The 113,483-nt window shown below is 70.8% G+C and carries 101 protein-coding genes, 1 other RNA gene and 2 pseudogenes (1 of these 104 running past the window's edge); 47 read left to right on the top strand and 57 right to left on the bottom strand.

Annotation, left to right across the window (positions count from 1 at the left end):
• Positions 1-155, top strand: a pseudogene (locus FV227_RS29590) (amidase); the annotation flags it as partial.
• Between the two features lie 42 nt (positions 156-197).
• Here FV227_RS29590 and FV227_RS01150 read toward each other — a convergent pair.
• From FV227_RS01150 to FV227_RS01165, 4 genes are all read right to left on the bottom strand, one after another.
• On the bottom strand, positions 198-2,498 hold the full coding sequence (locus tag FV227_RS01150; RefSeq protein ID WP_147858143.1) for a fused MFS/spermidine synthase: 2,301 nt from the start codon (positions 2,496-2,498) through the stop codon (positions 198-200).
• 161 nt (positions 2,499-2,659) lie between these two features.
• Complete coding sequence (gene guaA, locus FV227_RS01155; protein ID WP_147728849.1) at positions 2,660-4,216, bottom strand: glutamine-hydrolyzing GMP synthase; 1,557 nt, start codon at positions 4,214-4,216, stop codon at positions 2,660-2,662.
• Positions 4,217-4,352: 136 nt separating this feature from the next.
• Complete coding sequence (locus FV227_RS01160; protein WP_147728848.1) at positions 4,353-5,351, bottom strand: alpha/beta hydrolase; 999 nt, start codon at positions 5,349-5,351, stop codon at positions 4,353-4,355.
• A 64-nt stretch (positions 5,352-5,415) separates the two neighbouring features.
• Positions 5,416-6,717, bottom strand: a complete 1,302-nt coding sequence (locus tag FV227_RS01165; protein ID WP_147858144.1) for an RsmB/NOP family class I SAM-dependent RNA methyltransferase — start codon at positions 6,715-6,717, stop codon at positions 5,416-5,418.
• Between the two features lie 202 nt (positions 6,718-6,919).
• Between FV227_RS01165 and FV227_RS28765 the strand changes: the two genes are divergently transcribed.
• Positions 6,920-7,090 carry a hypothetical protein gene (locus FV227_RS28765; RefSeq protein WP_187274644.1) on the top strand — a complete coding sequence of 57 codons (171 nt, stop codon included), beginning with the start codon at positions 6,920-6,922 and terminating at the stop codon, positions 7,088-7,090.
• A 36-nt stretch (positions 7,091-7,126) separates the two neighbouring features.
• Here FV227_RS28765 and panE read toward each other — a convergent pair whose 3' ends face one another.
• From panE to FV227_RS01180, 3 genes are all read right to left on the bottom strand, one after another.
• Complete coding sequence (panE, locus tag FV227_RS01170) at positions 7,127-8,074, bottom strand: 2-dehydropantoate 2-reductase (protein ID WP_147728109.1); 948 nt, start codon at positions 8,072-8,074, stop codon at positions 7,127-7,129.
• Positions 8,075-8,129: 55 nt separating this feature from the next.
• Positions 8,130-9,623, bottom strand: coding sequence for an IMP dehydrogenase (gene guaB / locus FV227_RS01175; protein ID WP_147728108.1), 1,494 nt, complete (start codon positions 9,621-9,623; stop codon positions 8,130-8,132).
• Positions 9,624-9,806: 183 nt separating this feature from the next.
• Positions 9,807-10,688, bottom strand: a complete 882-nt coding sequence (locus tag FV227_RS01180; RefSeq protein WP_147728107.1) for a DUF3313 domain-containing protein — start codon at positions 10,686-10,688, stop codon at positions 9,807-9,809.
• A gap of 265 nt (positions 10,689-10,953) precedes the next feature.
• On the opposite strand from FV227_RS01180, the gene FV227_RS01185 reads away from it, so the two are divergent.
• Together FV227_RS01185 and FV227_RS01190 are read left to right on the top strand one after the other, a co-directional pair.
• On the top strand, positions 10,954-12,375 hold the full coding sequence (locus FV227_RS01185; protein WP_147728106.1) for an MFS transporter: 1,422 nt from the start codon (positions 10,954-10,956) through the stop codon (positions 12,373-12,375).
• 41 nt (positions 12,376-12,416) lie between these two features.
• The gene (locus FV227_RS01190; protein ID WP_243933389.1) at positions 12,417-12,833 is read left to right on the top strand and encodes an MAPEG family protein; all 417 of its coding nucleotides are present in this window, start codon (positions 12,417-12,419) and stop codon (positions 12,831-12,833) included.
• Positions 12,834-12,866: 33 nt separating this feature from the next.
• On the opposite strand, the gene FV227_RS01195 is transcribed toward FV227_RS01190, so the two are convergent.
• A complete protein-coding gene (locus FV227_RS01195; RefSeq protein ID WP_147858145.1) occupies positions 12,867-13,379 on the bottom strand; it encodes a DoxX family protein in 513 nt (170 codons plus the stop codon).
• A gap of 78 nt (positions 13,380-13,457) precedes the next feature.
• Positions 13,458-14,732, bottom strand: coding sequence for a multidrug effflux MFS transporter (locus FV227_RS01200; RefSeq protein ID WP_246686596.1), 1,275 nt, complete (start codon positions 14,730-14,732; stop codon positions 13,458-13,460).
• Between the two features lie 191 nt (positions 14,733-14,923).
• Between FV227_RS01200 and FV227_RS01205 the strand changes: the two genes are divergently transcribed.
• The gene (locus tag FV227_RS01205; RefSeq protein ID WP_147728777.1) at positions 14,924-15,097 is read left to right on the top strand and encodes a YqaE/Pmp3 family membrane protein; all 174 of its coding nucleotides are present in this window, start codon (positions 14,924-14,926) and stop codon (positions 15,095-15,097) included.
• 79 nt (positions 15,098-15,176) lie between these two features.
• Here FV227_RS01205 and FV227_RS01210 read toward each other — a convergent pair whose 3' ends face one another.
• The 5 genes from FV227_RS01210 to FV227_RS01230 all read right to left on the bottom strand — a co-directional run bounded on the left by FV227_RS01210 (position 15,177) and on the right by FV227_RS01230 (position 20,516).
• On the bottom strand, positions 15,177-16,565 hold the full coding sequence (locus FV227_RS01210; protein ID WP_246686597.1) for a murein L,D-transpeptidase family protein: 1,389 nt from the start codon (positions 16,563-16,565) through the stop codon (positions 15,177-15,179).
• Positions 16,566-16,822: 257 nt separating this feature from the next.
• Positions 16,823-17,572, bottom strand: coding sequence for a DUF1796 family putative cysteine peptidase (locus tag FV227_RS01215; RefSeq protein WP_147842764.1), 750 nt, complete (start codon positions 17,570-17,572; stop codon positions 16,823-16,825).
• Positions 17,569-18,522, bottom strand: a complete 954-nt coding sequence (locus tag FV227_RS01220) for an acetyl-CoA carboxylase carboxyltransferase subunit alpha (protein WP_187274649.1) — start codon at positions 18,520-18,522, stop codon at positions 17,569-17,571. The genes FV227_RS01215 and FV227_RS01220 overlap by 4 nt, the downstream gene beginning before the upstream one ends.
• A gap of 187 nt (positions 18,523-18,709) precedes the next feature.
• Complete coding sequence (locus tag FV227_RS01225) at positions 18,710-20,083, bottom strand: PleD family two-component system response regulator (protein WP_147728255.1); 1,374 nt, start codon at positions 20,081-20,083, stop codon at positions 18,710-18,712.
• Between the two features lie 61 nt (positions 20,084-20,144).
• Complete coding sequence (locus tag FV227_RS01230; RefSeq protein ID WP_147728258.1) at positions 20,145-20,516, bottom strand: response regulator; 372 nt, start codon at positions 20,514-20,516, stop codon at positions 20,145-20,147.
• A 79-nt stretch (positions 20,517-20,595) separates the two neighbouring features.
• Here FV227_RS01230 and FV227_RS01235 point away from each other — a divergent pair, with 79 nt between their 5' ends.
• Positions 20,596-20,907 (top strand): DUF3572 domain-containing protein, encoded by a 312-nt coding sequence (locus FV227_RS01235; RefSeq protein WP_147728254.1) that lies wholly within the window; start codon positions 20,596-20,598, stop codon positions 20,905-20,907.
• A gap of 15 nt (positions 20,908-20,922) precedes the next feature.
• Here FV227_RS01235 and FV227_RS01240 read toward each other — a convergent pair whose 3' ends face one another.
• Positions 20,923-21,849, bottom strand: a complete 927-nt coding sequence (locus tag FV227_RS01240; protein ID WP_246686346.1) for a cell envelope integrity EipB family protein — start codon at positions 21,847-21,849, stop codon at positions 20,923-20,925.
• A gap of 89 nt (positions 21,850-21,938) precedes the next feature.
• Positions 21,939-23,825, bottom strand: coding sequence for an ABC transporter ATP-binding protein (locus FV227_RS01245; RefSeq protein ID WP_147858146.1), 1,887 nt, complete (start codon positions 23,823-23,825; stop codon positions 21,939-21,941).
• 202 nt (positions 23,826-24,027) lie between these two features.
• On the opposite strand from FV227_RS01245, the gene FV227_RS01250 reads away from it, so the two are divergent.
• The 3 genes from FV227_RS01250 to FV227_RS01260 all read left to right on the top strand — a co-directional run bounded on the left by FV227_RS01250 (position 24,028) and on the right by FV227_RS01260 (position 25,433).
• Positions 24,028-24,576 carry a helix-hairpin-helix domain-containing protein gene (locus tag FV227_RS01250; protein WP_147844399.1) on the top strand — a complete coding sequence of 183 codons (549 nt, stop codon included), beginning with the start codon at positions 24,028-24,030 and terminating at the stop codon, positions 24,574-24,576.
• Positions 24,577-24,723: 147 nt separating this feature from the next.
• Positions 24,724-24,939, top strand: coding sequence for a hypothetical protein (locus FV227_RS01255; RefSeq protein WP_147728766.1), 216 nt, complete (start codon positions 24,724-24,726; stop codon positions 24,937-24,939).
• Complete coding sequence (locus tag FV227_RS01260; protein WP_147728765.1) at positions 24,936-25,433, top strand: DUF3016 domain-containing protein; 498 nt, start codon at positions 24,936-24,938, stop codon at positions 25,431-25,433. Before FV227_RS01255 ends, FV227_RS01260 begins: the two co-directional genes overlap by 4 nt.
• 40 nt (positions 25,434-25,473) lie before the next feature.
• Here FV227_RS01260 and FV227_RS01265 read toward each other — a convergent pair whose 3' ends face one another.
• Entirely contained in the window at positions 25,474-26,268 is a 795-nt protein-coding gene (locus FV227_RS01265) for an enoyl-CoA hydratase (protein WP_147728764.1), read from the bottom strand.
• Positions 26,269-26,332: 64 nt separating this feature from the next.
• The gene (locus FV227_RS01270) at positions 26,333-26,803 is read right to left on the bottom strand and encodes an AMP-binding protein (RefSeq protein WP_243933380.1); all 471 of its coding nucleotides are present in this window, start codon (positions 26,801-26,803) and stop codon (positions 26,333-26,335) included.
• A gap of 350 nt (positions 26,804-27,153) precedes the next feature.
• Here FV227_RS01270 and FV227_RS01275 point away from each other — a divergent pair, with 350 nt between their 5' ends.
• Positions 27,154-27,585 (top strand): hypothetical protein, encoded by a 432-nt coding sequence (locus FV227_RS01275; RefSeq protein ID WP_147858201.1) that lies wholly within the window; start codon positions 27,154-27,156, stop codon positions 27,583-27,585.
• Between the two features lie 18 nt (positions 27,586-27,603).
• On the opposite strand, the gene FV227_RS01280 is transcribed toward FV227_RS01275, so the two are convergent.
• From FV227_RS01280 to FV227_RS01290, 3 genes are all read right to left on the bottom strand, one after another.
• Positions 27,604-28,293 (bottom strand): uracil-DNA glycosylase, encoded by a 690-nt coding sequence (locus FV227_RS01280; protein WP_147726939.1) that lies wholly within the window; start codon positions 28,291-28,293, stop codon positions 27,604-27,606.
• Positions 28,290-29,822, bottom strand: coding sequence for a bifunctional UDP-sugar hydrolase/5'-nucleotidase (locus FV227_RS01285; protein ID WP_147726940.1), 1,533 nt, complete (start codon positions 29,820-29,822; stop codon positions 28,290-28,292). Before FV227_RS01285 ends, FV227_RS01280 begins: the two co-directional genes overlap by 4 nt.
• A gap of 114 nt (positions 29,823-29,936) precedes the next feature.
• Complete coding sequence (locus FV227_RS01290) at positions 29,937-30,890, bottom strand: class I SAM-dependent methyltransferase (protein ID WP_147726941.1); 954 nt, start codon at positions 30,888-30,890, stop codon at positions 29,937-29,939.
• A gap of 163 nt (positions 30,891-31,053) precedes the next feature.
• Between FV227_RS01290 and hemH the strand changes: the two genes are divergently transcribed.
• A complete protein-coding gene (gene hemH / locus FV227_RS01295; protein WP_147842596.1) occupies positions 31,054-32,139 on the top strand; it encodes a ferrochelatase in 1,086 nt (361 codons plus the stop codon).
• A gap of 50 nt (positions 32,140-32,189) precedes the next feature.
• Here the strand turns inward: hemH and FV227_RS01300 are convergent, their stop codons facing one another.
• Together FV227_RS01300 and FV227_RS01305 are read right to left on the bottom strand one after the other, a co-directional pair.
• Positions 32,190-33,689, bottom strand: a complete 1,500-nt coding sequence (locus FV227_RS01300; RefSeq protein ID WP_147858147.1) for a GGDEF domain-containing protein — start codon at positions 33,687-33,689, stop codon at positions 32,190-32,192.
• A gap of 185 nt (positions 33,690-33,874) precedes the next feature.
• Positions 33,875-34,789, bottom strand: coding sequence for a peptidylprolyl isomerase (locus FV227_RS01305; protein ID WP_147858148.1), 915 nt, complete (start codon positions 34,787-34,789; stop codon positions 33,875-33,877).
• A gap of 325 nt (positions 34,790-35,114) precedes the next feature.
• Here FV227_RS01305 and FV227_RS01310 point away from each other — a divergent pair, with 325 nt between their 5' ends.
• The 7 genes from FV227_RS01310 (at position 35,115) to FV227_RS01340 (ending at position 43,825) form a co-directional block, all read left to right on the top strand.
• Complete coding sequence (locus FV227_RS01310) at positions 35,115-35,528, top strand: hypothetical protein (protein WP_147858149.1); 414 nt, start codon at positions 35,115-35,117, stop codon at positions 35,526-35,528.
• 205 nt (positions 35,529-35,733) lie between these two features.
• Positions 35,734-38,631: a preprotein translocase subunit SecA gene (gene secA / locus FV227_RS01315; RefSeq protein ID WP_147842590.1), complete on the top strand. Its 2,898-nt coding sequence runs from the start codon at positions 35,734-35,736 to the stop codon at positions 38,629-38,631.
• A gap of 201 nt (positions 38,632-38,832) precedes the next feature.
• Positions 38,833-39,498: a dethiobiotin synthase gene (gene bioD / locus FV227_RS01320; RefSeq protein WP_147858150.1), complete on the top strand. Its 666-nt coding sequence runs from the start codon at positions 38,833-38,835 to the stop codon at positions 39,496-39,498.
• A gap of 181 nt (positions 39,499-39,679) precedes the next feature.
• Positions 39,680-41,533, top strand: a complete 1,854-nt coding sequence (locus FV227_RS01325; RefSeq protein WP_187274650.1) for a KUP/HAK/KT family potassium transporter — start codon at positions 39,680-39,682, stop codon at positions 41,531-41,533.
• A gap of 245 nt (positions 41,534-41,778) precedes the next feature.
• On the top strand, positions 41,779-41,991 hold the full coding sequence (locus FV227_RS01330) for a CsbD family protein (protein WP_147727207.1): 213 nt from the start codon (positions 41,779-41,781) through the stop codon (positions 41,989-41,991).
• 103 nt (positions 41,992-42,094) lie between these two features.
• Positions 42,095-42,478, top strand: coding sequence for a CsbD family protein (locus tag FV227_RS01335; protein ID WP_147727208.1), 384 nt, complete (start codon positions 42,095-42,097; stop codon positions 42,476-42,478).
• 162 nt (positions 42,479-42,640) lie between these two features.
• Positions 42,641-43,825 (top strand): complex I NDUFA9 subunit family protein, encoded by a 1,185-nt coding sequence (locus tag FV227_RS01340; RefSeq protein WP_147858151.1) that lies wholly within the window; start codon positions 42,641-42,643, stop codon positions 43,823-43,825.
• Positions 43,826-43,829: 4 nt separating this feature from the next.
• On the opposite strand, the gene FV227_RS01345 is transcribed toward FV227_RS01340, so the two are convergent.
• Positions 43,830-44,540 carry a sulfate transporter family protein gene (locus tag FV227_RS01345; RefSeq protein ID WP_147727210.1) on the bottom strand — a complete coding sequence of 237 codons (711 nt, stop codon included), beginning with the start codon at positions 44,538-44,540 and terminating at the stop codon, positions 43,830-43,832.
• A gap of 166 nt (positions 44,541-44,706) precedes the next feature.
• Between FV227_RS01345 and FV227_RS01350 the strand changes: the two genes are divergently transcribed.
• Together FV227_RS01350 and FV227_RS01355 are read left to right on the top strand one after the other, a co-directional pair.
• The gene (locus tag FV227_RS01350) at positions 44,707-46,035 is read left to right on the top strand and encodes an NAD(P)/FAD-dependent oxidoreductase (RefSeq protein WP_246686347.1); all 1,329 of its coding nucleotides are present in this window, start codon (positions 44,707-44,709) and stop codon (positions 46,033-46,035) included.
• 95 nt (positions 46,036-46,130) lie between these two features.
• Entirely contained in the window at positions 46,131-46,748 is a 618-nt protein-coding gene (locus FV227_RS01355; protein WP_147727710.1) for a cyclic nucleotide-binding domain-containing protein, read from the top strand.
• 46 nt (positions 46,749-46,794) lie between these two features.
• Here the strand turns inward: FV227_RS01355 and FV227_RS01360 are convergent, their stop codons facing one another.
• Positions 46,795-47,934 carry a hypothetical protein gene (locus tag FV227_RS01360; RefSeq protein ID WP_147858152.1) on the bottom strand — a complete coding sequence of 380 codons (1,140 nt, stop codon included), beginning with the start codon at positions 47,932-47,934 and terminating at the stop codon, positions 46,795-46,797.
• A gap of 19 nt (positions 47,935-47,953) precedes the next feature.
• Positions 47,954-48,955, bottom strand: coding sequence for a D-glycerate dehydrogenase (locus tag FV227_RS01365; RefSeq protein ID WP_147858203.1), 1,002 nt, complete (start codon positions 48,953-48,955; stop codon positions 47,954-47,956).
• Positions 48,956-49,195: 240 nt separating this feature from the next.
• Here FV227_RS01365 and FV227_RS01370 point away from each other — a divergent pair, with 240 nt between their 5' ends.
• Complete coding sequence (locus FV227_RS01370; RefSeq protein ID WP_147727712.1) at positions 49,196-49,771, top strand: SH3 domain-containing protein; 576 nt, start codon at positions 49,196-49,198, stop codon at positions 49,769-49,771.
• 59 nt (positions 49,772-49,830) lie between these two features.
• On the opposite strand, the gene irr is transcribed toward FV227_RS01370, so the two are convergent.
• The gene (gene irr / locus FV227_RS01375; protein WP_147727713.1) at positions 49,831-50,343 is read right to left on the bottom strand and encodes a Fur family transcriptional regulator Irr; all 513 of its coding nucleotides are present in this window, start codon (positions 50,341-50,343) and stop codon (positions 49,831-49,833) included.
• A gap of 264 nt (positions 50,344-50,607) precedes the next feature.
• Here irr and fabA point away from each other — a divergent pair, with 264 nt between their 5' ends.
• The 3 genes from fabA to fabI all read left to right on the top strand — a co-directional run bounded on the left by fabA (position 50,608) and on the right by fabI (position 53,753).
• Entirely contained in the window at positions 50,608-51,135 is a 528-nt protein-coding gene (gene fabA, locus FV227_RS01380; protein WP_147727714.1) for a 3-hydroxyacyl-[acyl-carrier-protein] dehydratase FabA, read from the top strand.
• Positions 51,136-51,275: 140 nt separating this feature from the next.
• Positions 51,276-52,502, top strand: coding sequence for a beta-ketoacyl-ACP synthase I (gene fabB / locus FV227_RS01385; RefSeq protein ID WP_147727715.1), 1,227 nt, complete (start codon positions 51,276-51,278; stop codon positions 52,500-52,502).
• Positions 52,503-52,922: 420 nt separating this feature from the next.
• Positions 52,923-53,753: an enoyl-ACP reductase FabI gene (gene fabI, locus FV227_RS01390; RefSeq protein ID WP_147727716.1), complete on the top strand. Its 831-nt coding sequence runs from the start codon at positions 52,923-52,925 to the stop codon at positions 53,751-53,753.
• 96 nt (positions 53,754-53,849) lie between these two features.
• Here fabI and FV227_RS01395 read toward each other — a convergent pair whose 3' ends face one another.
• On the bottom strand, positions 53,850-54,098 hold the full coding sequence (locus FV227_RS01395) for a hypothetical protein (RefSeq protein WP_147858153.1): 249 nt from the start codon (positions 54,096-54,098) through the stop codon (positions 53,850-53,852).
• Positions 54,099-54,166: 68 nt separating this feature from the next.
• Between FV227_RS01395 and FV227_RS01400 the strand changes: the two genes are divergently transcribed.
• The 3 genes from FV227_RS01400 (at position 54,167) to FV227_RS01410 (ending at position 56,271) form a co-directional block, all read left to right on the top strand.
• Positions 54,167-54,394 (top strand): hypothetical protein, encoded by a 228-nt coding sequence (locus tag FV227_RS01400; protein ID WP_147726266.1) that lies wholly within the window; start codon positions 54,167-54,169, stop codon positions 54,392-54,394.
• Positions 54,395-54,471: 77 nt separating this feature from the next.
• Positions 54,472-54,711, top strand: coding sequence for a DUF2188 domain-containing protein (locus tag FV227_RS01405; RefSeq protein ID WP_147726267.1), 240 nt, complete (start codon positions 54,472-54,474; stop codon positions 54,709-54,711).
• Positions 54,712-54,735: 24 nt separating this feature from the next.
• Positions 54,736-56,271, top strand: a complete 1,536-nt coding sequence (locus FV227_RS01410) for a DUF6880 family protein (RefSeq protein WP_246686348.1) — start codon at positions 54,736-54,738, stop codon at positions 56,269-56,271.
• A gap of 7 nt (positions 56,272-56,278) precedes the next feature.
• Here FV227_RS01410 and FV227_RS01415 read toward each other — a convergent pair whose 3' ends face one another.
• Together FV227_RS01415 and FV227_RS01420 are read right to left on the bottom strand one after the other, a co-directional pair.
• A complete protein-coding gene (locus FV227_RS01415; protein ID WP_147858154.1) occupies positions 56,279-56,638 on the bottom strand; it encodes a DUF427 domain-containing protein in 360 nt (119 codons plus the stop codon).
• Positions 56,635-57,534: a methyltransferase domain-containing protein gene (locus tag FV227_RS01420; protein ID WP_147726269.1), complete on the bottom strand. Its 900-nt coding sequence runs from the start codon at positions 57,532-57,534 to the stop codon at positions 56,635-56,637. Before FV227_RS01420 ends, FV227_RS01415 begins: the two co-directional genes overlap by 4 nt.
• Positions 57,535-57,700: 166 nt before the next feature.
• On the opposite strand from FV227_RS01420, the gene FV227_RS01425 reads away from it, so the two are divergent.
• Positions 57,701-57,925, top strand: a complete 225-nt coding sequence (locus tag FV227_RS01425; protein WP_147726270.1) for a hypothetical protein — start codon at positions 57,701-57,703, stop codon at positions 57,923-57,925.
• A gap of 111 nt (positions 57,926-58,036) precedes the next feature.
• Complete coding sequence (locus FV227_RS01430; RefSeq protein WP_147726277.1) at positions 58,037-58,768, top strand: ComF family protein; 732 nt, start codon at positions 58,037-58,039, stop codon at positions 58,766-58,768.
• Positions 58,769-58,786: 18 nt separating this feature from the next.
• Here FV227_RS01430 and FV227_RS01435 read toward each other — a convergent pair whose 3' ends face one another.
• The gene (locus FV227_RS01435; RefSeq protein ID WP_147726271.1) at positions 58,787-59,377 is read right to left on the bottom strand and encodes a GNAT family N-acetyltransferase; all 591 of its coding nucleotides are present in this window, start codon (positions 59,375-59,377) and stop codon (positions 58,787-58,789) included.
• 286 nt (positions 59,378-59,663) lie between these two features.
• Between FV227_RS01435 and zapE the strand changes: the two genes are divergently transcribed.
• Both zapE and FV227_RS01445 read left to right on the top strand, forming a co-directional pair.
• Positions 59,664-60,893: a cell division protein ZapE gene (gene zapE, locus FV227_RS01440; protein WP_147726272.1), complete on the top strand. Its 1,230-nt coding sequence runs from the start codon at positions 59,664-59,666 to the stop codon at positions 60,891-60,893.
• Positions 60,894-61,082: 189 nt separating this feature from the next.
• Positions 61,083-64,019 (top strand): response regulator, encoded by a 2,937-nt coding sequence (locus FV227_RS01445; RefSeq protein ID WP_246686349.1) that lies wholly within the window; start codon positions 61,083-61,085, stop codon positions 64,017-64,019.
• Positions 64,020-64,220: 201 nt separating this feature from the next.
• On the opposite strand, the gene FV227_RS01450 is transcribed toward FV227_RS01445, so the two are convergent.
• From FV227_RS01450 to ileS, 7 genes are all read right to left on the bottom strand, one after another.
• Complete coding sequence (locus FV227_RS01450; protein WP_147726273.1) at positions 64,221-64,994, bottom strand: ferredoxin--NADP reductase; 774 nt, start codon at positions 64,992-64,994, stop codon at positions 64,221-64,223.
• 137 nt (positions 64,995-65,131) lie between these two features.
• On the bottom strand, positions 65,132-66,064 hold the full coding sequence (locus tag FV227_RS01455; RefSeq protein ID WP_147726279.1) for a ring-cleaving dioxygenase: 933 nt from the start codon (positions 66,062-66,064) through the stop codon (positions 65,132-65,134).
• 104 nt (positions 66,065-66,168) lie between these two features.
• Positions 66,169-67,467, bottom strand: a complete 1,299-nt coding sequence (locus tag FV227_RS01460) for a pitrilysin family protein (RefSeq protein ID WP_147726274.1) — start codon at positions 67,465-67,467, stop codon at positions 66,169-66,171.
• Positions 67,468-67,527: 60 nt separating this feature from the next.
• Positions 67,528-68,928 (bottom strand): pitrilysin family protein, encoded by a 1,401-nt coding sequence (locus tag FV227_RS01465; protein WP_147841090.1) that lies wholly within the window; start codon positions 68,926-68,928, stop codon positions 67,528-67,530.
• A 178-nt stretch (positions 68,929-69,106) separates the two neighbouring features.
• Complete coding sequence (locus FV227_RS01470) at positions 69,107-69,778, bottom strand: hypothetical protein (protein ID WP_313899077.1); 672 nt, start codon at positions 69,776-69,778, stop codon at positions 69,107-69,109.
• A 158-nt stretch (positions 69,779-69,936) separates the two neighbouring features.
• Entirely contained in the window at positions 69,937-70,437 is a 501-nt protein-coding gene (lspA, locus tag FV227_RS01475; RefSeq protein ID WP_147728180.1) for a signal peptidase II, read from the bottom strand.
• 223 nt (positions 70,438-70,660) lie between these two features.
• Positions 70,661-73,636 (bottom strand): isoleucine--tRNA ligase, encoded by a 2,976-nt coding sequence (gene ileS / locus FV227_RS01480; protein ID WP_147858155.1) that lies wholly within the window; start codon positions 73,634-73,636, stop codon positions 70,661-70,663.
• A gap of 399 nt (positions 73,637-74,035) precedes the next feature.
• On the opposite strand from ileS, the gene FV227_RS01485 reads away from it, so the two are divergent.
• Together FV227_RS01485 and FV227_RS01490 are read left to right on the top strand one after the other, a co-directional pair.
• Positions 74,036-74,308 (top strand): hypothetical protein, encoded by a 273-nt coding sequence (locus tag FV227_RS01485; RefSeq protein WP_147728178.1) that lies wholly within the window; start codon positions 74,036-74,038, stop codon positions 74,306-74,308.
• 186 nt (positions 74,309-74,494) lie between these two features.
• A complete protein-coding gene (locus FV227_RS01490; RefSeq protein WP_147841094.1) occupies positions 74,495-74,767 on the top strand; it encodes a hypothetical protein in 273 nt (90 codons plus the stop codon).
• A 32-nt stretch (positions 74,768-74,799) separates the two neighbouring features.
• Here FV227_RS01490 and FV227_RS01495 read toward each other — a convergent pair.
• The 3 genes and pseudogenes from FV227_RS01495 to FV227_RS01505 form a co-directional block, all read right to left on the bottom strand.
• Positions 74,800-75,684 (bottom strand): annotated as a pseudogene (locus tag FV227_RS01495) (DMT family transporter); the annotation flags it as partial.
• Positions 75,685-75,884: 200 nt separating this feature from the next.
• On the bottom strand, positions 75,885-76,106 hold the full coding sequence (locus FV227_RS01500; RefSeq protein WP_147729136.1) for a hypothetical protein: 222 nt from the start codon (positions 76,104-76,106) through the stop codon (positions 75,885-75,887).
• A 234-nt stretch (positions 76,107-76,340) separates the two neighbouring features.
• Positions 76,341-77,648, bottom strand: coding sequence for a L,D-transpeptidase family protein (locus FV227_RS01505; protein WP_147729137.1), 1,308 nt, complete (start codon positions 77,646-77,648; stop codon positions 76,341-76,343).
• A 232-nt stretch (positions 77,649-77,880) separates the two neighbouring features.
• On the opposite strand from FV227_RS01505, the gene FV227_RS01510 reads away from it, so the two are divergent.
• The 4 genes from FV227_RS01510 to FV227_RS01525 all read left to right on the top strand — a co-directional run bounded on the left by FV227_RS01510 (position 77,881) and on the right by FV227_RS01525 (position 82,284).
• Complete coding sequence (locus tag FV227_RS01510) at positions 77,881-78,249, top strand: hypothetical protein (RefSeq protein ID WP_147858157.1); 369 nt, start codon at positions 77,881-77,883, stop codon at positions 78,247-78,249.
• 43 nt (positions 78,250-78,292) lie between these two features.
• On the top strand, positions 78,293-79,261 hold the full coding sequence (locus FV227_RS01515; RefSeq protein ID WP_147858158.1) for a DUF1775 domain-containing protein: 969 nt from the start codon (positions 78,293-78,295) through the stop codon (positions 79,259-79,261).
• Positions 79,262-79,379: 118 nt separating this feature from the next.
• The gene (locus FV227_RS01520) at positions 79,380-81,482 is read left to right on the top strand and encodes a TonB-dependent receptor (RefSeq protein ID WP_147858159.1); all 2,103 of its coding nucleotides are present in this window, start codon (positions 79,380-79,382) and stop codon (positions 81,480-81,482) included.
• A gap of 271 nt (positions 81,483-81,753) precedes the next feature.
• Positions 81,754-82,284, top strand: a complete 531-nt coding sequence (locus tag FV227_RS01525) for a DUF1465 family protein (protein ID WP_147728573.1) — start codon at positions 81,754-81,756, stop codon at positions 82,282-82,284.
• Positions 82,285-82,380: 96 nt separating this feature from the next.
• Here the strand turns inward: FV227_RS01525 and rpmE are convergent, their stop codons facing one another.
• A complete protein-coding gene (gene rpmE / locus FV227_RS01530) occupies positions 82,381-82,632 on the bottom strand; it encodes a 50S ribosomal protein L31 (RefSeq protein WP_147728574.1) in 252 nt (83 codons plus the stop codon).
• A 261-nt stretch (positions 82,633-82,893) separates the two neighbouring features.
• Between rpmE and FV227_RS01535 the strand changes: the two genes are divergently transcribed.
• On the top strand, positions 82,894-84,738 hold the full coding sequence (locus FV227_RS01535; protein WP_147858160.1) for an ABC transporter transmembrane domain-containing protein: 1,845 nt from the start codon (positions 82,894-82,896) through the stop codon (positions 84,736-84,738).
• A gap of 65 nt (positions 84,739-84,803) precedes the next feature.
• Positions 84,804-85,829: a D-cysteine desulfhydrase family protein gene (locus tag FV227_RS01540; RefSeq protein ID WP_147858161.1), complete on the top strand. Its 1,026-nt coding sequence runs from the start codon at positions 84,804-84,806 to the stop codon at positions 85,827-85,829.
• Between the two features lie 107 nt (positions 85,830-85,936).
• Here the strand turns inward: FV227_RS01540 and FV227_RS01545 are convergent, their stop codons facing one another.
• The 6 genes from FV227_RS01545 to FV227_RS01570 form a co-directional block, all read right to left on the bottom strand.
• Positions 85,937-86,950 carry a peptidoglycan -binding protein gene (locus tag FV227_RS01545; protein ID WP_147729081.1) on the bottom strand — a complete coding sequence of 338 codons (1,014 nt, stop codon included), beginning with the start codon at positions 86,948-86,950 and terminating at the stop codon, positions 85,937-85,939.
• Entirely contained in the window at positions 86,950-87,858 is a 909-nt protein-coding gene (locus tag FV227_RS01550) for a MotA/TolQ/ExbB proton channel family protein (protein WP_243946301.1), read from the bottom strand. The genes FV227_RS01545 and FV227_RS01550 overlap by 1 nt, the downstream gene beginning before the upstream one ends.
• Positions 87,859-88,126: 268 nt before the next feature.
• A complete protein-coding gene (locus FV227_RS01555; protein ID WP_147727811.1) occupies positions 88,127-88,945 on the bottom strand; it encodes a TIGR00282 family metallophosphoesterase in 819 nt (272 codons plus the stop codon).
• Positions 88,946-88,947: 2 nt separating this feature from the next.
• The gene (locus tag FV227_RS01560; RefSeq protein WP_147727810.1) at positions 88,948-89,535 is read right to left on the bottom strand and encodes a 5-formyltetrahydrofolate cyclo-ligase; all 588 of its coding nucleotides are present in this window, start codon (positions 89,533-89,535) and stop codon (positions 88,948-88,950) included.
• Positions 89,525-89,681, bottom strand: a non-coding RNA gene (gene ssrS, locus FV227_RS01565) — 6S RNA. The genes FV227_RS01560 and ssrS overlap by 11 nt, the downstream gene beginning before the upstream one ends.
• 63 nt (positions 89,682-89,744) lie before the next feature.
• Positions 89,745-91,220 (bottom strand): formyl transferase, encoded by a 1,476-nt coding sequence (locus tag FV227_RS01570; protein ID WP_313899076.1) that lies wholly within the window; start codon positions 91,218-91,220, stop codon positions 89,745-89,747.
• A gap of 353 nt (positions 91,221-91,573) precedes the next feature.
• On the opposite strand from FV227_RS01570, the gene FV227_RS01575 reads away from it, so the two are divergent.
• Both FV227_RS01575 and FV227_RS01580 read left to right on the top strand, forming a co-directional pair.
• Complete coding sequence (locus FV227_RS01575; RefSeq protein ID WP_147727808.1) at positions 91,574-93,676, top strand: exopolysaccharide transport family protein; 2,103 nt, start codon at positions 91,574-91,576, stop codon at positions 93,674-93,676.
• Between the two features lie 10 nt (positions 93,677-93,686).
• Positions 93,687-95,021: a VpsF family polysaccharide biosynthesis protein gene (locus FV227_RS01580; protein WP_246686350.1), complete on the top strand. Its 1,335-nt coding sequence runs from the start codon at positions 93,687-93,689 to the stop codon at positions 95,019-95,021.
• Here the strand turns inward: FV227_RS01580 and FV227_RS01585 are convergent.
• The gene (locus tag FV227_RS01585) at positions 94,975-96,228 is read right to left on the bottom strand and encodes a cellulase family glycosylhydrolase (RefSeq protein WP_147858163.1); all 1,254 of its coding nucleotides are present in this window, start codon (positions 96,226-96,228) and stop codon (positions 94,975-94,977) included. The genes FV227_RS01580 and FV227_RS01585 overlap by 47 nt on opposite strands.
• 2 nt (positions 96,229-96,230) lie before the next feature.
• Positions 96,231-97,454 (bottom strand): DUF1972 domain-containing protein, encoded by a 1,224-nt coding sequence (locus FV227_RS01590; RefSeq protein ID WP_147858164.1) that lies wholly within the window; start codon positions 97,452-97,454, stop codon positions 96,231-96,233.
• A gap of 214 nt (positions 97,455-97,668) precedes the next feature.
• Between FV227_RS01590 and FV227_RS01595 the strand changes: the two genes are divergently transcribed.
• The 3 genes from FV227_RS01595 (at position 97,669) to FV227_RS01605 (ending at position 101,346) form a co-directional block, all read left to right on the top strand.
• Positions 97,669-98,838 carry a glycosyltransferase gene (locus tag FV227_RS01595; RefSeq protein ID WP_246686353.1) on the top strand — a complete coding sequence of 390 codons (1,170 nt, stop codon included), beginning with the start codon at positions 97,669-97,671 and terminating at the stop codon, positions 98,836-98,838.
• Positions 98,839-99,226: 388 nt separating this feature from the next.
• Entirely contained in the window at positions 99,227-100,222 is a 996-nt protein-coding gene (locus FV227_RS01600; RefSeq protein WP_147841108.1) for a sterol desaturase family protein, read from the top strand.
• On the top strand, positions 100,219-101,346 hold the full coding sequence (locus FV227_RS01605) for a GNAT family N-acetyltransferase (RefSeq protein WP_147727755.1): 1,128 nt from the start codon (positions 100,219-100,221) through the stop codon (positions 101,344-101,346). The genes FV227_RS01600 and FV227_RS01605 overlap by 4 nt, the downstream gene beginning before the upstream one ends.
• A gap of 21 nt (positions 101,347-101,367) precedes the next feature.
• Here the strand turns inward: FV227_RS01605 and FV227_RS01610 are convergent, their stop codons facing one another.
• Both FV227_RS01610 and FV227_RS28770 read right to left on the bottom strand, forming a co-directional pair.
• Positions 101,368-102,678, bottom strand: coding sequence for a hypothetical protein (locus tag FV227_RS01610; protein WP_147858165.1), 1,311 nt, complete (start codon positions 102,676-102,678; stop codon positions 101,368-101,370).
• 253 nt (positions 102,679-102,931) lie between these two features.
• Entirely contained in the window at positions 102,932-103,105 is a 174-nt protein-coding gene (locus FV227_RS28770; protein ID WP_187274645.1) for a hypothetical protein, read from the bottom strand.
• 52 nt (positions 103,106-103,157) lie between these two features.
• On the opposite strand from FV227_RS28770, the gene glp reads away from it, so the two are divergent.
• The gene (gene glp / locus FV227_RS01615; protein ID WP_147858166.1) at positions 103,158-104,408 is read left to right on the top strand and encodes a gephyrin-like molybdotransferase Glp; all 1,251 of its coding nucleotides are present in this window, start codon (positions 103,158-103,160) and stop codon (positions 104,406-104,408) included.
• A gap of 110 nt (positions 104,409-104,518) precedes the next feature.
• The gene (locus tag FV227_RS01620) at positions 104,519-105,793 is read left to right on the top strand and encodes an efflux RND transporter periplasmic adaptor subunit (protein WP_147727862.1); all 1,275 of its coding nucleotides are present in this window, start codon (positions 104,519-104,521) and stop codon (positions 105,791-105,793) included.
• A 6-nt stretch (positions 105,794-105,799) separates the two neighbouring features.
• Here FV227_RS01620 and FV227_RS01625 read toward each other — a convergent pair whose 3' ends face one another.
• Positions 105,800-106,189, bottom strand: coding sequence for a plastocyanin (locus FV227_RS01625; protein ID WP_348642513.1), 390 nt, complete (start codon positions 106,187-106,189; stop codon positions 105,800-105,802).
• 280 nt (positions 106,190-106,469) lie between these two features.
• Here FV227_RS01625 and FV227_RS01630 point away from each other — a divergent pair, with 280 nt between their 5' ends.
• Positions 106,470-109,292 (top strand): EAL domain-containing protein, encoded by a 2,823-nt coding sequence (locus tag FV227_RS01630; RefSeq protein ID WP_246686351.1) that lies wholly within the window; start codon positions 106,470-106,472, stop codon positions 109,290-109,292.
• Positions 109,293-109,351: 59 nt separating this feature from the next.
• Here the strand turns inward: FV227_RS01630 and FV227_RS01635 are convergent, their stop codons facing one another.
• The 4 genes from FV227_RS01635 to FV227_RS01650 all read right to left on the bottom strand — a co-directional run.
• Positions 109,352-110,734, bottom strand: a complete 1,383-nt coding sequence (locus FV227_RS01635; RefSeq protein WP_147727864.1) for a 3-deoxy-7-phosphoheptulonate synthase class II — start codon at positions 110,732-110,734, stop codon at positions 109,352-109,354.
• Positions 110,735-110,889: 155 nt separating this feature from the next.
• Entirely contained in the window at positions 110,890-111,258 is a 369-nt protein-coding gene (locus tag FV227_RS01640; RefSeq protein WP_147842866.1) for an RNA polymerase sigma factor region1.1 domain-containing protein, read from the bottom strand.
• Between the two features lie 55 nt (positions 111,259-111,313).
• Positions 111,314-112,699 carry a glutathione-disulfide reductase gene (gor, locus tag FV227_RS01645; RefSeq protein WP_147729471.1) on the bottom strand — a complete coding sequence of 462 codons (1,386 nt, stop codon included), beginning with the start codon at positions 112,697-112,699 and terminating at the stop codon, positions 111,314-111,316.
• Positions 112,696-113,483, bottom strand: the 3' portion of a protein-coding gene (locus FV227_RS01650) for an O-antigen ligase family protein (RefSeq protein ID WP_147858168.1). 400 nt of this gene lie beyond the right edge of the window; 788 of the gene's 1,188 nt are visible here — the last part of the coding sequence; its start codon lies off the right edge, out of view; the stop codon is at positions 112,696-112,698. Before FV227_RS01650 ends, gor begins: the two co-directional genes overlap by 4 nt.

A 113,483-nucleotide genomic window follows, 5' to 3' on the forward strand; every position in this document is an offset into this window, starting at 1 on the left:
CGGTGCGCGAGATGGTGCGCCACGTCTGCGCCCGCACCGGGCTGACCCGCAACCAGGCCTACATGCTGTGCTCGCTCGCCGGAAACCTGCGCATCACCCAGACGGTCGACGGCAACAAGGGCGTCCACATGCTCATGCCCAAGACCGCCCTGTGAGCGTTGCCCGGTGCGCGCGCCGGCGCCGATCGATAAACCCGGTCAGCGCCCGGGCGTGGGCGTGGCGTCGCCGCGCGGGCGCATCATGTCGATGAAGGCCTCCAGCACGTTGGCGTAGTCGTCCGTCCAGGGCCGCCGCGTCATGTCGGGGACGACGGGCGTCCAGCCGAGCCGCGCGGCCTCCCGCCGGATCGCCGCATCGCGCGTTGCGATCACCACCATCGCCGGAGCGCGGAAACGCCGTTCGATCGGCTCGACGATCGGGTCGATGCGCTGGAGAAGCGCGAGGCCCTGTTCCGCCGCGGCACGGGCGAGCGCCGGCCGCAGGTCGAAATGCTGGTTGGAGATGTGGAGCGCCAGAACCCCCTGCGCGTCGAGGCGGTCGCGGTAGAGCGCCAGGGCCTCGCCGGTGAGCAGGTGCATCGGGATCGCGTCCGAGGAGAACGCGTCGACGATCAGCACGCGGGTCGGCTCGGTCGCGCGGACCAGGGTCAGGCGGGCGTCGCCCTGGACGATGCGGGCCGACGGCGCGCAGGCGGAGAGGAAGCGGAACAGGCTCGGATCGTGCGCGATCGTGACGACCACCGGATCGATCTCGTAGAATGTCCAGGCTTCCCCGGCCCGCGCCTGGCAGGCGAGGCTGCCGGCCCCGAGCCCGACCACCGAGACCCGCGGCACCGGCCCGTAGGCGCGGCGGGCGACCTCGAGGACGTCGGCGATGGCGTTGCCGGTGGCGTAGTAGGTCGTCGGCTCCGGCGGCCCGAGAACCGGGCTGCCGTCGTCCTCGCGGATGCGCATGGCGCCGTGCAGGGTCGTGCCGTGCGAGAGCAGGCGGAAGCGTCCCTGCGGATCGGTCTCGATGCGGTGGACCCCGAAGAAGCTGCGGCGGCTCTCGATGTCCTGGATCGTCAGATGCGGCATCGCCAGCACCAGCCCGCAGAACAGGGCGGCAAAGCCGAAGGCCGCCTGCGGTGCGCGCCAGTTCAGCAGCAGGACTGTCATCATCGCGCCCGCTGCAGCGCGCGGCGCCGCGTCGGGAGCGTAGCGAACGAGGATGGCGAGCCCGACCAGCCCGGCAAGCGTCCCGACAAGGCGACGCATCGCCACGATGCCGACGGGGCGGACGCGGACGAAGACGCCGGGACGGCAGGCGAGCGCCGCCACCAGCAGGATCGGATATTCGGCGATCGTCGCAAACAGCCGCGGCGCGACCAGCGCTGCGAACAGGCCACCGAGCATCCCGCCGAGCGAGGTGCAGAGATAGAACTCGGTCAGCCGGCCCGGCTCGGGGCGCAGGCAGAAGACGGCGCGGTGGGCGACGAGGCCGGCGACGAAGCAGAGGCCGAGGCTGAGCGGCAGGTCGACGGCGAAGGGCAGCCGGCCGACCACGGCCGCGCCGAGGGCGATCGCGGTCCCCCAAGCCTGCGCGGCGGCCAGGGGACGGTCCGGCCAGGACGCGAGCGGGCGGAAGGCGATCACGAAGGTCAGGAGGTATAGCGCCAGCGGCAGCACCCACATCAGCGGGATGGCGGCCACATCCGTGGTGATGTGCGCCGTCACGGCGACGAGCAGGCCGGAGGGGACGGCCGACAGGCCGATCCAGGCGCCGCGCCGCGCCAGGCTCGGAGCCGCGTGCGCCGTGCCGGTCGTCCGCGCCGGCGCGACGATCCCGTGCGCGCCGCCTCGGCCGACGACCGTGAGCGCGCAGGCCGCGACCGCGGCCGCGGCCAGGGCATAGCCGGCGGACCACAGCCTGGTCTGCTCGGCGAGCCCGAGGATCGGCTCGATCGCCAGCGGATAGGCGAGCAGGGCGGAGAACGAGCCGAGATTGGAGGCGCGGTAGAGGAAGTACGGATCCTGTGCCCGATCGTTGCCGGACCGGGCGAACCACGCCTGCAGCAGCGGAGCGCTCGCCGACAGGGCGAAGAACGGCGCGCCGATCGAGGCCAGGAACAGGCCGACGAGCCAGACGGCCTCGTCGCCGCCTTGCGCCGCGGCGTCCAGCGAGACGGTGATCGGCAGGAACGCCGCCCCGCCGAGCAGCACGAGACCGTGCACCGCGACCGAGGCACGCAGCGAAAGCCAGCGCGTCGTCGCATGCGCGTAGGCGTAGCCCGCGAGCAGCAGCCCCTGGAACACCACCGTCGCGACCGACCACACCGCGGGCGTGCCGCCGAGGACGGGAAGGACGCGCTTGGTGAAGATCGGCTGCAGGACGAAGAGCAGGAACGCCGCCAGGAGCAGCGTACCTGCGAACACGAGGGTCTGGACGAGGTCGCGGCCGATCGCTGCCGTCCGGCCGGCCGGGTCGACGCCGATCGGTTCGGCTTTGCTGGCGGTCATGGTTCGCAATCCCCCACCCGAGGCGGCGAGGCGCGAAGGTTAGCCGAGCGGCATTAACCGTCCCTCATCGACCGGTCACCATCTTCATGACTCAAGAGAGATAATGTGCGGGTCCGTAGCCCTGATCGGCCGTGCCGCGATGCGAGCAGAAAAAACCCGGGTCATTCCCACTCGATCGTGCCGGGCGGCTTCGAGGTGATGTCGTAGGTGACGCGGTTGATGCCCTTGACCTCGTTGATGATCCGGGTCGCGACCCGGCCGAGGAAGGCCATGTCGAACGGGTAGAAGTCGGCCGTCATGCCGTCGACCGAGGTGACGGCGCGCAGCGCGCAGACGTGGTCGTAGGTGCGCCCGTCGCCCATCACGCCGACGGTCTTGACCGGCAGGATCACCGCGAAGGCCTGCCAGATCGTGTCGTAGAGGCCGGCCCGGCGGATCTCGTCGAGGTAGATCGCATCGGCCTTGCGCAGGGCCTCCAGCTTCTCCGGCGTGATCGTGCCGGGACAGCGGATCGCGAGCCCGGGCCCCGGGAACGGATGGCGGCCGACGAAGGCGTCGGGCAGGCCGAGCTCGCGCCCGAGCACGCGGACCTCGTCCTTGAACAGCTCGCGCAGCGGCTCGACGAGCTTCATGTTCATGCGCGCCGGCAGGCCGCCGACGTTGTGGTGGCTCTTGATCGTCACCGAGGGGCCGCCGGAGAACGACACGCTCTCGATCACGTCCGGGTAGAGCGTGCCCTGGGCCAAGAAGGCCGCGCCGCCGATCTTCTTCGATTCCGCGTCGAACACGTCGATGAACAGGCGGCCGATGGTCTTGCGCTTCTCCTCGGGGTCGCTGACGCCGGTGAGGGCGTCGAGGAACAGGTCCTGCGCCTGCACGTGGACGAGCGGGATGTTGTAGTGGTCGCGGAACAGCCGCACGACCTCCTCGGCCTCGCCCATGCGCAGCAGCCCGTGGTCGACGAAGACGCAGGTGAGCTGATCGCCGATCGCCTCGTGCAGCAGCACGGCCGCCACCGACGAATCGACACCGCCCGAGAGGCCGCAGATCACCTTCTCGGATCCGACCTGCTCGCGGATCTTGGCGATCGCCTCGGCGCGGTAGGCGCCCATGGTCCAGTCGCCCGAGCAGCCGGCGATGTCGCGCACGAAGTTGCGGATCAGCAGGGCGCCGTGCGGCGTGTGCGCCACCTCCGGGTGGAACTGCACCGCGTAGTAGTTGCGGGCCTCGTCGGCCACCGCCGCGAAGGGGGCGTTCTTCGAGATCGCCACGGTGGTGAAGCCGTCGGGCAGCTTGGTGACCCGGTCGCCGTGGCTCATCCAGACGGGGTAATGCTCGCCGACGTGCCAGACCCCCTTGAACAGGGGGCATTCCGAGATGATCTCGATCTCGGCGCGGCCGAACTCGGCATGGTGGCCGCCCTCGACCTCGCCGCCGAGCTGGGCCGCCATCGTCTGCTGGCCGTAGCAGATGCCGAAGACCGGGACGCCCGAATCGAACACCACCTGCGGGGTTCGCGGCGAGGCGTCGCTCGTCACCGATTCGGGGCCGCCCGACAGGATCACGCCCTTCGGCCGCGTCTCGGCGAAGGCCTCCGCCGCCTTGGTGAACGGCACGATCTCGCAATAGACCCCCTCCTCCCGGACGCGCCGGGCGATGAGCTGGGTCACCTGCGAGCCGAAATCGACGATCAGGATCTTGTCGTGGTCGGTGTTCATGCTTCTCGCGTTAGACGAGGCGATTGCGCCGTGCAACGCAGCCGTCGCATGCGGGCCGCGCGCGCCTGTTCACGACGCGCATGGGCACGGGATTCCCCCTCGGCGCACGGGCGGAGGCGCGAGCGCGCGGTGACCATCACGTCGCCAGGAACCCGCGCACGCGAAGCCAGGCGAGGAACAGGTTCGGCCACGCCGCCACCGGCGTGCCGGGCGGCCCGAGCCCGAAACCGTGGCCGCCGCGCTCGAACAGGTGCATCTCGGCCGGTATCTTCGCCTTGCGCAGGGCGGTGAACATCAGGAGCACGTGGTCGCAGACCGCGATCGGATCGTCCATCGCCTGCGCCATGAACATCGGCGGCGTGTCGGCGCGGACCTGCACGTCGACCGAGTAGGTCCGCATCTCGACCTCGGTGACCTCGTCGCCGACGAGCACGCGGCGGGTGGAGGTGCCGTCGAACGGCGCCTTCATGGTGATGACGGGATAGAGCAGCCCGGCGAGCGCCGGGCGGTACGGCAGGGCGTCGTGCGCGTCGACCGGCGGGTAGAGGTTCTGGTTGCCGACCGCGGTCTCGCCCATCAGGTGCCCGCCGGCCGAGAAGCCCAGCACCCCGACGCGGGCGGGATCGATGCCGAGCTCGGTCGATTGCGCCCGCACCAGCCGCACCGAGCGCTGCGCGTCCTGCCGCGGCGCATCGGGGCCGTTGTCCCAGCCCTCGCCGGGCAACCGGTAGATCAGCAGGAACACGGTGATGCCGGCCGCCGTCAGCATCTGGCCGACGGGCACGCCCTCGTTGCCGATGTCGATGAAGCGGTAGCCGCCGCCGGCCGCGACGATCATCGCCGATCCGTTCGGCTTGTCCGGCCGGATCACCAGCAGGCAGGGGCGCTCGACCTTGGTGATGACGCCGCGCGCCGTCTCGTCGAAGCGGTAGCCGTTCGGATCCGGACCCTCGCCGCCGCCCGGCGGATCGCCCGGCCAGAGATCGATGACCTGGAGCTGCGCGCCGGGTGCCGTCCGCGGCAGGGCCGGGACCAGCTCGCCCGGCGGGTTGGGCGGGGCTTGGGCATGCGCGGCGCCCTGCCCCGCCATCGCGGCCGCGGTCGCAGCCAGGAGCGTTCTCCGGTCCAGGCCCATCGGTCTCCTGCGGTGTCTTCGGAATCGCTCGGACAACGCCGGCTGGACGGAGCGGTTGCGATCCTCAGCCGGCTCGCGCCAGGGTCGCGACGTAGAACCCGTCCGTGCCGGTTCGCGCCGGGCTCATCTGCAGCCCATGCGCGGTGAAGCGCAGCGTCTCCGCCAAGCCCGGGGCATGGGCCTCGGCGACGTCGCGTGCCGGCACGACCGCGAAGGCCCCGGCGCCGCGCGCGAGGAAGCCGGCCACCGCGTCGTCGTTCTCCGCCGGCAGGAGCGAGCAGGTGACGTAGGTGATGCGGCCGCCGGGCCGCACCAGACGGCCGGCGCGGTCGAGCACCGTCGCCTGCTCGGCGACCCGCGCGGCAAGGCTGTTCGGGCGCAGGCGCCACTTCGCGTCGGGGTTGCGGCGCCAGGTGCCGGTGCCGGTGCAGGGCGCGTCCACCAGCACGCGGTCGGCCTGTCCGTCGAGGTCGGCGAGCACGTCCGTGCGCACCCGGCCGCCGCGGGGCGTGCGCACCTCCGCGTTCGCGCCGGAGCGCCTCAGGCGCTCGTGGATCGGCGCGAGGCGGCGCGGGTCGTCGTCGGTGGCGATCAGGCGACCGCCGTTCCCGGTCACTGCCGCCAGCGCCAGGGTCTTGCCGCCGCCGCCGGCGCAAAGGTCGACGATCGTCTCAGCCTCGCCGGCGCCCGTCAGCATGGCGGCGAGCTGCGAGCCCTCGTCCTGGATCTCGTACCAGCCGTCGAGGAATTCCGGCTCGACATGCAGCGCCGGCCCGCGCCCGTCCGCGCCGATCGGGACGCGCAGGCCCATCGGCGCGTGCGGCGTCGGCGCGGCCGCATGGTGGGCGAGTCCCGGCATCGCCGCCGCGCGGTCGCCCTTGAGGGCGTTGACGCGGATGTCGAGGGGCGCACGGCGGGAGAGCGCCTTCAGTTCCGGCAGGAGATCGGCGCCGAGGATCGCCTCCAGCTGCGGCAGCACCCATTCGGGGACGTCGCCCGCGACGTGTGGCGGCGCGTCGGCGAGGTTTCCCTCGGCCAAGCGCCGTGCCTCGTCGTCGTTGAGCTTCTTCGGCGCGAAACCCTCGCCGCTGAACAGCGCCGCGATCGAGGGGGCGGCGAGACCCTGCTGCAGCCGCAGCGACCCGAGCAGCACCGCGCGCGGGCTGTCGTCGCCCATGATCCAGGCGGCCGAGGACCGTCGCCGCAGGGCGTCGTAGACGAGGCTGGCGATGCCGCCGCGGTCGCCCGATCCGGCGAAGCGGTGGCTCAGGCCCCAATCCTTGAGGGCGTCGGCGGCCGGTCGGCGACGACCGGCGATGTCGGCGAGCACCTCGATGGCGGCGGCGCAGCGGGCGGCTGGAGTCAGGACGGTCTCCTTTGGCGGATGAAGGCGTGTCGCGAGCGCGATAGACCCGCAGCGCCCCGCCTGTCGAAGGAAATCCGCGTGGCCACGATACGGCCACGCTTAACCCGCGCCGCGGACACGATACGGCCGAGCTTCCGGCACGATCGGCGCTCAGACCTGCAGGCTCCGACGGAACCCGCCGTCGCGAAGGCCGGAAGAACCCATGTCGCCCGTGATCCACCTCAGCCTCGCCGGCATCGTGATGCTGGCGGTCGCCGCCTGCTCCACCGCACCGGCCGCTCCCGACCTGACGCCGCCGCCGCGGCGCCCGCTCGATGCCAAGACGCAGCTCGAATACGGCAACCCGCCCCCGCCTCCCGGCCCGCGCTACTGAAGGATATCCGGATCTCGGCCCGCGCGGGCCGAGATCTCAGGCCGCCTGTTCGCGGGCGCGGCGGCGCTCATAGGTCTTGAGGCCGGTGAAGACCCGCTCGAGATGCGGCAGCACGGTGTCCGGCGTGACCGAGCGCCCGCGGGCGATCAGGTCGCCGACGACGTGGTCGGCCTCGATCCGGCCCCTGCCCTCGATGTCGCGCAGCATCGAGGCGGTGAGCGGCGCGCCTTCCGTGGTCAGCATGGTCCGGGCCTGGGCCGCCACCTTCTCGCGCGGCGCGAATCCGTTCGCCGCGGCGATGGCGAGGCATTCGTCGTGCAGGCCGGCGATGAAGTCGCGGCCGCCCTCGGCCCCGACGATGTCGCCGACGGTGCCGCGCATCAGGGTGGTCGCGCCGGCCAGCGTGGCGAGGAACACCCACTTCTCCCACATCTCCAGCACGATCCTGTCGGACAGGCGCGGCTGGAACTTCACGTCCCGCATCAGCGTCTCGATCGCGTCGCAGCGCTCGGATCGGGAGCCGTCGCGCTCGCCGAAGGTCAGCGTGCAGAAGTCGCTCATGTGGCGGATTGCGCCCTCAGGCCCCAGCGTCGCCGCGATGGCGCAGGAGCCGCCGAGCACGCTGGCCGCGCCGAAGCGCGCGTCCAGCGCGTCGAGATGCGCCATCCCGTTGAGGATCGGCAGGATGGCGGTGCCTTCCCCCACCGCCGGCGCGAGGTCGTCGAGGGCGCCGGCGAGGTCGTAGGCCTTGCACGAGAGCAGGACGAGGTCGAAGCCGCCGGCCGCGGGCAGCGCGGCCGCCGTGACGGTCTTGGGCGCGGCGAGATGCAGGTCGCCGAGCTTGCTTTCCACGACGAGCCCGTTCGCCGCGAGCTTGTCCGCGCGCGCCGGGCGGACGAGGAAGGTCACGTCGCGCCCGGCCTCCGCGAGCCGCGCCCCGTAATAGCCGCCGGTCGCCCCGGCCCCGACCACCAGCACCCGCATCGTCGCTCTCCGAAACACCGTTTCCCGCCGGACCCGCCCGTGACGCCGCCCCGCCTCAGGTGCGCGAGGGGTAGTTCGGGCTCTCGCGGGTGATCGTCACGTCGTGGACGTGGCTCTCGCGCAGGCCGGCATTGGTGATGCGGATGAACTGCGCGCGCTCCTGGAACTCCGGCACGCTCGGGGCGCCGACATAGCCCATGGCGGCGCGCAGGCCGCCGGCGAGCTGGTGCAGGACGGCCGCCACCGGGCCCTTGTACGGCACCTGCCCCTCGATGCCCTCGGGCACGAGCTTGTGGGTGTCGTTGACCTCGGCCTGGAAGTAGCGGTCGGCCGAGCCGCGGGCCATCGCGCCGACCGAGCCCATGCCGCGGTAGCTCTTGTAGGAGCGGCCCTGGTACAGGAACACCTCACCGGGGGCCTCGTCCGTGCCGGCGAGCAGCGAGCCGAGCATCGCCACCGAGGCGCCGGCGGCGATCGCCTTGGCGAGGTCGCCGGAATACTTGATGCCGCCGTCGGCGATCACCGGGATGCCGGCGTCGTGAGCGGCCTCGACCGCCTCCATGATCGCGGTGAGCTGCGGCACGCCGACGCCGGCGACGATGCGGGTGGTGCAGATCGAGCCCGGCCCGATGCCGACCTTCACCGCGTCCGCGCCCGCGTCGATCAGCGCCTGCGTGCCCTCGCGGGTCGCGACGTTGCCGGCGATGACCTGCACGGCGTTGGAGAGCTGCTTCACCCGGCGCACGCTGTCGAGCACCTTGATCGAGTGGCCGTGCGCGGTGTCGACCACGATCACGTCGCAGCCGGCATCGATCAGGCGCTCGGCCCGCTCGAAGCCCTGGTCGCCGGTGGTGGTGGCCGCCGCGACCCGCAGCCGGCCCTGCTCGTCCTTGACCGCCTTCGGGTAGGTGACCTGCTTCTCGATGTCCTTGACCGTGATCAGGCCGATGCAGCGGAAGTGATCGTCGACCACGAGCAGCTTTTCGATCCGGAACTGGTGCAGGAGGTGCTTGGCCTCGTCCTGCGTCACGCCCTCGCGCACCGTGATCAGCCGGTCGCGGGTCATCAGCTCGGAGACGGGCTGGGCCGGATGCGTCGCGAAGCGCACGTCGCGGTTGGTGAGGATGCCGACGAGCTTGCCGCGCGAGCCGTTCGGGCCGCGCTCGACCACCGGGATGCCGGAGATGCGGTTGGCCTTCATCACCTCGAAGGCGTCGGCCAGGGTCTCGTCGGGATGGATGGTGATCGGGTTGAGCACCATGCCCGACTCGTACTTCTTGACGAGGCGGACCTGCTCGGCCTGCTCCGCCGGCTCGAGGTTGCGGTGGATGACGCCGAGGCCGCCGTTCTGGGCCATGGCGATCGCCATCGGCGCCTCGGTGACGGTGTCCATCGCCGAGGCGACGATCGGCAGGTTCAGGCTGATGGTGCGCGTCAGCTGCGTCGCGACGTTGACCTCGGTCGGCATCACCGACGAGGCGGCCGGACGCAGGAGGACGTCGTCGAAGGTCAGGCCCTCGATGATCGAAGCGGAGCTGATACGGGCCATGAGCCAACGGTCCTGAAGGGCTGCCGGGCCGACGCGAGATCGGGTTCGGCATGGAGCGGGTTGGCACGGGCCAGTATCATGCGGTGGGGTGCCCGCAAAGGCGGCAACCCGGCGCGGCACGGGATAAACCCCGCGTGGGCCGGTTGCGTCCGCCGCATGGCGTCCGCGACCGCCCTTCCCGCCTCAGCGGACGCGCGGCCCCTTGTCGGAATAGTCCGGCGGCAGGCCGATGTAGTCGGTGAGGATCCCATCGAGGCCGGGCGCCCGGCCGAACGCCTCGCAATCGGGGTCGAGGGGCGCCTCGCCGAGCGTGGTCACCCGGATGCGGTTCCAGTTCGGCAGGGTCAGCGGCGCCTTGAACGGGTCCTCGCCGGTGGCGAGGTAGAACCCGAAATCCTGGCCGAAATCGCCGGCGAGATCGTAGGCGTCGCTGATGTGCGAGTAGCGCGGCTGGCTCGTGAACGAGTTGGCCGCCCCGCCCCAGACCATCGCCGCCCGCTGCTCGTGGCGGCGGTCGAGCGCCTCGGCTTCGACGGTGAGGCTTCCGAGCCCGATCGGCACCCGCGGGATCGGGATGCGCCCGAGGCCCTCGGCGAAGCCGATGCCGACCTGGCCGGCGACGGTGACGGCGGCGGAGGTGCCGATGGTGGCGCCGGCGCCGATCAGGTTGGTCGGGTCGACGCGGGTCACCTGGGCGCGCACGGTCAGGTCGGCGCTGCGGCTCGACACCACGTCGTAGCGCAGCGACAGCTCGTAGCAGAGCGCGCGGTCGGCGTTGTTGGCGACCAGCCTGCGCTCCGCATCGCTGATGCCGACCGCACCGGAGACGTTGGCCGGGAACTGCGTCGGGATGATCCGGACGGTCCTGGTCCGGGCGAGCGCGTCGGCGTCGGCGTAGAGGCGCGCCGTGGTCGAGGCCTCGGTGCTGGCCCGGAGTCGGTCGTAGCGGCTGAGCGAGCCGACATCGTTGAGGAGCACGGTGCCACAGGCGCCGAGGACGAACATCACCGCGGAGGCGGCGACGAGCCGCGGCAGCGATCGGGGCAGTGTCGACGGACGAAGCATCCTGTCACTTTCGCGGGTGTCGCCGCGTCGTCCCGGGCGCCGCCGCCGAGGAGCGGGGCGCCGCGCGGGGACACGGCATCGTTACCGTAAAGCTTAAGGCCGATCCGGCCTGCTCGGAAGGGTTGCGGCGCGGTTCAGCCATGTTCGGAAACAAAGCGTGGCCGATCCGCCACGGATCGACCGGGCGCACATCCCGTGTCAAGCGCTGCGCCGCACGCCCGGCCGTCGCCACGATGCCGGGTGCCCCGAACGCTTGCCCGGCCCGATGCGCGCATCCCAGATCGTCCCCCTCGTCGTCGCCACCGCCCTGTTCATGGAGAACACCGACTCGACGGTGATCGCCACGGCGCTGCCGACCATCGCTCAGAGCCTCGGCGAGGACCCGATCGCCCTGAAGCTCGCGCTGACCGCCTACCTCGTCAGCCTGGCGATCTTCATCCCCATCAGCGGCTGGATGGCCGACCGCTACGGATCGCGCACGGTGTTCCGCGCGGCGATCGCGGTGTTCATGGCGGGCTCCGTCGCCTGCGCCGTCTCGAGCGGGCTCGCCGGCTTCGTCGGCGCCCGGTTCCTGCAGGGCTTGGGGGGCGCGATGATGGTGCCCGTCGGCCGCCTGGTGATCCTGCGCAGCGTGCCGAAGGCCGAGCTCGTCTCGGCGCTGGCCTACCTGACGATCCCGGCGCTGATCGGCCCGATCATGGGGCCGCCGCTCGGCGGCCTGATCACCACCTATCTCGACTGGCGCTGGATCTTCTTCATCAACATTCCGATCGGCGTCGTCGGGATCGTGCTCGCGACCCTGTTCTTCGAGGACGTGCGCGAGCCCGAGCGCCCGCCGCTCGATCTCGTCGGCTTCGCCATGCTCGGGCCGGGGCTCGCCGCGCTGATGCTGGGGCTGGCCTCGACCGGCCGCCACCTGCTGCCGGCCTGGATGTCCTGGGCGAGCCTCGGCGGCGGCGCGGTGCTGCTCGCGCTCTACTTCCGGCACTCGCGGCGCATGGCGCATCCGATCCTGCGCCTCGACCTCATGCGTCATCCGACCTTCCGCATCGCGGTGGTCGGCGGCAGCCTGTTCCGCATCGGCACCGGCGCGATCCCGTTCCTGCTGCCGCTGATGCTCCAGGTCGGCTTCGGGCTCGATCCGCTGCAATCGGGTCTGATCACCTTCGCCGCGGCGGCCGGCGCGATGTTCGTGAAGACGATCGGCCCGCGGATCCTGCGCCGCTACGGCTTCCGACCGGTGATGGTGGCGAACGCCGTCCTCGCCGCGCTCTTCCTCGCGGTGAACGGCCTCTACACCGCCGACACCCCGCATTGGCTGATGCTCGGGATCCTATTCATCGGCGGCTGCCTGCGCTCGATCCAGTTCACCTGCGTGAACGCCATCGCCTACGCCGACCTCGAGAAGTCCGAGATGAGCGCGGGCACGAGCCTCGCCAGCGTCGCGCAGCAGATCTCCTTGAGCCTCGGCGTGACGCTCGGCGCCCTGGCGCTCGAAGGCGCCGCCGAATGGCATGGCCGCAGCGCGATCATGGCGGCGGATTTCGGCCCGGCCTTCTTCGCCGTCGCGCTGATCTCGGCGGTCTCGGTCTTCGCCTTCCGCCAGCTCGCGCCGGATGCGGGCGCCGAGGTCTCGGGCCGGATGATCGCGCGTGCCGCGCCCGCCGCCGCACCAGGCCGGCCATAGGTGCAGGCTCCCCTCCCACGGTCCGCTCGCGGAGGCTGCGCGTGAACGTCTCGATCCTGCAACCGCTGATCGCTCAGATCGGGCTGATCGTGGCGCTCTACGTCTGGCTGTCCGTGGCGCGCCTGCGCGCCGTGAGCCGCGGCGAGGTCGCGTACGACGCCTTCGTCCTCGGTCGCGACGAGCCGCGGCCGATCGCGCGGATCACCCGCAACCTCGCCAACCAGTTCGAGCTGCCGGTGCTGATGGTCGGCTGCGTCGCGCTTCTGGCAGCTTTCGGCGAGGTCGGGCGGTTCGACGTCGCCTGCGCCTGGCTGTTCGTCGCCGGCCGGGTCGTGCACACGGCGGTGCAGACCCTGACCGACGACGTGAAGCTGCGCGGACGCGTCTTCGGGATCAATTTCGTGGCGTTCCTCGGGATCGCCGGGCACCTCGGCCTGATCGCCCTGGGGTCGCGGTAGGCCGCTCGGAGCGCATGCTCCGGCGCGGCCGCCTCAGGCGGCCTTGGCCCGGCGCGGCCGGTTTGCGTTGGCGCTCGCCTTCGGGGCGCCCTTGGCGGCGGGCTTCGCTGCGGGCTTCGCCGCCGGGCGGCCGGTCGCGTCGGCGCGCCAGCCCTGCCAGCTCCAGGCGCCGGGTCCGGCGAGCGCGTAGATCAGGAAGCCGCCAGCGAGCCCGAGGTCGGCGAGCAGCAGCGTGCGCTCGGCCGCGGCCGCCGGGCCGGAGAACTGCCAGAAGGCGTGGAGCAGCATCGCCGTGAGGCCGGCGAACCCGGCGAGCGCGACGCCGGTGATCCGCGGCAGCACGCCGACGATCAGCGCGAGCGGCCCGAACACCTGCACGACGACGGCGAGCGTCGCCACCGCGTTCGGGGCCGGCACGCCGGCGCCGGCCAGCGTCAGCGCGAAACCGGAGACGTTGAGGGCGCGGGCGATGCCGGTCGGCAGCAGCGCGGCCGCCAGCAGAAGGCGCGCGGCGAGAAGCAGTCCGTCCTGGGCTCGGGCGATCACGCGTGGTCTCCGGTGGTCTGAGGCGAGGACGGCATCGTCGTCCGCACCGCTGAAGACCGGGTTAAGTCGCCCCCGCGCTCAACCGGAAACGCCGCCGCGGAACAGGCGTCCGCGCTCGGTCCACGCCACCACGAGGAGCGCGGCCGCGCCGAGCCCGGCATAGCCGAAGGCGATCGGCAGGGTCGTGCCGTCGAAGCACTGGCCGATCGCGAAGCCGCAGAGCGCGCCGAGGATCGTCGTGTAGAACCCGAGGAACGAGGAGGCCGTGCCGGCGATCGCGCCGAGCGGCTGCAGGGCGAGCGCGTTGAAGTTCGGCATCGCGAAGCTGATCAGGAACTGGTTGCCGGCGAGCACCGCGAGGAACAGCGCCAGCGGCGGGTGCCCGCCATAGGCGAGCCCGATCGCGACCTGCCCGAGCGCCACCGCGACGAAGGCCGTCAGCCCCGCATGCGACAGCGCCCGCATCCCGAGGCGGCCCACCACCCGGGCGTTGACCAGGGTCGCCGCGCCCATGGCGCCCGCGACCAGCCCGAAGGCCAGGGGGAACAGCGCGCCGAGGTGGTAGAGCCCGGTGTCGAACACCTGCTGGGCCGAGCCGACATAGCCCATGATGCAGCCGGTGAGCAGGCCGAGGGCGGTGGCGTAGCCGATCGCGACGCGACAGCCGAGCGTGGTCCGCAGGGCCTGCCCCGTCGCGGCGAAGGAGAGCGGCCGGCGGTATTCCGGATGCAGCGTCTCGGGCATGCGCGCTAGGAACCAGAGCGCGAGCAGCCCCGCGAGCGCGAGCATCGAGACGAAGACGTAGGTCCAAGAGCCGAGCGCGAGCATCGCCCCGCCGATCGCCGGCGCGATCATCGGCACGATCAGGAACACCATCATGGTGAAGGACATCACGCTCGCCATCTCGCGCCCGGCGAAGCGGTCGCGCACGATCGTGGTCGAGAGCACCCGGCCGCCGGCCGCGCCGAGCCCCTGGATCACGCGGGCGGCGAGCAGCCATCCGAACGACGGCGCGACCATCGCGAGCAGGGTTCCGGTGACGTAGACCAGCAGGCTGCCGATCAGCACGGGACGTCGCCCGAGGGCGTCGGAGACCGGGCCGTAGACGATCTGGGCCGAGCCGAAGCCGATCATGTAGACGTAGATCAGCCACTGCAGGTGGTTCGGGTCGACGACGCCGAAACGGGCCTGGATCGCCGGGAAGGCCGGCAGCAGGTTGTCGATCGAGATCGCGGTGACCGCCATCATCAGCGCGACGATCGCCACGAACTCGACGAAGCCCGGCCCGGTCCAGGGACGCGCGCGCGGGATCGCCTGGCCTTCGGGCGGATGGGGCCGGATCGGTGCTGTCACGGGAACGCCCTTGGCGGCGCGGGAACACCTCCGACGGGAAGGGCCGCACGGGCCGCCTCATCGGGGTGGTTCGCGGCGGGGATGTGGCCGGCGCATGCACGGGACGCCGAGGAGATCCCCCGCCGGCTGCTGGAACGGAAACGGCCTAGCTTCGTTGCATCGCCAACACTCGCTGCATACCCGGAGTTCCCGTGTCGACGCTCGTCCGCATCCTTCTCGCGATCTTCCTGCCGCCGATCGCCGTGCTCGTGACCAACGGCATCGGCCTGCAGTTCCTCCTCAATATCGTCCTAACGCTGATGTTCGGCCTGCCCGGCATGATCCACGCGCTCTGGCTGATGAACCGCGACCGCCCTCTGCTCTGAGCGGCATCGCCGAAACGAAGACAGCCGCCGGTCGCGCGACCGGCGGCTGTCTTCGTTCGACCGAGCGCGTCGCGATCGGTCAGGGCTTCTCGGGCTTGTCCGTCCGAAGCGCGGTCGTCGTCACCTTGCGCACTGGGCGCGGCGCGGCGTGAGCCACCTTGACGGTCTGCGCGGCGACCTTCACCGGCTCGGCGACGACCGCGTCCGCCGTCGGCGTCGCGGGTGTCGGCGTCGCGTCCTTGTCGAAGACCTTGCCGAGCAGCGTCCGGTAGGTGCTCGGATCGTCGTCAGCGCCGGCGACCGTGATCCGCGCCGGCTTGGCCTTCGCGGCTTCCTTGACCCCATCGTCGCTGGGGTCGGGCTGCTTGGCCATCAGCGTCCGCGTGCCGGGCTTCATCGCGTCGGGCTTGGCCGTGCCGGGCTTGCCCGCATCCGCCTTGCCGCCCTTGGCGAGGGCTGACGCCGCGGCCTTGGTCGGGATCGGCGCCTCGGGCGCGGCGGCGAGCATCACCGGACGGCCCTTGGCGTCGACCTCGATCTCGCGCGGGCCGGCAGCCAGGCTCTCCGGCCGGCTGACGTCGCCGAGGTTGTGTCGGCCGTAATCCTTGGCGCTGTAGGGCAGCTCGGTCTCGGTGCCGCCGAGGTTGGCGAAGGCGGTGGTCTGCTCGGCGCGGAACACCGGGTTGCCGCCGCCGTCGTCGTAGACCACCCGCGTCGCCGGCGTGCCCTTGGCGACGAGCTCGGCGATCTCCTGGTTGTCGTGGGTGCGCTTCTCGGCGACGAGCGGATCGACCTTCGGCGTGCACGAGCCGGCGGCGGCATCCGCGCCGCCGAATACGTACTTGGTGCCGCACACCCCGACCTTCGGCTCGTCGCGCAGGGCTTCGAAATAGTCGGCGCCTTCCTTGAGGTTGCGCCAAAACGGGGCGTTCGGGTCGTTCCGGTACTTGGCCATGTTTTGTGCCGTCATCCGGAACGGATACGACTGGAACTGGAACGCGCGCTGGCCGCCGGCGAAGGCCTCGCGCGCGACCGCGTAGATCTCCGACATCGATGCGTCTGTCATCGCGAAGCACCCGGCCGACGAGCAGGTGCCGTGGACCATCAGGTAGTTGCCGGTGCTGCCGTTCGCCCGGTCGTAGGCGTTCGGGAAACCGGTGTCGAAGGAAAGGTAGTAGGACGAGTTCGGGTTCATCTGGCCCGGGGTGATCGTGTAGAATCCCTCCGGCGCCTGGCGATCGCCCTGCTTGCGCTTGGGCCCGAGCTGGCCCGACCAACGGCAGATCGGATAGATCTTCAGGAGCCCGTAGCGACCGTCGGTCCCGCGCTTCCACACCTCCATCTCCGCTTCCTTCTTGTAGGCGCGGATCAGGATCGGGTCGCTCTGCTGCATCCCCTTGGTCTGCATCAGGGACAGGGTCTGGGGCGGGATCGGCGTGAGCGAGCGCGTCGAGGCGCCGTTGATCATCCCGTCCTGGCAGCCGCCGAGGGACAGGGCGGCCGCGACGGCCACGGGCGCGATCAGGCGGGACGCTCTGTGGAGACTTGCAACGGCGAACCGGCGCACAGCCATGGGGGAACCTCGTCCTCGAACACACCGCGCGCGGGCCTTGTCGGCAGCCGTCGTGCGTCACTCCCCCACTCTCTAGCTTTGGTAAGCTTACGCCTCCGTTACCGCAAGGATCCGCCCCCCGCCCCACTCGGCGCCACCGGCCCCGATGTGGATCACGGGGACGGGCGCAGGGTGCGCCGCGACTCCGCCGCGATCAGGTCGACGAGGAACGCGTCGTCGACCGGATCGGCCAGGCGCAAACCGACTGATGCGGAAGGGGTTTCCACCGTCAGCCAGCGCAGGTCGGGGCGCGTCGGCTCGGCCGCCACGACGCGCCTCGCGGGGCTTCCCGGCACGTGCTGCAAAAAGGTTAAATGGTTCCCCGATCCTCGCTGTGCCAAAATGTCACAAATGCCGTAGGCGACCTCGGGCGGCGTGTGGAGGTGGGTCAACAGCCAGAATTGGTTCTCGGCGACGGGGTTCGACAGCGCGATCCGCAGGCGGCGGACCCCTTCGGCGAGGAAGCGGTAGTCGGCCTCGTCCGAGGCCGGGTCGTGGTGGTTGAAGACGCATGCGAGCCCGTAGCGCTCGCGATACAGCCGGTGGCGCCCGCGCCAGATGCCCTCGCCCTGCCGCTCGTCCAGGGGGATGGTCTCGAGCTGCGATCGATCCAGGAGCGCGGCGAAGTCGTCGGCGAGGCAGTCGCGAACCATCCCCGGCATGGTGAAGATCCAGTCGAACGGCCCCGACCAGGTACGCAACCCGAGCGTCTTCAGCACGTGCGCCATCTGGCAATGGGCGCCCAGGGAGACGTGGTTGACCGGGCCGGGCTCGCGCTCGCTGCCGAGCAGGCCGCCGAGCCTGCGTCCGAGCCCGCGCAGGAAGCCGGTGCCGTAGGGGCCGCCGGGTTCCGGCCGGCTCACAGGCGCCGGCCGATCTCGAGGAACTTGCGGGCGCGGCGGTCGCGGATCTCGTCGGGGGCCACGCCGTCGAACTCGGCCAGCGCGCCGGCCAGGGCGTCGCCCGCCGCGGCGATGGCGCCGGCGCGGTCGCGGTGGGCGCCGCCGGTCGCCTCGGGGACGATGGTGTCGATGATGCCGAGCCGCATCAGGTCCTGCGCGGTGATCTTCATGGCGGTGGCGGCGTCGGGCGCACGGCCCTGGTCGCGCCACAGGATCGAGGCCGCGCCCTCGGGCGAGATCACGCCGTAGATCGCGTGCTCCATCATCAGGACGCGGTTGGCGGTGGCGAGCGCGATGGCGCCGCCCGACCCGCCCTCCCCGATCACCAGCGCGACGTTCGCCACGCCGAGGCCGAGGCAGGCCTCCGTCGAGCGGGCGATGGCCTCGGCTTGGCCGCGCTCCTCGGCCTCGATGCCGGGGAAGGCGCCGGCGGTGTCGACGAAGGCCAGAACCGGCAGCCCGAAGCGGTCGGCGAGCTCCATCAGGCGCACCGCCTTGCGGTAGCCTTCCGGGCGGGCCATCCCGAAATTGTGCCGCAGGCGCGTCTCGGTGGTCGCGCACTTCTCCTGGCCGAGCACGCAGACCGGCCGGCCGCGGAAGCGACCCATGCCGCCGACGATCGCCGCGTCCTCGCCGAAGCCGCGGTCGCCGGCCATCGGCGTGAAATCCTCGATCAGCCCGGTGCAGTAGTCGACGAAGTGCGGCCGCTGCGGATGCCGGGCGACCTGGGTCTTCTGCCAGGGGGTGAGGTTGGCGTAGATCTCGGCCAGCGCCTGCGCCGCCTTCGCCTCCAGCCGCCCGACCTCCTCGCTGATCGCGACGGCGCCGTCGCGGGCGCCGACGGCGCGGAGTTCCTCCAGCTTCGCCTCAAGCTCGGCCACGGGCTTCTCGAAATCGAGGTAGGAGCGCATCGCCGCCATCGTCGTCACAGTACTCCCATCCGAAGGCCGGTGCGGCTGCGGCGCTGGTGCCGAAGGCCCCGGCCGCGAACGGCGCAGGGTGTTGGCGAAGCGCGGACGGGTGTCAACCGGCGGACCTTCGCCGCAGGGATGCGTCCGTTCCAAGCGTGCGCGCCGAATCCGGCGACGATCGGACGGGTCAGGCCGCCTGGGCCTCGACGCGGTTCCGCCCCAGCGCCTTGGCGCGGTAGAGCGCGAGGTCGGCGCGCTTCAGCATCTCGCCGGGGCCGACATCCTCGGGCTGACGGGTCGCGACGCCGATCGACACGGTGACGGGGACGCTGCGTGTGTCGCGATGGATCGAGAACGGCATGCCCTCGATCCGCTCGCGGATGCGCTCGGCGATGGCGTGGGCCTCGGCGAGGCCGGCATCGGGCAGGATGATGACCACCTCCTCGCCGCCGTAGCGGGCGACGATGTCGATGGTGCGGGTGTGCAGGCGGACGCGGTCGGCGAAGGTGCGCAGCACCTCGTCGCCGGCTTCGTGGCCGTGGGTGTCGTTGATCGCCTTGAAGTGATCGATGTCGAGGATCAGCCCGGCGACCGGGCGCTCGCGCAGCCGCGGATCGGAGAACAGGCCGGCGAGGTGGTTGTCGAGGTAGCGCCGGTTGTGCAGTCCGGTGAGCCCGTCGGTGACGGCCATCTCCATCGACGCCTGCACCGCGCTGCGCAGAACCTCGGAGAATCGCTTGCGGCGGATCTGGGTGCGGACCCGCGCGACCAGCTCGTTGCGGTCGATCGGGCGGAGCAGGTAGTCGTGGACACCGAAATCGAGGCCGCGCACGATGCGGGCGCGGTCATGCGCCTCGGCCAGCATGATCAGCGGCACCTGCCGGGTCCGCTCCAGGTTGCGCAGCTGGCTGCACAGGCGCAGCCCGTCGAAGCCCTCGAGGTCGAGGCTGACCAGGACGAGGTCGAAGCCGCCCTCGGCCGCCACGTGGATCGCCGCCTGCGGATCGGTCTCGAGCGTGACCGCGTGGAACTGGCCGAGCGCCGCCGCCATCCGCTCGGCCGAGCCGCGCCGATCCTCGACCAGCAGCAGGCTGGCGTTGAGGCCGGTCTCGGCGGTGGCGAGCGCCAGCGGGTCGCCCATGCCGAACTCGCGCGAGGCGAGCGCGCGGCTGCGCAGCTCGTCGGTCACGGCCTTCAGGCGCACGAGGCTGCGGACGCGGCTGAACAGCGCGGTGTCGTCGATCGGCTTGGTCAGGAAATCGTCGGCGCCGGCGTCGAGGCCCTTCAGGCGGTCCGAGGGTTGGTCGAGGGCCGTGACCATCACCACCGGCAGGTGCGCGGTGAGCGGGTTGTTCTTGAGGATGCGGCAGACCTCGAACCCGTCCATGCCGGGCATCATCACGTCGAGGAGGACGAGGTCGCACAGGCCCTTCTCGCAGATCGCGATCGCGTCCGGGCCGTTCATGGCCGCGACGGTGTCGAAGTATTCCAGCGCGAGCTTCGTTTCGAGAAGCTTCACGTTCGGGAAGAGGTCGTCGACGATCAGGACGCGGGCCGACATCGTTCCTCGCACAAGGTTTCAGCGGGCGATCGCAGGCGCCGTCGAGGGCTCGATCCGGACCTTACTTGTCGGCAAGATACGTGCGAACCGTTGCCAAAAACTTCGCGACGGAGATCGGTTTGGACAAATATGCCTCGCAACCGCCCTCGAGAATGCGTTCCTCGTCCCCCTTCATGGCGAAGGCGGTGATGGCGACGACGGGAATGTGCTTGAGGTCGTCGTCCTCCTTGAGCCACTTGGTCACCTCGAGCCCCGAAACCTCGGGAAGCTGGATGTCCATCAGGATCAGGTCGGGATGGTGGGCACGCGCGAGCTCGATCGCCTCGATGCCGTTGGCCGTCTTGAGGGTCGCGTAACCGTGGGCCTCCAACAAGTCGTTGAAGAGCTTCATGTTCAGTTCGTTGTCCTCGACGATCAACACCGTTTTCGTCATCACGCTTCGATCCCGGTGCCGCCGCGCGTCCTTTACGGGACGTTACCCGACCTCACGCCTTTGTAAGCGACAGATGTTGATGAATCGCAAATCACTTCAAGACGATGGGTCGACGCGAGCCACCGCCGCCGACCACAACCTGGCCGTCGACGTGCTCGGCTGGATGGTCGCCGACGAGGACCGCCTGTTCCCGTTCCTCAACGCGACCGGGCTGTCGCCCGAGGACGTCCGCGCGTCGCTGTCCGACCCGGCCTTCCTCGTCGGCGTGCTCGACCACGTCATGGGCGACGAGCCGGTGCTGCTCGCCTGCGCGCAGGGGCTCGACATCAAGCCCGAGCGCATCGCGGCGGCGTGGCGACGGCTCTCGCCGCAACAATCCGACGAGTTCTAAAGGGCCGCGTGCCGGCTACGGGGCGCACGGCTTGTCCGGCGCCTTGTCGAGCTCGAGGCGGGTCATGTCGCCGAGGATCGCGAAGTCGCCGTAGTCGAGCTTGAGCGCGCCGCTGACCCCGTTCTCGTAGAGGTCGAAGGTAAGGGTGTAGATCGGCGTGCGCTCGCCCTCCCCTTGCGTGAAGTAGCTCAGCGTCACCGGCCAGTGCGGCACGGCGGCCATCGCACCCTCGTGCAGCGGCTTGTCGCGGTCCGACGCGGCGGCGTTCGCCGGCGCCGTCGCACGGCGGCCGATCACGGCCAGGGTGTCGTAGACCTTGCGGCCGTCGTCCGACCCGTCGAACACTTTGGCCGACATCGTGGTGTCGCCGGCCCGCGCGGCCTGGACGAGGCGGCGCATGTGCAGGCTCGGGAACAGCACCGGGCCGGCGGCGGTGAACTGGTCCTTCTTGGGCTCATTGAGCCGGACCTTGAACGCGTCGCCGCTCGCATCCGCGGTGCCGTCGACGGCCGGGCTCGGCTGTCCGTTCAGCACCGTCACCGTGCGGAAGCGGAAATCGCGGGCCTCGCCGCCCTCGAAGGTGGTGTTGCGCAGGTCCGAGGTCCGGCTGCCGCTCTCGCCGGATTCGAGCACCGTCACCTGGCGGGTCTGCATGGTGTAGCCGCGGCAGGAGTCGCCCTTGAACTCGATCACGATGCGCCCGCGCGCGCTCTCGACCGCCCGGGTCCCGCCGGTGGAGGCGAGCGACAGGTCGTAGACCGCCTTGTGGTTGGCGAGGATCACCGGCTCGGGCTTTCCGGGCTTCGGATCCTCGGGCTTTGCCGCCTCGGGCGCCGGCTTGGCCGAGGCGTCGGGCGTGGCCGGCGCCGCATGGGCCATGCCGCCGAAGCAGGCCGCGCCGGCGAGGAACGCGGCGACGAGGGCGGTGGCGTGGCGTGGCATCGTGAAAACTCCCGAGGCGGTGACGGCCGAAGTTGAGGCGCAGGCTGCAGGTAGTGGGTGCCGGGCCCGGAGCAATGCCGGGCGCCGGATCAGCGGTAGCCGGCCGCCTGAAGCTCGAACAGCTCGGCGTAGCGTCCGCCGAGGGCGACGAGCGCGTCGTGCGTGCCGGCTTCGAGCACCTTTCCGTCCTCCAGCACCAGGATGCGATCGGCCATCCGAACGGTGGAGAATCGGTGCGAGATCAGCACCGCGGCCCGCCCGGCGCTGAGGTCGCGGAAGCGGCGGAACACGTCGTACTCGGCGCGCGCGTCGAGCGCGGCCGTCGGCTCGTCGAGGATCAGGATCTCGGCGTCGCGCATGTAGGCCCGGGACAGGGCGATCTTCTGCCACTGGCCCCCGGACAGGTCGACGCCGCCGTCGAAGCGCTTGCCGAGGGGCTGGTCGTATCCGGCCGGCAGGCGCGCGATGACCGCGTCGGCGAGGCCGCGCACAGCCGCACGGCCGATGCGCTCGGCATCGTCCCGGGCCTCGATCCGCCCGACGGCGACGTTCTCGCCGGCGGTGAGGTCGAAGCGGACGAAATCCTGGAAGATCGCACCGATGCGGCCGCGGAGCGCGTCGAGGTCGTAGGCCTGCAGCGGCAGGCCGTCGAGCAGGATGCGCCCCTCGGTCGGGTCGTAGAGCCGGGTCATCAGCTTGACGATCGTGGTCTTGCCGGCCCCGTTCTCGCCGACGAGCGCCAGGGTCTCGCCCGCCGCGAGGGTGAAGCTCAGGTGCCGCACCGCCCACGCGTCGACGCCGGGATAGCGGAAGCCGACATCCTCGAAGGCGAGGCCCTGGCGGATCGTCGCCGGCAGGGGTGCCGGGGTCTCGGGCGAGCGGATCGACGGCGCGATCGCGAAGAACGAGAACAGGTCCTCGAGGTACTGCGTCTGCCCGGCGATCTGGGTGAACCCGAGCAGCAGGCCCTCGATCAGCCCGCGCAGGCGCTGGAAGGCGCCGGCAAGGAAGGCGAGATCGCCGATCGAGAAGCCGCCCGCCACAGTGCGCCAGACGATGACGGCGTAGGCGGCGTAGTAGGCCAGCGTGCCGAGCGCCGCGAAGGCGCCGCCCCAGCCGGCGCGGCGGATCGCCAGCGCGCGGTTGTCGGCCACCACCTTGTCGGCGAGGCCGGCATAGAGGTCGGTGATGTAGCCGTTCAGGCCGAACAGCTTGACCTCCTTGGCCGATTCGACGCTGGCGCCGAGGTAGCGCAGGTAGTCGATCCGCCGCCGTTCCGGGGTGCGGATCCAGGCGAGGCGGTAACCGGCTCGGGTGAAGTGCGCCTCGTTGAGGAAGGCCGGCACCAGCGCCGCCGCGATCAGCACGATCAGCCACGGGGTGTAGACCGCGACGCCCGCGGCGAACGAGAGCAAAGTCACCAGGGCCTGCCCCTGCCCGAACACCTGGGCGATCAGGCTGGTGCGCCCGGTGACCTGCCGGCGCGCCCGCTCAAGCCGGTCCTGCTGTGCGCTGTCCTCGAACTGCGCGAGGTCGAGGGCCGCCGCATGGCGCATCAGCCGGAGCGAGGCGGCGTTGGAATAGAGGTCGGCGACCAACCCGTCGACCAACGTGCTGAGGCGTCCGATCAGGTCGGAGAGGATCGCCAGGGCGAGTTCGGCCGCGACCAAGGCCGCGAGCCGCGACAGGTGCGGGTCCGAGAGCCACGCATCGACGCTCATCGGCGTCGCCCGCGGCCGGGCATGTTCCGCGACGATCGCGTCGAGGATCAGCTTCGCGAGCCACAGGGTCGCCACCGGCAGCCCGGCGCCGACGAGGCGCAGGGCGAGGCTGGCGGCGAACAGGCGCGGGCTCGCGGCGCGGACCTGCGCGAACAGGGCCGGCAGGTAGCGCAGCGATCCGAAGCGTTCGGAGATGTGTCGCCTGGCGGCGGCGAGCGGGGCGGCCAGGGCGGGGTCGAGGCGGGCGGTCGGCATCCCGGCGGGTATGGGCCGGCGCGGAGCCGGCGTCGATGCCGAAGGCCCCGCGAGCTGTCCGAAGGTCTTCCGCGCCGACGCTTGTTGACGGCCGGCCCGATCGTCTACGCCGTGCTTTGCTCCGGCAGCGCAACGTCTCTATCTTGCCAAGCGTTTGCAAAACTTGCCAAGCGTTTGCCAAACAACACGGATGGGAGGGGCGATGCTGAGCGGTTCGACGATTCTGCGGATCTCGCTTCTGCTGGTCGTCGCGGGCTGCCTCGCCGCCCTGATCCAGTATTTTCTGCCGCACGCACCGTCGCCGGCGCAGGCGCCGCCGGTCTCCGTGCCGCCGGCATCCGTCGCCCCGGCGCCGCGAAAGGTCGGGACGCCGACGCTGGTCCCGTCCCCCGCAGCGCCTCGAGCGGACCTCGCCGCGCCGCCGGTATCGCCGGATCCCGCGCCCACACCCGCTCCGGCACCCCAGCCGACCGCGGAAGCCCCGGTTCTCTCGCAATCCGTGCCGGAGTCACAACCGACCGGTCAGGCGGAGGTGAACGAGGCCGGCGACAGCGCCGGACCGCGCGCGCTGGCGCTGGTCGACCTCAACACCGCATCGCTGGCGGAGCTGAACGGGTTGCGCGGCGGCGGCAGCATCGGGCGGGCGATCATCCAGCGCCGGCCCTACACGACGATCGACCAGTTGCTGTCGAAGCGCGTGCTCAGCCGCGCGACCTACGACAAGATCAAGGATCAGATCACGATCCGCTGAGATGCCCGCGACCGCGAAGCCGAGCTGTCCTTGTCGGGGGCCGGAGCGGTGCCGCAACTGGCGCAGCCTGCGCCGGTTGCCTATTGTGGACCCTACGGGCGGATCGTCTGCGCGGGCGATCCCCGATCAAGGTGCGAGGAGCTGCGCATGTTCACCCAGACCGGCAGCGCGATCCTTCGGGACGACCTCGGCGTCGAGGAGACGACCGAGACCGACAACATCGTGCGGTGGGACGGCGAGCGGCTCTACGTCGAGCACGACGTCTACCACAACGGGCAGCTGGTCCACCGCAAGTACCGCCGCAACGTGACCGAGCCGGTCGCCCGCGCGCTGCTCGCCGTGATCAACCGCGCCAAGCAATGAGGCGCGTCGTCCTGGCAGCCCTGACGGGTCTCGCGCTCGGCGGTCCCGCCGTCGCGCAGGTCGGCGTGCGCTACGTCGCGCCGGAGCGCTTCACCGACGCGGAGGACCGTTGGGCCTCCTCCGGCCGGAGCCTGCGGCTGACGCTGGCGGAGATGACGCGGATCTTCCAGGACCTCGGCAGCCGGCGCCTCGGCCCCGACGAGAGCCTCGACATCACCGTCCTCGACATCGATCTCGCCGGGTACGAGCGGCCGGGCTTCGGCACGCCGAGTGGCCTGCGGATCGTCCAGGACTTCACGCCGCCGCGGATCCGGCTCGCCTACGCACTGCGGCGTGGCAAGCGGGTGGTCGCCAGCGGCGAGGATACGGTCACCGACCCCAACTTCATGCTGACGGCCAACCCACGCTTCTCGACCGGCGGCCTGTATTACGAGCGCGCGGTGCTGCGCGACTGGTTCGCGCGCCGCTTCCCGGTTCCGGCCGGCCGCGGCTGACGGACGTTTCGCGCGCCGAACCGCGCGGCTCGACCGCGGCTCACGCCGGCCAGCGCGGCGTGCGCTTCTGAAGGAAGGCATCGATGCCCTCGTCGGCGTCGGCGAGCATCATGTTCCGGGTCATGACCTCGGCGGCGTAGGCGTAGGCCTCCTCGAGGCCGAGCTCCGCCTGGCGGCCGAAGGCTTCCTTGCCGATCGCCACCACCCGCGCCGACTTGCCCGCGATGCGCATCGCCATCGCCTGCACCGTCGCATCGAGATCGGCGGTCGGCACCGCACGGTTGACGAGGCCGATGCGCAACGCCTCCGCGGCGTCGATCGGCTCGCCGAGCAGCAGCATCTCCATCGCCGCCTTGCGCGGCACCGCGCGGGAGAGCGCGACCATCGGGGTCGAGCAGAACAGGCCGATGTTGACCCCGGGCGTCGCGAAGCGGGCGTCGTCGGCGCAGACCGCGAGATCGCAGGTCGCGACCAGCTGGCAGCCGGCGGCGGTGGCGATGCCGTGAACCTGCGCGATCACCGGCTGCGGCAGCCGGGTGATCGCCAGCATCAGCCGGGAGCAGGCGCGGAACACCTCGGCCGCGGCCTCGCGCCCGGGATGCGCGCGCATCTCCTTGAGATCGTGACCGGCGCAGAAGGCCGGCCCGGCGCCGCGCAGCACGACGACGCGCACGGCTCGATCCTCGGCGATCGCGTCGAGCGCATCCTGCAAGGCCGCCATCAGCCCGAGGGACAGCGCGTTGCGGGCCGGACCGCGGTTCAGCGTCAGCGTGGCGATGCCTTCGGCATCCGCGCGAAGCAGCAGCGGCGCGTCGGTCTGCGCGGTCGAGGACATGCCCTGGCTCCCGTCTCGATGGCCGGTCAAGCCTATCACGGACGCGTCGGGTTTCGAGGATGGCTCAGGCCCGGCGCGCCGGCAGCGCCTGCGGGGCGAGCGGGGCGTCGTCGTACTCGGCGATCTCGAGGTCGATGCGGGCGAAGTCGGCGCCGCCGTGCCACCACACCAGCGGCTGAACCGAGACGAGGCCCTGGACGCTGCACAGCGTCTCCGCGAGGCCGGCGTCGACGAACAGGTGGCGCGGGCCGATCGCGTCGAGGCTCCGGGCAAGCGCGGTCCCGCGCAGGGTGAGGTCGAGCGGCATCACGGTGACGCCGACGGAGCCAAGGCCCTGCCAGATCGCGAGCACGTCGGGCTGGTTGCGCATCAGCAGGGCGACGACGTCGCCTTCCCCCAGCCGCTCGTGCAGGGCCCAGCGGGCGTAGCGGTTGCGGCGCTCGCCCGAGGGTGCGTCGCTCGGTTCGGCGAGGCGCAGCGACGGCGGCACGAAGGCGGGATCTGGCTCTGCGCGGTGGTCGAGGGCGAAGTGCATGCGGCGTCCAGTCCGGCTCATTGCGGAAGATGTCGGACTCCGATCTGCTCGCCACCGGTTAATAGCAGGCTTCGAACCCCCGCGTAGGGCAGGATCAAGTCGAAACAAGTTCCGCGGTTCCGCAAGGCAGACGAGGGACCGGGACGGCCAGTGACGCGGTAGAAACGCCGCTATCGATTGCAACGCAGGTAACGCTTAACCACGAACGACCTTCACCTTTGTCCTGCGTGGCCTGAGGCAATCCGTCGGGCCGCTCCCCCTGGGCGGCGTTCACCGTTCGGCGTATCTCGCCCGTCTCAACGACTCGCAAGAAGTCGTCGACGACGATGAGGAAACTTTCGCCCATGCGCATGTTCGCCACGCCGGCCGCCGCGGCCGCCCTCCTGAGCCTCGGTCTCGCCGCGCAGCCCGCCGCGGCGCAGATCCGCAACGCCCCGGCCCCGCGGGCGCTGGAATTCGCAGCCTACATCTTCGCGGCGTCGAACGTCTGCGGCTATCGGATCGGGACCGACACCTTCGAGGCGCTGCTGGTCAAGCAGGGCACCCGATCGGCCGACGTCAGCCCGCGCGGCCCGTTCGGCGGCCGGGTGCAGTCGATGTTCGCGCTGATGTCGAACGACATGGCCCAGCATCGCGAGAAGGCGTGCCTCGCCGTCGCCGGCGAATACGGCCCCGAAGGCACGGTCGCGAAGGACGTGCTGCTGCCGGCCGCAGCCGACGCGCCGCCCGCCGGCGCCGACACGCCCGCGCCACCGGCACCGGCGCCGAAGCCCGCCCAGTAACGCTGCGGGACGGAGCCGTCAGGGAAGGCGCCACGCGATCGGCGCCGACCCATGCTCGGCGAGCCACGCGTTGGCCCGGCCGAAGGGGTCCGAGCCGGGGAAGTCGCGCGCCCGGTTCAACGGCGACGGATGGCCGCATTCGAGCACGCCGTGTCGCGATCGGTCGATCAGCGCGGCCCGCGCCCGCGCCTGTGCCCCCCACAGGAGGAACACGGCGGGCTCGGCGCGCGCCGAGACGGCCGCGACCGCCTCGTCGGCGAGCCTCGCCCAGCCGAACCGAAGATGCGCCCCGGCCTGGCCCGCCTCGACGGTGAGTGCGCTGTTGAGGAGCAGCACCCCCTGGTGCGCCCAGGCCGTGAGGTCGCCGCGCGTCGCCTTGCCCGGCTCGACCTCGGCCAGGATCACCTTAAGCGAGGCCGGCAGGCGCCGGGAGCCGACATAGGAGAAGGCGAGCCCGTTGGCGTCGCCCGGCGTCGGATACGGATCCTGCCCGAGGATCACGACCTTCACCGCGGGCAGCGGCGTCAGCGCCAGGGCGGCAAAGATGTTGCCGGGCGCGGGCAAGACCTGCGCGCCGGCTGCGATCCGTTCGTCGACCCGTGCCGCCACGATATCCGCCGCGCCCTCCGTGAAGAACGGCAAGGCGAGCCACGGGGATGCGCTTTGCCGGAACGCGGCGAGCGCTGCGGAGACGGTCGGTTCGGTCATCGGCCGATCAGGATGCGTTCGCCCTCGGTCACGGTGATCGGGGCGTGGCGGGCGACATAATCGATCACGGCGGTGGCGACGAGCCCGCCATCCGTCGCGCCGATCAAGGTCCGCCCCCGAGCCAGCACGCCGTAGCCGTTTCCCCCCTCGTAGAGGAAGTTGTTGGCGGCGACCCGGTAGGTCCGGGCCGGGTCCAGTGGCGCATCGCCGACGCGGACGGAGACGATCCTGTCGCCCGCCGGCGCATCGGGATCGACGCGGACGGTCAGGCCCGAGACCTGCGCGAAGCGGCCGGCCGGGCGGCCGAGCTCGCGAAACCCCGCCTCCAGCAGCGCGCGGACCTGGGCGCCGGTGATCGCCACCGACACGATGGTGTTGCCGAACGGAAGCTCGGTGAGGATGTCGTGCCGCGTCAGCATCGTGCCGGCCGGGTACAGGCGGTCGCCGCGCACGCCGCCGCCGTTCATCACCGCGATGTCGGCGCCCGTCGCCTCCCGCAGCGCGTCGGCGACGAGGCTCCCGAAGCTCGCCTCGCGGGCGCGCACGGAGACGATGCGGCTGTCGAGCGGATAGGCGGTCTCGCCGACCGGCACGTCGAGCCGGCGCGACAGGTCGCCCTCGAGCTTGCGCACGAGGGTCAGCGTATCCGGATCGGGTGCGACGGTCGCCGAATCGTGGATTCGGAAGCTCGGCCGCCACGTCACGCGCCGCGTGCCGTCCGCCGTCGAGACGCTGGCGTGGATGTCGATGGCGGTGACGTAATGCGCGTCGCTGCTCGACTCCGCGAGCACGCGGCGCCCGTCGTACTGCACCACGAGGTCGTGGTCGTGCCCCGACAAAAGGATGTCGGCATGGCCCGCCGCCAGCATCGCGAGATCGGTCGCGCGCGCGGTGTGGACGATCGCCACGACGAGATCCGCGCCGTCGGCGCGCAGCGCCTCAGCCTGCGCGGCCAGCGTCTCCAGCTCGGGCCCGAAGCGCAGATCGCCGCTCTGGGATTTCTCCGGCGTCGCGGCCAACGCGATGCCGGTGACGCCGACGTGCAGGCCGCCGAGGGTGAGCATCTGCCGATCGCGCAGGCTCGGCAACGGCCGGCCAGACCCGTCCCGCAGGTTGGCGGCGAAGCACGGGAAGGCGGCGGCGGCCATGCGCTCGCGGAAGACGGCGGGCCCGAAATCGAATTCGTGGTTGCCGGGGACGAACACGTCCGGCGGGGCGAGGTTCAGCAGGTCGACGATGTGGGCGCCCTTGTCGAACCCCGACATCAGCGAGGGCGACAGGGTGTCGCCGGCATGGGCGTAGAGCACCGGGACACCGCGGTCGCGCTCGGCCTTCACGATCGCATTGAGCCGCGCGAACCCGCCGCGCCCGTCGACCTCGCCCATCAGGTAGACGTCGTTGACGAGGAGCAGCGTCAGCGTCGGCTCGGGCGCCGTTGGCTCGGTCGCGTTCGCGATGGCGGGCAGGCCGGCCGAAAAGCCGGCGCCGATGCCGAGACCGAAGGTCTGGCGGCGATTGGGGCGAGGCATGGCGTTGCGTCTTGGCGGAAAAGCCCAGCCTACCCCCGCCGACGTGACGCGCGCACGACGGTCCTTAAAGCATCTTCGCGCGCGGTGAAGCCCGGCCCGCCCGCAGACGATGTCCTAGCGGGCCGAGAAGGTCTCGCGCACCGCCTTGGCGTTGCGGCGGACCATCGGCCAGATCCAGGCGCCGGAAGCGAGGTAGGCCGCGGCCGGCATCGGCTTTAGCTCCTCGGCGAGGCGCTGGGCGAGGCCGGGCGCGCGGATCGGCACCGGCGGCGCATCGGTCTTGCGGTAGACCACCGTCGTGTCCTCGCGCCAGTAATTGGTGTCGGGCACGAGGCCGGCGCGGCGTGCGGTGAGGTCGAAGGTGTCGCGCACGAAGCCGTGGACGTGGGCGAAGTGGAATCGCTCGTGCGGCGGCTTGCCGGTGGCGGCCATGTTTGGCACCGCGGCGTAGAGCACGCCGTCGGGCTTCAGCCAGCGTGCCAGCCGCTCCATCACGTCGGCCGGGTCGCGCAGGTGCTCCATGACGTGGTGCGTGGTGATCACGTCGAACGTGCCCGGTGCGAACTGGTCGTCGGCGGCGTCGTCCAGCACCTCGACGCCGTGCGTCGCGCGGGCATAGGCGGAATAGTCGCGGCCCGGCTCGACGCCGATCGCCTTGCAGCCCCGAGCCCGGGCGGCGGCCAGGAACTCGCCCGATCCGGAGCCGAAATCGAGCAGGCGGGCGCCCGGCACCAGCTTCGGCGCGAGCAGTTCCGCCCGGAACGCCGCCTCGCGCGCCGAGCGCTTGAGATGGACCCGCGGCGGGCCGCCCGCGAAGGCGAGCTGGTAGTCGGCGCGGTAGGCGTGGGCGTAGTAATCCGCCAGCTCGGCCGGCGTCGGCATCGGGTCGGTGCGGATCAGGCCGCATTCGGCGCAGGCGATCGACTTCAGCGTCTTCAGGCGTCGATCGGTCTCCGCCACGGTGACGCTCTCCGTGGAGCCGCACAGATTGCAGGCCGTGGGCGCCCCCGTGTAGGGGTAGCCGGTGAACGGCATAAAGTGGTTCAGGAAGTAGCGGGGAGACTGCATGTCGCGCTCTCGTCGGCCGGACCTTCGCTGGCAGGCTTCGTGCTCTAGTTAGATATCCGATCCCGCACAACAGCACCGCCGTCATGCGGGCGCGCGGCCTCACCGTCGCCGCGCGCCCGGCGGCCCAGGACAGGAAGCGGCCGCCATGGCCGAGAACCTCACCATGAACGAACGCGTCGAACCGGCGTCCCTGTCGGCCGTCTCCACCGTCGAGCCGAGCCGTGCGGCCGGCGCGGGCACCCTTCCGGCCGATCACCCCACGGTCCGCTGGGGCCGTGTCGGCGTGTTGCTGATGAACCTCGGCACGCCGGAGGGCACGAGCTACTGGCCGATGCGCCGCTACCTCAAGGAGTTCCTGTCCGACCGCCGGGTGATCGAGGTGCCGCGCCTGATCTGGTGGCCGCTGCTCAACCTGATCATCCTGACCAAGCGTCCCGGCCCGAAGGGCAAGGACTACGCGAGCGTGTGGAACAACGAGCGCGACGAGGGCCCGCTCAAGACCATCACCCGCGGCCAGGCCGAGCGCCTGCAGGCGATGATGGGCGACAAGGTCGTGGTCGACTGGGCGATGCGCTACGGCAAGCCCGAGGTCGCCCTGCGGATCCAGGCCCTGCTCGATCAGGGCTGCGACCGCATCCTGCTGGTGCCGCTCTACCCGCAATACGCCGCCGCGACCTCGGCCACCGCCTGCGACCAGGCGTTCAAGGCGCTGATGCAGATGCGCTGGCAGCCGACCGTGCGGGTCTCGGCGCCGTACCACGACGACCCCGTCTACATCCGTGCGATGGCCGATTCGATCCGCGAGGGGTTGGCCAAGCTCGATTTCGAGCCGGAGGTGATCCTCACCTCGTTCCACGGCGTGCCGAAGAGCTACCTGCTCAAGGGCGACCCCTATCACTGCCAGTGCGTGAAGACCGGCCGCCTGATCCGCGAAGAGCTCGGCTTCTCGACCGAGCGGATGCGGACGACCTTCCAGTCGCGCTTCGGCAACGAGGAATGGCTCAAGCCCTACACCGACGAGACCGTGCAGACGCTCGCGAAATCCGGGGTGAAGCGCATGGCGATCGTCGCGCCGGGCTTCACCGCCGACTGCCTGGAGACGCTGGAAGAGCTCGACGGCGAGAACCGGCACTACTTCGAGGACAACGGCGGCGAGCGCTTCGCCTACATCCCCTGCCTCAACGACAGCGACCTCGGCATGAAGGTGATCGAGACCGTGGTGCGGCGGGAGTTGCAGGGCTGGGTCTGATCACCCGTATCGACCCGCACGACATCTTGCGAAGCCCCGGCGCCGGGCTATCATCCAGCCCTCGACACCGGGCGGGCCGGATCAGCAAGGGTGATGAGATGGCGTTCTTCATCGGGATCGCGTGTCCCTGGCTGGTCGTCGCGGTGCTCGACATCCTGGCGTCGCGCCGGCGCACCGACGAGCTGGCTGCACTCGGGATCGTCGGCGCCGCCCGCCCGGCGACCTCCTCCTACCTGACGCCCGACGTGAAGTGAGGCCGCGCTCGGTTCGGCGACGGCCGGGAGGTCGGCTCGCCTCGATCTAGGCGCGCGTGACCGAGAGACTGGCCTCGAAGCCGTGCTCGCGGTCGGTCTGCGCCTTCGGGAGCATGTCGCGAAGCTCTCGGACTTGGCTGGAGAGGTCGGCGTCGTTCGCCGGCTGGAACCAGCGATAGTGCCCTTGCCGGCCCGCTTCGCCTCGTAGAGGGCCTGATCGGCTTCCGGCAGGAGGAGCATCGGGTCGGTGTCCGCGTCGCGCCGGGTCGCGATGCCGATGCTGAGGCCGACCCGGACGACCAACCCCGTCGGCAAGGCGTAGGGTCGTGCCACCTCGGCGATCAGGCGGGTCGCGATCGCCGCGATCGTGCGCTCGTCGTCGGCATGGACTAGGATCGCGAACTCGTCGCCGCCGAGCCGCGCGACGTCGGCGGGATCCGGCACGCAGCCGCGGATCCGTTCGCCGACGGCCGTCAGGAGCGCATCGCCCGCCGGATGCCCGTGCTGGTCGTTCACCGCCTTGAAGCCGTCAAGGTCGAGGAAGAGCACCGAAGCGTTCCGCTCGGCCGCCTTGAGGCGCGCTTTGAAGGAGTTGCGGTTCGGCAGGCCGGTCAGGCTGCAGTGAAGGGCGAGGTGGCTGCTTTCCTGCTGGGCCATCAGCATCTTGAGGTAATCGATGTGGAGTTCCCGGTTGATGCTGATCGTTCCCCATAGATAGAGCGGGGCGATGAGCGCGATCGGCCACAGCCACGGCTCCGGCCCCATCGCAGCGCCGGCCGCGTAGGGCACGATGATCAGGACCATCTGCAGCTTGACCATGCGCGGCGAGCCGGGATTGCGCGCGCACATCGCCCCGACGATCCCGGTCGACAGCATGGTGCCGAACACGGCCAGAACGGGATCGCCCAAGCTCATGCAGAGGAAGGCGCCGACGCCGATCTGCGCGCACCACAGCACGCTGCCGGCGACGAAGGCATCGACGACGAGGGTGTCCCTCGGACGGCGGAGCGAGGGATCTCGGAGGATCCGCATCAACCGGCCGATGACGGCGAAACGGAACAGGACCAGGATCGTATCGACGGCCGCCCAGGCGAAGAATGCCGGGATCGGGTTCCGGTACAGCAGGATCGCGATGATGATCAGCCCGACGAGGGAGCCGGAGATCAGCGAGGACATTCGCCGGAACAACGTCCGCCGCAGCCCGTCGCTGATCTCGACGCAGACCGGCGCCGCGGTCTCGGTGAGCCAGATCATCGGTGCCAGGCGAGGCTTCAGCAGAACCTGCTCCGACGGCATCGCGATGATTTTCCTGCCGCCCCGATCATTGGGCACTCTTTCACACGATCCTTGCGAAAATGTTGATCCTTAGGCGCAAATTCCGTGCATGAGCGGTCCGTCATCACATCTCAGACGCGGCGAGCCGCGCCGAAGCCCGCGGCTGCCACGCTTCGGCGCGAGCGAACGTCGGGCGGCCGCCGCGGTCAGGGCTTCTTCAGCTCCTCGGAGGCCGGGGCCGGCGCGGCGATCGGCTTGCCGTTCTCGTCGAAGCGCTCGACCTTGGCGTCGGCGCGGAGCTTCAGGATCAGATCCTGTTGCGCCTTGCGGATCAGCGCCTGATCGATCTGCTCCTTCAGCTCGTCGAAGGTCGGCACGGGCTTGTTGCGCTTCTCCTCGACCTTGATGACGTGCCAGCCGAACTGGGACTTGACCGGATCGGAAACCTGCCCGGGCTGCAGCTTGAAGGCGGCGTCGGCGAATTCCTTCACCATCCGGTCCTTCGAGAACCAGCCGAGGTCGCCGCCCTCGGCCTTCGAGCCGGCATCCTTGGTGGTCTCGGCGGCGACCTTGGCGAAGTCCTCGCCGCCCTTGATCCGTGCGGCGATCTTCTTCGCCTCGGCCTCGTTCTCCACGAGGATGTGGCGGGCGTGGATCTCCTCCTCCGGCTTCATCAGCTTGGCGGACTGGTCGTAGAGCGCGTGGGCCGCCTCGGGCGTCGCCGCCTTCTTGGCCTCGCGCTCCAGGTACTCGTCGAGGAGGAGCTTGTCGCGGAAGTAGGCGAGCTTGCGCTTGAAGTCCGGCGTGTCGCCGATCTTGGCGGCGTCCGCCGCCTGCGCGCCGACCTTGAGGTCGAGCATGTAGTCGACCAGCAGGCCCTTCTTCTGCGCATCGTCGACGCCCGGCAGCGACAGGGCCGGATCCTCGGCCGCCACCGCGATGTCGCCGGCGGTGACCGGGATCCCGTTCACCTTGGCGACGACGCTGTCGGGCGAGGGCAGCACCGCGGCGGCGACGGAGGGCTGCGCCGCCGGGGTCGGCGTCTGCGCGGAGGCGGTGCCGCCGAGCGCGAGCGCCAGGGCGAGCGCGCTCGCGCCGCGGAGGGTCTGGGTCTTCGACATGGCGTTGGCGTTCCTAGACGGTTTCGCCCCGACCCGTCGCGGCACGGCGCCGGACGGTCTCGCACGGGGCTTCGAGGAAGCGGCATCGCAGCCGCGGGAATCGGCGAGACAGGTGGCTCGCGTCGCACGCAAAGGCAAGGCGCAAGGGATGACGGAAATGAGGTCGCAGGAGCACGGCGCAGATGAGGAAAGGATGCGCGCGCGGTCCATCGCCGTCGCGTCCGCCCGTCCTCGCCCGTCACGGGGAAAGCATTCCGTTGACTCCGTTTCTTGAGCCTTCGTGAACGCGCGCCGGCACAGGCTTGCCGGATCGACGGAGGGGCGGATGCGCAGGATCTCGCAGATCGGATGGATCGTGCTCGCGGCTTCGACCGCTTTCGCGTTCGCGGCGACGCCGTCCTCCGCCGAGGCACGCGGGTTCCGCCTGCGCCTCGGAATCGGCAGCGCGTCCGCTGCGGCTCCGGTCCCGCCGCGCGCGGCCGAGCGCATCGCAAGCGCTGGCGTTCCCTTGCCGATCGCACCGCCTCGCGCGACGGAGCCGGCGTCGCCGCGGACGGAGCCGTGGACGCAGGCACGGGAGACGGTGCGTGGGCTGACGCCCGTCGCCGTCGCGCCCGTCGCCGTCGCGCCGATCGCGGAGCGTGCGAAGCCGTCGCCGCATCCGGTGCGGGTCGCCGGCCCGTGGTGCCCGTCGGACCGCATCGTCGGCGCCGGCGTGGGGTTCTGCGAAGTCAACTGACGCCGCGGGCGACGGCCGCCCGCGAACGGGCCGCGCGAGGCGGCACTGATTCGGATCCGGGCCGAAGCGCCTCTGCGCAGCCCATCGCGCGCCGGCCTCTTTTAGATGCGGCCCGCGATATTTACCTCTATAAGCCCGGCCAACTCAGCCAAGGCCAGCCGTCTGCGGGAGACCGCCGACGGGCTTTCCCGTTTGCAGGTTCACGATGCTCGGTGCCCTCGCCAAGAAGATTTTCGGCTCGTCGAACGACCGGCGCGTGAAGGGCTATCGTCCCCGCGTCGCGGCGATCAACGAGCTCGAAGCCGAGATCCAGGTGCTGTCGGACGAGGCCCTGCGCGGCCGCACCGACATGCTGAAGGCCGAGCTCGCGGCCGGCAAGAGCCTCGACGACATCCTCGTTCCCGCCTTCGCCACCGTGCGCGAGGCGGCCAAGCGCGTGTTCGGCCAGCGCCACTTCGACGTGCAGTTGATCGGCGGCATGGTGCTGCACGAGGGCGGCATCGCCGAGATGAAGACCGGCGAGGGCAAGACGCTGGTGGCGACGCTGCCGGTCTACCTCAACGCGCTGTCGGGCAAGGGCGTCCACGTCGTGACCGTCAACGACTACCTCGCCGCCCGCGACGCGGAGTGGATGGGGCAGGTCTACCGCTTCCTCGGGCTGACCGTCGGCACCATCGTGCACGGCCTCGACGACGAGCAGCGCAAGGAAGCCTACGCCTGCGACATCACCTACGGGACGAACAACGAGTACGGCTTCGACTACCTGCGCGACAACATGAAGTACGAGATGTCCCAGCTGGCGCAGCGGGGGCACAACTTCGCGATCGTCGACGAGGTCGACTCGATCCTGATCGACGAGGCGCGCACGCCGCTGATCATCTCCGGCCCCGTCGACGACCGCTCAGAGCTCTACGTCACCGTCGACGCGCTGATGCCGATGCTTGTGCCCTCGCACTACGACCTCGACGAGAAGCAGCGCACCGTCTCGCTGACCGAGGAGGGCAACGAGTTCATCGAGGACGCGCTGCGCGACGCCGGCATCCTCAAGGACGGCGACCTCTACGACGGCCACAACGTCACCATCGTCCACCACGTGAACCAGGCGCTGCGCGCCCACACGCTGTTCACCCGGGACAAGGACTACATCGTCAAAAACGACGAGGTGGTGATCATCGACGAGTTCACCGGCCGCATGATGCAGGGCCGGCGCTACTCGGAGGGCCTGCACCAGGCTCTCGAGGCGAAGGAGCGGGTGACGATCCAGCCCGAGAACCAGACGCTGGCCTCGATCACCTTCCAGAACTTCTTCCGCCTCTACGACAAGCTCGCGGGCATGACCGGCACGGCCTCGACCGAGGCCGACGAGTTCGCCGAGATCTACAAGCTCGAGGTCGTCGACATTCCGACCAACAAGGAGGTCGAGCGCGTCGACGAGGACGACCAGGTCTACCGCACCGTCGAGGAGAAGTACGCCGGCATCATCGAGGAGATCGAGACGGCGCATGCGCGCCACCAGCCGATCCTGGTCGGCACCGGCTCGATCGAGAAGTCCGAGTTGATCGCCGAGCTGCTCAAGAAGGCTGGCTTCACCCTGCTCGACTATTCCGATCCGAATGCGCTCACAGACGTCTACGCCGCCGCGCGCGAGGGCCGCGTCACCAAGCGCTTCGCGGTGCTGAACGCCCGCTTCCACGAGCAGGAGGCCTACATCGTCGCCGAGGCCGGCGTGCCCGGCGCGATCACCATCGCCACCAACATGGCCGGTCGCGGAACCGACATCAAGCTCGGCGGCAACGTCGAGATGCGCGTCGAGAAGGAGCTCGCCGGCCTCGAGGACGGCCCCGAGCGCGACGCCAAGGTCGCCGCGATCAAGGCCGAGATCGCCGAGAACCGCACCAAGGTGCTGGCGTCGGGCGAGCCGGCCGATCCGGAAGCCGGCCGCAAGAAGGCGTTGCCGGGCGGCCTCTACATCATCGGCACCGAGCGCCACGAATCGCGCCGCATCGACAACCAGCTCCGCGGCCGCTCGGGCCGCCAGGGCGATCCCGGTCGCTCGAAGTTCTTCCTGTCGCTGCAGGACGACCTGATGCGCATTTTCGGCTCCGACCGCATGGACGGGATGCTGCAGAAGCTCGGCCTCGAGCAGGGCGAGGCGATCATCCACCCGTGGATCAACAAGGCGATCGAGAAGGCGCAGCAGAAGGTCGAGGCGCGCAACTTCGACATGCGCAAGAACGTGCTCAAGTACGACAACGTCATGAACGACCAGCGCAAGGTCGTGTTCGAGCAGCGCCGCGACTTCATGGGCCAGGACAGCGTGTCCGAGACCGTCGAGGAGATGCGCCAGGCCACGATCGACGACCTCGTCGCGACCCACATCCCCGAGAACGCCTACGCCGAGCAGTGGGACGTCGCCGGCCTCCGCGAGCGCGTGACGGAGATCCTCAACCTCGACGAGCCGATCGAGGATTGGGCCAAGGAAGAGGGCATCGCCGACGAGGAGATGCGCGAGCGCCTGAAGAAGGCCGCCGACACCGCCTACGCCGCCCGCGCCGAGAAGAACGGTGCCGAGGTGACGACCTACATCGAGAAGCAGGTGCTCCTGCAGACCCTCGATCACCTCTGGCGCGAGCACCTCGTGACGCTCGACCACCTGCGCCAGGTGATCGGCTGGCGCGGCTTCGCCCAGCGCGACCCGCTGAACGAGTACAAGTCCGAGGCCTTCGACCTGTTCAACGGCCTCGTCACGCAGCTGCGCGAGCAGGTCACCAGCCAGCTCTCGCGCGTCGAGATCATGTTCCAGGAGCCGGAAGCCCAGGCGAACCCGTTCGGGCCATCCCCCGGCCTGCCGCAGATGTTCGCCCAGCACCTCGATCCGGTCACCGGCGAGAACGAGATGGACTATGCCGGCCGCGGCACCGGGAGCGACGGCGGCGGCGGGCCGGCCTACGGCTACGCCGCCCAGGGGCTGTCGGCCGACGGGGCCGTGCTGGAGCGCGACCCCGACGACGCGACCACCTGGGGCCGGGTCGGCCGCAACGAGCCCTGCCCCTGCGGCTCTGGCAAGAAGTTCAAGCACTGCCACGGCAGCTTCACGGCCTGAGCGCCTGCTCTCGTCACGGCGCTCCCGTCCGTAGGGTTCTCGTTCAGGGGCGCTCCACCCGCCCCGTCATCCCGGGGCGCTGAAAGGCGGGTCCGGGATGACCTGGGATGGGATGTGCGGGCGACGTTTCGTTCGGCCTCGATCGATAGGCGGCGGACGGTCGCCATCGCGAGAACCGGTGCGCCGCGGGATCCATCATCCATGACGACCGTCTTCATCGCGGGCGCCTGCACCGAGATCGGCAAGACCTACGTCACCGCGGCGATCGTGCGGCGCCTGCGCGCCGACGGACGCGACGTGCGGGCGCTGAAGCCCGTCGCGAGCGGCGTGCCGCCGATGGGCGACCCGGATTTTTCCGGCAGCGATACGGCGCAGCTCCTGGCGGCCCAGGGGATCGCGGTCACGGCCGCCGCCGTCGCGGCCTGCTCGCCGTGGCGCTTCGCGGCGCCGCTCGCCCCCGACCAGGCGGCCGCTCTCGAGGGCCAAGCGCCCGTCCTCGAGGACATCGTCACGTGGTGCCTGGAGCGGATGGAGGCCGCGACGGGCACGCTGATCGTCGAGGGCGTCGGCGGCCTGATGAGCCCGGTGACCCAGGAGGCGACCGGCCTCGGCTGGCTGTGGTCGCTCGCCTGCCCGGCGATCCTCATCTCGGGCAGCTATCTCGGGGCGATCAGCCACGCCCTGACGGCCTACGAGACCTGCCGGGCGGCCGACATCCCGGTCCTCGCCATCGTCGTCAACGAGAGCACCGGCGCGCCGACGCCGCCCGAGACGGTCGCCGAGGCGATCGCGCGCCACGCCGAGGTGCCGGTGATCGTCATCGCCCGGGATGCGCCCTGCCCGGATGCGCTCGCCGCCCTGATCTGACGTCGGGCCGACACACATTGACGCGATCGTCGGCGGCGATGCACGGTTCCGATGGACGGGCGCCGGGCGCCTGCTAGCGTCGCGCCGCGAAACGACGAGGGCGGGGCGTTCTGTGAGTGAAAGTCATGTCCGTGCGGAGGGCGGCGCCGAGCCCGCCGCCGCACGAAGGTTCCGCCCGGCCCTGCTGCTCGGGGCGCTCGGGGTCGTCTACGGCGACATCGGCACCAGCCCGCTCTACGCCTTCAAGGAGGCGGTGCGGGCCGCCAGCGGCGGCGGCAACGCCGACCCCATCGCGGTGGTCGGCGCGGTCTCGCTGATCCTGTGGGCGCTGATCCTGATCGTCTCGCTGAAATACGCGGTGCTGATCCTGCGCGCCGACAATGCCGGCGAGGGCGGCATCGTCGCGATGCTGGCGCTGCTGGGCGCGCGCCATGCGAAGCCGCGCTCGTGGAAGGCGCTGCTGCTCGTCGTCGGGCTGATCGGCGCGGCGCTTCTCTACGGCGACGGCGCGATCACCCCGGCGATCTCGGTGCTCTCGGCGATCGAGGGCCTGAAGGTCGATGCGCCGGCGCTCGGCCGCTACGTCGTGCCGATCACGATCGCGATCCTCGTCGCCCTGTTCCTGGTGCAGAGCAAGGGCGTCGCCTTCATCGGGCGGATCTTCGGGCCGGTGATGCTGCTGTGGTTCGTCGTCCTCACGCTGATGGGGATCGGCGGCATTCTGCACAAGCCGGAGATCCTGCAGGCGGCGAACCCCCTGAAGGCGGTGGAATTCTTGATCCATGCCGGTTGGCACGTGAGCTTCGCGATGCTGGGCGCGGCCTTCCTCGCGGTCACCGGCGGCGAGGCGATGTATGCAGACCTCGGGCATTTCGGCGCCCGGCCGATCCGCGTGGCGTGGTTTGCCCTGGTGCTGCCGGCCCTGGTGATCAACTATTTCGGCCAGGGCGCGCTGCTGCTGGCCTCGCCGGACGCGATCGAGAACCCGTTCTACCGGCTCGCGCCGGGCTGGGCGCATTACCCGCTGATCGGGCTGGCGACGATGGCGACGGTGATCGCCTCGCAGGCGATCATCTCGGGTGTGTTCTCGCTGACCCAGCAATCGGTCCAGCTCGGCTTCCTGCCGCCGATGCACATCGTCCAGACCGCCTCGGAGGAGCGTGGGCAGATCTACGTGCCGGCGGTGAACTGGCTCCTCGCCGCCGCCACCATCGCCGCCGTCGTGATCTTCGAATCGTCCGACGCGCTCGCCGGCGCCTACGGCATTGCCGTGTCGCTGCTGATGGCGATCACCACGCTGCTCGCCGCGCTGATCGCTCGCCGATGGGGCTACAACCTCGTGGCGATCCTGGCGGTGAACGGCTTCTTCCTGCTGATCGACCTCGTCTTCCTTGGGGCCAACAGCGTGAAGCTGTTCGAGGGCGGCTGGTTTCCGCTGGTGCTCGCCGGCTTCGTCGCGCTGATGATGCTGACGTGGCGCAGGGGCAACCAGCTGGTCGAGGAGGCCCGCGTCGGCCTGCGCCAGCCCGAGGACGTGTTCCTGGCCTCGCTCCAGCACCAGGACCTGGTGCGGGTCCGCGGAACCGGCGTGTTCCTGTCGGCGGCGATGCACGGCATCCCGATGCACCTGTCGCGGTTCGTCGAGCGCAGCCACGCCCTGCCGGAGCGGGTGATGATCGTCTCCGCCCAGTACGAGGAGACCCCGACCGTGCCGCGCGAGGAGCGCAGCCACGTGACGATCCTCGCGCCCGACTTCTACCGGGTGACCCTGCGCTACGGCTTCATGGAGGAGGCCTCGATCCCCGATGGGCTGGCCTGCGCCGTCGAGCACCGCCGCCTGCCGCCGCAGATGCTCGACGACCTCACGGTCTTCATCGGCCACGAGACCATCATCCCGAAGAACGACGACCGCGGGATGCAGCCCTGGCGCGAGAGCCTCTACGCCTTCATGCAGCGCAACGCCGAGCGCACCGGCGCCTTCTTCGGCGTGCCGACGCGGCAGGTGGTGGAGGTGGGGACCGAGATCGAGATCTAGCGGAGGATCCGCGCGTCGGTGCCGAAGCGTCCCGCCGGGCCGCCTCATCCCCCCGCCGGATCGAGACGTCGGGCCGCGTATCGGGCCCGACCCGAGCGTCGGGCGATCACGCTTTCGCGCGTGGCGGGGGCATTTGGAACCATCATGGGCGCTTGCCGTTCGGACATCCCGACAGCGTTCGGTCACGCTTCGCGGCGTCGTCGCGAGGCCGGGCCGGGATCGCTGAGCACACAGGGAGCGTCCCGATGAGCAGCACCACGGACAAGATCAAGGGCCTCGCCAACGAGGCGGTCGGCAACGTCAAGCAGGGTGTCGGCAACGTCACCGGCAACGAGAAGCTGCAGGCCGAGGGCAAGGCGCAGGAGCTGAAGGGCGAAGCCCAGAAGACCGTCGGCGACGCCAAGGACGGCGTGAAGGGCGCGGCCCAGAAGGCCGCCGACGCCGTCAAGAAGATCTGATCCGTCCAGCGCTCGGCACCGGGGCGGCTGCGAGCCGGCCCCGGTGCCCATCCGCGAAGACCGGCGCTGCCGGCCTTCGGATCACGATGCGAGGGACGAGATCATGAACCGGGATCGATTCGAAGGCGGCGTGCGCAACCTGCGCGGCCGCGCCAAGACCGCGATGGGTGCAGTCGGCGGGGATGCCGGACGCCAGCTCGACGGTGCCGTCGACCAGGCCGCGGGCGTTGCGCAGAACGCCTACGGCCGTGCGCGCGAGACCGCGCGGGACTGGCGTCGCGACGGCGAGCATTTCATCGACGAAGCGAGCGAGCGCGGCCGCGCCATCGCCGACGAGGCCGTGAGCCGCGGACGTCATTACCGCGGCCGGGCGGAGCACCATGGCCGCCACGTCGCGAAACGCGCCGAGGAGAACAAGGGCGCTACCCTGGCGATCGTCGCAGCCGCCGCATTCGGCCTTGGTTGGCTCCTGCGGAGCGATCGCTGATCCATTCGGGGACGGGCGGTACGCGCCTGCAGGATGCGACGTTCAAGATCGTCGTTTCGTCGCCCGCCCGGCGCGTGCGACCGGTAAAAATGGTCTAAGGAACGGCGGACCGGGGGTGGCGATGCCCCCGAGCCCGCAGGCCCCACAGACCGAGACGAGGCGATGACCGGCTCCAGCACTCCGAACACCGTCCTACTGACCCCGTCCCTGACGCGGCCCGCTTCGCAGTTGGTCACCATCTTCGGCGGCTCGGGCTTCCTCGGCCGGCACGTGGTTCGGGCGCTGGCCAAGCGCGGCTACCGCATCCGGGTCGCCGTCCGCCGTCCCGATCTCGCCCTGTTCCTGCAGCCGCTCGGGAAGGTCGGCCAGATCGTCGCCGTGCAGGCGAACCTGCGATACCCCGATTCGGTCGTGCGGGCGGTCGAGGGTGCGGACGTGGTGATCAACCTCGTCGGCATCCTTCAGGAAACCGGCGCCCAGAGCTTCTCGCGCCTCCAGGCCGAAGGCCCCGGCTTGATCGCGCGGGCGGCGGCCAAGGTCGGCGCCGCGATGATCCACGTGTCCGCGATCGGCGCCGATCCGAACTCCGAATCGCGCTATGCCCGCACCAAGGCCGAGGGCGAGGCTGCGGTGTTCGCCGCACGACCCGACGCCGTCGTGTTCCGGCCCTCCCTGGTCTTCGGGCCGGGCGACAGCTTCTTCAACCGCTTCGCCAGCCTCGCCCGGTTCCTGCCGGTGCTGCCGCTGGCCGGGGCCGAGTCGCGCTTCCAGCCCGTCTTCGTCGGCGACGTCGCCGAGGCGATCGCGCTGGTTGCCGACGGACGCGTGCCCGGCGGCAAGGTCTACGAGCTTGGCGGACCCGAGGTCGCGACGCTGGATCACCTCGTGCGCTACATGCTCGAAACGACGATGCGCAAGCGCATGGTGGTGTCGCTGCCGCTGCCGATCGCCAAGATCCAGGCCCGTGCCATGGAGATCGCCGACACCCTGACCTTCGGGCTGCTGCCGGCCGACCTCAAACTCACCCGCGATCAGGTCGTTCTGCTGCAGAACGACAACGTCGTCTCGGAGGCCGCCAAGGCGGAGGGCCGCAGCTTCGAGGGGCTCGGCATCCAGCCGACCGCCGCCGAGGCGGTGGTGCCGGGCTATCTCTGGCGCTTCCGAGCCGCCGGGCAGTTCGCCAAGGGCCGCGGTACCGAGGAGCAGGCCGAGATACCCGACTCGATCGCGCCGACCCCGATGGGCGAGGGCTCGCAGCACCGTCCGATGCGGGCGTCCGGTCCGGCGATCGGGGCCGACGCCGGCGGCTCGCCCGGCATGGGCCGGCGCTGGGGCAGCCGGAGCTAGGCCGCTACCGGAGCCGTCCCTGCAGGGCGGGGGCCGGCAGGCGGTGCGCCAGCCGCTTGTGGACGTGGACCATCAGCGCGATGCCGAACAGCGGCGTCAGCAGGTTGAGCACCGGGACAACCATCATCCCGGCCAGCAGGCAGCCCGCCGCGATCGTCGTGCCCGAGAACGTCCGGCGCATCGCGCCGGCCTCCGCCAGCGGCCGGTAGCGGGCCGCAGCCATCTCGAAATACTCGCGCGACAGCAGGTAGGCGTTGGCGGCGAAGAAGGCCGCCAGCCCGATCACCGGCACGAAGAAGATGATCAGCGCAGCAAGGTTCACCAGCAGGGTCAGGCCGGCGAAGCGCAGGGCGTAGAGCATCGCCGCGCCCCACGGCATCGGGCGGCCGGGCGGGTCGTCGGGGAAGTCGGTGCGCTCGACGATCTCGGCGGCGTCGTCGAGGAAGAACCCCGCCACCAGGATCGAGATCGCGGGCATCAGGTAGGCCAGCGCGACGAACAGCCCGAACCCGGCCAGGAAGTAGGCGAGGCTGTCGAGGATGGGGTAGGATTGCGAGATGTGGTGGCTCGCCTGGAACCACTGGATCAATCGCGTCAGCCCGAACCAGGCCAGCGCCAGGATGCCGAGCGTCAACCCAAGCGACTTCCACAGGATCGCACGGAGCGGCGGGGAGAAGGTCTGGCGCAGGGCCGCGAGCGCCGCCTGGATGAGCATGCCGTGATCCCGTCTCCCGCCGCCGATCGGCGCATCGCGGTTGTGGTGTCCCGATCCGTCCGCCGCAAGAGCACCGCTTGCGTCTCGTCGGCCTCGGGCCGGCGGGTTGGCTGAAACGCGCGACGGACCCGGAATGAGAACGACGAGAAGGATCGCGATCCGCGCAATGACCTCGATGCACGAGACGGCACCTTCGCATGCCCGGTTCCGGCCGAGCGTCGCGCCCAGGCTCGCCCCGCTGCCCGCGGACCCGGACGTGATCGTGGTCGGCGCGGGCGCTGCCGGGATCGCCGCCGCGCGGACGCTGGTCGCCGCCGGCCTGTCCGTCGCGGTGCTCGAGGCGCGCGACCGCGTCGGCGGGCGCACGGTCGCGACGATGCTGCGCGGCCATGCGGTCGACCTCGGGGCGCACTGGCTTCACGCGGGCCCGATCAACCCCCTCGTCCAATTGGGCTTCGAGCGCGGCGAGCCCCTGCGCCGGGCAGCCCAGGAGGGCCACGTCTGGGTCGGGCGTCGCCCCGGGCGCCCGTCCGAGGTCGCGGCCTCCGCCCGGGCCTTCGACCGCGCCGACCGGGCGATGCATGCAGGCGCCGCCGCGGGCGGGCCGGACCGTGCGGCGGCGAGCGCCCTGCCCCGCGGCCTCGGCCCCTGGGGCGCCCGCGTCGCGCTGGTCCACGGTCTGGTGTCCGGACGGCCGCTGGAGGAGGTCTCGCTCCAGGATTTCCCGAGCATGGAATACGGCGACAACTACTTCGTCGCCGGCGGCTACGGCGGCTACCTCGCGCGGCTGGCGCAGGGGCTGCCGATCGCGCTCGACTGCCCCGTCGCCGGCATCGACTGGACGGGAGCCGGCGTTCGCGTCGCCACCGCGGACGAGCGGACCCTGAAGGCCCGCGCCGTGATCGTGACGGTGCCGATGATGGTGCTGCGCGACAGCGTCGCCTTCTCGCCGGCCCTGCCCGCGCCGATCCGTGCCGCGATCGACGGGTTCCGGGTCGGCATCTACGAGCACGCGGTGCTGCACTGGCCGTCGAGCCCGTTCCGCGGGCGGGACCGTCTCGCAAGCCTCGTCGGCGGACGCTTCAGCCCGCCGGGCCTGCTCACCCGCATCGACGGGACGCCGTTCCACTATTTCGAGCTCGACTCGGTCGGGGCCGCCGAGATCGATGCCGCCGGCACCGGCGAGGACGGTCTACGCCGCCGCGTGCGCGCGACGCTGGCCGATCATTTCGGCGCCCGCCGCCTCCACGACCTGTCGATCCCCGCCGTGAGCGAATGGCGCCACGATCCCTGGTCGCGCGGCTCCTGGGCGTCGGTGCCGCCGGGCCACGCCGGCGCGCGCCGAACGCTGCACGCGGCGGTCGGCGAGCGGATCTGGTTCGCCGGCGAGGCGCTGTCGCGCGAGCAGTGGGGCACGACCGGGGGCGCCTATGCCGAGGGTGTGCGGGCGGCCGACGCCGTGGCGGAGCGTATCCGGATGGGCACAGCCGCGTGACGGGATGAGGCGGCGGCGCCGGATCGTCTTGCGGTCGAGCCTGAAACGCGATGCATCAGGGGACGGATGATCGCGATGCGGGAAGAGGCCGTCTGATGAACTGGGTCGAGGGCATCGGCTATCTCGGGACGGCGCTGACCATCTCGGCCTCGGCGATGAGCACGATGATCCCGCTGCGGATCATCTCGCTCGTGGCGAGCGCCGCGGTCATCACCTACGGCCTGCTGATCGGCAGCATGCCGGTGGTGCTGACGGAGGCGATCCAGATCCCGTTCAACGCCTGGCGGCTCTGGCAGATGGTCCGACTGGTGCGCGACGTGGAGAAGGCCGCCGACGGCGACCTCTCCCTCGACTGGCTGAAGCCCTACGGCACCGAGCGGGCGTTCGCGGCCGGGGCATCGCTGTTCGCCAAGGGCGAGGCGGCGACGACGATGTACTACGTCGAGGCCGGCTGCTTCCGCATCCCGGAATATGGGATCGAGGTGCGGGCCGGCGGCATCGTCGGCGAGCTCGGCCTGCTCTCGCCGGGCAACAGGCGCACGGCCTCACTGGTCTGCACCGAGGCCGGCCGGGCGCTGGAAGTGCCTTATTCCGCGGTCAAGCAGCTCTACTACCAGAACCCGGAATTCGGCTTCAGCTTTCTGAAGCTCACCAGCGAGCGGCTGTTCCAGAGCGCCGATGCGCGGGTCGCGGTGAGCGGCGACGTAGCCTGATCCGCGTCCGACCGGAGCGATCTTCGAGGATTCCGCGAAGCCGCCTCTAGGTGCGTCGTCCGAGAAGGCCTTGCAAGACCGCCCGCACGGCCGATTCCGGGGGCGGCGGGGCGGCCCAATCGGGGACCGGCCCCTCGTGAAGGTGCCAGTCGCGGGACTGGAACCGGTCGCCGGCTCCTCCGATCAGGCCGAGCCCGACGCACGGACGATGCTGCCCGGTGCCGATGCGGCCGGCGGCCCAGACGCGCTGCCACCGATCGCGGACCGTCAGGTCGGCATCGCACCAGCCGAGGCGCTCGCGGCCCATCACGGCGAAGATGCGCTCGGGCGACGCTCCCGCCGGGATCCGGACCCAGGCGGAGAAAACGTAGGGTGTTGCCGGATCGAAGCGAGCGGGGTCGAGCAGCTTGGTGAAGGCGCTCAGGCCCGGTTCCCGATGGAGGCCCTTGTGCCGCGTCGTCCCACGCGGAAGCCGCATCGCATCGGCGGAGGGCGCGGGCGCGAGCCAGGCCAGCGGTACGCCGGCATGCTCGGCATAGGCGGCATCGCACAGGGCGACCCAGGATTCGAGGTCGACGTCCCAGGCCTGCTCCCCGGGCGCGAACCGCCGGACGCCGCCTTCCAGCACTCTCGGCCCGGTGCGCCTGAAAGGCGGCACCACCCCGTCGTCATCCGCCTCGTGCACACGAAGCAGCGTCGACGGCCCATGGCGCCACACAGCTTCAGCCAGCCGTGCGAAGGCGGAATCGGGCTCGCCCGGCTCGACCTTCCTCACGAGGATCTTCGCGCCGGTCGCCAGGTCGGCGAGCATCTTGGCCTTCAGGTGCGCCACCCGGCCGTATTCGTGCTCGAGCAGCGCGTCGTGATCAGTACCTTCGACCTGTCGTTGAGTGTTCGACCAGATGTTGTAGGTCTGGCTCCGGCAATAATACACGCCGGTCTCGGTCGCCTCCAGGATCAGGTCTCCGGGGGCGCCGTACCTCGAAAAATCGGTCGTCAGTGCCTCGATGAGGTCGTCGAGGGGCGTGTACGCGAAGCGCAACAGGCCCGACGGCTCGGCGCCGCCGTAGCGCTGCACGAAGCCGAACTCGCAATTGCCGCCGAGGCTGCGGAACGCGTGCATCCGACCGGCCAAAGGCGGAACCGGGGTCCCGGTCGCTTCCGTCGAGGCGCTCACCATCCCCATGCCGTGTCCCGATCCCGGCTCAGAGCATGCTGGGCAGGATCCGATCCGGCGGGCGGTGGCCGTCCATGAAGGTCTTGATGTTGATGATGACCTTCTCGCCCATGTCGATCCGGCTCTCGAACGTGGCCGAGCCCATATGCGGCAGCAGCACGACCTTGCCGGACTTGGCAAGCTTGATCAGGCGCGGGCTCACCGCGGGCTCCTGCTCGAACACGTCGAGGCCGGCCGCCGAGATCTCGCCGGCCTCGATCAGGCGGGCGAGCGCGTTCTCGTCGATCACCTCGCCGCGGGCGGTGTTCACGACGATCGCCTCGGGCTTGAGCAGCTTGAGGCGGCGGGCCGAAAGCAGATGGTAGGTGGCGGGCGTGTGCGGGCAGTTCACCGACACGATGTCGACGCGCGCCAGCATCTGGTCGAGCGATTCCCAGTAGGTCGCCTCCAGCCCGGCCTCGATCGCGGCCGGGACCCGGCGGCGGTTGTGGTAGTGGATCTGCAGGCCGAACGCCTTGGCGCGGCGGGCGAGCGCCTGCCCGATCCGGCCCATGCCGACGATGCCGAGGCGCTTGCCGGTGATGCGGCGCCCGAGCATCCAGGTCGGCGACCAGCCCGTGGTCCAGTCGTCGTCCGGAATGATGCGCGCGCCCTCGGGTACCCGCCGCGCGACGGCGAGGATCAGCGCCATGGTCATGTCGGCGGTGTCCTCGGTCAGGACGCCGGGCGTGTTGGTGACGGTGATGCCGCGCTCCAGCGCCCCGCCCACGTCGATGTGGTCGACGCCGTTGCCGAAATTGGCGATCAATCGCAGGTTCGGCCCGGCCTGGGCGAGGAGGCCGGCGTCGATCTTGTCGGTAACGGTCGGGACCAGCACGTCCGCCTCACGCATCGCGGCGGCGATCCGATCGGGCGATAGCGGGGCGTCGTCGTGGTTCAGCCGCGCATCGAACAGCTCGCGCATCCGCGTCTCGACCGCGTCCGGCAGGCGTCGCGTCACGACGACGAGCGGCTTGCGCTTCAACGACATCTTCTCTCCCATCACCGGTTCGGGCAGGCCCGACACGAACGCCTCGCGCGGCGTCGACGCATCGTGGACCGGTCCCGTTCCCGGTTTCAAGCTCCGTTAACCGAGCTCCGCCAGACAGGAGCGGACGGCTTCCGGCCTCTCTACCAGAGGCAGGCCGGAACACAATCCGAAGTGCCGCGGCGGCACCAGCCCGCGGCGCGGGCGTTCTGTCGCCGACGCGCGAAGATCAGGAGATGGACGATGCGGCTGGCTCGGCTCTTCTTCGTGGGCGCCGCCCTCCTGGCGTCGCCCACCCTCACCCTGCCGGCTTCGATCGGGACGGCATCGGCCGCAGCGAGCGGCGGTCCCGAATCCGGAATCGGGCCCGTCACCAAGTTGCCGCTGCCGCGCTATGCCAGCCTGAAGACCGATCGCGTCAACCTGCGCGAGGGGCCCTCGAAGGATCACCGCACCCTGTGGGTGTTCCAGCGCGCCGGCATGCCGGTCGAGATCGTCGCCGAGTTCGAGACCTGGCGCCGCATCCGCGATTCGGAGGGGACCGAGGGTTGGGTCCTGCACTCGCTGCTCTCCGGCCGCCGGACCGCGATCGTCACCGCGTCCAAGGGCGCCGACAAGGCCGCGATCCCGCTGCGCGCGCGTGCCGACGACGGCGCCGAGGACGAGGCCCGCCTGGAGGCGGGCGTGATCGGCAGCGTGAAGACCTGCACCGGATCGTGGTGCCGCCTCGTCGTCGCCCTGCCCTCGAAGCACGACGTGGACGGCTACATCCACCAGGACCGCCTCTGGGGCGTCTACCCGAACGAGAAGGTCGACTAGAAAAAAGGGCCCGGTTCGCACCGGGCCCTTTTCTTGAGTCTGGAAGGTTCGGCGGCTGCTCAGCTCTGGCGGCGCGTGCCGGGCCGGCGGCGCAGGCGGACGATCACCTCGACGCCGGCGATCTCCATGCCTTCGGGCGCATCGGGCAGCGATTCGACGGTGATGCCGCAATCGGGCATGTCTAGCACCTGCCCCTCGTCCTCGAGGAAGAAGTGGTGGTGCTCCGACGGGTTGGTGTCGAAGTAGGCCTTCGACCCGTCGAGGGCGAGCTGGCGCAGCAGGCCGGCCTCGGTGAACTGGTGAAGGGTGTTGTAGACCGTCGCCAGCGACACCGGCACCTTGGCGCGCATCGCCTCGTCGTAGAGCATTTCCGCCGTCAGATGGCGGTCGCCGCGCCCGAATAGCAGCCAACCGAGCGACAGGCGCTGGCGCGTCGGGCGCAGGCCGGCGCGCCGCAGGCGGTCGCGCAGGTCCGAGAGCGGACAGCCACGGCGGGCGGCACCCGATGCATCCCCCGAGAGGGCCGGGATCCGGGCGTTGAGCGCGGCCTGTAGGGACAGCAGTTCGGACATCGGAGGGACTGAACGCTCGCGAGGGATGAAGAATTTCGCTTTCGTGTATATGGGAACGGTCGCCGGCTCGCAACACGCCGCGGTCGGCCCTCCCCCGCTCCGCGTGACGGCCGCATCGTTCGCGCCAGCTTGGAACCGGCTCCGCGCCTATGCTAACGAGGCCGCCGAGTGCGCGGTTCGCCCCGTGTACGGCACGCGTGCCGGCGCCGAAGCCGGCCCGGGCCCGCCGACCGAAGCTCGCGACACGAGGACCGACCCGCCTTCATGACGTCCGACACCGAACAGACCGCCCCCCGCGCCTCGCAGTATTCCTACGAGGACCTGCTCGCCTGCGGGCGCGGCGAACTCTTTGGCGCGGGCAACGCCCAGCTGCCGCTGCCGCCGATGCTGATGTTCGACCGCATCACCGAGATCGGTGCCGAGGGCGGCGCCCACGGCAAGGGCCTGGTGCGCGCCGAGTTCGACATCCGGCCCGACCTCTGGTTCTTCTCCTGCCACTTTAAGGGCGACCCGGTGATGCCGGGCTGCCTCGGGCTCGACGCCCTCTGGCAGCTCGTCGGCTTCCATCTCGGCTGGCTCGGTTCGCCCGGCCGCGGCCGGGCGCTCGGCGTCGGCGAGGTCAAGTTCACGGACCAGGTCCTGCCGACGGTCAAGCAGGTGGTCTACGGCGTCGACCTGCGTCGGGTCCGGACCGGCAAGCTCGTCCTCGGCATCGCCGACGGATGGCTGGAAGCCGACGGCAAGCGGATCTACGAGGCCAAGGACCTGCGCGTCGCGTTGTTCCAGAGCTGAGCGGCGGACCTGATTCCGACGCGTCTCGCGCAACGAGGCGCGTCCTCGCCGGTTGGAAACAGGCCGGCGGCATCCTAGCTGACGAGGAAGCGTGACGCTCGCCCCATCCGGGGGGCGTCGCCGTGGAGACGAGTTCTTTCATGCGCCGTGTCGTCGTCACCGGGATGGGCATCGTCTCATCCATCGGAAACAACACCCAGGAAGTGCTCGCCTCGCTCCGCGAAGGGCGGTCCGGGATCACGCGCGATGGGTCCCACGCCGAGCACGGCTTCCGCAGCCAGGTCTCCGGCCGGCCCGACCTCGACCCTGAGGGCATCGTCGACCGCCGCGCCATGCGCTTCCACGGCGGCGGCAGCGCGTGGAACCACGTCGCGATGGATCAGGCGATCCGCGATTCGGGTCTCGAAGCCGGCGACGTCTCGAACGAGCGTACCGGCATCATCATGGGCTCGGGCGGCCCCTCGACCCGCGTGATCGTCGAATCGGCGGCGATCGCCCGCGAGAAGGGCCCCAAGCGGGTCGGCCCGTTCGCGGTGCCGAAGGCGATGTCCTCGACCGCGTCGGCGACGCTGGCGACCTGGTTCAAGATCAAGGGCGTCAACTACTCGATCGCCTCCGCCTGCGCGACGTCGAACCATTGCATCGGCAACGCCGCCGAGATCATCCAGGGCGGCCGCCAGGACATCATCTTCGCCGGCGGCTGCGAGGATCTCGACTGGACGCTCTCCGTCCTGTTCGACGCGATGGGCGCGATGTCCTCGAAGTTCAACGCGACGCCCGAGCGGGCCTCGCGCGCCTACGACGCGAACCGCGACGGCTTCGTCATCGCGGGCGGCGCCGGCGTGCTCGTGCTCGAGGAATACGAGCACGCCAAGGCGCGCGGCGCGCGGATCTACGGCGAGATCGCCGGCTACGGCGCGACCTCGGACGGGTACGACATGGTGGCGCCGTCCGGCGAGGGCGCGGTGCGCTGCATGCGCCAGGCGATGGAAGGCTTGAAGGGCGCACGGATCGACTACATCAACCCGCACGCCACCTCGACGCCGGTGGGCGACGAGAAGGAGATCGAGGCGATCCGCGAGGTCTTCGGCCGCGGCGAGGCCTGCCCGCCGATCGCGGCGACGAAGTCCCTCACCGGCCACTCGCTCGGCGCCACCGGCGTCCAGGAAGCGATCTACGCCCTGCTGATGATGAACAACGGATTCATCAGCGCGAGCGCGCACATCGACGAGCTCGATCCCGCCTTCGCCGACATGCCGATCCTGCGCGAGCGCCGGGACGGGGCCAAGCTCGGGCACGTGCTGTCGAACTCGTTCGGCTTCGGCGGCACCAACGCGACCCTGGTGCTGAAGAACGTCGACGCCTGACGCGTCGAGCAAGACCTGCGATCCTCCCCCGGCGGCGGCCGACACGGCATTCGGGAACGATCCGCGGCGAAAGGGATCGTTAACCACCGGAACCCATGCTTCCGGTTCCGGTTTCGTCGGAAAGCCATGCCTTGGAGCGGCGCGCGCATGACCTTCGTCCTGATCGGATTCGTGCTGGCTGCGGTGATCGTCGGCTCGGCCGGCATCTACGCCAAGCAGGCGCTGATCGACGACGCCAAGGCCCAGACGCGCGGCTACTTCTAGCGCGAACGCCCCCTTCGGCCGTCATCGAGCCCCACCGGATGGCAGGGCTTTCGTTTTTTCCTCGCTGCCGATTGGACAGCGCCGTCCCCCGCGCCTAAGCGTCGGTCCCTGTCTACTGCGCTCGAAGAGGCGCATCGCTCGGGAGTGACGGATCGGATGACGGGTTTGATGGCGGGCAAGCGCGGCCTGATCATGGGCGTGGCCAACGACCACTCGATCGGCTGGGGCATCGCCAGAACCCTGCATCAGCACGGTGCGAAGCTTGCCTTCACCTATCAGGGCGATGCCCTCGGCAAGCGCGTCACGCCGCTCGCCGCCCGGCTCGATTCCGATATCGTCCTGCCCTGCGACGTGGAAGACCTTGCCTCCGTGGACGCGACCTTCGCGGCCCTGGACGAGCGCTTCGACGGCACCCTCGATTTCGTCGTCCACGCCATCGGCTTTTCCGACAAGGCGCAGCTCAAGGGTCGCTACGTCGACGTGACCACCCGCGAGAACTTCTCGCGGACCATGACGATCTCGTGCTTCTCGTTCACCGAGATCGCGCAGCGGGCGGCCAAGCGCATGCGCGAGGGCGGCTCGCTCCTGACGCTGACCTACGGCGGCTCCACCCGCGTGATGCCGAATTACAACGTGATGGGCGTGGCCAAGGCCGCGCTCGAGGCGTCCGTGCGCTACCTCGCCACCGATCTCGGCCCGGACGGCATTCGGGTGAACGCCCTGTCGGCCGGGCCGATGCGGACGCTGGCCGGCGCCGGAATCGCCGACGCGCGCCTGATGTTCAACCACCAGAGGGCACATGCGCCGCTGCGGCGCACCGTGACGCTCGACGATGTCGGCGGCTCGGCGCTCTACCTGCTGTCCGACCTCTCCGGCGGCGTCACCGGCGAGATCCACTTCGTCGATTCCGGCTACAACATCATCTCGATGCCGCGGCCCGACGTGCTGCAGGCGCAGGACGAGGCCGGCGTCGTCGGCGACGCCTGAGACGCCTTCGTCAGCGCGTCACGGCGATCAGGCCGATCACCAGGCTCGCCAGCAGCAGGATCAGGTGGATTCCGACGCCGTCGGCGAGCCACGCGCTCATTCCGGGATACGGCCCGGGGGCAGCAACCCGGGCTCGCGCACGGGGCGGCGGACCGCGCGGCGCTCGCGCCGCGCGATGACCGCCCGCGGCGGCGGGGCGGACGGGTAGTTCGACGCGAACGGATTCGACGGGACGCCCGATCCGGTGAGCCCCAGCGTGCTTCCGGCGTAGCCCGTGCCCTGCGCCAGGGCCGGAAGCGAACCGGCCGCGAGGATCGCGGCGGCGAGCGTTGTGCGGTAGGGCATCGATATCCTTCGTCCTGTGGCTCTCGTCAGATAGGGCTGCGGCGGCGCGGGCGGGAACGGAAAACGTCATGGAACCGCATCGGATCGAGCGCGACGGCACGACCTACGACGTCACCTTCGAGCGTGCGCCCGAAGGCTGGGTCGCCCGCATCCGCCGGACAGGCGACGGCGCGGTGCACGTCGTCGCCTTCGCCGACGGCGTGGGCTACGCGGCGGACGACCCACGCGGCTCGCTGATCGCCGGTTGCGCGGCGGCGATCGAGCGGCTGCCGTGGGGCGTCCCGACCAGGCACTGATCGCCCGGCCGGCGGAACCTGCGCGTCGCCCCCGTGTTCGCGCTGGACAGATCCTGTTCTCAAGACCGGAGTTTTCGATGTCCGAAGTCACCTATCACGTCGTCGAGCATGATGGCGGATACGCCTACAAGGTCGGCGACGTCTTCTCGGAGACCTTTCCGAGCCGCGACGAGGCCCTCCAGGCGGCACAGGCCGCCGCGGCCGAGCAGCAGGTGCCGGGCTCGACCGAGGGCATCCGCTATCAGGACGGTGCCGGCGCGTGGCACGACGAGACCGCGCGCGGCGACGACCGCCCGACCGCGAAGGTCGCGGACTGATCGAGACCCGTCCCGCGTCGAACGATGGCACGCAAGGCGGCCTCGGTGCCGCGGAAGCCGAAGACCGAACCGGAACCGGACGTCGTGCCGGTTCTGGCGAAGCTGCCGAAGGGTGCACGCCGCACGACGCCGTCCCGTGAGACGCTCGCCGCCCTCGCCCCCGATCGGCTCATCGGCCTGATCCTCGCCGAGACTGCCCGCAACGCCGCGTTCAAGAAGCTCGTGAGCGCGGCGCTCGCCTCCCTGCAGGGGCCGGAAGCGGTCGCGGCGATCGTCGACCGGCGGCTGACCGCCCTGGAGGGCGCCCGCGGCTTCATCGACTGGCAGAAGCGCCGGGCGTTCACCACGGATCTCGGCGCGATGGTCACGGTGATCCTCACCGAGCTCGCGCCGCTCGATCGCATGGCGGCTCTCGAACGCCTGGTGCGCTTCCTCGGCGGCGCCGACGCGGTGCTTAACCGCGTGGACGACGGTTCGGGCGCGATCCAGGCGATCTACGAGCGCGCTTCGGATGCCGTGGTCGAGATTGCCGCAGAGCTCGAGCCGGACGAGGCCGGGCGGTTCGCGCTGACGCTGATCCCGCGCTTCGTCGCCGACCCCTACGGGCCGTTCGGCGTGCTGATCCGCGATCTGGTCCCGCGCCTCCCCGCTGCCGCCCTCGCCTCGCTCGATGCGAAGCTCGCCGAGGCGGCGGACACGAAGCATCGGGCCGCGGATGCACCGAACGGGCCCGCGGCCTCGCGAGCCGATCTCCGCCACGGGAACATCCTGCGCGTCCGTCAGGACATCGCCGACCGGCGCGGCGACGTCGCGGCCTACATCGCGCTCGAGCAAGCGATCATGCCCGGCCGTCCCGACGGGACCGAGATCGCAGGGCGCCTGCTCGCGGCCGGGCGGGCCGCCGAGGCGCTGGATTGGATCCGCCGCCCGAAATCATCGCGGAGCGGCGTGATCACCCGCGCGATGCTCGCGACCGGAGATGCGGCGCTCGACGGCCCGGACCGCGAGCGGATCGGGCTGGAGATCCGCATCCTCGATGCGCTCGACCGACGCGAGGAGGCTCAGGCTCTGCGCTGGCAGGGGTTCGAAGCGACGCTCGACGCCGACATGCTCCGCGGGCACATCGCCAAGCTTCCGGATTTCGAGGACGAGGAGGTGCTGGAGCGCGCCCTCGACCACGTCGCCCGGCACGACGATGCCCATCGCGCGCTGGCCTTCCTGGTGGCGTGGCCGAGCTTCGACCGCGCGGCGCGCCTCGTCTTCGATCGCCGCGCGGAGTGGCGGAGCGAGGCCTATCGCCTGCTCGGTCTGGCGGCGGAGGCGCTGGAGCTCGATCATCCGGCCGCGGCGACGCTGCTGCTGCGCCGGATGATCGACGACATCCTCCGGGACGGACGCAGCAGCGCCTACCCCTATGCCGCCCGCCACCTCGCCGCCCTCGACGGAATGGCGCCGCGCCTGGCGCCGGGATCGATCGATCCCTCGCCCGAGGCCTACCGTACCGGCCTGCGGACGGCGCATGGACGCAAGCACGGGTTCTGGTCGCTCGTGCCGGCGTGAGGCCGAATCACACCGTCTCGATCGCGTCGACGCGGTCCGGGTAGAAGGCGAGATGCCCTGCGATCTCGGCGACCGCCGGAAACGGCGCCTCGTAGCTCCAGACCGTGTCGGGGCGCGATGCGTCGCCGACCGCGAGGCTGAAGTAGCTCGCATCGCCCTTGTACGGGCAGTGGCTGGTCCGCGCCGACTTCGTGAAACGCGAGAGGTCGGCATCGCTGCGCGGAATGTAGAGAACCGGAGGGTACGACGCTTCCTTGAGGGAAAGCACCCGCTCGCTCTCGGCGACGGCGACGCCGTCGAGCATCACCCGGACGCGGCCCGGATGCGGCGTGATGGTGATCGGATGGTCGGGGCCAGGTTGCTTCATCGCGGAATCCTCTCGCTCGGGTTCAACTCGATGGTGCCGAGGGCGTCGGCGAGCCGTGCCTTCGCGCTGCCGGGCTTCAGCGGGACCTGCTGGCTCGCATGCGGCGCCCAGCCGGTGAGCCACAGGATCTCGAAGCTGGCGCGAAGCCGCCCGTCCGCGTCGGCGAAGCGCGACGCGTAGATGTCCGCCATCCGCATCAGCGTCGCCCGCCGCAGGGGCGTGCGGCGGCGCTCGACCAGCGCGTTGGTCAGGCCCATGGCGCGCAGGTCCCGCATCAGGGAAAACGGGTCTGCGTAGCGCACCGTCACGGTCTCGGTGTCGGCGACCGGCAGGGCGAAGCCGGCGCGCTGCAACAGGGCGCCGGCCTCGCGCACCTCGGCGAACGGCGCGACCCGCGGGCTGACGCCGCCCTCGACCTCGCTTTCGGCCTGGGCGAAGCTCGCCCGCAGCTCGTTCAGGGTGGCGCCGCCGAGCAGGCAGCCGAGGAACAGCCCGTCGGGGCGAAGCGAACGGCGGAGCTGCACCAGCGTTCCGGGAAGATCGTTGACGCCCTGGAGCGCCAGCAGCGACACGGCGAGGTCGAAACCCTCGGGCGCGGCCGGCAGCGCCTCGGGGTCGGCGACCGCTTGCCGGACGCCGGGCACGGCCCGGTCCAGGATCGGCGCGAGGCGTAGGACCGTCGCGTCGGGGTAACGCGCCGACAGGACGCGCGCGGCCGCCGCGGTCGGCGTCGCGAGATCGAGGCTTCGGGTGAAGTCACGCAGCACCGCGCCGAGGCGATCGTCGAGATCCTCCGCGACACGGGCGATCAGGAAATCGGCAAAGCCCGCACGCTGCGCCCGCGCCAAGCGTCGGCGGGCGAGGACGGTGTCGAACAGGGGCGAAGGCGCTGTCATCTGCCCCATCACATGGCGCTCGGATCGCTGTCTTGCCAGCGGCGCGACCGACGGGTGGCGAGGGCCGGACGACGATCACACTTCTGAGAGGGTGGAACGGGACCGGGGCGTCGCCGTTCCTGGTCAGTTCCATCGGCCGCTCGGCCGCGTACCGGAGTCCCATCCCATGATCCGCTTCCTGTCCGGGGCCGCGCTGGCCCTCTCGATCGTCGCTTTCGGCTCGGCCGCCGATGCCAAGGGTTGCATCAAGGGCGCCATCGTCGGCGGGATCGCCGGGCACTATGCCGGCCATCATGGGCTCGTCGGCGCTGCGGCCGGCTGCGCCATAGGCCGCCATCGCGCGAATGCCGAGGCCCGCCGCAACGATCAGACCGCGCCGACGACGCGCTGAGGCGCGCTCCCGATCGCGTCGACGCGGCGGACGGATCGGGCGGTGCATGCGCCTGAGACGTCGAGCATCGAGATCGGCCGTGCGTCGAAGGGCGCGCGGCCTTTCGCCGTTCTGGGTCGCGTCGCCCGCGCCCTGGTCGGTCTCGTCTACCCGCCGTCCTGCGCCGGCTGCGGCGCGGCGACCGCCGATCCCGGCGCGCTCTGCCCGTCCTGCTGGGCCGGCCTGCGCTTCATCGAGGAGCCGTGCTGCGCGCGGTACGGCACCCCGTTCGCCGTCGATCTCGGAATCGGTCCCCTGCTGTCGCCGCGGGCGATCAGCGAGCCGCCGGTCTTCGCGCGGGCCCGCGCCGTGGCGCTCTACAACGACACCGCCCGCAGCCTCGTCCATCGCCTGAAGTACCAGGACCGCCTCGACCTCGCCAAGGCGATGGCCGCGATGATGGCGGCGTCCGGCGCGGCGCTGATCGCGGAGGCCGACTGCGTCGTGCCGGTGCCGCTGCATCGCTGGCGCCTGTGGCGGCGGCGGTTCAACCAGGCGGCGCTGCTGGCGCGGCCGGTCGCCCGGGCCGGCAGCCTGCCGTTCTTGCCGCGGGCCCTGGCGCGGGTGAAGGCGACGCGCTCGCAGGTCGGGCTGACTCGCGCCGGGCGTGCCGAGAACCTTCAGGGCGCCTTCCGGGTGCCGGCGGCGCATCGGGCCGGCATCCAGGGACGGCGCGTCCTCCTCGTCGACGACGTCACCACCACCGGCGCGACCGCCAACGCCGCCGCCCGCGCCCTGCTGCGCGGCGGGGCCGCTTCGGTCGACCTGCTCACCTTCGCCCTGGTGGCCGACCCGATCGGTTGAGCGGGGGCGCGATCGTTCTCACGCGGGCGGCGGGTTTCGCGACTGAAGCGCCGCGATCGTCAGGTCGAACGCCTCGGCGATGCTCTCGTGCCAGAGCGAGAACGGGGTGGGCCGTTCGAGGTGCACGGCGGCCTCGGCCTCCGTCCCGCTGGCCTGCAGGTCGGCGCCGTGCCGGATCGCGAGGCGGCGCATCGGTCCGTTCATGGCCAAGCACCGCACGTGCAAATCGCCGACGCCACGATTGCGCGCCGCTTCCGTGATCCGCGTGAACAGCGCCCCGCCGATGCCGCGACGCCGGTAGGCGCGCTCCACCGCGAAGGCCGCCTCGGCCTGCCTGCCGAGATCGAGCGGCGTCGCACCCGGGCCGGACGGTCGCAGCTCCGCGACCCCGCGCAGGGTGCCGGACACGAAGGCACCGAAGATCAATCCGTCGGCCGTGACGGCGCGCTCGGCATAGGCACGGATCCCGGCCTCGCCGACGCTTCCCATGAACCGGTTCGCGCGGGTTTCGGGGTCCAGGCGCAGGAAGTAGGCGAGGATCTGCGCGCGGTCGCTCGCGCGCAGGCGTCGGATCGTGTGTCCCGCCGGTTTCGGCTCGGGCAATGCCATGTGCAGGTCTCCGGTATCGGCGCGCTGGGTGCGCGCATCCGGGCGTGCCCTCCCTCGAGGCAGGCAGGATCTCGCACCGCCAAGCCGATTGTGCAATGCAACAATCTGTCGTCGCGTCGCGTCGCCAGGGCTGACATGCACCCAGGGGATGGAACCACTTCTGTTGCATCGCGGTGCGACGCGGGGTTGATCGACCCGCCCGCGCGCGGCAGACGGTTGGGACGGGTCCCGCGTTGCAGCACCGCGCGGATGCCGAGCAGGATCCCGTGGTCGTGAGCCGGAAGCCGTGAGCCCAACCTCGCCGAGCCATGCGCCCTCCGCCGATGCGCGCAGCGGTGCGCTTTCTCCCGGCCCCGTCCACGATCGCTACGAGGCGCTGATCGCCTCCGGCGCGATCGAGCGCGACCCGGCCCAGGCGCGGCTGGTGCGCGCCCTCGACCGCCTGGTCCTCGACCTCGAGCGGAGGCGTCGCGCCAAGAAGGGCAGCGCGCTCGGCTGGCTGTTCTCGCGGAAGGACAGCGTCGGGCCGCCGAAGGGCCTCTACATCTGGGGCTCGGTCGGGCGCGGCAAGACCATGCTCATGGACCTGTTCCACGAGGCCGCCCCCGGGCCGAAGCGCCGCGTCCACTTCCACGGCTTCCTCGCCGACGCGCACGAGCGCATCCACGCCTACCGCCAGGCGCTGAAGCGCGGCGAGGTGAAGGGCGACGATCCGATCGGCCCCGTCGCCGACGCGCTCGCCGACGAGGCGACGCTGCTGTGCTTCGACGAGTTCACGGTCACCGACATCGCCGACGCGATGATCCTCGGCCGGCTGTTCGGTGCGCTGTTCAGGCGCGGCGTGACGGTGGTCGCGACCTCGAACGTCGAGCCGGACCGCCTCTACGAGGGCGGCCTCAACCGCGCGCTGTTCCTGCCCTTCGTCGAGGAGCTGAAGGACCGGGTCGAGGTGCTGCGCCTGGATTCGCGCACGGATTTCCGCCTGGAGAAGCTCGGCGGCGCACCGGTCTACCATGTGCCCGCGGACGCGGAGGCCCGGGCCGCGATCGATGCCGCGTTCAAGGGGCTGACCGGGAAGGCCAAGGGCCGGTCGGCGACGATCGCCGTGCACGGCCGCGCCGTGCCGGTGCCGCAGGAGGCGGCCGGCGTCGCCCGGTTCTCCTTCGCCGACCTCTGCGCCCAGCCGCTCGGCGCCTCCGACTACATGGCGGTCGCCCGGGCCTTCCACACGGTGATCGTCGAGGACATCCCGGTGATGGGCGAGCAGAACCGCAACGAGTGCAAGCGCTTCATCACCCTGATCGACACCCTGTACGACCGCCACGTGAAGCTCGTCGCCTCGGCCGCGGCGGAAGCGCAGGACCTCTACACGGTCCGCGAGGGCCGCGAGGCCTTCGAGTTCGACCGCACCGTGTCCCGGCTGATCGAGATGCGATCGACCGAATACCTCGCCCTGCCGCATGGACGGGCGGATTCGGAAGCCTCCGGCGCCACGACCGGCCTCGTCGAGACCTGATGCGGCTTCGCGGCCGCCCGAGCTTCGACGGGTAAGGCTTCGACAACCGCCCCGTCCCGTCTATGTCTGCGCAGGTCGCCTCGGCACGTCGCCGGGCCGATCCGAGGCGCCCGAGATGATCACCGATACGAAACACCCGCTCGCCGCGGGTGGTGCTGCGATGCGGGGCGGGTTCGGGATGGTCGTCGCGTGGTGAGCCCCCGATCGATCTCGTTCCTGCGTCGGTCGAACTGGCGCCGCGCACGGCCCTTCGCCGGGCTGCTCGGCTCGCCGGTCGCCTTCGGCCTCCTGATCGTCGCCCTGGTGGCGGGTGGCTGGAACTACGTCGGCGGCGAGGCGAGCCGCGCGGCGGTCGCGGCCGGAAACACCCGGATCTCAGGGCTCGAGCGGCTGCTCTCGGCGGTGAAGGACCTCGAGACCGGCGAGCGCGGCTACGTCCTCGTCGGCGGCGACGTCTACCTCGAGCCCTACCAGAAGGCGCTCGGCGCGATCGACACCGGTCTCACCGGGCTCGGCAGCCTCGCCCAGGTGCCGCTGCGCCAGGGCGGGACGTCCCTTGCCGCTCTCATCGCGGACAAGCGCGACTTCGCGGCCCGGGTCGTCGCCGCGCGGCGGGACGTGAGCTTCGATGCGGCGACCGAGATCGTCCGCACCGGCGTCGGCAAGCAGCAGATGGACGCGATCCGCGCCGAGACCGCCGGATTGCAGGCCTCGATCGCCCGGCGAATGGAGGCCGATCGCAGCCGCGACGCAGCGCGTTCCCTGCTGCTGTCGATCCTCACGGCGGTCTGCGCGGTCGTGGCGATCGTGCTCCTCGCCCGCCTCGCCCTCGTCCGCCGCCGGGAGGCGATGCGGATGTCGGGCCTGCTTGACGGGGTGCTCGCCAATGCCCCCGTCGGCCTCGGCTTCCTCGACCGCGATCTCAAGATCCGCCACATGAACCGGGCACTGGCGGTGATGAGCGAGCGCGGCTTCGGCGCCGACCTCGGCGCCCCGATCTGGGCGATGCTGCCGACCCTCGCCGACGCCCTGGGTCCGAAGCTCGCCGCGGCCCTCCACGAAGGGCTGGTGACGCCCGACGTGCCGGTCGCCGTCCCGACGCCCTCGGCACCCGGCGGCGTGCGCCGCTTCTCAATGAGCTTCTATCCCCTCCGCGGCACCTCCTCTGAGGTCGAGCCGGCGATCGAGGGCGTCGGCATCGTCGTTCTCGACGAGACCCTGCGCTGGATGGTCGAGGAGCGCATGCGCCGCAGCGAGGAGCGCTTCCGCTCGCTGATCGAAGCGAGCGCGTCGATCGTCTGGACCGCGACGGCCGAGGGTACCCTGCACCCGCGGCAGGCCTCCTGGACGCGCTTCACCGGCCAGGACGACGCGGCCTATGGCGGCGAGGGCTTCCTCGACGCGATCCACGTGGACGACCGGGGGCATACGGCCGAGGCCTGGACCGTGGCGGTCTCGACACTGCAGCCCTACGAGACCGAGCACCGCCTGCGCCGGGCCGACGGCGAGTACCGCCACATGGCGGTGCGCGCCGTGCCGATCCTCGCCGAGGACGGGCGCCTGCGGGAATGGGTCGGCACGCATACCGACATCACCGAGCGCAAGGCGGCCGAGGCCGCCGTCGAGGCGGCTCGTCAGGCGGCGGAGGACGCCAACCGCGCCAAGAGCCAGTTCCTGGCTAACATGAGCCACGAGCTGCGCACGCCGCTTTCCGCGGTGATCGGCTATTCCGAGATGCTGCAGGAGGAGCTGGAAGACCTCGGCGAGCCCTCGCTGATCGCCGACATGAAGAAGATCGAGTCGAACGCCCGCCACCTTCTCGGGCTGATCAACGACGTCCTCGACCTGTCGAAGATCGAGGCCGAGCGCGTGGAGATCTACGCCGAGGACTTCTCCGTCGCCGAGGTCGTGGCCGAGGTCGCCGCCACGGTCGAGGGTCTGATCGCCAAGAAGGAGAACGCTCTCGACCTGACGATCGCCGAGGACGTCGGCACGGCGCATACCGACGTGACCAAGCTGCGCCAGTGCCTGATCAACCTTCTGAGCAACGCGGCGAAGTTCACCGAGAACGGTCGCATCGGCCTCGCCGTGACGCGCGATGCGGAGGCCAGGCTCTGCTTCGCGGTCAGCGATACCGGGATCGGGATGACCGACGAGCAGGTCGGGCGGCTGTTCGAGCGCTTCACCCAGGCCGACGCCTCCACGACCCGACGCTTCGGCGGCACCGGGCTCGGCCTCTCGATCACCCGCGCCTTCGCCGAGCTGCTGGGCGGCACCGTCGAGGTCGCGAGCCGGGAGGGCGCAGGCAGCACCTTCACGCTGATCCTGCCGGCGCAGTTCTCCGGCCCCGACGCCGGAGCGGCACACGGGGAGGATACGGCGGTGGGAAACCGCATCCTCGTCATCGACGACGATGCGGCGACGCGCGACCTGCTCGCGCGCTTCCTCGAGAAGGAAGGCTTCGTCGTCTCCACGGCGGAGGACGGACGCCAGGGCCTGGAACGGGCCAGGGCCCTGCGTCCCCGCGCGATCCTCCTCGACGTGACCATGCCGCGGATGGACGGCTGGTCGGTGCTGCGCGCGCTCCGGGCCGACCCCGAGCTCGGCGCGACGCCGATCATCATGGTGACGGTGCTCGACGAGCAGAACCTCGCCTTCTCGCTCGGCGCCACCGACTACCTGCACAAGCCGATCGAGTGGGGGCACCTCAAGGCCGTCACCGACCGGTTCCGTCCCGGCAATGCCGAGGGACCGATCCTCGTCGTCGAGGACGATCCCGACGCCCGCGAGCGCGTGACGACCTTCCTAGAACGCGAGGGCTTTCCGGTGCGCTCGGCCGAGCACGGCAAAATCGCGCTGGAGGAGGTGGCGCGGGAGAAGCCCGCCCTCGTTCTCCTCGACCTGATGATGCCGGAGATGGACGGCTTCGGCTTCCTGCGCGCCCTGCGGACGCGGGCGGAGTGGCGCGACATCCCCGTGGTGGTGCTCACCGCCAAGGACATCACGGCCGAGGACCGACGCCGGCTCGCCGGGCAGGCGGACCGGGTGATCAGCAAGGGCTCGGTCAGCCTGTCGGACCTGGCTCAGGAGGTGCGGGGTCTGGTGGGGATTCCGGCGCGGGATTGAGAAGGGCGCATCTGCCCGAAACGATCGCGCGAGCGATCACGGTGGCCATGCCCTCCCCGTCATCCCGGGGCGCCGAAGGCGAACCCGCGCTCCGGAACCGCAGGTCCTGCTCCAACTTGCGCCCTCGGCGGTTCTGGATCCCGGGCCCCGCTGCGCCGACCCGGGACGACGACGGTGGTTCTCGGCGGGTCCCGGAAGACCCTACTTCTCGACGAAGGCCTTCTCGATCACGTAGTGACCGGCCTCGCCGTGGTTGCCCTCCTCGTAGCCGCCGTTGGTCAGCAGCTCGCGGGTGTCGCGGATCATGTCGGGGCTGCCGCAGAGCATGAAGCGGTCGTTCTCGACCGACATGTTCGGCAGGCCGATATCCTCGAACAGCTTGCCCGAGGTCATCAGGTCGGTGATGCGGCCGCGGTTGCGGAACGGCTCGCGGGTCACGGTCGGGTAGTAGATCAGCTGCGCGCTGATCATCTCGCCGAGGAACTCGTGCTTCGGCAGGCTCTCGGTGATGGTCTCGCCGTAGGCGAGCTCCTGCACCTGCCGGCAGCCGTGGACGAGCACGACCTTCTCGAAGCGCTCGTAGGTCTCCGGGTCCTTGATGATCGACATGAAGGGCGCGAGCCCGGTGCCGGTACCGAGGAGGTAGAGGTTCTTGCCCGGAAGCAGGTTGTCGAGCACCAGCGTGCCGGTGGGCTTCTTGCCGACGATGATCGGGTCGCCGACCTTGAGGTGCTGCAGCTTCGAGGTGAGCGGGCCGGCCTCGACCTTGATCGAGAAGAATTCCAGCTCCTCCTCGTAGTTGGCCGAGACGACGCTGTAGGCGCGCAGCAGCGGCCGGCCTTCGACCTCGATGCCGATCATCGTGAACTCGCCGTTCCGGAAGCGGAAGGCCGGATCGCGGGTCGTGCGGAAGGAGAAGAGCGTGTCGGTCCAGTGGTGGACCGACAGAACGCGCTCCTCGTAGAACTTGCTCATCGACTGAGGTGTCCCGAATCCCGATGGGTTTGGCGGTCTTTTCGCAGTTGCGGAACGCAGGTCAAGACGCGCCGACGACACACAGCTATGCAACCGCAACTGATTGGAATCGCTCTTAATACCCGCGGCGATCCGACCTAGAGCGGCTTCAGCCCGGCCTCGATCTCGGCGCGCCGCGGCTCGAGGAACGGCGGCAGGGCGAGGCCCTGACCGAGCCGGTCGAGCGGCTCGTCGGCGGTGAAGCCGGGGCCGTCGGTGGCGATCTCGAACAGGATGCCGTTCGGCTCGCGGAAATACAGGCTACGGAAGTAGTAGCGGTCGACCGGACCGCTCGACGGCATCCGCCGCACCTGGAGCCGGTCGGCCCAGGCTGCGTAATCCGCATCGGGGATGCGGAAGGCGACGTGGTGCACCGCGCCGGCGCCCTGGCGGGCGGGGGCGGAGGCGTCGCCGACGAGCTGCACCTCGGCGGCCGACCCGCCCTCCCCCATGGCGAAGACGTGGACCGTTCCCTCAGGCGCCTCGAAGCTGCGGTCATGCCGCATCCCGAGGACGTCCACGAGCACCGAGCCGGTCCGCTCCGGCTGAGCGACGGCGAGGCGGATCGGGCCGAGCCCGCGGATCTGATGCTCGGGCATCACCGGGCTGCCGGCCCAGGGGTGCGCATCGCCCGCGCCGCCGTCGTCGACGAGGCTCAGGCGCTGGCCTTCCGGATCCTCGAAATCCAGGGTCAGGCGTCCGTCGCGCTCGACCGGCTCGGAGTGGGCCACGCCCTCCCGCGCGAGGCGCTCGCGCCAAGCGTCGATCGCCGCCGGGCCGGCGACGCGCAGGTGCGTGCGGGTGATGCTGTTCGTCCCGCGCCGCTCGGGCGGCGCCGGCCAGTCGAAGAAGGTCACGTCGGTGCCGGGCGAGGCCAGCCCGTCGGCGTAGAACAGGTGGTAGGCCGAGACGTCGTCCTGGTTCACCGTCTTCTTGACGAGCCGCAGGCCGAGCACGCGGGTGTAGAACGCGTGGTTCTCCGCGGCCCGCGCGGTGATGGCGGTGAGATGGTGGATCCCGGTGAGCTGCATCGGCGAGAGCATCTTCCGTCGAAGCGGTCGCCGGTCCGGCGAAAGAACGTGCGGCACCGCGAAGAGATGGAACAGTCCCCACGACGGGGGTCATCGAGCCTGTGTCAGAGGCCGACCGGCCGCCCCGCGGCGACGACCAGCATCCGGCCGTCGGCGAAGGTCCGCGCGCCGGCGCGGCGGATGTCGTCCTGCGTGACCGAGGATACCAGGGCGTTGCGGCGCTCGATGTAGTCCATCCCGAGGCCTTCGAACGCGATCTGCACCAGCTGGTGGGCGATCTTGGTCGAGGTGTCGAAGCCGAGTGCGTAGGAGCCGGTCAGGTAGTCCTTGGCCTTCTGCAACTCCTCGTCGTCCGGGCCGTCGGCGATCAGGCGGTTGATCTCGTCGCCGATGACCGACAGCGCCTCGCCGACGCGCTCGTTCTTGGTCGCGGTGTAGCCCCAGGTCATCGCCGCCGAGCGGTGGCTGACCAGCGAGGTCCCGACCGAGTAGGCGAGGCCGCGCTTCTCGCGGACCTCTTGGAACAGCCGTGAGGTGAAGGCGCCGCCGCCGAGGATGTGGTTGAGCACGTAGGCGGGAATGAAGTCGGGGTCGCGCCAAGCGACGCCAGCCATGCCGAAGCGGATCACCGATTGCGGCACGTCGAGATCGACGACGACGCGCTTGCCGAGGTCGCCCACCGTGGTCCGCTCGATCGCGCGCAGGCCGCCGGCCTCGGGCAGCGCACCGAAGGCGCGGTCGAGGCTCGCGGCGAGCTGCTCGGCGCCGATCGCGCCGACGGCTGCGACCTTCACCGCGCCGCGACCGAGCAGCCGGGCATGCATCGCCACGAGGTCGTCGCGGGTGATCGCCGAGACCGCCTCGATCGTGCCCGAGGACGGGCGTCCGTAGGCGTGCCCGGCGAACGCTTCGGCGAAGAAGCGGCGCGAGGCCATCACGCCCGGATCGTTCTGCTGGTAGCGCAGGCCGGCGATCACCTGGCCGCGGACCCGCTCGATCGCGTCGGCGTCGAAGCGCGGCTTTGCGAGCGCCAGGGCCAGCAGCTCGATCGCCTCGTCGGCGTGCTTGACCAGCATCTTCAGCGAGCCGCCGATCGCGTCGGGGCCGGCATGGAACGACAGCTCGATGGCGCGCGCCGCGAGCCGCTCCTGGAAGGCGTCGGAGCCGAGATCGCCCGCGCCCTCGTCGAGGAGGCGTGCCAGCATCTGGGCGCAGCCCGACTTGCCCTCGGGGTCCTGCGCCGCGCCGCCCTCGAAGGTGAAGGCCAGGGCGATCATCGGCACCACCGGCGATTCGACGTGCCACGCCTCGATGCCGGCGGCGGTCTGGATCGGCAGCGCCTTGGCCGGACTCGCCTTGGAGCGGACCGGGGTCTCGGCCAGGTCGGTGTCGGCGAAGTTCATGGACGACCTCGTTGTTCTTGATGTCTGGGTGCGGCGCCGGGCGCCGCAGGCCGAACGTCCCTACTCGGCGGCGATGGCCATCGGTGCGTCCGGGTCGCTGGACTTGACGAGGTAGCCGGTGACCGAGCGCGACGGCGTCAGCCAGCGCTCGCTCGCCTCGGCCAGGCGCTCCCGGGTGACGCCCTCGATGTCGGACGGCCAGCGCCGCACTTCCTCGATGGTCTCGCCGATGGCGAGCGCGGAACCGTAGATGCGGGCGAGCGAGGACTGGCTGTCGGAGGAATACACCGTCTCGGCCACGAGGCGGGTCTTGGCCCGCTCGATCGCCTCGGCGTTCAGCGCATCCGACGGCACGCGCCGCAGCACGCGGTCGACCTCGGCCTCCAGCTTCTCCAGGCTGACGCCCTCGGCGGGCACCGCGTAGACGGAGAAGCGGGTGTCGTCGATCGCCGAGCCCATGTACCAGGCGCCCGCGTTGACCGCGAGGCCGCTCTCCATCACCAGCTTGCGGTAGAGATAGGAGGTCGAGCCGCCGCCGAGCACCTCGGCGAGCAGCTCGAGATCGTGGCAGCCGCCGTCGCGGGCGGTGATGCAGGACGGGGTGAGATAGAGCCGCTGCAGCGTCGGCTGCTCGACCTTCGGATCGGCCACCGCGAGGCGGCGCAGCGCCTTCGGCTCCGGCTCGCGGGCTCGGACGCGGATCGGGCGGGCGCCCTGCGGCGCGACGCGCCCGTAGGTCGCCTCGGCCAGGCGCCGAACCTCGTCGGGCGTCACGTCGCCGGCGACCACCAGGATCGCGTTCTCGGGGGTGTAGAAGCGCTTGTAGTAGTCGAGGGCGTGGCCGCGGTTCAGCTCCTCGATCTCGTGCATCCAGCCGATGATCGGGATGCCGTAGGGATGGTGCACGAAGAGCGAGGCGGCCATCGCCTCCGAGAGCTGGGCCGACGGGTCGGTCTCGACCCGCATGCGGCGCTCCTCGAGCACCACGTCGCGCTCCGGCGCCACCACCGCGTCGTCGAGGACGAGGCCTGTCATGCGGTCGGCCTCGAACGCCATCATCGTGTCGAGGTTGTCGCGGGCGACGCGCTGGAAATAGGCGGTGTAGTCGTAGGAGGTGAAGGCGTTCTCCTGGCCGCCGAGGCCGGAGACGGCCTTGGAGAAGGCGCCGACCGGGTGCTTCTCGGTGCCCTTGAACATCAGGTGCTCGAGGAAGTGGGCGATGCCCGACTGGCCGAGCGGATCGTCGGCCGAGCCGTTGCGATACCAGATCATGTGGGTGACGACGGGCGCGCGGTGATCGGGCACCACCACCACGTCAAGGCCGTTGTCGAGGGTGAAGGCCGACACCTCCGGCCCGCCGGCTTCCGAGCGCCCGAACGGCGCCGCCTCGGCGCGTCCCGCATTCGCGAAACGGCCGCCGGCCGGGAACAGGGTGGGCGTCGCCTTCCTGAGCAGATGCATTCCGTCTTCCCTCGTGCGGCCCCGAGGGACCGTCCGTTTCTGGTTCGATGCGGGGCTCCGAGCGCGCCGGCATCGTCTTAAATGGCACGTCCCGTATCTAAATTGGCAAGTCCCGTACCGGATTTGCCAGTCCCGGTCCCGTGCGGAACCGAGACGCGCCGTGTGTCACATCCGCACCTCAGCGCGCCCGCTGCTCACGCAGATAGACACCCGGATCGGCTTCGTCGCGCTCGCGGGTCGGGTTGTTGATCGGGTCGGTGGTGTTGCGGACGATCTTCCGCGGCGGCTGGCGATAGCCCTTGGGCGGGTCGGTGAGCACGTCGCGCGACGGCTCGGCCGCCGCCGGCTCCGTCTTCTCGTTGCCGATCCCCCGGATCAGGTCGAGCGGGTTGACCCAAGAATCCTCGCGGCTGTTCTCGCCGGGCTTGCGCTCGATCTCGCGGGTCAGGTTGGCGTCGGCGCGCCGGCCGGACCGCATCTCGTCGATCGAGAGCGTCGCGTTGTTGTCCTCGTAGCGACCCTGCGCCTGGCTGCCCTTGGGCAGACGGCGCTCGGCGGCGGCGCGCTCGCGCTCGACCACCTCGGGTTCCTTGGGCCATTGCGCCGAGGCGGCGCCGGCGCGGGGCGCCGGAAGGGACTTCCCGTCGAGCTTGGGCGGCATCACCAGCGGCGCGCGCTCGCGATACTCGATCGGCGCCTGCGGCTTCTCGAGAAGGCCGATGCCGCTCAAGGTGTTGCGCAGCAATTCGCCCGTTTCCTGGGCCTGGACCGCCGACGGCAGGGCGATCGCCGCCGCCGCCATGAGAATGAGCTCCCGATACCCGATCATGATGCCCCGCAGCTTGCCCACCGATGCCCGATCCCCGTTCCGGGGTTCTCGAAGCGGCCGCACGGTTGACGGCCTGATCCGGCGCTTCGGGTCTGGGACCGGTTTCCGGCGATCGTATGGCGCCTTGACCGCTCCCGGCCAGCCGCCGGCGACAGGTGGCTGTGGATGTGGTCTCCCGGTCACGCCGGCGGCGGCTCGCCCGGCAGGCCGGGGCGCCGCTCCGGCAGCACGCTGTCGAGGATCAGCCCGACGACGCCCGCCACGATCGCCGCGTCGGCGATGTTGAACACGTACCAGGACCAGGCCCCGGCATGCAGGTGGACGAAGTCGAACACCGCGCCGTAGGCCGCCCGGTCGATCGCGTTGCCGAGCGCGCCCCCGGCGATCAGCCCGAGCGCGGTCGCGAGCAGGCGCGAACCGGTGCGGGTCATCCACACGCTGAGGCCGAGGGCCGCCGCGAGCGACAGCGCCACCAGCAGCCAGCGGCCGATGCCGCCCTCTTGCTGGAACAGGCCGTAGGACACGCCCCTGTTCCAGACCACAACGAACTCGGCGTAGGGGCCGAAGCGCCAGGGCTGGGTCAGCACCAGGTCGGTACCGAAGTAGAGCCCCAGCTTCGAGGCCTGATCGAGGATCAGCGTCGTGAGCAGGGCGAGGAGTCCGAGGCGCACGGGCGTCATCGGGTAGCCCCATCTTCCGTCGCGACGGCGACGGAACGCGGACGGGTCGCGAACGGGGTTCCCCCACCCTCCCCGTCATCCCGGGGCGCTGTTGCGCAGATCCGGGAAGACCGGATCGGATCCGCGGCGGTGCGCGCCGCGCCGGCCACGCGCTCCCCTGTCCCGACCCGCTTCGCGGGCCACCCTCCCCCGCAGAGGGGGGAGAGAGACGGTTCCGATCCGCTCACGCCGCGCTCGCGGCCGCGTGCGCCGCGTCCCACTCCCGCAGGGCGCGGGCGTCGCGGGGCGTGACGTCGGGATAGTCCGGATCGTTGCCGACCTCCGGCGTGACGCGCCAGGATCGCGCGCATTTCCGGCCCTCGGCGCGCGCCGGCACCACGGCGACGCCCTTGACCTCGTCGAGGCGGAACGCGTCGGCCGGTCCCTCCCCGGCCTCGACCCGGATCGCGGAGGTGATGCAGACGTCGGCGAAGTCGACGCCGTCGATGGCGGCCAGAAGCTCGGGATCGGCGATGGAGACCACGGGGGCCGCCTCCAGGCTCGCGCCGATGCGCTTGGCGGCCCGCTCGATCTCCAGCGCGCCGGTCACGACCCGGCGGACGCGACGGATCTTCTGCCAGCGCGCGGCCAGCCCGTCGTCGCGCCAAGCCTCGGGCGTCTCCGGCAGGGTCTGCAGGTGGACCGACCCGGTCTCCGACGGGAACCGGTCGAGCCAGGCCTCCTCGGCGGTGAAGGCGAGGACCGGGCTCAGCCAGATCACGACGCGGCGGAAGGCCTCGTCGATCACCTGAAGCGCGGCCCGGCGGGCGACCGACGAGGCCGGGTCGCAGTACAGGGCGTCCTTGCGCACGTCGAAGTAGAACGACGACAGGTCGCCGGTCAGGAAGTTGTTCAGCAGCGCGACCACCCGCTTGGTGTCGAAGGTGCGGTAGGCCTCGCGGATTTCGCCGTCGAGCTCGAGCAGCCGATGCAGCACGAAGCGCTCGAGTTCCGGCATCTCCGCCACCGGCACGTTGTCGCCCGCCACGCGGTGGGCGAGCGAGCCGAGCATCCAGCGCAGGCTGTTGCGCAGCTTCCGGTAGGTCTCGGCGAAGGTCTTGATGATCTCCGGGCCGATGCGCAGGTCGTCGGTGTAGTCCGACGCCGCGACCCACAGGCGCAGGATGTCGGCGCCGGAATCCTTGATGATGCTCTGCGGCGCGACGACGTTGCCCTTCGACTTCGACATCTTCAGGCCCTTGGCGTCGAGGACGAAGCCGTGGGTCAGCACCGTGTCGTAGGGCGCGCGGCCGCGCGTGCCGGCCGATTCGAGCAGCGAGGACTGGAACCAGCCGCGGTGCTGGTCCGACCCCTCCAGGTACATCACCGTGTCCTGCCCGCCGTCACGCCGGCGCACGACGTTGGCGAGACCCGGGAACGCCTCCGGGTCGTCGAGGACGAAGGCGTGGGTCGAGCCGGAGTCGAACCACACATCGAGGACGTCGGTGACCTTCTCGTACGCCGCCGGGTCGTGGTCGGGAGCGAGGAAGCGGGCACCGTCGGCATCGGTGAACCACGCGTCCGCGCCTTCCGCCGCGAAGGCGGCGACGATGCGGGCGTTCACGCCCGCGTCGCGCAGCACCTCGCCGGTGCCCTTTCTCACGAACACGGTGATCGGCACGCCCCAGGCGCGCTGGCGGGAAACCACCCAGTCCGGCCGGTTGCCGACCATGCCGTTGATCCGGTTCTTGCCCTGCGGCGGCACCCACTGGGTGTCCTCGATCGCCTGCAGGGCGACCTCGCGCAGCGTCCGGTCGCCGAGCGACTCCACCGCCTTGTCCATGGCGATGAACCATTGCGGCGTGTTGCGGAAGATCACCGGCTTCTTCGAGCGCCAGGAATGCGGGTAGCTGTGCTTGAGCCGGCCCGACGCCACCAGCGTCCCCGCTTCCTGGAGCGCGGCCATCACGGCCCTGTTGGCGTCGCCCTTCTCGCCCTTGTCGGTGAGGACGCGCTTCCCCTCGAAACCCGGCGCATCCTTGGTCAGCGCGCCGTCGGCATCGACCGTGTAGGGGATCCGGGTCTCGATGCCGCGCTCGGCGAGCGCGCGGCCGTTGGCCATCCAGACCTCGAAATCCTCGCGGCCGTGGCCCGGCGCGGTGTGGACGAAACCGGTGCCGGCCTCGTCGGTGACGTGGTCGCCGTCGAGCATCGGCACGGCGAAGTCGTAGCCGCGGCCGGCGAGCGGGTGGGACAGGGTGAGGCCGGCGAGCTCGGCCGGGCTCACGTCGCGCAGGCGCTCGTGTCCTGCGACGCGCGCGGCCTCGAAGACGCCCGCGGCAAGACCGTCCGCCAGCAGGTAGGTCTGGCCGACCTTGGCCCAGTTTTCCTCGGCGGCCTCGGTGACGCGATAGAGGCCGTAGGCAACGCGCTTGGAGTAGGCGACCGCTCGGTTGCCGGGCATGGTCCAGGGCGTCGTGGTCCAGATGACGACGCGGGCGTCGGTCAGGTCGGCGACGGCGCCTTCGCGCACCGGGAAGGCGGCGAAGATGGTATCGCTGACGTGGTCCTCGTACTCGACCTCGGCCTCGGCGAGCGCGGTCTTCTCGACCACCGACCACATCACCGGCTTCGAGCCGCGATAGAGCTGCCCGCTCATCGAGAACTTGATCAGCTCGGCGGCGATCGCCGCTTCCGCCGGATAGGCCATGGTGGCGTAGGGATGGTCCCAATCGCCGGTGACGCCGAGGCGCTTGAACTCCGCGCGCTGCACGTCGAGCCAGTGGCCGGCGAACGTTCGGCATTCCTGGCGGAACTCGATGACCGGCACGTCGTCCTTGTTGCGGCCCTTGGCGCGGTACTGCTCCTCGATCTTCCACTCGATCGGCAGGCCGTGGCAGTCCCAGCCCGGCACGTAGTTCGCGTCGAAGCCGAGGCCGCCCATGGAGCGGACGATCACGTCCTTGAGGATCTTGTTCAGCGCTGTGCCGATGTGGATGTTGCCGTTGGCGTAGGGCGGCCCGTCGTGCAGCACGAATTTCGGCCGTCCGGCGGCCTGCGCGCGAAGCTGGCCGTAGAGGTCGGTCGTGCTCCAGCGCTCCAGCAGCAGCGGCTCGCGGGTCGGCAGGCCCGCCCGCATCGGAAAATCGGTCTGCGGCAGGTAGAGGGTCTTCGAATAGTCGCGGCCGGCCGGGGCTTCGGCTTGGGTCTCGTCGGTCATGGGGTCGGGCGTCCTGGATACGGGCGGCGCGCGTGCGGGCTCTGCGGAGGCCCGCGCCTGTCACGGCGCTAGGGGCGAAGGAAGCGGTGGCTCCCGTGACGATCCCGGCCTCCGCGCAGCCGCGCGGGCGCGGCGCTCACGCGGCGGCCGGGCCCATAATTCGAAGACGGAGACAGGCGTCGGCGCTGCGCATGGGCGGCGTTCTAGCAGCGGGCGCGAGCGGAGGCCAGCGGATGCGCGTGTGCCGCGAAGCGATGCCGATTCACCACATCGCCACGCCGCATCCCGAGCCGCTGCCACCAAATCGCGGCGCGTTCGTTGCCATCCCACGCGATCCGCCGCGCCGGCCTGCCCGGGCGGGTCCGAGACGCGACGGATTATCAAGACAGGGTGCACGCCATGAGACATCTCCTGATCGCCGCGACGCTCGCCGTTTCCGCCTTCGCCATCGCCGGCCCCGCGCAGGCGCAGGGCCTCGTCGGCGGCGTGCAGCGCGGCTCGGCCGAGGGCAACCGCGTCGGCGGGCCGGTGGGCGGCGTGGTCGGCGGAGCGGTCGGCGGTGCCGTCGGAACGGTCAACGGCGCGCTCGGGATCGATCCCGGCCGGCGCGCCTACCGCACCGACCTGCGCTCGCGCCGCGCCGTCCGGCATCATCGCCGCCACCACCGCTGAGACGTCGGGGTCCGGCCCGGACTGAAAGCGTCCGGCCCGGATTGAAAGCCGTTTCCGCCTCGATCCGGAGCCGGATCTAGGAAAATTGCGACCTTTCGCGGTTTCGCCCGTTGACCCGTCACGGACCCGGAGCCAGCCGATCGCGCGGCCGGGACATTCTCGAAACTCGATCAAGGATCCGACACCATGAAGACATTGCTGATCGCCACGACCCTCGTGCTCTCGCCGCTGGCCCTCTCCGCCACGGCGCAGGCCCAGGGCACCGTCCGCGGCGCCGAGCGCGGCGTCGAGGACGGCAACCGCGCGGCCGGCCCGATCGGCGGCGTGGTCGGCGGCGCCGTCGGTGCGGCCACCGGCACCGTGGGCGGCGTCCTCGGCGTCGATCCGGAGGCGGATCGCCGCGATCGCGAGGACCGCCGCGAGGAGCGGATGGAGCGTCGCGAGCGCATGGGCCGCTAAGCCCGACACAGCGTCGTCTTAGAACGGGCCGGTCACCCTCGGGTGGCCGACCCTTTTCGTTGCGCCATCGCGTCGTGGGCGAGCAGGTAGAGGCCCGAGCCGACGATGACCGCCGCGCCGAGCACGGTCCAGCGGTTCGGAACGTCGCCGAACAGCAGGTAGCCGAGCGTCAGCGACCAGAGCAGCTGCGTGTACAGGAACGGCGCGAGCACGTTGGCCGGCGCCCGCGCATGCGCCAGAATCAGCAGCCAGTGCCCCATCGTCCCGAACAGGCCGATGCCGACCAGCAGCGCCCACACCGTGAGGGAGGCCGGGCTGGTCCAGATCCACGGCAGCAGCGGCGTCATCAGCCCGAGGCCGGCCAAGCCGGAATAGACCATCGTCGTCGCGGTCGAATCATGCGCAGCGAGCTTGCGCGTCGCGAGGATGTAGAGCGCATAGCAGAGCATGTTGCCGAGGCTGAGCAGGACCGCCGGGTGAACCTGGCCGAGGCCGGGCCGCACGATCACCAGCACGCCGAGGAAGCCGACCGCAATCGCCGCCATGCGCCTGGGCGACGACCATTCGCCGAGCAGCGGGCCGGCGAGCAGCGCGACGGTGAGCGGTGCCGCGAACTGGATCGACAGGGTCTCGGCGAGCTGCAGGTGGCGGAGCGCGAAGAAGTTCAGCGCCGTCGATCCGAACAGCAACAGCGAGCGCACCACCTGCAGGCCGAGGCGGCGGCTGCGCATGACGGCCGGGGTCGTCACCGGGTTGAGGAACACCGAGATCAGCGCCACGCTCACGCCGTAGCGCATGAAGGTGGTGAGCAGCGGGTCGACGCCGGAACGGGCCAGCACCTTCGCCGATGCGTCGAGGCAGGCGAAGAACGCCAGCGTTCCGCACATCAGCGCGATGCCGACGGGGCGCCGCCTGTCGGGCCGCGTCCCGCGTTCGCCGTCGGGGCCGGCCGCCGCCTCGCGCGACGCGCAGACCGCGTCGGCTCGTATCGCCTTGCTGGAGGAAATCGCCTTGGACCTTCGGGCCGCCGAGTTCGGTGGACCTTAGCCGGTCGCCGCGACGGCGGGCACCCGTCCGTCCGCACCCGCGCCGTGTCGCCGACGCGGGGCCGCCGGCGTCACCTGTCTTGCGCCCGCTGCCGACGCGGGGTCGGCTCGGTTCGATTCTGCTCGCGCGTGAACGGCAGGATCGTCGCGCTCGCGACCTGAGGTTCGGTCGGCTCGGCGGCCGAGCGGTTGCCCTTGGGCTTGCGATCGAGCCACAGGCGGACCCAGACCCGGTTTCTCCGGCTCCAGCCGCGACGGGCGACCCAGGCCGGAATCGATGCCGTATGCTGCATTCGACGTCTTCTCGCTCATCATGCGGACGTAGCGCCTGATGAAAGTCCTAGAGTGAGCGTGGGCCTGCCCGCGATGGCTGTGCGTCCCGAATTTTTGTCTCTGCGTCCAGGCTCTCAGAATCAGCGACCTACGTGGCAAACGAGAACGGCCCGCATCCGGTGGGATACGGGCCGCGCGTCGGTCATGTTTTGGGGGCTCGTCCGCGGGTCTTGCCGGCGCCCGAAGCGTCGGGGCTAGTTCTCCTCGTCGCCCGGCTCGAAGCTCTGCGGAGCGGTCGATTCGGCGCTGGCGACCGGCGTCGGCGCGCCGATCGTCGAGGGCACGTTCACGCCGTCGCGCTTGTAGATGTCGTCGCGGAACTGCACGAGGCCGTCCGGCGTCGCCCAGGCGGTGATGTAGGTCCAGTAGACCGGCACCGGCGAGGACAGCGTGGCGTCGACGCGCTTGCCGCTCTCGATCGCCTGCTCGACCTGCTCGCGGCCCCAGCCGGGCGTGTCCTTCAACAGCCAGGTGATGTACTCGCGCACGTTCTGAACGCGGACGCATCCTGAGGAGATGAAGCGGAAGTCGTCGCCGAACACGCCCTTGGTGTTCGTGTCGTGCATGAACACGCCGTACGGGTTCGGGATGTTGATGCGCACGATGCCCATCGAGTTGAAGTCGGCGCCCGAGTCCTGGCGGTAGCGGTAGCGCGTGCCCTCGTCCGAGTTCCAGTTGACCTGGCTCGGCTGGATCTCGGCCTCGCCGGAGAAGATGCGGATCTTGTTGTCGGTGAGGTAGTTCGGATCCTTCTGCATCTTGGGGATGAGGTCCTTCTTCACGATGGAAGCCGGGACCGTCCAGAAGGGGTTGAAGTTGATCTGCGTCGCCTTGGTGTTCATGATCGGCGACTGGCGGTCGATCTTGCCGACGCCGGCGGCGTGCAGCGTCACGACCTGACCGTTCTCGACCGTCTGAACCAGGGCGGCCGGGATGTTGGTGATGACGAAGCGCTGCCCGAGGTTGCCCGAGTAGGAGCGCAGGCGCACCGCGTTGATCTCGAGCTGGCGCAGGCGGATGTCGGCCGGCACGTTCATGGCCTGCTGCGTCGCCATGCTCATCGTGCCGGTCTGGCTCAGGCCGTGGCGGGCCTGGAAGCGCTTCACGCCGGCGGCGACGTAGGAATCGTACACGCCGGAATTGCCGGCCACCGGGTCGATGTCGCCGGTCACGATCAGGCGCTGGCGCACGGCCCCGACCACCGCGCCGCGGGCGCCGATGCGCAGGCGGTCGGCACCGGAGACCGGCTTCCAGCCGCCGCGGGAGACGATCTCCTTGTAGCGCTCGACCATCTGCTCGGTGGCCGCCACCGTCTGCGGCGACAGGATCGGCGTCGACGAGCGCTGGACCTGCATCGCGGCGGGCGAGGCGTAGTCCTGCGCCCACTCGGCCTGGGCATAGCCGGCGCCGGCCTGCTCGCGCGCCGAAGCCGGGGCGACGAGGGCGACGGTTCCGAGGAGCGCGAGGCTCAGGGTCGCGCGGGTGGTAGCCTGAATGAGCATCGTGGTGGCTCTGGTCCATGGATGGGCGAAGTGGAGCGGGCGCTGTGCCGCCGTTTCCCCTGGGCCCAAGGTGTCCGGGTACGGTTAAGACTCCATGGCGACCGGGCTTTATTGTGGCGTGCCGGTGCGTGCCCGCACATCACGGGTGCGTGCGTCCTCCGTGCCACAGCGGAATCGGCCCAGCCGTGCCAAGGAATCGGAAGACGCGACGCGGTCGCCGGACAGGGTCGGCATGACGCCCGGGAGCCACAGGACGAGACCTCTGCGCGCGATCACCGCCGTGATCGCGCTCTACGCGTTCGTCCTGCAGGGCTTCCTCAGCGGCCTGATGCCGGCTCCGATGGCCGGAGACGTCCATGCCCTGTGCCTGTCGGGCGCTGCCGCCGCCGGCGATCCCTCGCCGGACACGCCTCACGTCCACGCCGATTGCTGCACCGCCGCCCACCACGTGGCCGACGCGTTGGCGCCTCGCGACACCGCCGCGACGATCATCTGGCCGCAAGGCCGCGTCGTCACCACCGCGTTCTGGCGGGCCGCCGCGAACGGCCCGCGCGCGCCGCCCCGCGCCATCGCCCATCCGCGAGGTCCGCCCGTCGCCTGAACCGATCGCCGCCCGATCCCTTCAGCCAGACGGTAGCTTTGCCATGTCCCGTATCACGCGTGCCGGCCTCTGCGTCGCGCTCGGCTTCGTCCTGCCCGGCCCGGGCGCCTTCGCCCACGCCACCCTCGACCGCAAGGAGGCCAGCCCCAACGCGGCCTATCGCGGCGTCGTGCAGATCAACCACGGCTGCGACGGCCGGCCCACCATAAGGGTCAGGGTCACCATCCCTGAGGGCATGGTCGGCGCCAAGCCGATGCCGAAGCCCGGCTGGCAGGTGACGACGACGCGAGGCGCCTACGCCAGGCCCTACCAGTCCTTCCACGGAATGGTGTCCGAGGGCGTCACGGCGATCACCTGGACCGGCGGCGCCCTGCCGGACGACCAGATCGACGAGTTCACCTTCTTCGCCCGGGTCTCCGACGCCTTCGCGCCGGGCGCGACCGTGTACTTTCCGGTCGAGCAGGATTGCGACGGCGGCGGCTACCGCTGGAGCGAGATCCCCGGCCCCGGCCAGACCGCCCGGGACCTGAAGTCGCCGGCCCCGTCGGTGCGGATCGTCGCGGCGGCCCAGCCCGACGCGGCGCCGGCCGCGATCAAGGCCGGCGACCTCACCATCGCCACGCCCTGGCTGCGCGCGACGCCCGCCGGCGCCACCGTCGCCGGCGGCTACGTCAGCATCACCAACGCCGGCACCGTGCCCGACACCCTGACGGCGGCCGCGATCCCTCTCGCGGGTCGCGGCACGATCCACAGCATGTCGATGGACGGCGGCGTGATGCGGATGGCGCCCGTCGAGGGCGGCCTGACGATCAGGCCCGGCGAGACCGTGACGCTGGCCCCCGGCGGCCTGCACCTGATGTTCGAAGATCTGACCGCGAGCCCGAAGGTCGGCGAGACGGTCGCCGGCACGTTGACCTTCGCGCGCGCCGGCACCGTGCCGGTGACGTTCACGGTCGCGCCGATCGGCGCCCAGGCGCCCGCCGCACCGCCGGCGGGTCACGCCCACCACTGATCCGCGCCGACGCCGCGCGCATCCGCTCGGGATCCGCGTCGGCGTCGCCCTCTCCATCCAGTCCGGACGTGCCTGCCCGCGCCGACGCGCGCCCGGCGGCCGTCGGAAGGTGTCTCGCATGTCCCGTCCCTTCGAAACGGGCGCCCTGGCGCTCGCCGTCCTGCTGTCCGCCGCCCTGCCCTCCCGGGGGCAGGAGCCGTCGGATGCCGTCGTGCTGCCCGAGCTTTCGGTCAGCGGTGCCGCGGCGGGTTCGGTCACCGTCCCGAGCGTCGCCGAGCAGCGCGCGGCTCTGAACGCGACGGTCGGGTCGGTGGCCTTCGTCGACGCGGCGAGCTTCCAGGACCGCTACGCCAACACCCTGCGCGACGTGCTCAAGGACACGCCCGGCGTTGCGGTCCAGGAGCGCTACGGGCAGGAACTTCGTCTGTCGGTACGCGGATCGGGCATCGCGCGCGGGTTCCACCTGCGCGGCATCGAGCTTCTGCAGGACGGCATCCCGTTCAACCTCGCCGACGGAAGCGGCGACTTCTACCAGATCGATCCGTTGGCGCTGCGTTCGGTCGAGGTCTACAAGGGCGGAAACGCCCTCACCTTCGGCGCGACAACGCTGGGCGGCGCGATCAACGCCGTGACGCCGACCGCCTACACCGCATTCGCGCCCGACATCGTCCGGATCGACGGCGGCAGCTTCGGCACGATCCGCGAGAACTTCCAGGCCTCGCGGATCTCGGGCCCGGTCGATGTGCTGGTGAACGGCACCATCACCAATGCTGACGGCTTCCGCGACCACGAGACCCAGCGGACGCAGAACTTCAACGCCAACCTCGGCTACCAGCTGGCGCCGGGCGTCGAGACGCGGTTCTACGCCGGCATCTACCTGACCGACCAGAAGCTGCCCGGCACGCTGAGCCTGTCCGACGCGCTGAGCAACCCGACGCTGGCCAACGCCGCCGCGATCGCCGGAAACCAGTCGCGCAAGGTCGAGACCGAGCGCATCTCCAACCGCACCAGCTTCGTCCTCGACGTGGGAAAGCTCGACGTCGACACCTGGGCGATCCACAAATCGCTCTACCATCCGATCTTCCAGGCGATCGACCAGGACGGCTGGACCTACGGCATCAGCCCGCACTGGGCCGGCACGTTCGACCTCGGCGGCTTCCGCAACGACACGATCCTGGGCCTGCGGGCCTTCGCCGGGCAGAACTCGGCGCTGCAATTCGTCAACGTCCAGGGCCAGCGCGGCGCGCAGACCCTCAACGCCCTGCAGAGCGCCTCGAACCTCGAGGCCTATGGCGAGAACCGGTTCTGGTTCCTGCCGGACGTAGCCCTGATGACCGGCGCCAAGGCGTTCTCGTCCAACCGCACCTACAGCAACAAGGGCGGCCTGGCGGCGAGCCCGAACGTGCAGTTCGCCGACGAGACCTACGAGGGGGTGAACCCGAAGATCGGCCTGCTGTGGCAGCCGTTGCCCGAGATCCAGGTGTTCGGCGACGTCACGCGCTCGCGCGACGTGCCGGATTTCGGCGACCTCGTGCAGACCAACATCTTGCGCACCACCTTCGTCCCGCTCCAGGCCCAGCGCGCCTGGACCTACGAGGCCGGCTCTCGCGGACGGATCGACCGCCTGACCTGGGACGTGACCCTGTACCGTGCCGACATCCGGGACGAGCTGATCAACTTCAACACCGCGCTCGGCGCAGCGATCAACCTGCCGGCGGCGACCTTCAACGCGCCACGCACCCGGCACCAGGGTGTCGAGGCCGCCTTCGGCCTCGACCTCGCCCGCGACCTGTCGGGCGTCGGCGACCGGCTGAGCCTGTCCCAGATCTGGACGCACAACGACTTCCGCTTCGTCGGCGATCCCGTCTACGGCAACAACCGCATCGCCGGCCTTCCCCAGGACGTGCTGCGCACGGTGGTGAGCTACGTCCACCCGAGCGGCTTCCACATCGCCCCGTCGGTCGACTGGGTGCCTCAGGGCGCGTTCGCCGACCACGCCAACACCTTGAAGGTGCCGGGATACGCCCTGCTCAACGTGCAGGCCGGGATCGACTTCGCGAACGGCGTCTCGCTGTTCGTCGACGCCCGCAACCTGCTCGATGCCCGCTACGTCTCCGACATCACCGTGGTCGCGAACGCCGGTGCCGTGGCCGGCGGCCCGGTGGCGTTCTATCCGGGGGCCGGGCGGTCGGTGTTCGTCGGCGTGCGCGCGGCGTTCTGACGAGCCGGCATAATGCGGCACGTCGACTTACAGCCTCAATGTTGTCCCATGTCGTATCCGCCATTCGTCATCGCGCATCGACCGCGCGGTACTGCCTCGCCGCCCGATCTCGACATTCCGGTGGAACGTGCGCGGACGCGATTAAGGTTACCTTTCGGTTGTCGCGGCGGGACCTCCGTTCGGCGCTAGGATTGCGGCAAGGGTCGCGGACAGGCCGGGAGCGTTCCAAGACGGAACGACGACAGGCCCCGGCAGCGACGCAGGAGGCAGGATGAACGGGTACGACGTCACGTTCCGGGACGAACGGGATTGGGTCGATTTCGGGCGGACCTACGTCACGTCCGACGCCTTCCGGACGCTCTTCCACGACGGCATGGCGCTGGTGGAGGAGACCGCGGCGTATCTCGACGGCGAGGGCCGCGACGAGTCGCGCCTGATCTCGCGGGACGCAACCCTGTCCTACGCCTCGGAGAGCATGCGGCTCACCACCCTGCTGATGCAGATCGCGTCCTGGCTGCTGGTGCAGCGCGCGGTGTCCGAGGGCGAGCTCACCGCGAGCCAGGCCTTGCAGGAGAAGAACCGCGTGCGGCTCGCCGCGACCGAGGCGCCGAAGGCCGAGAGCTTCACGCTCCTGCCGGTCCGGCTGCAGAACCTGATCCTGCGCGCCCGCCGGCTGCACGCCCGCATCCTGCACCTCGACGGCCTGATCTCCGACGACCGCCCGACGCCGGCCGCCGTCGAGAGCCCGGTCGCCGTCCAGCAGAACCGCCTGCGCTCGGCCTTTCCCGGTCTGCAGGCCTGAGCGGAACGCCCAGAACGCAAGAAGGGCGGCACCGCGGTGCCGCCCTTCTTGCGTTGATCCAGCCCCTGCAGCACGCCGAGGCCGGGATCGAAACCCTTACTTGCGGCCGACGAGGTTGCCGAAGCGCGAGGTGAAGCGCGAGACGCGGCCGCCGCGATCGAGCATCTTCTGCTCGCCGCCGGTCCAGGCCGGGTGGGTCAGCGGATCGATGTCGAGGTTCAGGGTGTCGCCTTCGCTGCCGTAGGTCGAGCGCGTCCGGTACTCGGTGCCGTCGGTCATCACGACCTTGATGAAGTGGTATTCGGGGTGCTCGGTCCCCTTGGCCTTGTCGGCCGCGCTCTTTGCCATGACGTCTCGTCCTCGACGGTGCACGAACTCCGGGAGCGCGGAGGGCGCGGCCCGTAAGATCCGTGGGTTGAAACTCTGTGATCGGACCGTTGCCACGAACCTCACGTTCGTGCGAACCGCTCATGCGAAGCCGACGGCCCGTCTTGGCGGCCCGCGGCCATTGCACACGCGCAATCGGAAGAAGGCGCGCGTATACCGCAGGCTCCGGCCGCTCACAAGCATGCTTGTCGCGCGGACGAGGGACGAAACACCAGAGGCGTGATGGCCCGCAAGAAGAACCCGCCCGCCGAAGGTCGCGACAAGGCCCCGCTGAGCTCGCTGCGGCCGCTGATCCCCTTCGCGGCGGCCTATCGCGGGCGGATCGTCGCCGCCTTCCTGTCGCTGCTGGCGGCCTCGGCGGCCACGCTGACGGTGCCGATCGCCATGCGCCGGGTGATCGATCACGGCTTCTCGCCCGAGGGCGAGAGCATGATCAACGCCTACTTCCTGGCGCTGCTCGGGGTCGTCGCGGTGCTCGCCCTGTCGAGCGCCGCCCGGTACTACACGGTGGTGACGCTGGGCGAGCGCGTGGTGGCCAACCTCCGCAGCGCCGTCTTCCGGCAGCTGACGCTGCTCGATCCCGCCTTCTTCGACAAGACGCAGTCGGGCGAGATCGTCTCGCGGCTCACCGCCGACGCGACCCAGGTCAAGGCGGTGTTCGGCGTCTCGATCTCGATCCTGCTGCGCAACCTGTTCCTGTTCGTCGGCGCCGTCGCGATGATGGTGATCACCAGCCCGAGGCTGTCGGTGCTGGTGCTGGTCGCGATCCCGCTGATCGTGTTCCCGCTGATCGTCTCCGGCCGCGGCGTCCGACGCCGCTCGCGCGCGGCGCAGGACCGCCTCGCCGACGCCTCCGCTTACGCGGCGGAAGCGGTCGGCGCGGTCCGCACGATGCAGGCCTTCGGCATGGGCCGGGCCACCGCCGACCGCTTCGCGCAGGCCTCCGAGAGCGCCTATTCGGCCGCCGGCGAATCGATCCGCGCCCGCGCGCTGCTCACCGGCGTGGCGATCTTCCTGATCTCGGCCTCCGTCGTCGGGGTGATGTGGTACGGCGCGCAAGGGGTGCTCGCCCACACCATGAGCGCCGGGCAGCTGTCGCAGTTCGTGCTCTACGCCGTCTTCGGCGCGAGCGCGCTCGGGCAGCTCTCGGAGGTCTACGGCGAGCTCGCCCAGGCCGCGGGCGCGGCCGAGCGCCTCGGCGAGATCCTGGCCGCCGTGCCCGCGATCAAGCCGCCGGCCGATCCGGTGCCGATGCCGGTGCCGGCCCGCGGCGCCGTCGCGTTCGAGGCGGTGCGCTTCGCCTACCCGACCCGCGACATGACGGCCGCCCTCGACGGCATCGCCTTCACCGCGGCGCCCGGCGAGCGCATCGCCATCGTCGGCCCCTCGGGCGCCGGCAAGAGCACGGTGCTGCAGCTGCTGCTGCGCTTCTACGATCCGCAATCGGGCCGGGTGCTCGTCGACGGGGTCGACGTCGCGCGCGTCGACCCGGAGGCCCTGCGCGCCCGCATGTCGCTGGTGCCGCAGGACCCGACCGTGTTCTCGGGCTCGGTCGCCGAGAACATCCGCTACGGCCGGCCGCAGGCGAGCGACGCGGAGGTGCAGCGCGCGGCCGAGCTTGCCCATGCCGACGGCTTCATCCGCGCCCTGCCCCAGGGCTACGCCACGCCGGTGGGCGAGCGCGGCGTCACCCTGTCCGGCGGCCAGCGCCAGCGCGTCGCCATCGCCCGCGCGATCCTGAAGGACGCGCCGATCCTGCTCCTCGACGAGGCGACCTCGGCGCTCGATGCCGAGAGCGAGCGCGCGGTGCAGTCGGCGCTCGACGGGCTGATGCGCGGGCGCACGACCCTGGTCATCGCCCATCGCCTCGCTACCATCCGCGCCGCCGACCGCATCCTCGTCCTCGACGACGGCCGCATCGTCGAGGAAGGCACCCACGAGAGCCTGCTGGCACAGGGCGCGCTTTACGCGCAGCTCGCCGCCCTGCAGTTCACCGATGCCCTCGACGAGACCGCGCGGGGCAAGGAGCCGCGCCTGCGCGGGGTGAGCGTCTCCGCCGCGGAGTAGCGTCGCGATCGTGCAATCGGAGGTTGCCGGTTCAACCCGGCCGCGCGACGCGGTAGACCCGTGGCATGAGCCGTCTCGACCTTGCCCGCTTCCCCCGTCTCGCGCTCCTCGAGCGTCCGACGCCGATCCAGCCGCTCGACCGGTTCTCGGCGGCCCTGGGCCCGGCGCTAAACGGGGTCCGCCTGTTCGTGAAGCGCGACGACCTCGCGCCGATCGGCGGGGGCGGCAACAAGCTCAGGAAGCTCGAGTTCCTGCTCGGGGCGGCCCGCGCCGAGAACGCCGATACCGTGATCACGGTCGGCGCGCTGCAATCGAACCATGCGCGCCTCACCGCCGCTGCCGCCGCGCGCGAGAACTTCGCTTGCGAACTCTTCCTGAGCCGGAGCGTGCCGCGCACCGACCCGGACTACGTCGGCAACGGCAACCGCTTCCTCGACGACCTGTTCGGCGCCCGCGTCCACGAATTGCCGGCCGACGCCGACTCGCTCGCCGCCGCCGAGGTCCGCGCGAACGCGCTGCGGGCCGAGGGGCGGCGGGTCTACGTGTTCCCGTCCGGCGGTTCGAGCGCGGTGGGCAGCCTCGGCTACGCCGCCTGCGCCGAGGAGATCGCCGGGCAGGCCGAGGCGATGGGCGTGACCTTCGCCCACATCCTCACCGCCAACGGCAGCGCCGGCACCCATGCCGGCCTCGCCGCCGGGCTATTCGCGATGGGTCGCGATCCGAGGCTCGCGAAGTCCTACGCGGTGCTCGCGGCGCAAGACCATGCCGAGGCCGAGACGCTGGCCAAGGCCAACGCGACCCTGGGGCTGCTGAAGCCCGGCGCGGCGCTGTCCGCTTCCGACATCGTGATCGACGGAAGCCATCGCGGCCCGGGCTACGGCATCCCGACCGATGCGATGCGGGAGGCCGTGCGCCTGATGGCCCGCAGCGAAGGCGTGCTGCTCGATCCGGTCTACAGCGGCAAGGCCTTCGCCGGCCTGCTGCACGACGTCCGCGCCGGCCGCTACCGGCCGGGCGAGGCGGTGCTGTTTCTGATGACCGGCGGGGTGCCGGGGCTGTTCGCGTATCGAAGCGCGTTCGCCGAAGCGTAAGCCCCTGGAGCATTTCCCCTGATCCCCGGGTCATGGAAAATGCTCTATCGTGTCGTGGGATCACATTAACTTCCCGCGAGCCGGGATCCACCTCGCTCGACAATGCTCTAGCGCTCGGTCAGCTTCAGCTCGATCCGGCGGTTCTTCGCGTAGGCCTCGTCGGTGGTGCCGGCGTCGAGCGGCTGGAACTCGCCGAAGGCGCCGGCGAGCAGCCGCTGCGGCGGCAGGCCCTTGCTCGCGAGGTACTGTACGACGGCGATGGCGCGCGCCGCCGAGAGCGACCAGTTCGACGGGAACTGCGCGCTGGCGATCGGGCGCGAATCGGTATGGCCGTCGACCCGCAGCACCCAGGGCAGGTCCGCCGGGATCTGCTTGGCGAGGTCGAGGATCGCCCCCGCGATCCGGTCGAGCTCCGGGCCGGCCTCGGCCTTCAGCGAGGCGGAGCCTGCCGGGAACAGCACCTCGGATTGCAGCACGAAGCGGTCGCCGACGACGCGGATGTCGGTGCGATTGCCGAGGATCTGCCGCAGCCGGCCGAAGAAGTCGGAGCGGTATCGGGCAAGCTCCTGCACCTTCTGCGCAAGCGCGACGTTGAGGCGGCTGCCGAGGTCGGCGATGCGGGCCTGGCTCTCGCGGTCGCGGCTCTCGGAAGCCGCGAGCGCATCCTCAAGCGCCGCGAGCTGGCGCCGCATCGCGCCGATCTGGTCGTTGAGCATGTCGATCTGCGACTGCGCCCGGCCGGCCGCGCCGCGCTCGGCCTGGAGCTGCCTGTCGAGGTCGCTTGCCTGGCCCTTGCTTGAGGCCGTCGCCGCGGCCTCGGCGCGGGCCCGGTCGCGCTCGGCCTCGGTCGCGAGCAGGGTGTTGCGGAGCGCCTGCGCCGTCTCCTCCTGCCCGCGCCGGTTCGAGCGCTCGAGCGCCAGCAGGTCGGTGAGGTCGACGATCTGGCGGTTGAGCTTGGCCAGCACCGTGTCGCGCCCGGTCAGCTCCTGCGACAGGAAGAACTGGCCGACGACGAAGATCGTCAGCAGGAACACCACCGACAGGAGCAGCGTCGCCAGCGCGTCGACGTAGCCCGGCCAGACGTTGACGCCGCGGTCGCGGCGGACGAGGCGGGAGGCCATCAGACCCGCTCGCGGCCGAGCCGGTCGAGCACCTGCTTCATCTCGCGCTCGCGGCCGGCTTGGGCCTCGACCCAGTCGCGGATCATCTGCTGCTCGGCGCGCATGTGCTGGACGAGCCCCTGGATGCCCTCGGCGAGGTTGGTCATCGCCAGCGTCGCCGCCCGCCCGTTGGCGCCTTCCGACACGACGGTGGTCAGGCGGTCGACGGCTTCCTGCAGCGCCTCGACCGCGACCGGCTCCTGCCGCGCCTGAACCGGCGCGGGCGCGGCCGCCTCCTCGCCCGAGACCAGCCAGTCCTCCAGCTCGTTGTGGAAGCGGGCATGGGCCTGGCTCGCCTGCAGGTCGAGGAAGCCGGTGATGAGCGAGCTCGCCAAGCCGAACAGCGACGCCGAGAACGCCAGGCCGATGCCGCCGAGCGGCACGGCCAGCCCGTTCTTCAGCTCGTCGAACATCACGCTGGCCTCGCCGCCGCCGCGCATCGACTTGATCACCGAGCCGACCGCCGAGAGCGTGTCGATGAGGCCCCAGAACGTGCCGAGCAGGCCGAGCAGGATCAGGATGCCGGCGATGTAGCGCAGGGTGTCGCGGCCCTCGTCGAGGCGCGCGGCGACGGTGTCGAGGAAGGCCCGCACCCCCGGCAGCGTCGCGCCGTCGCGCCGGGCCTGGATCGCCGGCACCAGCGGGACGACGAGGCGCGGCGGGCGCTTGGCCGCCTCCCCCGAGGCGACCGCGTTGACGTAGGACGCCTCGCGGTAGAGCCGGATCACCTGCCCGAAGGCCAGCAGCACCGCGATGAGGAGTACGCCGAGGATCAGGCCGTTGAGCCCCGGATTGGCCTGGAAGGCGGGCGTGATCTGGCGAAACAGGATGAAGGCGAGGAACCCGACCAGGATCAGGAAGACCAGCATCCGGACGAGGTAGATGCCCGGCTTCGCGATCGGTCTCCTGGCCGCCGGAATCTTGCCCGCCGGACTCTTGCCGATCGGCCTGTCCGCACTCGGCTGTGCGGGAAACGCGGTGTCGGAACGGGCGGCCATCGGTCGCGACTCTTCGGAAGGTGGCGCGAGGTCGTCTCCCGAAGATGATCGGCGGCCTCGATCGAGCAGGCCGGCACTGTGGCGTCAGCCTACGATGCGATCAAGCCGCACAGCGCGCGTTCGCATCGTTCAGTGCGGACTAATCCCAATCCCGCGGCCAGGTCTCCTCGAGATGAGGCCCGAGGCGAACCGCCGAGACCGTGACGGCGAGGCCGTCCGCATTGGTCTCGACGGCGATGCCGCACAGGGTGCCCTCCCCTTGCGCCGCTTCGAGGCGGGCGCCCGGCGTCTTCTGCAGGAAGCGCCGCAGCGGCTCCTCCTTCTGCATGCCGAGCACCGAGTCGTAATCGCCGCACATCCCGGCATCCGTCAGGTAGGCCGTGCCGCCGGGCAGGATGCGGTGGTCGCCGGTCGGGACGTGGGTGTGGGTGCCGACGACGAGGCTGGCGCGGCCGTCGAGGAACACGCCGAAGGCCTGCTTCTCGCTGGTCGCCTCGGCATGGACGTCGATGACGACCGCATCGGCGGCCTCGCCCAGCGGGCAGGCGGACAGCTCGCGCTCGACCGCGGCGAAGGGGTCGTCCAGCGCGTCGATGAACAGCCGGCCCATCACGTTGACGACGAGGACGCGGGCGCCGGCCCGGGTCTCGACGATGGTGGCGCCCCGGCCCGGCGTGCCGGGCGGGTAGTTCGCCGGCCGGACCAGCTTCGGCTGGCGGGCGATGAAGACCAGCGCCTCGCGCTGATCGAAGGAGTGGTTGCCGAGCGTCACCGCGTCGGCGCCGGCCCCGAGGATCTCGTCGCAGATCGACTCGGTGATGCCGAACCCGCCGGCCGCGTTCTCGCCGTTCACGACCACGCAATCGAGCCGCCAGCGCTCGCGCAAGGCGGGAAGCCGGTCGGTGACGGCCTTTCGGCCGGGACGCCCGACCACGTCGCCGAGAAAGAGAAGCCGCATCGTCAGAGGTCTTTGGTGAGGGGAACGAACCCGGCCTCGGTCACGAGGTGGTCGAGGGGGCGATCGTGCGGCTCGGCCGGGACCCGCTGGATCTCCTGGACCGAGAAGGCGATGCCGATGGTCAGCACCGGGCCGCTGCGCGACAGTCGGCTGATCGCCTGGTCGTAGTAGCCGCGGCCGTAGCCGATGCGCTGGCCGCGCCGGTCGAAGGCGGCGAGCGGCACGATCAGGGCGGTCGGGTCGAGGGCCGGCAGGTCGTCGCGCGGCTCGCTGAGGCCGAAGCGGCCGGCGACCAGCGTCTCGCCCGCGCGCCACTCGCGGAACACCAGGCCGTCCGGCGTGACCTTCGGCAGCGCGACGCGCTGGCCGCGGGCGAACAAGCACTCGATCAGCGGGCGCGGGTCGGCCTCGCTGCGGATCGGCCAGAAGGCGCCGACGAGGGTGGCCTCGGCGAGGCCCGCGACCGTGAGGGCATGCTCGGCGATCGCGAGCGATCCGGCGCGCCTGGTCTCCGGGTCGAGGGCGTCGCGCCGTGCGAGCGCGTCGCTTCGCAGGGCGGCCTTGTCGGAGGAGGTCGAGTGCGGAGCCACGTGAGCCGTTGGAGGATCGATCCCGGGAAACCTACAGTGTAGGTGGGCGCCGTGTTGGCCAAGTCCAGGGACGAGGCCAGGGACAGCTCCCGGGGGAGTCGATAAGGCCCCGGGGAAAGTGCTCCTGACGGACTCTGCAGCCCCGCCCAACACATGTAGCGGTGCGCCCCCGTCCGCGCCAGGGGGCGCGAGCGCCGAGCGTCGTGAAATCAGCGGCCGAGCAGGGTGCGCAGGCGGGGCGAGCGCGCCGACCCGTCGATGCATTCGAGCGTCGCCGACCGGTTGAGGGTGTGGAGGCGGGTGCCGGGCCAGGACGGCCCGGCGGTCAGCCTCGTCTCGACGGTCTGCGCGTAGCCCTCCGCGTCGAGGCGGTCGATCCGGGCGAGCGCCAGCGCCCGGCCGTAGCCCTCGGTGCAATCCTGGATCGGGCGGATCAGGGCTCCGTCGCGCGCGACGATGCGTCCGGCCGGCCGCGCCGAGGCGACGTCGACCAGCACCGGGTTGTGGGCATGCGGCGTCCAGGGCCCGCGGAAATCCGGTGCCGACCAGAGATGGAGCGCATCCGAGTACGAGCCGCTGCCGAGCGCCGCGCCGAGCGGCGCATCGCGGACGGTCGCGAACATCCACCACAGGCCGCCATGCTCGACCAGGGTCGCGTCGCTGGCGACGACGCCGGAGACCAGCGTCGCCTCCTTCACCCAGCCGCCCGGAAAGGCGGTGGCGCGGTAGAGGTCGATCGTGCCGGCGCTGCCGGTCTCGGGCACCATCCAGGCCTCGCCCGCGCGCTCGAACACGAACGGATAGGAGAGGTGATGGGCCTCCTCCAGCACCGGAACCGGTACGCCGATCGGGCCGTCGGTCGAGAACCGTACCGCCGAGACGATGCCCTTGGCCGTCGCGTGGACGAAATCCTCGACGAACAGCCAGGTCTCGCCGCGATGATCGAGGGGGAACGGGTCGGCGTAGAAGCGCCGGCCGTCGTCGGGCAGGGTGGTCCAGCCGGTGTCGGGGTGCCGGCGAAGGTCGATCACGTCCGGCCCGTCGAGCCGGCGCCAGCCGACCCGCCAGTGCGGGGCATGGTAGCACAGGTGGTAGAGCCGCTGCGCGACGGCGTGGGCGAGGATGCGCCCGGTGCGTGACAGGATCTGGGGGGCCGTGAGCTCGGCCGGTGGTGCCGCGATCCCGGGGCGTCCCGTCGCGGGGCCGCCCTCGTGGCGCCCGGCGAGCGCCGCCGCCAGCAGGGACACCGTGCGGATCAGCGCGTCGTCGAAGGAGGTCAGCATCACCCCGCGGCGTTCGGTGCCCGCGCGACCCGATGCGACGAGCCGGCTCCCGTCGGCGAGCGCCATCATCGGGGCCCGCCCCGCCAGGAGGCTCGCGAGCAGACCGGCCTCGCCCGGCCGGCCGTCGTAGGACAACCGCCAGATCGAGCCGGCCTCCGCGGCGGCGACGTCGCCGCAGAGGTCGACGATCAGATCCGGCCGCGCATGCCCGGTCGGCCGCCACGCGGACAGGTCGCGATCCTGCGCCGGCGACGAGGCGCCCGATCGCGGCAGGCGGTGGATCAGCGTCTCGAGCGAGAACAGCAGGTCGGCGTTGGCCGGCCACGCGTCCGGCCCGGGGCGCGCATCGATCTCGATCGCGTCGACGCCCGGCAGGACGGCGATCCGACGGAGCAGGTGCACGTGCCAAAGGCGCGGCCTCCGACCATCGAGACGCAACCTGAGACGCATGCCGCCGACCGATCCCTCTCGAACGTCCCGGCGAACGCCGCGTCCCCGCCCGTCGCGTTCGGCGCCAGGAACCGGGATACCCGGTGCAATCCGTCGTTGCGATCTATCACCAATTTCGTGACCGAGAAGATAACCTTGAAGACAGAGGCCGCCGCCCGATCGACATTAACCCTTACCCGAAGAAGCGAGGTCCGAACCCGGGGTACTACGCAGTCTTGAGGGATTTTCATTCAGTTGCGCGCACCTTGCAGTATCCGGTCAGGCGCCCGTAAAACTGACCCAATTTGACACGACGGTGGCCCACGGTGGCACAGCTGAACAGAAACCTTGCCGTTTCGGCCTGGATCGAGCCGGTCGCGCCCGAGCGCGTGGTCACATCCAAGCCCGAGACCACGGCCGAGCTCGGCGACCTGTGGCGCATCCTGTTCCGGCGCTGGAAGCTGATCCTCGGCACGGCGAGCGTGCTGGGCTTGGCGGCCCTGGCCTACGCCGTCCTCACGCCGTCCCTCTATACCGCGACCGCGCAACTCCTGATCGATCCACGCGACCGCGTCGTCGTGAACAACGACGTCAATCCCGGAGCGCTGTCGCCCGACGGCGGCGTGACGCAGGTCGAGAGCCAGGTCCGCGTGATCGAATCGGACACCGTGCTGTCGCGCGCCATCGCCGAGACCGGGCTGGACAAGGATCCCGAGTTCGGTGCGGCGAGCACCGGCATCGTCGGGCGCGCCGTGCGCTCCCTCCGTGAGATGATCGCCGGGCGGCAGCCGGACAAGGTCGTCGACGCACGCGGGCAGTCCCTCGACCGGCTTCGGCGCAAGCTCTCGGTGAAGCGTGCTGACAAGGTCTTCGTCGTCGACGTGATCGTCACCACCACCGATCCGGACAAGTCGGCGCGGATCGTCAACGCCATCGCCAAATCCTACCTGTCGGACCAGACCGAGGCCCGGGCCGAGGGCGCCAAGCGCGCATCGGGCGAGCTGCGCGGCCGCCTCGACGACCTGCGCAACGCCGTGAACCAGGCCGACCTGCGGCTGGAGGACTACAAGGCGAAGAACGGCCTGATCGCGTCCAGCGGGCGCCTCGTCGGCGAGCAGCAGCTCACCGACAGCAACGCCCGCGTGGTCGCGGCCCGAACCCGCACGGCCGAGGCGCGCGCCCGCCTCCAGGGCGTCAAGGACGCCCGCGGACGGCCCTTCGCCGCCGGCGCGACGCCCGAGGCGATCCAATCCTCGGTGATCGACCGCCTGCGCGGCCAGTACGCCGAGCTGGCGAGCAAGGAGGCGGACCTGCGCACCAATCTCGGCGAGCGGCACCCGTTCATCGCCGCGACTCGGGCGCAGATGCAGGACGTGAAGCAGCTGATCGACGGCGAGCTCGGCCGCATCGCTCAGGCGGCGGAGTCGGAGTATCAGCGGGCGCAGGCCAACGAGCGCACGCTCACCGCCGACCTCGAGAAGCTCCAGAAGCAATCCGCGGTCAGCGCCCAGTCGAGCATCCGCCTGCGCGAGCTGGAGCGCGACGTCGACGCGAGCCGCACCGTCTACAACAACTTCCTCGTGCGCTCGCGCGAGCTGAAGGAGCAGACCGGGATCGACAGCACGAACGCCCGCGTCATCACCTGGGCGCGCCCGCCGGCGGACGCCTCCTGGCCGCCGCGGCTGTTCCTAGTGCTTGCGGCCTCGCTCGCCGGCCTCGGCCTCGGCACCGGCTTCGCCCTGGTTCGGGAATATGCCGAGCCGACGGTGCTGTCGCAGCGCCAGCTCGAGCGCCTGTCGAACGCGCCGGTCGTCGCGACCCTGCCGCGCCTGCGCCGCCGGAGCGACGGCGCCAGCGCGTCGGCGGCGGGCTTCACCCTCGACCACCTCCACGAATCGACCGATGGCGGCCGCTCGATCAGCATCCTCGTCACCTCCGGCGAGGCGGACGACGCCGACCGCAAGGCGGTGATCGACCTGCTCGCCTCCGTCGCGGTGGCGCGCGGCGAGCGGGTGCTGATCGTCGACGCCGACATGCGGATCGACGATTCGAGCGTCGGCGGCCTCCTCGACGTGCTCCGCGGCGAGCAGAGCCTGAACGCCGTCACCCGCCTCGATCCTGCGACCGGCGCGCGTCGGATGGGCATGGGCGACGCGCAGAAGCCGGTGCGCGACGCGTTCCTGCGCACCAACGTCGAGCGCTTCCTCGCCGGGGTGAAGGGGCGCTACGAGCTGGTCATCCTCGACGGCGGCGTCTTGTCCGAGAACCTGCGGATCGGGCCGGTCGCGGCGGCCGCCGACCGCCTGCTGCTGATCGTGCGCAACGGCGCCACCCGCCAGCGCGACCTCCTCAGCCTCGTCGGCACCTCGGAGGCCCTGGGCCGGCCGGTCTCCGGCTCGCTGCTGCTCGACGCGCGCGCGGCGAGCTGAGGAACCGATCGTGACGCAGGCGTACCGCCCGACGACGCCGGCGCACGCGGCCCGGCGGCAGCCGCAGGCGTTCCCGCTGCCCTCCCTCTCGCGGTTCGAGTCCTGGGCCCTGGTCGTGCTCGCCCTGGTCACCTGCGGCCTGTCGGGCGGCATGCTCTGGGCCGTGGGCATCAACTACGACGGCATCACCGGCTCGGCGGCGCAGAAGGTCCATCCCGCGACCTACCTCGCGGTGTTCCTGTTCGGCTGGACGATGCTGCGGGCCGGCAACCCGGTGATCCCGATGGCGGCGGCGGCCGAGCGGCGTCCCGCGAGCGTGCTGCTCTGCCTCGTCGGCTTCGGGCTGCTCGCCTTCATCGCCTCGCGGAACGGGACCGGGCTTGCCGGCTCGCTCGACACCTACGTGCTCACCGGCCTCGTCGTGATCCTGATGGCCGACCGGGACGCGATCACCATGCGGCACGTGGAGATCGTGGTGCACGCGGTCATGGTCGCTAACGCCGCGCTCGGCCTCGTCGAGTTCGTGAGCGGCCAGCGCTTCTTCCCGTTCCGCATGGACGGGCAGGCCTTCGACACCGACACGCGCTCGGCGGCGCTGCAGGGCCATCCGCTGGCCAACGCGACGTTGACCGCCTGCTACATCCTCGCCCTGTTCAACGGCGGCGGCCAGCTCCGTCCGATCACCCGCGCCGGCTTCATCACCCTGCAGCTGGTGGCGCTGATCACCTTCGGCGGACGCTCGGCGACGGTGGTGACGCTGTGCTTCGGCAGCGTCTTCGCGGTGGTCGCCCTCAACCGGGCGCTCCGCACCGGGCGCGTGCCGCTGCTCGGGGCGGCGATCGCCGTGTTGATGCTGACGATGGTGCCGATCGTCGTCGGCGGGCTCGCCGTCGGCGGCTTCTTCGACGCGCTGCTCGAGCGCTTCGTCTCGGACGGCGGCAGCGCCAATGCCCGCGTCGAGATGCTGGCGATCTTCGATGCGATCCCGTTCCGCGATCTCCTGGTCGGGCCCGATCCGTCGATCGTCGACACCCTGCGTCGGATGTACGGCCTCGAATGGGGCATCGAGAACCCGATCGTGCGCAGCCTCCTCTACAACGGCGTCGCGATGACGGTGCTGCTGATCGTCGCGATCGCGCTGTTCCTCTACGAGGTGGCGCGGCAGTGCCGGCACGGCGTGTTCCTGCCGATCCTCGCCTTCGTCGTGCTGATCAACACCTTCGAGAGCATCGGCGGGAAGACGACCCTCCTCGCTAAGTTCGCGCTGATGCTGCTGGTGCTGTACCCGCCCCGCCCGCTCAGCGCCTCGCCGTCCCCGGCATCGTCAGGCCCAGCGCGGCGATGATCGCGGGATCGATGCGGTGGGCGTCGTACATCAGGCCGAGCCCGTCGAACAGGTTCCAGAACGCCCAGGCGAAGCCCGCGGCCTCCGCCGCCTCGCGGACGTCGCGGATGTAGCGGGCGCGATCGGGGGCGCGCGACGCGACGTAGCGCGCATCGCTCCTCAGGGCGCCGAACTCCCCCATCAGGATCCGTCGCGGCGCGACGCCGTAGAGGTCGGCCCAGGTTCGGATGTCGGCGAGATTGCGATCGAGGTAGCCGCGGTCCGGGTCGGCGGCGAAGTACTCCTTCATCTTCGTCTCGGTGACGGCGTAGGCCGCCGCCTTGTCCGCGTCGGAGGTCGCGGTGTCGGCGCGCATGCGGGCGCGGACCGCCGCCAGCGTCGCGTCAAGCGTGCCCGCGCGCGCCGGCCACGGCACGTCGTTGAGCGCCCGATAGATCGGCTCGTCCTTCATCCAGGGCGCGCCCTGGTGCGAGAACAGGTAGGGCTCGTAGAAGTGGAAGGTGAAGAGCACCGGAGCGAGGGCGGCGAAGGAGGCGGGGTCGAGGGCCGTGAGGCCCGAGCCCATGCCGCCGCAGGCGCCGGTCGCGACCAGCGTCATGGCAGGCGCCGCCTTCCGCGCCGCGCCGAGGAGCGCCGCCTGCACCCGGTTCCAGGCCACCGCCCCGCAGGCCTGCGGCGGCTCGTTGACCGGTTCCAGGGCGATGCGGCCGGGCGCCCGTCCGCCGAAGCGCCGGGCGAGCTCGACGACGACGTCGCGGTAGGCGGGAAGCAGCGGCGCCGTCGCCGTCCCGTAGAACCGATCGGGGTTGTAGTGGTGGGTCGCGGCGTTGGCCTGGACGTTCAGCACCAACGACAGCCGGCTCGCGAGGATCAGATCGACCGCCTCGGACAGCATCGCGAACAGCCGCTCCCGCTGCGCGCCGGCGAAGGCGGCGAACGGGCCGGGATCGATCGGCAGGCGCACAAAATCGAATCCGGCCTCCGCCAGCTGCCGCAGGTCGCCGGCATTCGGCACCGGGCGGTCGGGCTGGAACGGCGGCCAGGCGTAGTCGGTGCGCGGCGCGGGGTATTCCCGGGTCAGCGAGAACCACGGCCACAGGCTGATGCCACGGCGCAGCACCACCGGCTCGGGCGTCGCGGCTGCGACCGGCCCGGCGAGCGTCACGGCGAGCGCGCCGCCGATCACCGTACGGCGGTCCGTCGCCATCGTCAGGCGACCGGATCCGCCGCGGCGCCGGCCGTCCGGCGGAGCGGCAGGCCGCCCGCACCCGGGCGCATCGCCGGCACATCGTCCGTGATCGGCTCGGACATCGGCGGATATCCGCCGAGCCGGCGCGCCTCGCGCTCGTAGGCGGCCAGGATGTCGTTCCACGAAAAGGCGGCGGACCTCCGCCGGGCCGCTGCACGGGCGGCCGCGACGGCCGCGTCGTCGCCGAGAACAGTCTCGATCGCCCGCTCGCATCCGTCCACGTCGGAGAAGTAGAACTGGCCGTCGCCCGCAGTGCCGCGATTGAAGGCGTTGTCGTGCGCGATCACCGCATTGCCGGCCCACAGGGCCTCGACCAGCGAAGGGTTGGTGCCGCCGACCGTGTGCCCGTGTAGGTAGGCGCGGGCATGGTAGCGCAGCGCCTGGACCGTCTCGGCCTCGTAGATCGCGCCTGGGAACACCACGCCCTCCCCTGCCGCTCGCCGCAACGCCCGGTGGTAGGCGTTGCTCGGGTCGAACGTGCCGAGCACCACCAGCTTGGCAGAGCGCGGCTTCCTTGAGAACGCCTCGACGAAGGCCAGCACGTTGTTGTCGGGCTCGATCCGCGCGATCGAGACGAGGAATCGATCGGGTTCGAGCCCGAGCGTCTGGATCGGCGCTTCCTTCGGCGCGCGGATCGGGTCGCCGCCGTAGGGGATCGTCGCGATCGCCCGGCGCGGACGGCGGGTCGCGAGATGGTCGGCGATCGCCGGGTGGTCGGCGATCAGCCGGTGCGAGCTCCAGGCCGCGATCCACTCGCTCACCCAGAAGAACGCCCGCACCGCCAAGGACCATTTCGGGCGCCGCCACTCGATGCCGTCCATGTTGGTCAGGATCGTGGCGCCGCGCAGCCTGAGATACGGCAGGAAGATCGCCCCGTTGTAGCCGAGCACGAGGCAGACGCCGCCGCGCGTCACGGCGTCGTGCGCGCAGAACGCGTCGAAGGCCAACGTCGCCGCCGGGCCGGTCGCGGCGACCTCCACGGTGATCAGCTCGATCCCCCGCCACATCGTGGTGGAGACGCGCCGCCCGACCCGCTCGACATCCCGCTCGCAGTAGACGCCGACGCGCCAGCCGCGCGCGGCGAGATGCAGCGCGAGCCGTTCCGCGAACGTCTCGAACCCGCCATGCGACGCAGGGATGCCGCGCGTCCCAAGAATTAGGAGCGCCGGCGCAAGATCCCGCATACGCGAACCCCTTCCGATTTCAGTCAACTTCCGGTATGCGAGAAGACTTACTAACGAAGCGTCTCCGGAATACAACCAATAGTTGTTGTATCAGTGGTTAATTCAACTTATGCGTGCTGATCCAATACTTCGGACCGGGTATTCTTTCACGGACGGGAATGTTCGGGCGCCGGGCGGGTTCCTCGCCGCGCGGGACGGACGCGCCGTCCGCCGCATCACCTGCGTGCATCAGGGCTACGAGCTCTACGGATCGGATCGCAGCTTCTGCGAGACGGTGCGGACGATCCGCGAGGCCTATCCGCAGGCCTGGATCGACGTGGTGCTGCCCAAGGCCGGCCCGATCGTCGCGATGCTGGAGGACGCCGCGTCGCGGATCGTGATCGAGCCGATCTGGGTGCTGCGCCGGCGCAACCTGCTGCGGCTGGCGACGCTCGGCATGGCAGCCCTGCCCTTCGCCGTCGCCCGCGCGCTCCGGCGCATCCGGGCCAGCGATCTCGTCTACGTGAACACCACCGTCGTGGCGGACTACCTGCTGGCCGCGCGGCTCCTGCCCGGCCGAACCGTCGTCCATGTCCATGAGATTCCGGAGGGGGCGACCCTGACGGTGCTGCGCAACCTGATCCGCTGGAGCCGGGCGAACATCATCTTCAACTCGCGGGCGACGCAGGCCGCCTTCGCGATGCCGAAGGATGCGACCGTGCGCGTGGTCTACAACGGCATCGCCGGCCCGGCCCTGCCCAACACCGCGCGCTACGACGGCAGCCGTCCGCTGCGCCTGCTGATGCTCGGCCGGATCAGCCGCATCAAGGGCCAGGAGGTCTTGGTCGAGGCGATCCGGCGGCTGCCGGAGGCGATCCGGTCGCGCATCGAGCTGAAGATCGTCGGCAGCGCCTTCGAGGACGACGCCCGCGAGGCGGCGCTGGCCGCACAGGTCGCCGAGGCCGGACTGTCGGGGCAGGTCACCTGCTCGCCGTTCGTCGCCGACCCCGCTTCGCTCTACCGCTGGGCGGACGTGGTCACGGTGCCGTCGCAGCTGCCGGAGTCGCTCGGACGCGTCGCGATCGAGGCGCTGGCCTACGGCATCCCGCCGTTGGTCTCCGGCATCGGCGGCCTCACCGAGATCGTCGAGGATCGCGCGACCGGATGGGTCGTGCCCCCCGGCAACGTCGAGGCCTTGTCGCGGGCGCTCGCCGAGATCGTCACCCGCCCGGACCTGTGGACGGGGTATCCGGCGGCGGCGCGCGCCCGCTACGAGCGCATCTTCGACGAGAAGCTCGCGGCCGAGGGAATCGCGGCGATGCTGCGCCTGACCTTCCAGGGCGAGCCCGCCCGTGTGCCCGGCACCCGCACGCCGGCGAACGCCCCGTCGAACTCCGCCGGCTGACGGGGGCGGTCCGCCCGACCGCCGGACCTGCGAAGCCCGCCGGCATCGGCCCTCTTGTGCGTGCTCTGCGCAACGCTCCGTTAGCCAAGACCGAAGCCGGTCGCCGGCATGCTCGACCCGGCCCGGAACCGGTTTCGAAACGAAGTCTTGACGATACGGTCGAGCTTACAGCCTCCGGTGATCGCTTCGTAAGTATTCTCCTGCGATCGTTTCGGCGGACGTTGTTCCATCGTTCGACCGCACGCGGTATTGCTGTTCCTCATCCACTGCACATCGCGCCTGCGGTTGCGACACTCACACGATCTCGCCGGATCGCGTTCGCGCTCCGGTCTTCCGTGCTTCGACCCGCTTTCGGCCCCATGGCCGGCACGGGCATGAGAGATGGGATATGATCAGCACCTTCATCGAGCAGATCCTCGATCGCATCTCGGCCGCCAACCTCCTCGCCGCCGGCCTCCTGCTCGCGACCGCCCTCGGTTGCGCCGTGATCGCCTATTGGCGGACCGTCGAGGAGAAGTCCTTCGCAGAGTTCTTCGAGTTTTTGCTGCCGCACGAGGTGATCACCCACCCGTCCGCGCGCGCCGACCTGCTGTTCTACATCACCCGCAAGGCGATCATGCCGTTCCTGCTGATTCCGGCGGGCGTGACCTTCGTCGTCGCGGTCGGCTACGCGACCAACAAGATCGTCGGCACGATGTTCGGCATCGATGCGCCGCTGATGGGCGGGTCGCCGGGCCCGATCACGGTGATCGTCTTCACCGTGACCATGCTGCTCGCCTACGACATCTCCTATTACCTGTATCACACCGCTCAGCACCGGTTCCCGTTCCTGTGGGAGCTGCACAAGGTCCACCATTCGGCCGAGGTGATGGTCGGCATCACCAAGGATCGCGTCCACCCGCTCGACGAGCTCATGAACCGCGCCTGGGACGGCGTCATCCCCGGCATCTGCTTCGGGTTGTGGACCTTGATCGCACTCAACCCGGTGGAAGTCACGGTGTTCGGCGTCAACGTCTACATCATGCGCAACATCCTGATGATGGACTTCGTCCGGCACACGCATTTCAAGATCTCGTTCGGCAAGCTCAACAACCTGATCCTGTGCCCGCACTGGCACCAGCTGCACCACAGCACCAACCCGCGCCACTACGACAAGAACTTCGGGCTGCTGTTCTCGTTCTGGGATCGGGTCTTCGGAACCCTGTGCGTTCCCGAGCCGAACGAGAGCTTCAAGTTCGGCCTCGTCGACCGCGACGTGCGCGACTACCAGTCGCTGAACGGCCTCTACATCCTGCCGCTCAAGAAGATGTGGCGGGTCGTCAAGCGCCGCTTGAAGCCGCGTCGCGCCGCCCCGATCCAGGCCCGGGAAGGGTCGCAGCCGTGAGCGCGGAGCGTTTCGAGATCGTCCGCACGGGCGAGCGGCTCGCCGAGGTCGGCCCGGCCTGGACCGCCCTGTGGCGTGAATCCGGTGCGCTGGTGTTCCAGAGCCAGGCCTGGATCGCCGCATGGTGGGCGACGGTGCCGGATCGGGAGCGGCGCGCCTTGCAGATCGTGCTGGCCTGGCGCGGCGACGCCCTGGTCGCGGTGCTGCCGATGGCGACCTGCCGGCGGAAGGGGCTGCGCCTGCTCGAATGGGCGGCCAAGGACCACACCGATTACGGCGACGCCCTCCTGGCCGGCGACGATCCCGGTCTCCTGCGGCGGATGTGGGGGCATCTCTCGGCCGCCGGCGGGTTCGACCTAGTCTACCTGAACCGCCTGCTTCCGGGTGCGAAGGCACGGGCGCTGCTCGATCCGAGCCAGGCGGCCGGCGTGCGCCTGCGACCGAACCATCGCAGCGAGGTCAGCTTCCGCGTCGCCGGCGATTGGCCGACGGGCGAGGCCTGGGTCGCGGCGCAATCGAAGAAGACCCGCCAGAATTATCGTCGCGGCCAGAAGTTCATCGGCGAATCCGGCCCGTTGCGCTTCCGCCTGCTGCCGCCCGACGCGCCGATGGAGCCGGTGCTGCTGCGGCTCGCCGACCTGAAGCGCAAGTGGCTCGCCGGCAACCAGCTCGAATCGAACCTCTACGACGAGGGGTCGCCCGCGCTCTCCGCCCTGGTGCGGGTGCTGGCCGAGACCGGCCTGCTGCGCGCCTTCGTGCTCGAATGCGATGGCGTCATCGTCGCGGTGTCGATCAACTTCGTCCAGGCCGGCACGATGATGGCCTTCGTCACCACCTACGATCCGGCGTTCGAGCGCGGCTCGCCCGGCATGGTGCTGATGATGGACTACATCCAGTGGTCGATCGACCAGGGGCTGCACACCGTCGACTTCCTGTGCGGGGCCGAGGCGTTCAAGAGCCGCTTCGCCACCACCAGCGTCACGCTCGACGCCTTCATGGGCCGCAGGACGCTGCCGGGCGCCGCCGCGATGATGCTCGATTCCTGGAACCTCGTGGTCCGCGACATGCGCCGCCGCAGCGGCACGCCGCCGCCGCAGGTTGCAGCGGCGAGCGAAGCCGCCTGAACCCGGAACGCCGGCGTCCGTTCACGCGGCGGCCGCCGGTGCCGACGTGCCGGCCGCGAAGCGGTCGGCGGCCTCGCGCACCCGCCCGTCGGGATGGCGGGACCGGTCGCGGAACGCCTTCGCCGACCACAACGCGGTGACGCATTCCGACACCGCGAGGCCGATCAGCGCGAAGGGCGGCGCCAGGGTGAGCAGCAGCGGCACCATGATCAGGAAGCCGATGCCGGCGCTGACCAGGGCGCCTGCGGCGATCACCCGGAACGCGGCCGACGCTTCGAGGAACGCCCGCGGGATGGCGTAGAGCAGCGCGATCGTCACCACGCACCAGACGCCGAAACCGATCGCGGCCATCGGCTCGCTTGCGAAGCGCCCGTTGAACAGGTGCCGCTCGATGATCGGCAGCGCCGTCCACATCGCGACCCCGTAGGCGAGGCAGGCGAGGCCGATCAGGGCCGTGCTGCGCACGACGAGGCGCCGCGCCTCGCGCCGGCGGCCCGCGGCGAGCAACGCCGAGATCTCCGGCAGGACCATGTTGTTGAGGGCGTTGGTCGGGATCCGCAGCGGCGCGAACAGCACCAAAGTCGCGGCGATCGGCGCATAGGCCGCGGGCCCGGCCAGCAGCGCGAACAGCAGCGTCAGCCCCTGGCCCTGGACGGTCGTGCCGGTGACGCCCAGCAGCGACCAGGCCAGCGTGCGCCAGATCTCCAGGTAGCGCCGCCGCACGCTGGCACGGAACGAGACCCGGACCGGTCGCCCGATCGCCGCCAACGCCACGGCGATCCCGGCCGCGTGCGCGGCCGCGATGCCGAGGAAGGCGTGCTCGAGCAGGGCGTCGTCGCCGGCATGGAGGAAGACGACGAGCGCCAGCCCGCAGGCCGAATAGACCATGTCGCTCGCGCCCGCGACCCAGGGCGCGCGGCGCGCCAGCAGCACGATCCGCAGGTAGCTGCGGAAGGCGTAGAGCCCGACGAAGGCGCCGCCGGCGAGCGCCGTGACCCCGAGCACCGGCGCGAGCCCGACCGACACAGCGGCGGCCATCAGCAGCGCGACGGCGGTCGCTCCGGAGCCGAACACCATGTCGTGGCCGCGTTCCGCCGGGCGGCCGAAACTGCGCGCGAGAAAGAGCGTCGCCGGCACTGCGACGAGGGCCCGGATATACGTGACGCCGACGGCGCCGATCGTGAACACGATCGCGAACAGGCCGTACCCGTGGGCGCCGAGCTCCCGCACGAGCACGATGTTTAGGACGAAGTGGAACAGGCTCTGGATCAGTTCGCCGGACAGGATCACGGCGAAGCGCCGACCGAAGCGTCCGATCTTCGGAAGCCTCATGCCCCGCGTCCCCGACGGTCGGAGAGCGCGCGGCACCGTGCAGCAATCACGCGCGCGACGCCAGTCCGTGTCTGAATATTTCCGTGTCCGGCCATGATATCGATCTGACGAGGTGAAGGTGTCTTCGAGACGAACGATCGCCCGGTGCGATATCCGAATCGACGAATGATCACGCGTTTGCCTAGGATGAATCTCGCATATCTTTTTGCAACGCACCATGCGGTCGCGGGTTACGTAGATCGTCGCCGGCCGACTACGCATGCGGATCGTCCTGCCCGCGAAACGTCATGCGCCCGGCTCGCGGTTCCCCTACGTTGGGAACGCCGTTTGGTTTCAGCGGGGCTTGATCGGCCGGCCGCGATGCCGCAAGCCCGACACCCATCGATCCATCGGCCGCCCGTGACGCCTCGCGCAGCACCTGCTTCATCCGCACGATCCGGTTCGGCACCGCCAGAGGGGCGGCACGGGCGCGGCGCACGATGACGCGCCTCAGCGACGACTGCTTCGATCCGTCGGTGCCGGTGATGACCGTCGCCGAGGCGACGGCGATGATCCTGTCGCGGCTCCCCGTGGTGGCCGGCGTGGAATCCGTTCCGCTGTCGCAGGCCGACGGCCGCATCGCCGCCGAGGATGTTTCGGCGGCGATCGACGTCCCGCCCTTCGACAATTCGGCGGTCGACGGTTACGCGGTGCGCTTCTCCGACCTGTCCGAGACCGGATCGACGCTGCTGCCGGTCCGCGGGCGCCTGCCGGCCGGCGCCGCGCCGTCGGCGCTTTCCGCGCGCGCCGCCGACCGGATCTTCACCGGCGCGGCGATGCCGGATGGTGCCGACACGGTGGTCATGCAGGAGGACGTCGAGGTCACGCCCGCGGGCGTCGTGCTGCCGTCCGGCATCGTCCGCGGCGCCAATCGTCGCCCGGCGGGCGAGGACATCGCGCGAGGCAGCGTCGCGATCCCCGCCGGCCGTCGGCTGCGACCGCAGGATCTGGCGCTCGCCGCCGCGATCGGACGCGACGCCATTCCCGTGCGGCGGGCGTTGCGCGTCGCGGTGTTCTCCACGGGAAACGAGCTGACGGAGCCCGGCGGCGCGCGCGCGGCGTCCGGCATCCACGACAGCAACCGCGTGATGCTTATCGCGCTGCTGCGGCGGCTCGGGGCCGATGCCCGCGACCTCGGCATCCTGCGCGACGACCCGGATGTGCTCGCCGCACGCCTGCGCGAGGCGGCGCAGGGGCACGACCTGATCCTCACCTCGGGCGGCGTCTCGGTCGGCGAGGAGGATCACGTGAAGAACGCGGTCGCCGCCGCGGGATCGCTCGCGTTCTGGCGGCTGGCGATCAAGCCCGGACGCCCGGTCGCCATGGGGGTGGTCGCCGGCACGCCGTTCGTCGGGTTGCCCGGCAATCCGGTCGCGGCCTTCGTCACCCTCGCCTTCGTCGTCCGGCCCCTTCTCGATCGCCTCAGCGGCGCGGTCCATACGGAGCCCAGGGGCATGCCCATGCGGGCCGCCTTCGCGCTGTCGCGAAAGCCGGGCCGGCGCGAGTTCCTGCGCGTCTGCGTGCATCGAGCCGCCGACGGGGCCTGCGAGGCGACGCTGTTCCCGCGACGCGGCTCGGGCACCATCACCTCGCTCACCGGCAGCGACGGCTTCGCCGACGTGCCCGACCATCTCGGCCGGATCGATCCGGGAGACTTTCTGGCATTCCACGCCTTTGCCGCGATGTGGTGACGGCGTGATCGTCGGCGATGCGGCACCGCAACCGCTAGGCTCCAGGCGCGATGCCGGCTATCGTCGAGGTCGCATCGGCATCGTTGCTGCCGGTTGAAGGCGAGCGCATCATGAAGCCCCACGCCGCGGTCAGCGACGTTCCCCCGCCGCCGGGCAAGCGCCCGTTCGTCCTCGTCGGCCTGGTGGCGGCCGGCCTGTTCGGTTGGGGCGGCTACGGGCACTGGAAGCAGTCCGCCGCCGCCACGGAGACGCAGCGCAAGGTGCGGGAGACCGTGCCGGCCGTGCGCGTCGCCGCGGTCGAGCGCAGCGACAAGCCGGTCGACCTGACCCTGCCCGGCGATACCCAGGCCTTCGCCCGCGCCGCGATCTTCGCCCGCGCGACCGGCTACATCGCCGAGCGCCGCGTCGACATCGGGTCGCGGGTCAAGGCCGGCGACATCCTGCTGCGGATCGCGGCGCCCGAGCTCGACCAGCAACTCGCTCAGGCCGAGGCGCAGGCCGGGCAGATGCGGGCGCAATTGCTTCAGGCGAAGGCGCAGGTCGACCAGGCGCGCGCCAACGTCAATCTCGCCAACCTCACCAACAACCGCACCTCGACGCTGGCGACGCAGGGCTGGGCCTCGCGCCAGAACGCGGACAACTCGCAGGCGGGCGTGCTGAGCCAGGGCGCCTCCCTCGCGGCCGCGGAAGCCGGGGTGAAGGTCGCCGAGGCCAACATCAAGGCGCAGGACGCGACCGTCGACCGCCTCAAGGCGCTCACCAGCTTCAAGGACGTGGTCGCCCCCTTCGACGGGGTCGTCACCACCCGCAGCGTCGACGTCGGCGACCTGGTGAAGGCCGACGGCAGCGGCACGGCGCTGCTCGGCATGGATCGCGACGACATCCTGCGCATCAGCGTGAACGTGCCGCAGAACGCGGCGATCGGCGTCAGGAAGGGCGTCGTCGCCACGATCAAGGTGCCGCAGATTCCGGACCGCACCTTCTCGGGCCGGGTCGAGCGCAGCTCGGTGGCGCTGCTGACCGCGTCGCGCACCCTGACGACGGAAGTCGACGTGCCGAACCCCGATGGGACGCTGCGCGCCGGCCTCTACGTCTACGTGACCCTGCAGATTCCACGTCCTGAGCCGGCGGTGATCGTTCCCGCCGACGGCCTGGTGTTCAACCAGGGGGGCACCCAGGTCGCGGTCGTCGGAGACGACGACCGGGCCGAGTGGCGCTCGGTGCATATCCGGCGCGATTTCGGGACGACGATCGAGATCGACCAGGGCCTGACCGGGCAGGAGCGGATCGTGCTCGGGCCGCCGGCCGACCTTCGCGACGGCCAGCGGATCAAGCGCGATGGCGGCCCCGGCGAGGCCAAGCCGGTCCAGGCGGCGGCGCGCTGAGGGCGCTCAGTTCACCCGGACGATGAGCTTCATCTTCGGGTGGATGCCGCACAGCACGAGGAAGGTGCCGTTCTTCTCGAACGTCACCGGCGTGCGGCTGCCCGGGACCTGATCGCCGGAATCGAAGTTGAAGGCGTCCGACTCGATGTAGATGTGGTGGAGCAGGTCGCTGTCGTCGTTGACGATGGTGATCGTGTCGCCGCGGGTGACGACGAGGCTGTTGGGCTGGAACGCCCGGCCCTTCTGCGACACGAGGTGACCGCTCGCTTCCAGCCGGCCGACGAAGGCCATGCCTGCCAGAACGCCCGCGACCAGCGCCACCGCCGTGCCGGCGACGGAGCGTGGGGCCGAGCGTGGGCTCGCGCGGCCGATCACCGATTCCCTGAGGTTGGGCATGGCGTCCTCGAAGATCACGCCTCATGGTTGCGCGGCCGTGGTTAAGATTCTGCTGATGTCGACGGCGGCTTTCGCGTGCTCCACAACGTAACTGCAGCGTTGCATCGGGCTTCGGTACGAGCCTCGGTGCCCGATCCAGCCGCCGATACGCGGCGCACCGGCTAATGGCGCCTTAACATTTCGCATTTAACTTGGCCGAGCGCGGGCAGAAAAAAGCTACGTCTCGATGCGATGGAATGGGACCGGACCGAATAGGAGGCCACGCTCGGCAACGAGCGGGATGCCGCGCATGGTGGATGCGCGGGTGACCATCCGTGGCCGGATCCTCCTGGCGTTCCTGACCATGAGCCTGATCACCGGCGCGCTCGGTCTCTACGCGATCCGGGGCCTTCAGGATGCGGGCGAGCTCGTCAACCGCACCTACGACGAATCGCTGATGTCGATCAATTACGCGCGGGCCGCGGCAGCGGACTTCGCCAAGATGCGCTCGGCCTTCGCCCGGCGCATGGTGACCGGCGATCCGGCGGCCGCCTCCAAGCTCGATGCCGAAATCAACGAGTTCGCCGCGACGCTCTCCGACGACCTCGGGATCGCCGTCGAGCGCTCGCAATCCGACCGTGTGATCCGTTCGGCCAAGGCTGTCCAGGAGGGCGTGGAGCTCTGGGAGTCGATGCGCCACGGCCTCGACGGATCGACCGGCAAGAGCGCCGCCTGGGACGCCCTCGACCGCCAGGCCGGCATCGTCGACGGGCAGATCGAGCTTCTGGTCAACTATACCGCCGGCGACGGTTTCGTCTTCCGCCAGACCGCCCGGACCGTCGTCGCGCAGGAGATCCGCTTCAACGTGATCGCGATGGCGGTGGCGCTGATCCTGTCCGGCTTCGTCGCCTACCTGCTGAACCGCCGGATCATCGGCCCGCTCGCCTCGGCCTCGGCGGTCGCAGAGCGGATCGCGGCCGGCCGCCTCGACGACGCGGTGCCGACCGGCGGCCGCGACGAGCTGGGTGCGCTCCTGCGGGCCATGGCGACCATGCGCGACAACATCCAGGCGATGATGGAGCGCGAGGTCAGCCAGCGCCGCTCCGCCGAGGCACTGCTGGCCGACGCGCTCCAAAGCTCGCGCGAAGGCGTCGTGGTCGTCGACGCCCACGGGCGGATCGCTCTGGCCAACGCCCAGGCGCTGGAGTTCTTCAGCGGCCTGCGCTCGGCCGTCGAGGTCGGATCGTCGGTGATCGCGCTCGCCAACGGCGAGATCGACGCGCCGGCCCCGATGATCGACTGCGCGCGGACCCTGTCGCGCGACGGCGAGGTTCTGCTCGCCGACGGCCGCTGGTTGCGCGTCAGCCGCAGCGCCACGCAGGAGGGCGGGTTCGTCGCCGTGTGCAGCGACATCAGCGTCCTGAAGGAGCAGGAGGCCGGGCTCACGCAGACGAACCTGCGCCTCGACGCGGCGCTCGACAACATGAGCCAGGGCCTGTGCCTGTACGATGCCGACCACCGCCTGATGGTGGTGAACCGGCGCTACGCCGAGATCTACAACCTGCCGCCCGGTTCGGTCGTGCCGGGCATGTCGGCCGAAGCGGTGCTCCAATGCAGCCTCGGCGCCGGCCACCATCCGGGCTCGACCCTCGCCGATATGCTGCGCGAGGCCGCCTGCATCTTCGGGACGAGCCGCCAGCGCACCCATTTCCAGGAACTCGCCAACGGCCGGGTCGTCGCCATCGAGCAGCGGATGACCGCCGATGGCGGCTTCGTCGCGACCTACGACGACGTGACCGAGCGGCGCCAGGCCGAGGCGCGGATCGCCTATCTCGCCCACCACGACACCCTCACCGGCCTGCCGAACCGGATCCTGTTCAGCGAGCAGGTCGACGCCGCGATCGCGCAGGCCGGGCGCGGCACCGGCTTTGCCGTGTTCTGCCTCGATCTCGACGATTTCCGGCCGGTGAACGACACCCTCGGCCACGTGGTCGGCGACGAGCTGCTGCAGGCGGCGGCCAACCGGATCGGCGCCTGCATCCGCGAGATCGACAGCTGCGCCCGCCTCGGCAGCGACGAGTTCGCGATCCTGCAGCGCGGGATCGACACCGCCGAGGATGCCGCCGTGCTCGCCCGCCGCCTCGTCGAGGTGCTGGGCGCGCCTTTCGTCCTGTCGAGCCACACGGTGACCCTCGGCGTCACCCTCGGGATCACCCTGGCGCCTTACGACGGCACGAGCTGCGAGAAGCTCCTGATGAACGCCGACGTCGCGCTGGCGCGGTCGAAGGTCGACGCCCGCGGATCGTTCCGGTTCTTCGAGCCGGAGATGGATGCGCGCCTGCAGGCACGCCGGCTGTTCGAGGTCGACCTGCGCGAGGCGGTCGCCAACGAAGCCTTCGAGGTCCACTACCAGCCGATCTACTGCCTCAACGCCGACCGGATCTGCGGCTTCGAGGCGCTGCTGCGCTGGAACCACCCGGTGCGCGGATGGGTGTCGCCGGTCGAGTTCATCCCCGTCGCCGAGGAGCTCGGCCTGATCGTGCCGCTGGGCGAATGGGTGCTGCACCGCGCCTGCGAGGAGGCCGCCCGCTGGCCCGAGGGCCTGAAGGTCGCCGTGAACGTCTCGGCGGTGCAATTCACCTCCGCGAGCCTGATCACCGCCGTGCGCGAGGCCCTGCAGCGCACCGGCCTGCCCGGCCAGCACCTCGAATTGGAGATCACCGAATCGGTGCTGGTCGCCAACCCCGGCGCGACGACGGCGATCCTGCACAATCTCAAGATGCTCGGCGCCCGCGTCTCGATGGACGATTTCGGCACCGGCTACTCGAGCTTGAGCTACCTGCGCAGCTTCCCCTTCGACAAGATCAAGATCGACCAATCCTTCGTGCGTGACCTGTGCGCCGAGAACGGGACCGAGTTCATCGTCCGTGCGGTGATCGGCCTGGGCGCCAGCCTGCGGATGACCACGACGGCCGAGGGCGTCGAGACCGAGGCGCAGCTGTCCAAGCTGCGAGCCGAGGGCTGCGACGAGGTCCAGGGCTACCTGTTCAGCCGACCGGTTCCCTCGGTCGAGCTGCCCGCCCTGATCACCCGTTGGAACGGCGCGGCGCGGGCGATCGCCTGATCCACGCCGCCCGGTTCGGCCGACGTGGATTCGATCGGTCGAGTCGCGGACCGGCGGTCCTACTCCGCCGCGTCGAGGCGCGGGCGTTCGATCACCGTCCGGCCGCGCTTGACCAGCTCGGCCGTGCGGAACGCCACTTCCAGGGCCTGCTCCGCGTTGAGGCGCGGGTCGCAGTAGGTGTGGTAGCGATCCTGGAGGTCGTCGGCCGTCAGCGCGCGGGCGCCGCCCGTGCATTCGGTCACGTCCTTGCCGGTCATCTCCAGGTGGATGCCGCCCGGGATGGTGCCTTCGGCGGAATGGACGCCGAAGAAGCCCTCGATCTCCTGCATCACCCGCTCGAACGGGCGCGTCTTGTAGCGGCCGGCCGAGATCGTGTTGCCGTGCATCGGATCGCAGACCCACACGACGCTGCGCCCCTCGCGCTCGATCGCGCGAACCAGGCGCGGAAGATGCTCGCCGACCTTGTCCGCCCCGAACCGGCAGATCAGGCTGAGCCGACCGGCCTCGTTGCCGGGATTCAGCTTGTCGACGAGCCGGATCAGGCCGTCGGCCTCCATCGACGGCCCGCACTTCAGGCCGATCGGGTTGCAGATGCCTCGGGCGTACTCGACGTGGGCGTGATCGGGCTGGCGCGTCCGGTCGCCGATCCACAGCATGTGGCCCGACGTGGCGTACCAATCGCCGGTCGTCGAATCGACGCGGGTCATCGCCTCCTCGTAGCCGAGCAGCAGCGCCTCGTGGCTGGTATAGAAGTCGGTGGTCCGCACCTCCTGGTGCGTCTCGGGATTGATCCCGATGGCGCGCATGAAGTCGAGCGCCTCCGTCATCCGCTCGGCGACGTCGGCGTAGCGGGACGATTGCGGGCTGTCCTTGACGAAGCCCAGCATCCAGCGGTGCGAGTTCTCGAGGTTGGCGTAGCCACCGGTCGCGAAGGCGCGCAGCAGGTTGAGCGTCGCCGCCGACTGCCGGTACGCCTCGAGCTGCCGGCGCGGGTCCGGGATGCGCGCCTCGTCCGTGAAGGTCAGGCCGTTGACGATATCGCCGCGGTAGCTCGGCAGGCTCACGCCGTCGAGCGTCTCGGTCGGCGAGGAGCGCGGCTTGGCGAACTGCCCAGCGATGCGCCCGACCTTCACCACCGGCGACGCGCCGGCGAAGGTCAGCACCAGTGCCATCTGCAGGAACACGCGGAAGAAATCGCGGATGTTGTCGGCCGAATGCTCGTCGAAGCTCTCGGCGCAATCGCCGCCCTGAAGCAGGAAGGCCTGCCCGGTGGAGACGCGCGCGAGCGCCGTCTTGAGCTTGCGCGCCTCGCCGGCGAAGACCAGGGGCGGGAAGCTCGCGAGCTGGGCCTCGACCGCTTCGAGGGCGGCCGGATCCGGATAGGCCGGCACCTGCTGAATCGGCAGGTCACGCCATGTCTTCGGTGTCCAACGCTCGCCCATCACACAACTCCCCCGCACCGTGCGGCGATCTTTCCTCCACGCCGAATCCTGGCGCGAAGCGCGGCTTATAGAGTGCTTTTTTCCGGGGAGCGAGATGAGGCCGGCGCAGGCCAGGGCGGATCGGGGGTCAGGTCCCGTATCCGCCTCCGCGAAGATCAGCCTTCGCCGTCCTCGACCTCGATGCCGTGCTCGGCCAGGATCCAGAAGATCGCTTCCAGGTCCTCCGCCGAGACGTCCCGGGGCGGAAGCGCCTCCTCCAGGTCCTCGTAGGTCAGGCAGCGGCTGCGCCGGGCCGCCGCCTTCGTGAGCAGCGCCTCGATCGCGCCCTGGATGTCGGGCGCCAGCGCGTCCCGGCTCGGCAGGGTGGTGGTGAAAGCTGGCCGGAGCGCGTCGGCCAGGAGGCCGTCGATCACGCGCTGACGCCGCGCCTGCGCGTCGCCGGCCGTCGGCACCGGCTCGGCCGGGCCGGCCTTGCCCGGCTCGCGCTTGCCGGGGTCTTTCTTGCCGGAGTCTTTCTTGCCCATCGATCGGATATGGCTCGTGAAACCGCGCCGTCGAGACCCGGCGCGACCGGGATCGTCAGCCGACGGCGACGGGATGCTTGGTCACCTGCGGGACCCGCATGGTGACCAGTTCCTCGGACGCGGTCGGGTGCACCGCGATGGTGCGGTCGAAATCGGCCTTCGTCGCGCCCATGGTCACCGCGATGCCGACCGCCTGGATGATCTCGCCGGCATCGTGCCCGAAGATGTGGACGCCCACGACCTTGTCGCTGGCGCAGTCGACCAGCACCTTCATCAGGATCTTCTCGTCGCGTCCCGACAGCGTCGCCTTCATCGGCCGGAAGCTCGCCTTGAACACGTCGATCTTGCCGAAGATCGCGCGGGCGGTGTCCTCGTTGTGGCCGACGACGCCGATCTCCGGGGTCGAGAACACCGCGGTCGGGATCAGGCGGTGGTCGACGCAGGCCGGCTTCTCGCCGAACACCGTGTCGGCGAAGGCGTGGCCCTCGCGGATCGCGATCGGCGTGAGGTTGGCGCGATTGGTGACGTCGCCGACCGCGTAGATGGAGGGCACCGCGGTCCGCGAGTAGGCGTCGACCGGGATCGCGCCGGCGGCGTCGGTCTCGATCCCAACGCGGTCGAGGCCGAGCCCGCCGACGTTCGGGCGCCGGCCGGTCGCGATCAGCACCTGGTCGACCGTGATCGTCTCGCCGTCGTCCAGCGTCGCGGCGATCCCGCCCGCGACGCGCTCGAGCTTCGCGAGGGTGCGCCCGAGCTTGAGCGACATCCGCCTGGCGTAGGCTTCGCCGAGCGCGTCGCGGATCTCGTCGTCGAAGCCGCGCAGCAGCCTGTCGCCGCGATGGAGCAGCGTCGTCCGGCTGCCCAGGGCCGCGAACACGCCGGCGAACTCGACGGCGATGTAGCCGCCGCCGATCACCAGGATGCGCTCGGGCAGCGTCTCCAGCTCGAACACCTCGTTCGAGGTGATCGCCAGCTCGGCGCCCGGCACCGCCGGTTCCTTCACCGGATGGGCGCCGACCGCCACCAGGATCACCTTGGCGGTCACGCGCGCGCCGCTGCCGATGAGGCGGATCGTGTGCGCGTCCTCGATCACGGCGCGCTCCGGCACCACCGTGACCCCGGCGCGGATCAGGTTGGCGTCGTAGATCCCTTCGAGCCGGGTCACCTCGGCGTCGCGCCTCCGCTTCAGGACGCTCCAGTCGAAGCGCGGTGCCTCGACGGTCCAGCCGAACCCGGCGGCGTCCTCGAATTCGTCGGCGAAGCGACCGGCATAGACCATCAGCTTCTTCGGCACGCAGCCGCGGATCACGCAGGTGCCGCCGACGCGGTACTCTTCCGCCATGGTCACGCGGGCGCCGTAGCCGGCCGCGATCCGCGCGGCGCGAACGCCGCCCGAGCCGCCGCCGATGACGAACAGGTCGACGTCGTAGGTGTCGGTCATGACGGGGTCCGATCGGGCGCGGCCGAGGGCCGGGGAAGGGGTGCCTGCGCGGTGCGGTGCCCGGCATCGCGCAGCCAGGTGATGGCAGCGCCGAGGCCGGCGGTCCACCACGCCGCCCAGGTGTTGTGCTCGACCAAGGCGATGGCCGCCGCCGCCGCGATCAGGGCGAGCGCCGTCGCGCGCTCGGCCGAATCCGAACCCGCAACCGGCGCGAGCATCAGCATCGAGACGGCCGCCACGAGCACGGCGCCGACGACGCCGAGCTCGGCCCAGACCTGAAGGAACGCGTTGTGCGGATGGCCGACCGCCAGAAGCGTGCGCATCTCGGGATCGAGGCGTTGGGCCACCGGCGTCTCGGCGAAGCGGGCGGAGGTGCCGAAGCCCGCCCCGACCCACGGATCCGCCGCGACCGCGGCGCCGAAGCTGCGGGCGATGGCGACGCGGGCGCGCGACGAGGAATGCACCAGCCGCTCGTGCGCGGCCTCCGGCATGAAGCGATCGAGCAGGTCGCCCTCCACCGGCGCCAGCGCCACCGCGAGGCCGAGGCTCAGCCCGGCCACGCCGACGGCGAGCCGGCCCGGCACGAGCCGCGCGAGGGCGAACATCGCCCCGCCGGCGATCAGCCCCATGGCGGCGGCTCCGCTCACCGAGCGCAGGATGCCGAGGGCCGCGAAGGCCAAGGCGACGAGGGCGAGAACCCGCCGGCCCTGCCGCCACAGCACCAGGGCGAGCGGACCGGCGACGACGGCGAGGGTCAGCGCCGGGCGGTTGTAGACGAATTCCG

Origin of the sequence: Methylobacterium sp. WL119 (assembly GCF_008039875.1) — a bacterium.
In the GTDB taxonomy this organism is placed as follows: Bacteria; Pseudomonadota; Alphaproteobacteria; order Rhizobiales; family Beijerinckiaceae; genus Methylobacterium.

Bases quoted from the DNA above. Each gene is read 5' to 3' on its own strand.
- FV227_RS01290 (WP_147726941.1), bottom strand. From the start codon at position 30,890: ATGCAGTCTCCCCGCTACTTCCTGAACCACTTTATGCCGTTCACCGGC.
- FV227_RS01625 (WP_348642513.1), bottom strand. From the start codon at position 106,189: ATGCCCAACCTCAGGGAATCGGTGATCGGCCGCGCGAGCCCACGCTCG.
- rpmE (WP_147728574.1), bottom strand. From the start codon at position 82,632: ATGGCAAAGAGCGCGGCCGACAAGGCCAAGGGGACCGAGCACCCCGAA.
- FV227_RS01225 (WP_147728255.1), bottom strand. From the start codon at position 20,083: ATGTCGGCCCGCGTCCTGATCGTCGACGACCTCTTCCCGAACGTGAAG.
- FV227_RS01515 (WP_147858158.1), top strand. From the start codon at position 78,293: ATGTCCCGTATCACGCGTGCCGGCCTCTGCGTCGCGCTCGGCTTCGTC.
- FV227_RS01210 (WP_246686597.1), bottom strand. From the start codon at position 16,565: ATGATCAACGGCGCCTCGACGCGCTCGCTCACGCCGATCCCGCCCCAG.
- FV227_RS01600 (WP_147841108.1), top strand. From the start codon at position 99,227: ATGATCAGCACCTTCATCGAGCAGATCCTCGATCGCATCTCGGCCGCC.
- FV227_RS28770 (WP_187274645.1), bottom strand. From the start codon at position 103,105: ATGAAGCAGGTGCTGCGCGAGGCGTCACGGGCGGCCGATGGATCGATG.
- FV227_RS01405 (WP_147726267.1), top strand. From the start codon at position 54,472: ATGTCCGAAGTCACCTATCACGTCGTCGAGCATGATGGCGGATACGCC.
- FV227_RS01435 (WP_147726271.1), bottom strand. From the start codon at position 59,377: ATGGCATTGCCCGAGCCGAAACCGGCGGGACACACGATCCGACGCCTG.
- panE (WP_147728109.1), bottom strand. From the start codon at position 8,074: ATGCGGGTGCTGGTGGTCGGGGCCGGGGCGACCGGCGGCTATTACGGG.
- FV227_RS01545 (WP_147729081.1), bottom strand. From the start codon at position 86,950: ATGGCCTCCCGCCTCGTCCGCCGCGACCGCGGCGTCAACGTCTGGCCG.
- FV227_RS01630 (WP_246686351.1), top strand. From the start codon at position 106,470: ATGCCGCGCATGGTGGATGCGCGGGTGACCATCCGTGGCCGGATCCTC.
- FV227_RS01525 (WP_147728573.1), top strand. From the start codon at position 81,754: ATGAACGGGTACGACGTCACGTTCCGGGACGAACGGGATTGGGTCGAT.
- FV227_RS01490 (WP_147841094.1), top strand. From the start codon at position 74,495: ATGAAGACATTGCTGATCGCCACGACCCTCGTGCTCTCGCCGCTGGCC.
- FV227_RS28765 (WP_187274644.1), top strand. From the start codon at position 6,920: ATGTCGCCCGTGATCCACCTCAGCCTCGCCGGCATCGTGATGCTGGCG.
- FV227_RS01310 (WP_147858149.1), top strand. From the start codon at position 35,115: ATGCGCAGGATCTCGCAGATCGGATGGATCGTGCTCGCGGCTTCGACC.
- ileS (WP_147858155.1), bottom strand. From the start codon at position 73,636: ATGACCGACGAGACCCAAGCCGAAGCCCCGGCCGGCCGCGACTATTCG.
- FV227_RS01360 (WP_147858152.1), bottom strand. From the start codon at position 47,934: ATGGGGATGGTGAGCGCCTCGACGGAAGCGACCGGGACCCCGGTTCCG.
- FV227_RS01635 (WP_147727864.1), bottom strand. From the start codon at position 110,734: ATGGGCGAGCGTTGGACACCGAAGACATGGCGTGACCTGCCGATTCAG.
- FV227_RS01265 (WP_147728764.1), bottom strand. From the start codon at position 26,268: ATGTCCTCGACCGCGCAGACCGACGCGCCGCTGCTGCTTCGCGCGGAT.
- irr (WP_147727713.1), bottom strand. From the start codon at position 50,343: ATGTCCGAACTGCTGTCCCTACAGGCCGCGCTCAACGCCCGGATCCCG.
- gor (WP_147729471.1), bottom strand. From the start codon at position 112,699: ATGACCGACACCTACGACGTCGACCTGTTCGTCATCGGCGGCGGCTCG.
- FV227_RS01410 (WP_246686348.1), top strand. From the start codon at position 54,736: ATGGCACGCAAGGCGGCCTCGGTGCCGCGGAAGCCGAAGACCGAACCG.
- FV227_RS01555 (WP_147727811.1), bottom strand. From the start codon at position 88,945: ATGCGGCTTCTCTTTCTCGGCGACGTGGTCGGGCGTCCCGGCCGAAAG.
- FV227_RS01180 (WP_147728107.1), bottom strand. From the start codon at position 10,688: ATGCTTCGTCCGTCGACACTGCCCCGATCGCTGCCGCGGCTCGTCGCC.
- bioD (WP_147858150.1), top strand. From the start codon at position 38,833: ATGACGACCGTCTTCATCGCGGGCGCCTGCACCGAGATCGGCAAGACC.
- FV227_RS01400 (WP_147726266.1), top strand. From the start codon at position 54,167: ATGGAACCGCATCGGATCGAGCGCGACGGCACGACCTACGACGTCACC.
- FV227_RS01255 (WP_147728766.1), top strand. From the start codon at position 24,724: ATGTTCACCCAGACCGGCAGCGCGATCCTTCGGGACGACCTCGGCGTC.
- FV227_RS01465 (WP_147841090.1), bottom strand. From the start codon at position 68,928: ATGCATCTGCTCAGGAAGGCGACGCCCACCCTGTTCCCGGCCGGCGGC.
- FV227_RS01345 (WP_147727210.1), bottom strand. From the start codon at position 44,540: ATGCTCATCCAGGCGGCGCTCGCGGCCCTGCGCCAGACCTTCTCCCCG.
- glp (WP_147858166.1), top strand. From the start codon at position 103,158: ATGACGCGCCTCAGCGACGACTGCTTCGATCCGTCGGTGCCGGTGATG.
- fabI (WP_147727716.1), top strand. From the start codon at position 52,923: ATGACGGGTTTGATGGCGGGCAAGCGCGGCCTGATCATGGGCGTGGCC.
- secA (WP_147842590.1), top strand. From the start codon at position 35,734: ATGCTCGGTGCCCTCGCCAAGAAGATTTTCGGCTCGTCGAACGACCGG.
- FV227_RS01275 (WP_147858201.1), top strand. From the start codon at position 27,154: ATGTTCGCCACGCCGGCCGCCGCGGCCGCCCTCCTGAGCCTCGGTCTC.
- FV227_RS01240 (WP_246686346.1), bottom strand. From the start codon at position 21,849: ATGCCACGCCACGCCACCGCCCTCGTCGCCGCGTTCCTCGCCGGCGCG.
- FV227_RS01230 (WP_147728258.1), bottom strand. From the start codon at position 20,516: ATGACGAAAACGGTGTTGATCGTCGAGGACAACGAACTGAACATGAAG.
- FV227_RS01610 (WP_147858165.1), bottom strand. From the start codon at position 102,678: ATGAGGCTTCCGAAGATCGGACGCTTCGGTCGGCGCTTCGCCGTGATC.
- FV227_RS01505 (WP_147729137.1), bottom strand. From the start codon at position 77,648: ATGCTCATTCAGGCTACCACCCGCGCGACCCTGAGCCTCGCGCTCCTC.
- FV227_RS01220 (WP_187274649.1), bottom strand. From the start codon at position 18,522: ATGCGCTCCTACCTCGATTTCGAGAAGCCCGTGGCCGAGCTTGAGGCG.
- FV227_RS01250 (WP_147844399.1), top strand. From the start codon at position 24,028: ATGCTGAGCGGTTCGACGATTCTGCGGATCTCGCTTCTGCTGGTCGTC.
- FV227_RS01185 (WP_147728106.1), top strand. From the start codon at position 10,954: ATGCGCGCATCCCAGATCGTCCCCCTCGTCGTCGCCACCGCCCTGTTC.
- FV227_RS01160 (WP_147728848.1), bottom strand. From the start codon at position 5,351: ATGGGCCTGGACCGGAGAACGCTCCTGGCTGCGACCGCGGCCGCGATG.
- guaB (WP_147728108.1), bottom strand. From the start codon at position 9,623: ATGGCCCGTATCAGCTCCGCTTCGATCATCGAGGGCCTGACCTTCGAC.
- hemH (WP_147842596.1), top strand. From the start codon at position 31,054: ATGAACGAACGCGTCGAACCGGCGTCCCTGTCGGCCGTCTCCACCGTC.
- FV227_RS01590 (WP_147858164.1), bottom strand. From the start codon at position 97,454: ATGCGGGATCTTGCGCCGGCGCTCCTAATTCTTGGGACGCGCGGCATC.
- FV227_RS01415 (WP_147858154.1), bottom strand. From the start codon at position 56,638: ATGAAGCAACCTGGCCCCGACCATCCGATCACCATCACGCCGCATCCG.
- FV227_RS01235 (WP_147728254.1), top strand. From the start codon at position 20,596: ATGAATCGCAAATCACTTCAAGACGATGGGTCGACGCGAGCCACCGCC.
- FV227_RS01550 (WP_243946301.1), bottom strand. From the start codon at position 87,858: ATGCTGGTCTTCCTGATCCTGGTCGGGTTCCTCGCCTTCATCCTGTTT.
- FV227_RS01395 (WP_147858153.1), bottom strand. From the start codon at position 54,098: ATGCCCTACCGCACAACGCTCGCCGCCGCGATCCTCGCGGCCGGTTCG.
- FV227_RS01500 (WP_147729136.1), bottom strand. From the start codon at position 76,106: ATGCAGCATACGGCATCGATTCCGGCCTGGGTCGCCCGTCGCGGCTGG.
- FV227_RS01485 (WP_147728178.1), top strand. From the start codon at position 74,036: ATGAGACATCTCCTGATCGCCGCGACGCTCGCCGTTTCCGCCTTCGCC.
- FV227_RS01370 (WP_147727712.1), top strand. From the start codon at position 49,196: ATGCGGCTGGCTCGGCTCTTCTTCGTGGGCGCCGCCCTCCTGGCGTCG.
- FV227_RS01355 (WP_147727710.1), top strand. From the start codon at position 46,131: ATGAACTGGGTCGAGGGCATCGGCTATCTCGGGACGGCGCTGACCATC.
- FV227_RS01365 (WP_147858203.1), bottom strand. From the start codon at position 48,955: ATGTCGTTGAAGCGCAAGCCGCTCGTCGTCGTGACGCGACGCCTGCCG.
- FV227_RS01510 (WP_147858157.1), top strand. From the start codon at position 77,881: ATGACGCCCGGGAGCCACAGGACGAGACCTCTGCGCGCGATCACCGCC.
- FV227_RS01425 (WP_147726270.1), top strand. From the start codon at position 57,701: ATGATCCGCTTCCTGTCCGGGGCCGCGCTGGCCCTCTCGATCGTCGCT.
- FV227_RS01150 (WP_147858143.1), bottom strand. From the start codon at position 2,498: ATGACCGCCAGCAAAGCCGAACCGATCGGCGTCGACCCGGCCGGCCGG.
- FV227_RS01620 (WP_147727862.1), top strand. From the start codon at position 104,519: ATGAAGCCCCACGCCGCGGTCAGCGACGTTCCCCCGCCGCCGGGCAAG.
- FV227_RS01245 (WP_147858146.1), bottom strand. From the start codon at position 23,825: ATGCCGACCGCCCGCCTCGACCCCGCCCTGGCCGCCCCGCTCGCCGCC.
- FV227_RS01460 (WP_147726274.1), bottom strand. From the start codon at position 67,467: ATGAACTTCGCCGACACCGACCTGGCCGAGACCCCGGTCCGCTCCAAG.
- FV227_RS01305 (WP_147858148.1), bottom strand. From the start codon at position 34,789: ATGTCGAAGACCCAGACCCTCCGCGGCGCGAGCGCGCTCGCCCTGGCG.
- FV227_RS01280 (WP_147726939.1), bottom strand. From the start codon at position 28,293: ATGACCGAACCGACCGTCTCCGCAGCGCTCGCCGCGTTCCGGCAAAGC.
- FV227_RS01285 (WP_147726940.1), bottom strand. From the start codon at position 29,822: ATGCCTCGCCCCAATCGCCGCCAGACCTTCGGTCTCGGCATCGGCGCC.
- FV227_RS01300 (WP_147858147.1), bottom strand. From the start codon at position 33,689: ATGCCGTCGGAGCAGGTTCTGCTGAAGCCTCGCCTGGCACCGATGATC.
- FV227_RS01520 (WP_147858159.1), top strand. From the start codon at position 79,380: ATGTCCCGTCCCTTCGAAACGGGCGCCCTGGCGCTCGCCGTCCTGCTG.
- FV227_RS01640 (WP_147842866.1), bottom strand. From the start codon at position 111,258: ATGGGCAAGAAAGACTCCGGCAAGAAAGACCCCGGCAAGCGCGAGCCG.
- FV227_RS01335 (WP_147727208.1), top strand. From the start codon at position 42,095: ATGAACCGGGATCGATTCGAAGGCGGCGTGCGCAACCTGCGCGGCCGC.
- FV227_RS01420 (WP_147726269.1), bottom strand. From the start codon at position 57,534: ATGACAGCGCCTTCGCCCCTGTTCGACACCGTCCTCGCCCGCCGACGC.
- fabA (WP_147727714.1), top strand. From the start codon at position 50,608: ATGACGTCCGACACCGAACAGACCGCCCCCCGCGCCTCGCAGTATTCC.
- FV227_RS01350 (WP_246686347.1), top strand. From the start codon at position 44,707: ATGACCTCGATGCACGAGACGGCACCTTCGCATGCCCGGTTCCGGCCG.
- FV227_RS01330 (WP_147727207.1), top strand. From the start codon at position 41,779: ATGAGCAGCACCACGGACAAGATCAAGGGCCTCGCCAACGAGGCGGTC.
- FV227_RS01260 (WP_147728765.1), top strand. From the start codon at position 24,936: ATGAGGCGCGTCGTCCTGGCAGCCCTGACGGGTCTCGCGCTCGGCGGT.
- FV227_RS01585 (WP_147858163.1), bottom strand. From the start codon at position 96,228: ATGGCGACGGACCGCCGTACGGTGATCGGCGGCGCGCTCGCCGTGACG.
- FV227_RS01535 (WP_147858160.1), top strand. From the start codon at position 82,894: ATGGCCCGCAAGAAGAACCCGCCCGCCGAAGGTCGCGACAAGGCCCCG.
- FV227_RS01455 (WP_147726279.1), bottom strand. From the start codon at position 66,064: ATGCAGCTCACCGGGATCCACCATCTCACCGCCATCACCGCGCGGGCC.
- FV227_RS01540 (WP_147858161.1), top strand. From the start codon at position 84,804: ATGAGCCGTCTCGACCTTGCCCGCTTCCCCCGTCTCGCGCTCCTCGAG.
- FV227_RS01270 (WP_243933380.1), bottom strand. From the start codon at position 26,803: ATGCACTTCGCCCTCGACCACCGCGCAGAGCCAGATCCCGCCTTCGTG.
- lspA (WP_147728180.1), bottom strand. From the start codon at position 70,437: ATGACGCCCGTGCGCCTCGGACTCCTCGCCCTGCTCACGACGCTGATC.
- guaA (WP_147728849.1), bottom strand. From the start codon at position 4,216: ATGAACACCGACCACGACAAGATCCTGATCGTCGATTTCGGCTCGCAG.
- FV227_RS01450 (WP_147726273.1), bottom strand. From the start codon at position 64,994: ATGAGCAAGTTCTACGAGGAGCGCGTTCTGTCGGTCCACCACTGGACC.
- FV227_RS01340 (WP_147858151.1), top strand. From the start codon at position 42,641: ATGACCGGCTCCAGCACTCCGAACACCGTCCTACTGACCCCGTCCCTG.
- fabB (WP_147727715.1), top strand. From the start codon at position 51,276: ATGCGCCGTGTCGTCGTCACCGGGATGGGCATCGTCTCATCCATCGGA.